106 protein-coding genes, 2 tRNA genes, 1 pseudogene and 1 riboswitch (2 of these 110 only partly in view) are annotated in these 111,630 nt (G+C 61.5%); of the genes and pseudogenes, 54 read left to right on the top strand and 55 right to left on the bottom strand.

The window, feature by feature from the left end:
- The 3 genes from murJ to ppk2 form a co-directional block, all read left to right on the top strand.
- Positions 1-695 carry the end of a murein biosynthesis integral membrane protein MurJ gene (gene murJ / locus HS961_RS08820; protein ID WP_182327340.1) on the top strand. The gene continues 871 nt to the left of window position 1, outside the view, so the window shows 695 of its 1,566 coding nt (coding positions 872-1,566); its start codon lies off the left edge, out of view; the stop codon is at positions 693-695.
- 88 nt (positions 696-783) lie between these two features.
- Positions 784-1,704: a SirB1 family protein gene (locus HS961_RS08825; RefSeq protein WP_182327341.1), complete on the top strand. Its 921-nt coding sequence runs from the start codon at positions 784-786 to the stop codon at positions 1,702-1,704.
- 118 nt (positions 1,705-1,822) lie between these two features.
- Positions 1,823-2,695: a polyphosphate kinase 2 gene (gene ppk2, locus HS961_RS08830; RefSeq protein ID WP_238347843.1), complete on the top strand. Its 873-nt coding sequence runs from the start codon at positions 1,823-1,825 to the stop codon at positions 2,693-2,695.
- A gap of 340 nt (positions 2,696-3,035) precedes the next feature.
- Here the strand turns inward: ppk2 and HS961_RS08835 are convergent, their stop codons facing one another.
- Both HS961_RS08835 and purM read right to left on the bottom strand, forming a co-directional pair.
- Positions 3,036-4,148: an AI-2E family transporter gene (locus HS961_RS08835; RefSeq protein WP_182327343.1), complete on the bottom strand. Its 1,113-nt coding sequence runs from the start codon at positions 4,146-4,148 to the stop codon at positions 3,036-3,038.
- A 96-nt stretch (positions 4,149-4,244) separates the two neighbouring features.
- Entirely contained in the window at positions 4,245-5,294 is a 1,050-nt protein-coding gene (gene purM, locus HS961_RS08840; RefSeq protein WP_182327344.1) for a phosphoribosylformylglycinamidine cyclo-ligase, read from the bottom strand.
- A gap of 402 nt (positions 5,295-5,696) precedes the next feature.
- Here purM and hda point away from each other — a divergent pair, with 402 nt between their 5' ends.
- The 4 genes from hda to folK are packed head-to-tail and all read left to right on the top strand — an operon-like array spanning position 5,697 to position 9,291.
- A complete protein-coding gene (gene hda / locus HS961_RS08845; RefSeq protein ID WP_182327345.1) occupies positions 5,697-6,392 on the top strand; it encodes a DnaA regulatory inactivator Hda in 696 nt (231 codons plus the stop codon).
- A 33-nt stretch (positions 6,393-6,425) separates the two neighbouring features.
- On the top strand, positions 6,426-7,124 hold the full coding sequence (locus tag HS961_RS08850; protein ID WP_182327346.1) for an HAD family hydrolase: 699 nt from the start codon (positions 6,426-6,428) through the stop codon (positions 7,122-7,124).
- A complete protein-coding gene (pcnB, locus tag HS961_RS08855; RefSeq protein WP_182327347.1) occupies positions 7,121-8,743 on the top strand; it encodes a polynucleotide adenylyltransferase PcnB in 1,623 nt (540 codons plus the stop codon). The genes HS961_RS08850 and pcnB overlap by 4 nt, the downstream gene beginning before the upstream one ends.
- Positions 8,740-9,291, top strand: coding sequence for a 2-amino-4-hydroxy-6-hydroxymethyldihydropteridine diphosphokinase (gene folK, locus HS961_RS08860; RefSeq protein WP_182327348.1), 552 nt, complete (start codon positions 8,740-8,742; stop codon positions 9,289-9,291). Before pcnB ends, folK begins: the two co-directional genes overlap by 4 nt.
- 87 nt (positions 9,292-9,378) lie before the next feature.
- On the opposite strand, the gene HS961_RS08865 is transcribed toward folK, so the two are convergent.
- Complete coding sequence (locus HS961_RS08865) at positions 9,379-10,347, bottom strand: Bug family tripartite tricarboxylate transporter substrate binding protein (protein WP_182327349.1); 969 nt, start codon at positions 10,345-10,347, stop codon at positions 9,379-9,381.
- Positions 10,348-10,492: 145 nt separating this feature from the next.
- Positions 10,493-11,548, bottom strand: coding sequence for a CDP-6-deoxy-delta-3,4-glucoseen reductase (locus tag HS961_RS08870; RefSeq protein WP_182327350.1), 1,056 nt, complete (start codon positions 11,546-11,548; stop codon positions 10,493-10,495).
- A 141-nt stretch (positions 11,549-11,689) separates the two neighbouring features.
- Between HS961_RS08870 and HS961_RS08875 the strand changes: the two genes are divergently transcribed.
- Positions 11,690-12,748 (top strand): NAD-dependent epimerase/dehydratase family protein, encoded by a 1,059-nt coding sequence (locus HS961_RS08875; RefSeq protein WP_412101640.1) that lies wholly within the window; start codon positions 11,690-11,692, stop codon positions 12,746-12,748.
- A 35-nt stretch (positions 12,749-12,783) separates the two neighbouring features.
- Here HS961_RS08875 and HS961_RS08880 read toward each other — a convergent pair whose 3' ends face one another.
- The 3 genes from HS961_RS08880 to HS961_RS08890 are packed head-to-tail and all read right to left on the bottom strand — an operon-like array spanning position 12,784 to position 14,605.
- Positions 12,784-13,557 carry a DUF4124 domain-containing protein gene (locus HS961_RS08880; protein WP_182327351.1) on the bottom strand — a complete coding sequence of 258 codons (774 nt, stop codon included), beginning with the start codon at positions 13,555-13,557 and terminating at the stop codon, positions 12,784-12,786.
- A 33-nt stretch (positions 13,558-13,590) separates the two neighbouring features.
- Entirely contained in the window at positions 13,591-14,058 is a 468-nt protein-coding gene (locus HS961_RS08885) for a hypothetical protein (protein ID WP_182327352.1), read from the bottom strand.
- A gap of 58 nt (positions 14,059-14,116) precedes the next feature.
- Positions 14,117-14,605, bottom strand: a complete 489-nt coding sequence (locus HS961_RS08890; RefSeq protein ID WP_182327353.1) for a hypothetical protein — start codon at positions 14,603-14,605, stop codon at positions 14,117-14,119.
- 529 nt (positions 14,606-15,134) lie between these two features.
- On the opposite strand from HS961_RS08890, the gene HS961_RS08895 reads away from it, so the two are divergent.
- From HS961_RS08895 to HS961_RS08905, 3 genes are all read left to right on the top strand, one after another.
- Positions 15,135-16,265 (top strand): branched-chain amino acid ABC transporter substrate-binding protein, encoded by a 1,131-nt coding sequence (locus tag HS961_RS08895; RefSeq protein WP_182327354.1) that lies wholly within the window; start codon positions 15,135-15,137, stop codon positions 16,263-16,265.
- A gap of 248 nt (positions 16,266-16,513) precedes the next feature.
- A riboswitch (FMN riboswitch) is annotated at positions 16,514-16,672 on the top strand.
- 92 nt (positions 16,673-16,764) lie between these two features.
- The gene (locus HS961_RS08900; protein WP_182327355.1) at positions 16,765-17,286 is read left to right on the top strand and encodes a 6,7-dimethyl-8-ribityllumazine synthase; all 522 of its coding nucleotides are present in this window, start codon (positions 16,765-16,767) and stop codon (positions 17,284-17,286) included.
- 112 nt (positions 17,287-17,398) lie between these two features.
- Complete coding sequence (locus tag HS961_RS08905; RefSeq protein WP_182327356.1) at positions 17,399-18,613, top strand: sugar transporter; 1,215 nt, start codon at positions 17,399-17,401, stop codon at positions 18,611-18,613.
- 55 nt (positions 18,614-18,668) lie between these two features.
- Here the strand turns inward: HS961_RS08905 and HS961_RS08910 are convergent, their stop codons facing one another.
- The 5 genes from HS961_RS08910 to HS961_RS08930 all read right to left on the bottom strand — a co-directional run bounded on the left by HS961_RS08910 (position 18,669) and on the right by HS961_RS08930 (position 24,621).
- Entirely contained in the window at positions 18,669-20,078 is a 1,410-nt protein-coding gene (locus HS961_RS08910; RefSeq protein WP_182327357.1) for a PepSY-associated TM helix domain-containing protein, read from the bottom strand.
- A 12-nt stretch (positions 20,079-20,090) separates the two neighbouring features.
- Positions 20,091-21,656: a phosphonate ABC transporter, permease protein PhnE gene (phnE, locus tag HS961_RS08915; RefSeq protein WP_182328187.1), complete on the bottom strand. Its 1,566-nt coding sequence runs from the start codon at positions 21,654-21,656 to the stop codon at positions 20,091-20,093.
- Positions 21,656-22,504, bottom strand: a complete 849-nt coding sequence (locus HS961_RS08920) for a phosphonate ABC transporter ATP-binding protein (RefSeq protein ID WP_182327358.1) — start codon at positions 22,502-22,504, stop codon at positions 21,656-21,658. The genes phnE and HS961_RS08920 overlap by 1 nt, the downstream gene beginning before the upstream one ends.
- Positions 22,505-22,599: 95 nt before the next feature.
- On the bottom strand, positions 22,600-23,484 hold the full coding sequence (locus tag HS961_RS08925) for a putative selenate ABC transporter substrate-binding protein (protein ID WP_182327359.1): 885 nt from the start codon (positions 23,482-23,484) through the stop codon (positions 22,600-22,602).
- 234 nt (positions 23,485-23,718) lie between these two features.
- Positions 23,719-24,621, bottom strand: coding sequence for a LysR family transcriptional regulator (locus HS961_RS08930; protein ID WP_182327360.1), 903 nt, complete (start codon positions 24,619-24,621; stop codon positions 23,719-23,721).
- A gap of 131 nt (positions 24,622-24,752) precedes the next feature.
- Here HS961_RS08930 and HS961_RS08935 point away from each other — a divergent pair, with 131 nt between their 5' ends.
- Positions 24,753-25,412 (top strand): NAD(P)-dependent oxidoreductase, encoded by a 660-nt coding sequence (locus HS961_RS08935; protein ID WP_182327361.1) that lies wholly within the window; start codon positions 24,753-24,755, stop codon positions 25,410-25,412.
- A 15-nt stretch (positions 25,413-25,427) separates the two neighbouring features.
- On the opposite strand, the gene HS961_RS08940 is transcribed toward HS961_RS08935, so the two are convergent.
- The 3 genes from HS961_RS08940 to HS961_RS08950 form a co-directional block, all read right to left on the bottom strand.
- Positions 25,428-26,225 carry an alpha/beta fold hydrolase gene (locus HS961_RS08940; RefSeq protein ID WP_182327362.1) on the bottom strand — a complete coding sequence of 266 codons (798 nt, stop codon included), beginning with the start codon at positions 26,223-26,225 and terminating at the stop codon, positions 25,428-25,430.
- Positions 26,226-26,275: 50 nt separating this feature from the next.
- Complete coding sequence (locus tag HS961_RS08945; protein WP_182327363.1) at positions 26,276-27,811, bottom strand: glycosyltransferase family 39 protein; 1,536 nt, start codon at positions 27,809-27,811, stop codon at positions 26,276-26,278.
- 100 nt (positions 27,812-27,911) lie between these two features.
- Positions 27,912-28,397 (bottom strand): nucleoside deaminase, encoded by a 486-nt coding sequence (locus HS961_RS08950; protein WP_182328188.1) that lies wholly within the window; start codon positions 28,395-28,397, stop codon positions 27,912-27,914.
- 131 nt (positions 28,398-28,528) lie between these two features.
- On the opposite strand from HS961_RS08950, the gene HS961_RS08955 reads away from it, so the two are divergent.
- Positions 28,529-29,266, top strand: coding sequence for a methylated-DNA--[protein]-cysteine S-methyltransferase (locus HS961_RS08955; protein ID WP_182327364.1), 738 nt, complete (start codon positions 28,529-28,531; stop codon positions 29,264-29,266).
- Between the two features lie 67 nt (positions 29,267-29,333).
- Here the strand turns inward: HS961_RS08955 and HS961_RS08960 are convergent, their stop codons facing one another.
- Both HS961_RS08960 and HS961_RS08965 read right to left on the bottom strand, forming a co-directional pair.
- Positions 29,334-30,572, bottom strand: coding sequence for a CaiB/BaiF CoA transferase family protein (locus HS961_RS08960; RefSeq protein ID WP_182327365.1), 1,239 nt, complete (start codon positions 30,570-30,572; stop codon positions 29,334-29,336).
- A gap of 234 nt (positions 30,573-30,806) precedes the next feature.
- Positions 30,807-31,997, bottom strand: a complete 1,191-nt coding sequence (locus HS961_RS08965; protein ID WP_182327366.1) for an acyl-CoA dehydrogenase — start codon at positions 31,995-31,997, stop codon at positions 30,807-30,809.
- 216 nt (positions 31,998-32,213) lie between these two features.
- Between HS961_RS08965 and HS961_RS08970 the strand changes: the two genes are divergently transcribed.
- From HS961_RS08970 to rimO, 3 genes are all read left to right on the top strand, one after another.
- Positions 32,214-33,164, top strand: a complete 951-nt coding sequence (locus HS961_RS08970; protein WP_182327367.1) for a LysR substrate-binding domain-containing protein — start codon at positions 32,214-32,216, stop codon at positions 33,162-33,164.
- 109 nt (positions 33,165-33,273) lie between these two features.
- A complete protein-coding gene (phaR, locus tag HS961_RS08975) occupies positions 33,274-33,831 on the top strand; it encodes a polyhydroxyalkanoate synthesis repressor PhaR (RefSeq protein WP_182327368.1) in 558 nt (185 codons plus the stop codon).
- Positions 33,832-34,066: 235 nt separating this feature from the next.
- Complete coding sequence (rimO, locus tag HS961_RS08980; RefSeq protein WP_182327369.1) at positions 34,067-35,479, top strand: 30S ribosomal protein S12 methylthiotransferase RimO; 1,413 nt, start codon at positions 34,067-34,069, stop codon at positions 35,477-35,479.
- Between the two features lie 84 nt (positions 35,480-35,563).
- On the opposite strand, the gene HS961_RS08985 is transcribed toward rimO, so the two are convergent.
- The 5 genes from HS961_RS08985 to earP all read right to left on the bottom strand — a co-directional run bounded on the left by HS961_RS08985 (position 35,564) and on the right by earP (position 40,614).
- Positions 35,564-36,376, bottom strand: coding sequence for a PPK2 family polyphosphate kinase (locus tag HS961_RS08985; protein WP_182327370.1), 813 nt, complete (start codon positions 36,374-36,376; stop codon positions 35,564-35,566).
- Between the two features lie 114 nt (positions 36,377-36,490).
- Positions 36,491-37,897, bottom strand: coding sequence for an MATE family efflux transporter (locus tag HS961_RS08990; RefSeq protein WP_182327371.1), 1,407 nt, complete (start codon positions 37,895-37,897; stop codon positions 36,491-36,493).
- A 46-nt stretch (positions 37,898-37,943) separates the two neighbouring features.
- Positions 37,944-38,585, bottom strand: a complete 642-nt coding sequence (locus HS961_RS08995) for a DUF2239 family protein (RefSeq protein WP_182327372.1) — start codon at positions 38,583-38,585, stop codon at positions 37,944-37,946.
- Between the two features lie 204 nt (positions 38,586-38,789).
- Entirely contained in the window at positions 38,790-39,344 is a 555-nt protein-coding gene (gene efp, locus HS961_RS09000) for an elongation factor P (protein ID WP_182327373.1), read from the bottom strand.
- A gap of 166 nt (positions 39,345-39,510) precedes the next feature.
- Positions 39,511-40,614: an elongation factor P maturation arginine rhamnosyltransferase EarP gene (gene earP, locus HS961_RS09005; RefSeq protein ID WP_182327374.1), complete on the bottom strand. Its 1,104-nt coding sequence runs from the start codon at positions 40,612-40,614 to the stop codon at positions 39,511-39,513.
- Positions 40,615-40,707: 93 nt separating this feature from the next.
- On the opposite strand from earP, the gene HS961_RS09010 reads away from it, so the two are divergent.
- The 5 genes from HS961_RS09010 to HS961_RS09030 all read left to right on the top strand — a co-directional run bounded on the left by HS961_RS09010 (position 40,708) and on the right by HS961_RS09030 (position 45,282).
- Positions 40,708-41,922, top strand: a complete 1,215-nt coding sequence (locus HS961_RS09010) for a CaiB/BaiF CoA transferase family protein (protein ID WP_238347845.1) — start codon at positions 40,708-40,710, stop codon at positions 41,920-41,922.
- A gap of 60 nt (positions 41,923-41,982) precedes the next feature.
- Entirely contained in the window at positions 41,983-43,959 is a 1,977-nt protein-coding gene (gene uvrC, locus HS961_RS09015; protein ID WP_182327376.1) for an excinuclease ABC subunit UvrC, read from the top strand.
- Positions 43,960-44,044: 85 nt separating this feature from the next.
- A complete protein-coding gene (gene pgsA / locus HS961_RS09020) occupies positions 44,045-44,611 on the top strand; it encodes a CDP-diacylglycerol--glycerol-3-phosphate 3-phosphatidyltransferase (RefSeq protein ID WP_182327377.1) in 567 nt (188 codons plus the stop codon).
- A 306-nt stretch (positions 44,612-44,917) separates the two neighbouring features.
- Positions 44,918-45,190 carry an HU family DNA-binding protein gene (locus tag HS961_RS09025; RefSeq protein ID WP_182327378.1) on the top strand — a complete coding sequence of 91 codons (273 nt, stop codon included), beginning with the start codon at positions 44,918-44,920 and terminating at the stop codon, positions 45,188-45,190.
- 16 nt (positions 45,191-45,206) lie between these two features.
- Positions 45,207-45,282 (top strand) — tRNA-Val (locus HS961_RS09030).
- Between the two features lie 385 nt (positions 45,283-45,667).
- On the opposite strand, the gene HS961_RS09035 is transcribed toward HS961_RS09030, so the two are convergent.
- Together HS961_RS09035 and HS961_RS09040 are read right to left on the bottom strand one after the other, a co-directional pair.
- Positions 45,668-46,399 carry a hypothetical protein gene (locus tag HS961_RS09035; RefSeq protein WP_182327379.1) on the bottom strand — a complete coding sequence of 244 codons (732 nt, stop codon included), beginning with the start codon at positions 46,397-46,399 and terminating at the stop codon, positions 45,668-45,670.
- Positions 46,377-46,763, bottom strand: coding sequence for a hypothetical protein (locus HS961_RS09040; protein WP_182327380.1), 387 nt, complete (start codon positions 46,761-46,763; stop codon positions 46,377-46,379). The genes HS961_RS09035 and HS961_RS09040 overlap by 23 nt, the downstream gene beginning before the upstream one ends.
- Positions 46,764-47,333: 570 nt before the next feature.
- Here HS961_RS09040 and HS961_RS09045 point away from each other — a divergent pair.
- Positions 47,334-49,247 (top strand): peptidylprolyl isomerase, encoded by a 1,914-nt coding sequence (locus tag HS961_RS09045; protein ID WP_182327381.1) that lies wholly within the window; start codon positions 47,334-47,336, stop codon positions 49,245-49,247.
- Between the two features lie 60 nt (positions 49,248-49,307).
- Positions 49,308-49,383, top strand: a tRNA-His gene (locus tag HS961_RS09050).
- Positions 49,384-49,458: 75 nt separating this feature from the next.
- On the opposite strand, the gene HS961_RS09055 is transcribed toward HS961_RS09050, so the two are convergent.
- The 3 genes from HS961_RS09055 to HS961_RS09065 form a co-directional block, all read right to left on the bottom strand.
- Positions 49,459-50,508: a tyrosine-type recombinase/integrase gene (locus tag HS961_RS09055; RefSeq protein WP_182327382.1), complete on the bottom strand. Its 1,050-nt coding sequence runs from the start codon at positions 50,506-50,508 to the stop codon at positions 49,459-49,461.
- A gap of 867 nt (positions 50,509-51,375) precedes the next feature.
- Complete coding sequence (locus HS961_RS09060; protein WP_182327383.1) at positions 51,376-51,741, bottom strand: hypothetical protein; 366 nt, start codon at positions 51,739-51,741, stop codon at positions 51,376-51,378.
- The gene (locus HS961_RS09065; protein ID WP_182327384.1) at positions 51,738-52,256 is read right to left on the bottom strand and encodes a hypothetical protein; all 519 of its coding nucleotides are present in this window, start codon (positions 52,254-52,256) and stop codon (positions 51,738-51,740) included. Before HS961_RS09065 ends, HS961_RS09060 begins: the two co-directional genes overlap by 4 nt.
- A gap of 139 nt (positions 52,257-52,395) precedes the next feature.
- Between HS961_RS09065 and HS961_RS09070 the strand changes: the two genes are divergently transcribed.
- From HS961_RS09070 to HS961_RS09085, 4 genes are all read left to right on the top strand, one after another.
- Positions 52,396-52,992, top strand: a complete 597-nt coding sequence (locus HS961_RS09070; RefSeq protein ID WP_182327385.1) for a hypothetical protein — start codon at positions 52,396-52,398, stop codon at positions 52,990-52,992.
- A 155-nt stretch (positions 52,993-53,147) separates the two neighbouring features.
- The gene (locus HS961_RS09075) at positions 53,148-53,672 is read left to right on the top strand and encodes a terminase small subunit protein (protein ID WP_412101641.1); all 525 of its coding nucleotides are present in this window, start codon (positions 53,148-53,150) and stop codon (positions 53,670-53,672) included.
- Positions 53,635-53,952, top strand: coding sequence for a hypothetical protein (locus tag HS961_RS09080; RefSeq protein WP_202883146.1), 318 nt, complete (start codon positions 53,635-53,637; stop codon positions 53,950-53,952). The genes HS961_RS09075 and HS961_RS09080 overlap by 38 nt, the downstream gene beginning before the upstream one ends.
- A gap of 1 nt (position 53,953) precedes the next feature.
- Entirely contained in the window at positions 53,954-55,855 is a 1,902-nt protein-coding gene (locus HS961_RS09085; RefSeq protein ID WP_182327386.1) for a hypothetical protein, read from the top strand.
- Between the two features lie 829 nt (positions 55,856-56,684).
- Here the strand turns inward: HS961_RS09085 and HS961_RS09090 are convergent.
- Positions 56,685-56,906: a hypothetical protein gene (locus HS961_RS09090; protein WP_182327387.1), complete on the bottom strand. Its 222-nt coding sequence runs from the start codon at positions 56,904-56,906 to the stop codon at positions 56,685-56,687.
- 68 nt (positions 56,907-56,974) lie between these two features.
- Positions 56,975-57,169, bottom strand: coding sequence for a hypothetical protein (locus HS961_RS09095; protein WP_182327388.1), 195 nt, complete (start codon positions 57,167-57,169; stop codon positions 56,975-56,977).
- Positions 57,170-57,505: 336 nt separating this feature from the next.
- On the opposite strand from HS961_RS09095, the gene HS961_RS09100 reads away from it, so the two are divergent.
- Positions 57,506-58,648 (top strand): Fic family protein, encoded by a 1,143-nt coding sequence (locus tag HS961_RS09100; RefSeq protein WP_182327389.1) that lies wholly within the window; start codon positions 57,506-57,508, stop codon positions 58,646-58,648.
- Positions 58,649-58,730: 82 nt separating this feature from the next.
- Here HS961_RS09100 and HS961_RS09105 read toward each other — a convergent pair whose 3' ends face one another.
- The 5 genes from HS961_RS09105 to HS961_RS09125 form a co-directional block, all read right to left on the bottom strand.
- A complete protein-coding gene (locus HS961_RS09105) occupies positions 58,731-59,099 on the bottom strand; it encodes a helix-hairpin-helix domain-containing protein (RefSeq protein WP_182327390.1) in 369 nt (122 codons plus the stop codon).
- 143 nt (positions 59,100-59,242) lie between these two features.
- Positions 59,243-60,514 (bottom strand): Ig domain-containing protein, encoded by a 1,272-nt coding sequence (locus tag HS961_RS09110; RefSeq protein ID WP_182327391.1) that lies wholly within the window; start codon positions 60,512-60,514, stop codon positions 59,243-59,245.
- 237 nt (positions 60,515-60,751) lie between these two features.
- Complete coding sequence (locus HS961_RS09115) at positions 60,752-61,597, bottom strand: hypothetical protein (protein WP_182327392.1); 846 nt, start codon at positions 61,595-61,597, stop codon at positions 60,752-60,754.
- Positions 61,598-61,609: 12 nt separating this feature from the next.
- A complete protein-coding gene (locus HS961_RS09120; protein ID WP_182327393.1) occupies positions 61,610-61,951 on the bottom strand; it encodes a hypothetical protein in 342 nt (113 codons plus the stop codon).
- 90 nt (positions 61,952-62,041) lie between these two features.
- Positions 62,042-62,719, bottom strand: a complete 678-nt coding sequence (locus HS961_RS09125) for an ORF6N domain-containing protein (protein WP_182327394.1) — start codon at positions 62,717-62,719, stop codon at positions 62,042-62,044.
- A gap of 302 nt (positions 62,720-63,021) precedes the next feature.
- Here HS961_RS09125 and HS961_RS09130 point away from each other — a divergent pair, with 302 nt between their 5' ends.
- Both HS961_RS09130 and HS961_RS09135 read left to right on the top strand, forming a co-directional pair.
- A complete protein-coding gene (locus HS961_RS09130) occupies positions 63,022-63,681 on the top strand; it encodes an Arc family DNA-binding protein (protein ID WP_182327395.1) in 660 nt (219 codons plus the stop codon).
- Between the two features lie 117 nt (positions 63,682-63,798).
- Positions 63,799-64,104 carry a hypothetical protein gene (locus HS961_RS09135; protein ID WP_182327396.1) on the top strand — a complete coding sequence of 102 codons (306 nt, stop codon included), beginning with the start codon at positions 63,799-63,801 and terminating at the stop codon, positions 64,102-64,104.
- A gap of 169 nt (positions 64,105-64,273) precedes the next feature.
- On the opposite strand, the gene HS961_RS09140 is transcribed toward HS961_RS09135, so the two are convergent.
- Positions 64,274-64,525: a hypothetical protein gene (locus HS961_RS09140; protein ID WP_182327397.1), complete on the bottom strand. Its 252-nt coding sequence runs from the start codon at positions 64,523-64,525 to the stop codon at positions 64,274-64,276.
- 173 nt (positions 64,526-64,698) lie between these two features.
- Here HS961_RS09140 and HS961_RS09145 point away from each other — a divergent pair, with 173 nt between their 5' ends.
- On the top strand, positions 64,699-66,672 hold the full coding sequence (locus HS961_RS09145; RefSeq protein ID WP_182327398.1) for a hypothetical protein: 1,974 nt from the start codon (positions 64,699-64,701) through the stop codon (positions 66,670-66,672).
- Positions 66,673-66,735: 63 nt separating this feature from the next.
- On the opposite strand, the gene HS961_RS09150 is transcribed toward HS961_RS09145, so the two are convergent.
- Positions 66,736-67,023, bottom strand: coding sequence for a hypothetical protein (locus HS961_RS09150; protein WP_182327399.1), 288 nt, complete (start codon positions 67,021-67,023; stop codon positions 66,736-66,738).
- Positions 67,024-67,780: 757 nt separating this feature from the next.
- Here HS961_RS09150 and HS961_RS09155 point away from each other — a divergent pair.
- Entirely contained in the window at positions 67,781-68,104 is a 324-nt protein-coding gene (locus tag HS961_RS09155; RefSeq protein ID WP_182327400.1) for an FHA domain-containing protein, read from the top strand.
- A gap of 157 nt (positions 68,105-68,261) precedes the next feature.
- Complete coding sequence (locus HS961_RS09160; RefSeq protein WP_182327401.1) at positions 68,262-68,747, top strand: acyl-CoA thioesterase; 486 nt, start codon at positions 68,262-68,264, stop codon at positions 68,745-68,747.
- A gap of 173 nt (positions 68,748-68,920) precedes the next feature.
- Here HS961_RS09160 and HS961_RS09165 read toward each other — a convergent pair whose 3' ends face one another.
- The 3 genes from HS961_RS09165 to ybiB all read right to left on the bottom strand — a co-directional run bounded on the left by HS961_RS09165 (position 68,921) and on the right by ybiB (position 72,043).
- Positions 68,921-70,105, bottom strand: coding sequence for a glycerophosphodiester phosphodiesterase family protein (locus HS961_RS09165; RefSeq protein WP_182327402.1), 1,185 nt, complete (start codon positions 70,103-70,105; stop codon positions 68,921-68,923).
- Between the two features lie 71 nt (positions 70,106-70,176).
- Positions 70,177-71,073, bottom strand: coding sequence for a uroporphyrinogen-III C-methyltransferase (gene cobA, locus HS961_RS09170; protein ID WP_182327403.1), 897 nt, complete (start codon positions 71,071-71,073; stop codon positions 70,177-70,179).
- A complete protein-coding gene (gene ybiB / locus HS961_RS09175) occupies positions 71,066-72,043 on the bottom strand; it encodes a DNA-binding protein YbiB (protein WP_182327404.1) in 978 nt (325 codons plus the stop codon). Before ybiB ends, cobA begins: the two co-directional genes overlap by 8 nt.
- Before the next feature lie 217 nt (positions 72,044-72,260).
- Here ybiB and HS961_RS09180 point away from each other — a divergent pair, with 217 nt between their 5' ends.
- Together HS961_RS09180 and tsaD are read left to right on the top strand one after the other, a co-directional pair.
- Positions 72,261-73,007, top strand: coding sequence for a DUF937 domain-containing protein (locus HS961_RS09180; RefSeq protein WP_182327405.1), 747 nt, complete (start codon positions 72,261-72,263; stop codon positions 73,005-73,007).
- Between the two features lie 95 nt (positions 73,008-73,102).
- The gene (gene tsaD, locus HS961_RS09185) at positions 73,103-74,173 is read left to right on the top strand and encodes a tRNA (adenosine(37)-N6)-threonylcarbamoyltransferase complex transferase subunit TsaD (protein ID WP_182327406.1); all 1,071 of its coding nucleotides are present in this window, start codon (positions 73,103-73,105) and stop codon (positions 74,171-74,173) included.
- A 98-nt stretch (positions 74,174-74,271) separates the two neighbouring features.
- Here tsaD and HS961_RS09190 read toward each other — a convergent pair whose 3' ends face one another.
- The 5 genes from HS961_RS09190 to HS961_RS09210 form a co-directional block, all read right to left on the bottom strand.
- Positions 74,272-74,640 carry an Hsp20/alpha crystallin family protein gene (locus tag HS961_RS09190; RefSeq protein ID WP_182327407.1) on the bottom strand — a complete coding sequence of 123 codons (369 nt, stop codon included), beginning with the start codon at positions 74,638-74,640 and terminating at the stop codon, positions 74,272-74,274.
- A gap of 157 nt (positions 74,641-74,797) precedes the next feature.
- Positions 74,798-76,024 carry a lytic murein transglycosylase B gene (gene mltB / locus HS961_RS09195; RefSeq protein ID WP_182327408.1) on the bottom strand — a complete coding sequence of 409 codons (1,227 nt, stop codon included), beginning with the start codon at positions 76,022-76,024 and terminating at the stop codon, positions 74,798-74,800.
- 6 nt (positions 76,025-76,030) lie between these two features.
- Positions 76,031-78,115: a transglutaminaseTgpA domain-containing protein gene (locus HS961_RS09200; RefSeq protein WP_182327409.1), complete on the bottom strand. Its 2,085-nt coding sequence runs from the start codon at positions 78,113-78,115 to the stop codon at positions 76,031-76,033.
- Positions 78,116-78,125: 10 nt separating this feature from the next.
- Positions 78,126-79,148, bottom strand: coding sequence for a DUF58 domain-containing protein (locus HS961_RS09205; protein ID WP_238347847.1), 1,023 nt, complete (start codon positions 79,146-79,148; stop codon positions 78,126-78,128).
- A 1-nt stretch (position 79,149) separates the two neighbouring features.
- Positions 79,150-80,070 (bottom strand): AAA family ATPase, encoded by a 921-nt coding sequence (locus tag HS961_RS09210; RefSeq protein WP_182327410.1) that lies wholly within the window; start codon positions 80,068-80,070, stop codon positions 79,150-79,152.
- A 91-nt stretch (positions 80,071-80,161) separates the two neighbouring features.
- On the opposite strand from HS961_RS09210, the gene HS961_RS09215 reads away from it, so the two are divergent.
- The 8 genes from HS961_RS09215 (at position 80,162) to HS961_RS09250 (ending at position 89,080) form a co-directional block, all read left to right on the top strand.
- Positions 80,162-81,067 carry a histone deacetylase family protein gene (locus HS961_RS09215; RefSeq protein WP_182328191.1) on the top strand — a complete coding sequence of 302 codons (906 nt, stop codon included), beginning with the start codon at positions 80,162-80,164 and terminating at the stop codon, positions 81,065-81,067.
- A 21-nt stretch (positions 81,068-81,088) separates the two neighbouring features.
- Positions 81,089-81,868 carry an enoyl-CoA hydratase gene (locus HS961_RS09220; protein WP_182327411.1) on the top strand — a complete coding sequence of 260 codons (780 nt, stop codon included), beginning with the start codon at positions 81,089-81,091 and terminating at the stop codon, positions 81,866-81,868.
- A 134-nt stretch (positions 81,869-82,002) separates the two neighbouring features.
- Positions 82,003-83,277 (top strand): mechanosensitive ion channel family protein, encoded by a 1,275-nt coding sequence (locus HS961_RS09225; protein WP_182327412.1) that lies wholly within the window; start codon positions 82,003-82,005, stop codon positions 83,275-83,277.
- Positions 83,278-83,479: 202 nt separating this feature from the next.
- Positions 83,480-84,229: an electron transfer flavoprotein subunit beta/FixA family protein gene (locus HS961_RS09230; RefSeq protein WP_182327413.1), complete on the top strand. Its 750-nt coding sequence runs from the start codon at positions 83,480-83,482 to the stop codon at positions 84,227-84,229.
- 153 nt (positions 84,230-84,382) lie between these two features.
- The gene (locus tag HS961_RS09235; protein WP_182327414.1) at positions 84,383-85,315 is read left to right on the top strand and encodes an electron transfer flavoprotein subunit alpha/FixB family protein; all 933 of its coding nucleotides are present in this window, start codon (positions 84,383-84,385) and stop codon (positions 85,313-85,315) included.
- Positions 85,316-85,488: 173 nt separating this feature from the next.
- Entirely contained in the window at positions 85,489-87,282 is a 1,794-nt protein-coding gene (locus HS961_RS09240) for an acyl-CoA dehydrogenase (RefSeq protein ID WP_182327415.1), read from the top strand.
- Between the two features lie 80 nt (positions 87,283-87,362).
- Positions 87,363-88,352 (top strand): NAD(P)H-dependent flavin oxidoreductase, encoded by a 990-nt coding sequence (locus tag HS961_RS09245; RefSeq protein WP_182327416.1) that lies wholly within the window; start codon positions 87,363-87,365, stop codon positions 88,350-88,352.
- Positions 88,353-88,438: 86 nt separating this feature from the next.
- Positions 88,439-89,080: a DUF1439 domain-containing protein gene (locus HS961_RS09250; RefSeq protein WP_182327417.1), complete on the top strand. Its 642-nt coding sequence runs from the start codon at positions 88,439-88,441 to the stop codon at positions 89,078-89,080.
- Here HS961_RS09250 and HS961_RS09255 read toward each other — a convergent pair.
- Both HS961_RS09255 and HS961_RS09260 read right to left on the bottom strand, forming a co-directional pair.
- Positions 89,077-89,538 carry a hypothetical protein gene (locus tag HS961_RS09255; RefSeq protein WP_182327418.1) on the bottom strand — a complete coding sequence of 154 codons (462 nt, stop codon included), beginning with the start codon at positions 89,536-89,538 and terminating at the stop codon, positions 89,077-89,079. The two genes, HS961_RS09250 and HS961_RS09255, sit on opposite strands and share 4 nt — an antisense overlap.
- A 1-nt stretch (position 89,539) precedes the next feature.
- Entirely contained in the window at positions 89,540-90,124 is a 585-nt protein-coding gene (locus HS961_RS09260; RefSeq protein WP_182327419.1) for a GbsR/MarR family transcriptional regulator, read from the bottom strand.
- A gap of 621 nt (positions 90,125-90,745) precedes the next feature.
- Between HS961_RS09260 and HS961_RS09265 the strand changes: the two genes are divergently transcribed.
- The 6 genes from HS961_RS09265 to HS961_RS09290 all read left to right on the top strand — a co-directional run bounded on the left by HS961_RS09265 (position 90,746) and on the right by HS961_RS09290 (position 96,004).
- Positions 90,746-91,642, top strand: a complete 897-nt coding sequence (locus tag HS961_RS09265) for a LysR family transcriptional regulator (RefSeq protein WP_182327420.1) — start codon at positions 90,746-90,748, stop codon at positions 91,640-91,642.
- Between the two features lie 100 nt (positions 91,643-91,742).
- Entirely contained in the window at positions 91,743-92,726 is a 984-nt protein-coding gene (locus HS961_RS09270; protein ID WP_182327421.1) for a Bug family tripartite tricarboxylate transporter substrate binding protein, read from the top strand.
- A 37-nt stretch (positions 92,727-92,763) separates the two neighbouring features.
- Positions 92,764-93,897: an NAD(P)/FAD-dependent oxidoreductase gene (locus tag HS961_RS09275; protein ID WP_182327422.1), complete on the top strand. Its 1,134-nt coding sequence runs from the start codon at positions 92,764-92,766 to the stop codon at positions 93,895-93,897.
- 28 nt (positions 93,898-93,925) lie between these two features.
- Positions 93,926-94,231 carry a (2Fe-2S)-binding protein gene (locus HS961_RS09280; RefSeq protein WP_182328192.1) on the top strand — a complete coding sequence of 102 codons (306 nt, stop codon included), beginning with the start codon at positions 93,926-93,928 and terminating at the stop codon, positions 94,229-94,231.
- 1 nt (position 94,232) lies between these two features.
- Positions 94,233-95,621, top strand: a complete 1,389-nt coding sequence (locus tag HS961_RS09285; RefSeq protein ID WP_182327423.1) for an NAD(P)/FAD-dependent oxidoreductase — start codon at positions 94,233-94,235, stop codon at positions 95,619-95,621.
- A 29-nt stretch (positions 95,622-95,650) separates the two neighbouring features.
- Entirely contained in the window at positions 95,651-96,004 is a 354-nt protein-coding gene (locus HS961_RS09290; protein ID WP_182327424.1) for a RidA family protein, read from the top strand.
- A gap of 345 nt (positions 96,005-96,349) precedes the next feature.
- On the opposite strand, the pseudogene HS961_RS23610 reads toward HS961_RS09290, so the two are convergent.
- Positions 96,350-96,454, bottom strand: a pseudogene (locus HS961_RS23610) (integrase); the annotation flags it as partial.
- A gap of 559 nt (positions 96,455-97,013) precedes the next feature.
- Between HS961_RS23610 and HS961_RS09295 the strand changes: the two are divergent.
- The 3 genes from HS961_RS09295 (at position 97,014) to HS961_RS23715 (ending at position 101,248) form a co-directional block, all read left to right on the top strand.
- Positions 97,014-97,700 (top strand): DUF1566 domain-containing protein, encoded by a 687-nt coding sequence (locus HS961_RS09295; protein ID WP_182327425.1) that lies wholly within the window; start codon positions 97,014-97,016, stop codon positions 97,698-97,700.
- Between the two features lie 75 nt (positions 97,701-97,775).
- Positions 97,776-98,303 carry a DUF1566 domain-containing protein gene (locus tag HS961_RS09300; RefSeq protein ID WP_182327426.1) on the top strand — a complete coding sequence of 176 codons (528 nt, stop codon included), beginning with the start codon at positions 97,776-97,778 and terminating at the stop codon, positions 98,301-98,303.
- Positions 98,300-101,248: a beta strand repeat-containing protein gene (locus HS961_RS23715; RefSeq protein WP_182327427.1), complete on the top strand. Its 2,949-nt coding sequence runs from the start codon at positions 98,300-98,302 to the stop codon at positions 101,246-101,248. The genes HS961_RS09300 and HS961_RS23715 overlap by 4 nt, the downstream gene beginning before the upstream one ends.
- Before the next feature lie 661 nt (positions 101,249-101,909).
- Here the strand turns inward: HS961_RS23715 and HS961_RS09310 are convergent.
- Complete coding sequence (locus HS961_RS09310; protein ID WP_182327428.1) at positions 101,910-102,098, bottom strand: hypothetical protein; 189 nt, start codon at positions 102,096-102,098, stop codon at positions 101,910-101,912.
- 162 nt (positions 102,099-102,260) lie between these two features.
- Between HS961_RS09310 and HS961_RS09315 the strand changes: the two genes are divergently transcribed.
- Complete coding sequence (locus HS961_RS09315) at positions 102,261-103,406, top strand: acyltransferase family protein (RefSeq protein WP_412101642.1); 1,146 nt, start codon at positions 102,261-102,263, stop codon at positions 103,404-103,406.
- A 29-nt stretch (positions 103,407-103,435) separates the two neighbouring features.
- Here HS961_RS09315 and rnk read toward each other — a convergent pair whose 3' ends face one another.
- On the bottom strand, positions 103,436-103,849 hold the full coding sequence (rnk, locus tag HS961_RS09320) for a nucleoside diphosphate kinase regulator (protein ID WP_182327430.1): 414 nt from the start codon (positions 103,847-103,849) through the stop codon (positions 103,436-103,438).
- 284 nt (positions 103,850-104,133) lie between these two features.
- Here rnk and HS961_RS09325 point away from each other — a divergent pair, with 284 nt between their 5' ends.
- The gene (locus tag HS961_RS09325; RefSeq protein WP_182328193.1) at positions 104,134-105,321 is read left to right on the top strand and encodes a PA0069 family radical SAM protein; all 1,188 of its coding nucleotides are present in this window, start codon (positions 104,134-104,136) and stop codon (positions 105,319-105,321) included.
- Here HS961_RS09325 and HS961_RS09330 read toward each other — a convergent pair.
- From HS961_RS09330 to sdhD, 6 genes are all read right to left on the bottom strand, one after another.
- Complete coding sequence (locus HS961_RS09330; protein WP_182327431.1) at positions 105,318-107,168, bottom strand: phosphoethanolamine transferase; 1,851 nt, start codon at positions 107,166-107,168, stop codon at positions 105,318-105,320. The two genes, HS961_RS09325 and HS961_RS09330, sit on opposite strands and share 4 nt — an antisense overlap.
- Before the next feature lie 132 nt (positions 107,169-107,300).
- Entirely contained in the window at positions 107,301-108,611 is a 1,311-nt protein-coding gene (locus HS961_RS09335; RefSeq protein WP_182327432.1) for a citrate synthase, read from the bottom strand.
- Positions 108,612-108,631: 20 nt separating this feature from the next.
- Positions 108,632-108,925, bottom strand: coding sequence for a succinate dehydrogenase assembly factor 2 (locus HS961_RS09340; RefSeq protein WP_182327433.1), 294 nt, complete (start codon positions 108,923-108,925; stop codon positions 108,632-108,634).
- Positions 108,926-108,940: 15 nt separating this feature from the next.
- Positions 108,941-109,645: a succinate dehydrogenase iron-sulfur subunit gene (locus HS961_RS09345; RefSeq protein ID WP_182327434.1), complete on the bottom strand. Its 705-nt coding sequence runs from the start codon at positions 109,643-109,645 to the stop codon at positions 108,941-108,943.
- Between the two features lie 31 nt (positions 109,646-109,676).
- The gene (gene sdhA / locus HS961_RS09350; RefSeq protein WP_182327435.1) at positions 109,677-111,482 is read right to left on the bottom strand and encodes a succinate dehydrogenase flavoprotein subunit; all 1,806 of its coding nucleotides are present in this window, start codon (positions 111,480-111,482) and stop codon (positions 109,677-109,679) included.
- Positions 111,483-111,504: 22 nt separating this feature from the next.
- Positions 111,505-111,630 carry the 3' portion of a succinate dehydrogenase, hydrophobic membrane anchor protein gene (sdhD, locus tag HS961_RS09355; RefSeq protein WP_182327436.1) on the bottom strand. The gene runs 240 nt beyond the window's last position, so only the last 126 of its 366 coding nucleotides appear in the window; the start codon falls outside the window, past its right edge; its stop codon occupies positions 111,505-111,507.

The raw sequence follows: 111,630 nt of genomic DNA on the forward strand, positions 1-111,630 counted from the left end.
GCGTGGCGTTGGGCGTGGTGCTCACGCCGCAGCTGTCAGCGGCCAAGGCAGCGGGTGACGATGAGCGCTATGGCGCCATGCTGGATTGGGGCCTGCGCATTGTCGTGCTGCTGGCGGCCCCTTGTGCGGCCGGCCTGCTGGTGTTTGCCAAGCCCCTGGTGGCCGTGCTGTTCCATTACGGCGCGCTCAAAGGCTCAGATGTGAACCAGATCGCGCTGGCCTTGCAAGGCTATGGCGTGGGCTTGCTGGCCATGGTGGCGATCAAGGTGCTGGCGCCCGGCTTTTATGCCAGCCAAGACATCCGCACGCCGGTGAAGATTGCCGTCTGCGTGCTGGTGCTGACGCAGTTGCTGAACGTGGTGCTGGTGCCGACCATGGCCCACACCGGCCTGGCCCTGTCGATTGGCCTGGGTGCCGTGATCAATGCGCTGTGGCTGCTGGTGGGTTTGATCCAGCGCGGCAGCTTCCAGCCACGGCCTGGTTGGTGGATCTTTCTGGCGCGGGTGGCGCTGGCCGTCGCTTTGTTGACCATCTTTTTGGCCTGGGGGGCACAGATGACTGACTGGGTGGCGATGGGCGCCAGGCGCCTGGAGCGCGTAGGCCTGTTGGCGCTGTGGATGGCCGGCTCGGTGCTGCTGTACTTTGGCGTACTGATGCTGTCCGGCATGAAACTGCGCGCCTTGTTGCGCCGCTGACGGAATAGTTCCCTCTATTAGGGAATATGCGGTTTTTGCGCAATTTCCACTGCGCAGAACCTGCATGCCAGCCCATCTGGTGGTATACATGGAAACCATGGCACTGGCAGCGCACCTGGGTGCCGGCAATGTATGCGAAGGCGCTGCAGTTGGGATGTGTATGGACTTCCGCTTTTCTATCCCCACACCGTTGGAGCATTTCGAATCGCTGGTCAGCAGTGACGATGGCTTTCCGCTGCTCGAAGCCGCCGCTGCGGTGGCCTGCATCGAATACCCCCAGCTCGATACCCAGCAAGTCTTGAACGAGGTTGATCAGCTGCTGGGCCAACTGATGGAAAGCCGCGATGCCAACAGCCGCAGTGCCCTGACCCGGCTCAAGGCCCTGAACCATCGCTTCTACGTCGATTGGGGTTTTCAGGGCAATTCCAACGACTTTTATGCGCTGGACAACAGCTGCCTCAACGCAGTGTTGCACCGCCGGCGCGGCATCCCCGTGTCGCTGGCGGTTATCTGGCTGGAGCTGGCCTCGGCTTTGCAGCTGCCAGCGCATGGCATCTGTTTTCCAGGTCATTTTTTGCTCAAGGTCAGCGTGGCAGAAGGGCAGATCGTGCTCGATCCGCTGTCGGGCCAGTCCTTTTCCAGCAATATGCTGGCGGAGATGCTTGAGCCCATGCAAAAGGCGTTTCACCGCGTCGATGAAGACGATGTGCCGCTGGGCTTGTACCTGCAGGCCGCCAGCCCGCGCGACATCATTGTGCGCATGCTCTCCAACCTCAAGGAGGTCTACCGCAGCGATAAAAGCTGGGCCAAGTTGATCGAGGTGCAAAACCGCCTGCTGGTGCTGCAGCCCAGCGAGTGGACGGAATTGCGCGATCGGGGGCTCGCCTATGCGGAGCTGGGCGTGCATGACCGCGCCCGAGAAGACCTGCAGCAGTACCTGAACCAGACTGGCAGCCCTGCAGATGCTGCCCATATACGTGCCGCTCTGTTAGATCTGCAACGAATGTAACATTTGACGTTGTTTTGACATTTTCTTGTCATTCGGTCGTCACACAACTTGGGCATGATAGAGGCACTAGGGATGCGCCACTATGAAAGATCGATTAGGAATTTCACCAGAAGACGTCATGCACAAGATTGCGCGTGATGTGATGGATGACTATGACGAGTCTCTGGAGCTCGAGATGGAGGACGGCATGCTGGGCGCGCCGTTCGCCGCTGGAATGACAGAACACGACTACCAGTACTTTCGCGAGCTATTGAGGCTGCAAGGGGAACTGGTCAAGCTGCAGGACTGGGTGCAGCACACCGGCCAAAAGGTGGTTGTGCTGTTCGAAGGCCGGGACGCAGCGGGCAAAGGCGGTGTGATCAAGCGCATCACCCAGCGCCTGAACCCGCGTGTGGTGCGTGTAGCAGCCTTGCCGGCCCCCAATGACCGCGAGCGTACGCAGTGGTATTTCCAGCGCTATGTGGCGCATTTGCCTGCAGCTGGCGAGATCGTGCTGTTTGACCGCAGCTGGTACAACCGCGCTGGTGTCGAGAAGGTCATGGGTTTTTGCACCAATGACCAGTACGAAGAGTTCTTCCGCACGGTGCCCGACTTTGAGAAGATGCTGGTCAGCTCGGGTATCTTGCTGGTCAAGTACTGGTTCTCGATCACCGATGAAGAGCAGCATCTGCGCTTCCTGGGCCGTATCCATGACCCGCTCAAGCAGTGGAAGCTCTCTCCGATGGACCTGCAAAGCCGCGTCCGCTGGGAAGAGTACACCAAGGCCAAGGAAGTGATGCTGGAGCGCACCCACATCCCCGAGGCACCCTGGTGGCTGGTGCATGCTGATGACAAGAAGAAAGCGCGTTTGAACTGCATTGCGCACTTCTTGGCCCAGGTGCCGTACGCCGATGTAGACCATGAGAACGTAGTGCTGCCCGAGCGCATACGCCATCCGGATTACAGCCGCCTTCCTGTTCCCGCTTCTATGTACGTTCCAGAAGTTTATTAATAAAGCTTCTCGATCAGTCAATAAAAATTACCTCGGTTTAACCACCGAGGTTTTTTTATGCCTGGATTTTTTGCAGATACAGGTGGCGGTGGGTGTAGAAGATAGGGGAGGGCGCAGTGCAGCGAACCCGTGCTGTTCTTGGAATGGTTGCAGGACACGCTGCTGAGGACTGAGGGATGCCGAAGGCAGAGCGCAAAGAGGGAGGCTAAAAGCCAACCGTTGCGCTGGGATTGGCGCAGTGCATGGTGTGGTGTGGTGTGGGCACGATGAAGGCGCAGAGGTCGGCCAGGAGGCGGGGAGCGCTGCACCTCCACTTGGTGCAGCGCCAAAGCGGTGGATGCTAGATCAACCGAGCCGCAAACAGCTCTTTTTTCAGATAGGCGTAGAACAGCGGCGCAGCCACCAGCCCGGCAGGGCCAAAAATGGCCTCTGCTACAAACATCACCGACAGCAGTTCCCAGACGCCCATATGCGTCTTGGCGCCAACGACCTTGGCGTTGATCAAGTACTCGGCCTTGTGGATCAGCACCAAAAACGCCAGGCAGGCCACGGCCGTCAGCGGTGAAACCGACAGGCCGACGGTGGTGATGACCGCATTGCAGACCAGGTTGCCGACGATGGGAATCAGCCCGCCAAAGAAGGTCAGCATGATCAGTGCGCCGCTGTAAGGCAGGCGCATATTGATCAGCGGCAGAATGCCCAGCAAGAAGATGGCGGTCAGGATGGTGTTGAACAGCGCGATCCAGAACTGGGCCGCCACAATCTGGCGGAAGGCATCACCAAAGCGTTGCACGCGCAGCTGCAGCTGGTAGGCCAGGGGGGCATGGGAATGGCGGCTGTGGCGCACAGCGGCCAGCGAGCCAATCAACAGACCCACAAACACATAGAGCAGGCCGGTGAGCCAGAGTCGGCCCATATTGGCGATGGCGCCGGCCTTCGTGCCCAGGTACTCGGCTGCCCGCTGCTGCAGATCCTGCACGCCATCAGGCAGCACATTGGCCAGCTCGGGCGGCAGCTTGCTGCGCAGGTCCAGCAGGGTTTTGGCCATCGATACCAGCATCTCGCGGTACTGCTGCGGCGCATTGAGCAAATAGCCTTGCGAATGGATGAGGCCCAGGGTGACCAGCACCACGGGCACGACCAGCACGATGGTGACGGCCAGGTATTCCATCCACAATGGCGGCGGCGTGTTCAGTGCGGTGGGTACCCGGCTCAGCTCGCGGATCTTGAGCACCAGGAACAAGGTGAAGGTGTAGCCGGCACAGGCGGCCAGCAGGCCCACCAGCAAGCCGTTGAGCATGATCAGCAGCAGCCCGGCGCCCATCAGCACATAGGATGCTACGCGCACTCCCCAGTGCGCCGGGGGAGGGCGCCACAGGTGAGGCAGGTCCTTGATGCCGCTGGCCGGCTGGCCAGGGCTGTTGGACGAAGGCGTTGCAGAATCCGGTTGCATGGTAGGCCATCCATCAGAGCGAGTCGGTGGGCCAGGGTCTGGCCCCTGCTGCGCGCGGGGAAGGCCCATCACAGAGGCCTGCCCGATTGGGGAAGCTTAGCGCACCGTGACGGCGGCATCCGCGCCGCGAGCGCCAATGCTGCCAATCGACCACACTTGTTCACCAAGCGCGGCAAAAGCGTCTTGCACCGCTTGTGCGCTTTCTGCAGGAACGACCACCACCATGCCGATACCGTTGTTGAACGTGCGGTTCATCTCGATGTCGTCGATGCCGGCAGTCTTTTGCAGCCAGGCAAACAGCTCGGTCTGGGGCCAGCTGCCCTTGACCAGGTGCGCGCCCAGGCCGTCAGGCAGCACGCGGGGGATGTTCTCCAGCAGGCCGCCACCGGTGATGTGAGCCAGCGCCTTGATAGGCTGCGATGCCAACACCTTCAGCACGTTGAGCACATAGAGGCGCGTGGGCTCCATGATGGCGTTCTTGAAAGGCTTGCCGTCCAGGGTCTCGGGCAGTCCGCCTTGGCTTTCGGCGCGCTCGATGCACTTGCGCACCAGCGAGAAGCCGTTGGAATGCACGCCATGCGAGGCCAGGCCCAGCACCACGTCGCCAGCTTGCACGTTCTGGCCGGTCAGGATCTTGCTTTTCTCGACAGCGCCAACGGCGAAGCCGGCCAGGTCGTACTCGCCATCGGGGTACATGCCCGGCATCTCGGCGGTTTCGCCACCAATCAGCGCGCAGCCCGACAGCTCGCAGCCCTTGGCAATGCCACCGACCACCGCCGCTGCGGTGTCGACATCGAGCTTGCCGCAGGCAAAGTAGTCGAGGAAGAACAGCGGCTCGGCGCCTTGCACCAGCACGTCGTTGACGCTCATGGCCACCAGGTCAATGCCCACGGTGTCATGCATATTCCATTCAAATGCCAGGCGCAGCTTGGTGCCCACGCCGTCTGTGCCGGATACCAGCACCGGCTCTTTGTAGCGCTTGGGCACTTCAAACAGCGCGCCAAAACCACCAATACCTGCCATCACGCCTTCGCGCATGGTTTTCTTGGCCAGCGGCTTGATGCGCTCGACCAGCGCGTCGCCTGCGTCAATATCAACGCCAGCATCTTTGTATGAGAGGGGGGTGGAGGAATTGGAGGAGCTCATGAGGGACTAGAAAGGCAATAAAGCTGACCCCCAGCGGGGCCAGAAACGTCGATTTTATGCCGCAAGCCATACCCGAGGGGGGCGAATGACCGTCCGCAGAGCACTGTTACCGATATAGGAATGGATATAGGCAGCAGTTTGTGGCCGATTTCATGCATAAATGCGGCCCATAGGTCTTTTGTGTCGCACGGCCATGACTACCGACTAAAATCATTGGGTTTGCATGTATGGGCCTCGCCTGTGCATGGCCGAGCAAAAGCGCCATGTTGGCGCGCGCCGCGCCAACCGAATTGACCGCTTTCGAGTATTGAACGCAGCCATGCGTGAGATTTCCCCTTCTCTGATAACCCTCTGCGCTGTGCCCACTGCACGGCGGGCAGGGGCGTGGGTCGGAGCGCGCGCATGAAGCAGATGGCTTTGGATCTGGGTCTGGCACCAGGGCCAAACCTGAACCGCTTTTTTGCCGGATCCAACCAGGCCGCGCTGGCGCATCTGCATGCGCAAGTCAATGAGGCCTGGGATAGCCCGCGCTCGACCGTGCCCACCTACCTCTGGGGTGAGATGGGCTGCGGCAAGACCTATCTGTTGCGCGCGGTGGCCGAGGCCTTGCGTGAGCAGGGCGCGCCGGTGGGTTGGCTCGATGCCGGTACCCGATTTCCCAGCGCCTTCAACGAGCGCTGGTCGGCGGTGGTGCTCGATGAGGTACACCTCTACAACCCGGTGCAGCAGGCGGCGGCGTTCAACTGGTTTGTCAATGCCACCAGCCCGGCAACGGGTGCGCGGCGCTGGGTGCTGGCGGCGGGCGATGTGCCGCCCTCCGATTTGAAACTGCGCGATGATTTGCGCACCCGACTGGGCTGGGGCGAAATCTACCAGCTGCACCTGCTGAGCGAAGCGCAGCGCAGAGGGGTGTTGAAAGATGAAGCCAAACGACGTGGCCTGGTACTGAGCGATGATGTGATGGATTACATGCTCAAGCGCTTTTCACGCGACTTGGGCAGCCTGATGCAACTGCTGGACCACCTGGACAATTTTGCCTTGCGCAACAAACGGGGCCTGACGATACCGTTGCTCAAGGACATGCTGGAGACCGAATGAATGGTCTTGCAGCACCAACCGAGATTTTTTTGAATGAATAACCCTGCTGGCGCCGGCACACGGCTTGCGCTTTTTGACCTGGACCACACCTTGCTGCCGCTCGATTCGGACTACGAATGGGGTGAGTTCACCTTGCGCAAGGGCTGGTGCGACAAGCAAGAGTTTGGCAGCCGCAATGCCGCTTTCTTTGCCGATTACCAAAAAGGCACGCTCGATATCCATGCCTATGTGCGCTTTGCCACCGAGGCCATTCGCAAGCTGGGCCCCGAGGCGGCCGATGAGGCGCACCGCGCTTTCATGCAAGAGGTTATCGAGCCGCACATCCAGCCGGCGGCCCGGGCATTGCTGCAGCAGCACCGCGATGCCGGCGACACGGTCGTCATCGTCACCGCCACCAATGAGTTTGTCACCCGCCCCATCGCCAAGGCCTTGGGGGTGGAGCATTTGCTGGCCGTCAACCTGGCGCGCGATGCCTCGGGCTGGATCACCGGCGAGATCGATGGCGTGGCGACGATGCGCGCTGGCAAGGTCACCCGCATGGAAGCCTGGATGGCCGAACGCGGCCTGAGCTGGGACACTGTAGACAGCATTTTCTACAGCGATTCGATGAACGACGTGCCACTGCTGGAGAAAGTCAACACCGCTGTGGCCACCAACCCTGACGACCGCCTGCGCCAATTGGCCGCCGAGCGCGGCTGGCGCATTCTGGACCTGCTGGAGCCTCACGCATGATCAAAAATATCATTGACAAACTGCTGGGCAAGGCTACTGCCGCCAGCAAACCCAAGAACCCCTTTGGCAAGCGCGAGGAGGTGGGCGTCGATGTCCACAAGATCGACCCCGCGATGGTCGACCGCCGGGCAGTAGATGTCTGCAGCACGTTGAAAGAGGCTGGCTTTGAGGCCTATATCGTCGGCGGCGCCGTGCGCGATCTGCTGCTGGGCCTGCGCCCCAAGGATTTTGACGTGGCCACCAATGCCACGCCCGAGCAGGTCAAGAGCCTGTTCCGCCGCGCCTTCATCATTGGGCGGCGCTTCCGCATCGTGCACGTGGTCTACGGCCGGGGCCGCGAGAACGAGGTGATCGAAGTCACCACCTTCCGTGCGTTTTTGGACAGCTCCAAGGCCGAGCAGGTGCAGGGCAACGAGAAGACCAGCCGGGCCGCGCTGGCGGGCATGAAGCTGGCGGTGGACGAAAGCGGCCGCGTGCTGCGCGATAACGTCTGGGGCCCGCAGAACGAGGACGCAGCGCGGCGCGACTTCACCGTCAACGCCATGTACTACGATCCGCAGACCCAGATCGTGGTGGACTACCACAAGGGCATCCGCGATGCCCAAAAGCTGGTGCTGCGCATGATTGGCGACCCGACCACCCGCTACCGCGAAGACCCGGTGCGCATCATCCGCGCGGTGCGCTTTGCCGCCAAGCTCAGCAAGAAGGGTTTCACCATCGATCCCAAGACGGCCAAGCCCCTGGTCGAGTGCGCGCAGCTGCTGCAGGAAGTGCCGCAAAGCCGCATGTTTGACGAGATGCTCAAGCTCTTGCAAACCGGTCACTCGCTGGCATCGATCGAGCAATTGCGCCATCTGGGCCTGGCCAAGGGCATCTATCCGCTGCTCGATGTAGTGGTGGACCGTGCCAACCTGCCTTTTGTGCAGGCCGCGCTGATGGACACCGACCGCCGTGTGGCCGAAGGCAAGAGCGTTGCGCCGAGCTTTTTGCTGGCCTGCGTGCTGTGGCAGGACGTAAAAACCGGCTGGGACAGCCGCATGGCACGCGGTGAGCACCCGCACCCTGCGTTGCAGGATGCCATTGACGATGTGTTCAACCATCGCATTGGCGATGTCTCAGGCCGGGGCAAGCTGGCCGCCGATATGCGCGAGATCTGGGTGATGCAGCCGCGCTTTGAAAAGCGCACAGGCAGCACGCCGTTTGGCATGATTGCGCAGGCACGCTTCCGTGCCGGTTTTGATTTTCTGCGTTTGCGTGCCGATGTGGCGGAAGTGGACGAGGCACTGGCCAACTGGTGGCAGGAGTTCCAGCAGGCCGATGAGGCCCGCCGCGAAGACCTGATTGCCCAGGTGCGCGAAGAGCAGCGTGCCAAGCCCAAGACTGGCGCAGCCAAGCCCAAGCGCGCCCCTCGAAAGCCCGCAGCAGCTAGCGGCGGCGCTGGCAGCGCTGGCGGCGAGCAAGAAGCTGGCTCCTCCTCCAGCCTGGACCAGGTCGCGCAGCAGGCCTTTGAATCCGATGATGCGGATGCCGTCGATGCGCCGGTCAAAAAGCGCCGTCGCCGCCGCCGCAAGCCAGGTAATGCTGAAGGTGGTACCAGCGCCGCTGCCGACACGGAATGAACCAGCCACTGGCCGCTGGTGCCGAGCGTTTGGCCAGCGGTGATGCAGCGCCACCCGCAGGGCAGGCGCTGCCGGCCTGGATCGGCTTGGGTGCCAATTTGGGTGACCGGGGCGAAGCCTTGAGCCAGGCCTTGCAGCAGCTGCATGCCAGCGCGGGGGTGGCCGTACATGCGGTCTCCTCGCTGTATGCAAGCCGGCCCGTCGATTCCTCCGGGCCCGATTACCTCAATGCGGTGGCGGAGTTACGCACCTCGCTGTCTGCGCAACAACTGCTGCATCTGCTGCAGCAACTGGAGCTCGCCGCCGGCCGCGAGCGCCCTTATCGCAACGCCCCGCGCACCTTGGACCTGGATGTCCTGCTTTATGCAGACGTGGACACCTTGATCGCCCTACCGGATCTGCAGGTGCCCCATCCGCGCATGTGGCAGCGCGCTTTTGTGCTGGCGCCGTTGCAAGAGCTGCAGCCGGCCTTGGTCAGCGACGCGCAACTGCAGCCGCTGCTGGCGCAGGGCGTGCAGCGCAGCCAAGGGCCAGTCTGGTGGCGCTAACTCCAGTACAGGCCAAGAACAACGAAGCCCCGCAGCTGCACGCTGGCGGGGCTTTTTGCTGGGCGCTACGGATTCGCAGCGCGGCGTTTAGTCGACCTTGGCGCCCGAGAGCTTGACCACCGATTCGTACTTGTTGCGCTCGGAAGCCATGAACTTGTCGAACTCGGCCGGCGTGGTGGGAACGGGCTCGGCCATCAGGCTGGCAAAGCGGGTCTTGGTGGTGGGGTCCTTCAAGGCATCGGTGAAGGCCTTGTTCAGGCGGTTGATCACGTCAGGCGGAGTGTTGGCCGGTGCCACCAGGCCCCACCAGGTGTCGATCTCAAAGCCCTTGAGGGTGTCGGCCAGTGGCGGCACATTGGGCAGCATGGGGCTGGCGTGCAGGCTGGTGACGGCCAAAGCCGTGAGCTTGCCGCTGTGGATGTTGGCCGAGGCGGCGGCCAGGTTGTCGATGTTGAAATCGACTTCGCCCGACAGCAGAGCCAGCTGAGCAGGGTTGGCACCACGGTAAGGCACGTGTACCGCAAAAATGCCGGCCTGGCGCTTCATCATCTCGCCCGCCAGGTGGCCGGAGCTGCCATTGCCGCCGCTGCCAAAGTTCAGCTTACCGGGGTTCTTCTTGGCGTAGGCGATCAGCTCTTGCACATTGCTGATATGCAGCGCCTTGGCGCGCTCGGTGTTCATCACCAGCACATTGGGCACGCGCACCATCTGCGTGATGGCGCTGAAATCGGTGGCGGCATTGAATGGCATCTTGGTGTAGAGCCAGGGGTTGACCGCGTGCGTGGCCGTGGCCGACAGGCCAATGGTCAGGCCGTCGGGTGCTGCCTTGGCCACAATGTCGGCACCAATGTTGCCGCCAGCGCCTGCCTTGTTGTCGATCACCACGGTGCCGAGTTGGTCACGGACACGCTCGGCGAGGATGCGCGAGGTGACATCCAGTGGGCCACCCGGTGCATAGGGCACCACCAGGCGGATCACAGGCTCCGCAAAAGCGGCAGGTGCTGCAAGGGCGCTGGCGGCCAGAAGGGCGGATAACAGGATATTTCTGCGTTGCATGTTTGTGAGTCTTCTTGAGGAGAGTGAATAACGACGCAGCGCCTGCGATGCGCAGGTACTACCCCCGAAACTTTCTAGTGTAGCGGCTGTGCTGTGTAGCCACCGTGACGCACAGCAGCTACAAGAGCGCCATCGGCGCAGCCGCTCAAGTGATCTGGTTTTGCTTGTCGGCCTCGGTCACAAAGGCATCGGCGAAGAAGGCGTCATCGGGCAAGCCACGCTGCGCGGTAAAGCTTGCGCGGGCGGAATCCACCACAATCGGCGCACCGCAGGCATAGACCTCGTGGCCCGAGAGATCGGCAAAATCATCGAGCACGGCCTGGTGTACAAAGCCGCTGCGGCCTGGCCAGGCATCTTCGGCCAATGCGTCCGATACGACGGGAACATAGCGCAGCTGGGGCATCTCGGCGCAGCGCGCCAGCATCCAGTCGTGCATGTACAGGTCTTGCGGGCGGCGCCCGCCCCAGTACACCGTGACGGGGCGCTGGATGTTGTGATGCTGCAGGTGCTCGACCAGGGCCTTGATCGGTGCAAAGCCGGTGCCCGATGCCAGAAACACCATGGGCTTGTCGCCCTCGTGCAGGTAGAAGCTGCCAAACGGGCCTTCGATGCGCAGGATCTCGCGTTCCTTCATCGCGCCAAACACGTGGTCGGTAAAAAAGCCGCCGGGTGTGTGGCGGATATGCAACTCCAGCCCTGGTGACGTTTCCTGCTGGTGCGGGGCAACGGCCATCGAGTAGGCGCGGCGCAGACCGCCCGCGAGCAAAAACTCGATGTACTGGCCGGCATGGTAGCGAAAGCTGTCAGCGGCCGGTAGCTGCAGACGCAGCTTGACCACATCGGGCGAGACGCGCTCCATGGTTTGCACGCGCACGGGCATCTTCTTGATCGGGAAAGCGCTTTCATCGGTGACATGGCGCGACTCGATCACCACATCGCTGGTGGGAACGGCGCAGCACGGCAGGATCATGCCGTCGGCCTCTTCCTGCGGACTCAGGGCCCGCTCGCTGTGGGGGCCGTGTACAACCGTGCCGCTGAGCTTTTTGCATTTACAGGAGCTGCAGGCGCCATCCTTGCAGCCATAGGGCAGGCCCACGCCGCTGCGGATGGCGGCTGTCAGGATCGCTTCCGAGGCTTGGGTGGCAAATGCGCGTCCGCTGGGCAGGACCGAGATTTGAAACGCGCTGGGCGAAGAGCTCATTGCAGCAAAATTCCTTATCGACAAAAAACAAGGGCGCTCGCGAGCGCCTGGGCATGCATAAATGGGGGAGGCATGCGCCTTTGCAAGGCGCGCCAGACGCTAGACTGCGATGTGCCTCCCGATGAAACACGAAAGCTTATTGTGCCTTCAAACCAAATCCCGCGAAGCGGGCACCGCCAGCCCCACCTGACTGCCTTGCCGGCGCGTTTTCGGCGCCAGCGGGTGCTGATTGTGGGCTGCGGCGATGTGGGCCAGCGGCTGTTGCGCCTGTGGCAAGGTGCCGGCCAGGATCTGCACACCGCAGGGCCTGCCGCGCGTGGCCCGCTGGTGCGGGCACTCACCTCATCGCCGCAGCGGGTGGCCAGCCTGCGGGCTTTGGGCGCTACCCCCTTGCTGGGCAATCTGGACGATGCGCGCAGCCTGCGCCGGCTGGCGGGCCTGGCCCAGCGGGTGGTACACCTGGCGCCGCCTGCACAACCGCAAGCCGGTGTGTTGCCGCCAGCGGTCATGCGCGATCTGCGCAGCCGCAACCTGCTGCGCGCGCTGGTGGCCAAAGCGGGCCAGGCGCCGCATGTGGTCTATGGCTCGACCAGTGGGGTGTATGGCAACTGGGATGGCGAATGGGTGAGCGAGACGCATGCGCTGCGCGCCTCCACCGCCCGCGCGCTGCGCCGGGTCGATGCCGAACGCCAGCTGCGCAAATGGGCGCTGCGCTTTGGTGCCAGTGGTGCTGCGGTGCATGTGCTGCGCATCCCCGGCATCTATGCGGGCGACCGCGAGGGCGGCACCCCGCTGGGGCGCCTGCAGCGCGGCACGCCGCTGCTGCGGCGCGAGGACGATGTCTACACCAGCCATATCCATGCCGATGACCTGGCGCGTGCCGTAGAGCGGGCGCTGTGGCGGGGCAGGCCCCAGCGGGTGACGAATGTGGCCGATGACTCTGCCATGCCGATGGGCGATTATTTTGACCTGGCTGCCGATCTGTGGCGCTTGCCGCATCCCGAGCGCATCAGCTGGGCGCAGGCGGAGCAGCAACTGAGCCCCACCTTGCTGAGTTTTATGCGCGAATCGCGGCGGTTGAGCAACACGCGGATGCGCAAAGAGCTGGGTGTGGTGCTGCGCTACCAGACGGTGCACCACGGCCTGCAGGCGGCGGTGTATCTATTGGGGCCTGCAGGCCCAGCGGCTGCGGCAGATTGAAAGGCTAACGAGCAGACCTTCGATCTAGTGCGCCCTTAGCAAGGCGCGTTGCCACCCTGGCTGCGGCAGCTGCGTGGATTGGCGCCTGGCGCGGGCGGGCGCACGGTCTCGCCAATCTGGCCGCGCGGATGCGAATAGCCTTGGGAGTCCACGCATTTGAAAACGTCGCAGCGGCTGATGCTGGGCGCCGGCGTGGGTTGGACGGGTGGCCTGGGGGGTGGTGGGCGGTAATAGGGGTAGCGGTCGCCGTAAGGGTCGACAGGTACAACGGCGCTGGGCGCAGGGCGGCTGGCTTCCAGGCGGCTGTAGGCCTCGGGGCCCAAGCAATCGAGTTCCATCTGGCGCTTGGCAGCATCCAGCAAGGCGCTGCTGCCCATGGCCTTGTCGGCAGCGGCCTCTGAGGCTGCGCTGTAGCGATCCCGCGACTGCTGGCAAGCAGCGGACTGGGCCGGGTTGCCGGCAGCACCACGGCTCGCGGCTCTTTGCTCCCGTTGCTCGGCGCGCTCATCGGCTTGCAGACGGCGCTGGGTTAGCTCCTGCTCGCGCCGCTCGGTCTTGGCTTGCAGTGCTTCCAGCTCGCGGGCGCGGTCCTGGGCCAGTTCCTCGTCAGTTTTGCGCCGCTCAATCTCGGTGGCTTTGGCGCCACTGGCGCAGGCGCCATCGGTGTAGCTCACTTTGCCGGTGCCGGCATCCACACAGCGGGTGACTTGGGCCTGGGCCAACGGGGCAGCCAGCACGCATACGCAGTAAAGGCCCAGCCATGCGGCGGGCCTGTACCAAGTGATGTGACGAAGCTGCGGGTATCTCATGGTGCAGGTCGGTGAAAGCGTTGCTGCTATCGATCAGCGTTGGAACTGACCACCAAATTGGCCGCCATTGGGGCGACCCGAGGGTGCGCTGGGGCGGGGGCCGCCGCCCGAAGGACGGCCAAAATTGGAGCCGGTACCGGGCGCCAGCTGCTGTGGGCGCGACGGCTGGGGCCGGCTGCTGCCATAGCCGGGACGGTTGTAGCCGGGACGGTTATAGCCACCACCCGGGGGACGGTAGTAACCGCCGCCGGGCCGGTAATAAGGCCGGCCGCCGCCATACACATAGGTGGGCGAGCTTTGGATAACCAGCGAGCTGCTGCCGTAGTAAGGGTAGCTGTTGTAGCCATAGCCATAACCGCCACCGTAGCCGTAAGCCGGGGTGGAGTAGGTCGAGTAGGCATCGCCGTAGTACACGCCGTCTGCGGGCGCGACCACGCAGCCGCCCAAGAGCAGGGCGCTGGCTACGGTGATCCCGATGGTTGCGAGACGAATGGTACGCATGGTGAAAAACTCCTAGTGCGCCAGAGCCGCGCCGTTAAAGCGCGGGCCTGGCAGTGGTTCAGCGGCAGGGGCGGCTGGGGGTCAGCACATTGTCGCTGCCGCTGGCATTTTGGCGCGCGGCGGCTGCACATTCCTGCTGGTGGCGGCTCTCGCCAAAGCGGTTGCGGTCGCGTTCGTTGTTTTGGCGCTGGCGGTCCTGGGCCTGGCGCTCCAGTGCGCGGCGGCGGTCTTCGTCGCGGGCACGTTGGTCACGGTCGCGGTCCCGGTCACGGGCCTGGCGATCCCGGTCACGCTCGCGTTCGCGGGCCTCACGTTCACGGGCTGCGCGGTCGCGGTCCCGGTCACGTTCGCGGTAATAGCGGTCGTCGTTGTAGCGGTCTTGCACATAAATGGTTTGCGAAGGTTGCTGGTAGCCATAACCGCCGCCGCCATAGCTGCCGTAGCCGCCGTCACTGTAGTAGCCATCGCTGCCGGTGGCCACGCAGCCGGTGCTGAGCAGTGCGCTGACCGCCACGGTGGCGATACTGAGCAATTGACGATGATTCATTTTGAGCCTCTCTCGTTGTGTTGTGGCAGGGATGGCTCTTGAGCCAGCCAACGCCATTCCCAATGCTAACCGTTACCTCGTTATCAGCGTATCCATGGGCCCCTCCATGTAAAGACGTTTTTCAACGCTGGGGGGTTGACCGCCGGGTCGCCGCGATGCAGTGTTTTTCCAATCTTTACAGAGCCTGCTGCGTCTTTTTCTGGAGACAGACTGCTAATTCGCGTCAGCAGAGGTACCAGATGGTTTCTATTGCTCAGGTCGTCCTCAAACTTTTTTGGGTCATTTGCTGCAATGCAGCAAAGGCAGGAATGCCCCGTGGCCCAGCGCTTATATGCTATTTCAAACCCACTGTGTCGCTATTTTTACAGGACTTGTCCTAATACCGTCGTAGGCCTAGCTAGATAAAAAATCACTGTCACGCTATCGATTTCGGTAATGCATCCGTTCAGCTGCCCACATTACGAGTGGCGAGGTGGCAAAAACGGGTGCCGGTGGCGATCAACAGACGCTTTTGATGGAGTACGACGCAATGGATAAAAGTATCAAGGCTGCAGTGGCCCTGGTGGTGGCCGGTATGGCCGTGGCTGCAAGCGCACAAGAGGTGGTGAAGATCGGTACGATGAGTCCGCTGTCCGGTCCTCAGGCGCACTATGGCAAGGACAACGTCACGGGCGTGCGTTTTGCGGTGGAAGACCTGAACGCCCAAGGTGTCACTATCGGCGGCAAGAAGATCAAGTTTGAAGTGGTCGCGGAAGACGATGCGGCTGACCCCAAGCAAGGCACCGCTGCAGCGCAAAAGCTCTGCGATGACAAGGTCGCTGCCGTTGCCGGTATTCTGAACTCGGGCGTGGCCATTCCCTCGTCCAAGATCTTCAACGACTGCGGCGTGCCCTTCATCACCGGCGCGGCCACCAACCCTGAGCTGACCCGCCCTGGCTACCCCGGCGTGTTCCGCATCATCGCCAACGACAACGCGCTGGGCGCTGCGCTGGCCGGCTATGCGGCTGACACCTTGAAGCTGAAGAACGTGGCCGTGATCGACGACCGCACCGCCTACGGCCAAGGCCTGGCCAATGTGTTCAAGAAGGATGCGGGCGCCAAGGGCGTAAACATCGTGGCTACCGAGTTTACGAACGACAAGGCCACCGACTTCATGGCCATCCTGACCTCCATCAAGGCCAAGAAGCCCGATGCAATCTTCTACGGCGGCATGGATGCCCAAGCTGGCCCCATGCTGCGCCAGATGGTGCAACTGGGCATGACCAATGTGAAGTTCTTTGGTGGCGACGGCATCTGCACGGCCGAGCTGGCCAAGCTGGCCACCGGCACCAAGACCTTGGGCAACGTGATTTGCGCCGACGGCGGTGCATCGCTGGCCAAGATGCCCGGCGGCACGGAATGGAAGAAGCGCTACGACGCCAAGAACCCTGGCGTGTTCCAGGTTTACAGCCCGTACTTCTATGACGCGACCATGCTGATCGTTGACGCGATGAAGCGTGCCGATTCCACCGATCCCAAGAAGTACCTGCCTGAACTGCGCAAGTCCGAGTACAGCGGTGTGACGGCCAAGATTGCCTTCCAGGAAAACGGCGAGCTGAAAGTACCGCTCTACACCTTGAGCAACTACGTGGCTGGCAAGAAGACGCCTATCGGCGAGTAAATTGCCTCCAGTGGTTGGCACGCAACTGCTGCCAGCCCCACAGCCCGCTCAGGCATCACGCCTAGGCGGGCTTTTTGCTGTCTGGACTGCGGTACTGCGCTGCAGGCTGGTGCAAGCAAGCCGGCGGCAAAACCAGTTTCCTGCGCATCAAAAACCAGGGTGACGGTGTTTGTATCGCAGCCGCTCTACAATCGGCCGGCGAGCTGCAGCAGGCTTAGGCTTCCAAAGCCAGGCCGGCAGCAGTTCAGCGTTATTCTCAGGGCGGGGTGCAATTCCCCACCGGCGGTATCTGGTCCTTGGTAGGCCAGCAGCCCGCGAGCGCTTGCAAGGTCTACGGCCGCGCAAGGTCAGCAGATCTGGTGCGATGCCAGAGCCGACGGTCACAGTCCGGATGAAAGAGAATCGCGCACGCCTTTTGTTGCAGCACTGCGCTTTGGCGCGGCGTTGTGCCACGGGCTTGCGCGCGCCCTGATTCAGGTCATTGAAGGACAGTAGAACCATGAATCAGCATTCCAGTATTTCTTACTCCATCAGCAAAGCCTCGCGCCTGGCGATTGTCAGCGCGCAATGGCATTCGGACATCGTCCACCAGGCCCGCGATGCGGCCTTGGCCGAGCTGGCCCAACAAGGCTGGCGGGCGGACCAGGTCGACCTCTACGATGTGCCGGGCGCCTTCGAGATCCCCTTGCTGCTCAAGCGCCTGGCGCAAAGCGGCCAGTATGCGGGCTTGATGGCCTGCGGCCTGGTGGTCAACGGCGGCATCTACCGCCATGAGTTTGTGACCACCGCCGTGATCGACGGCCTGATGCAGGTGCAGCTGGACACCGGCGTGCCGGTTTTCTCGGCCGTGCTGACCCCCCGCGACTTCCATGACTCGCAAGAGCACCATGACTTCTTCCACCAGCATTTTGTGAAGAAGGGCGCCGAGTTGGCCCGCGCCTGCGCCACGACGGTGCAACTGCACCGCAAGCTGGAGGCCCAGCAATTGCAGCAGCTGCAGCCGCAAACCTTGGCCGCCTGAGGCGCCCCCATTTCTGATAAAAGGGTTTTCCCTGAGTATCACAGGCTGGTAAGCATTTTTTGGCACACTGGCGAGCCGCTCTCCGCTTTGGAGCAGCGGCTTTTTTATTGCAATGACCGACTCTGCACCTTTAACCCGCCGCCAGGCCTGGCTCGGCGTCATCGCCCTGGCCATGGGCGCCTTTGTTTTCAATACGACTGAGTTCGTGCCGGTGGGCCTGCTCAGCGACATCGGTGGCAGCTTTGGCATGACCACCGAGCAGGTCGGTCTGATGCTGACCATCTATGCCTGGATCGTGGCGCTGACCTCGCTGCCCTGCATGCTGATGACCAAGAACGTTGAGCGCCGCAAGCTGCTGATGGGGGTGTTCGCGTTGTTCATCCTGAGCCATGGCTTGTCGGCCGTGGCCTGGAACTACCCCACCTTGCTGATCAGCCGCATGGGCATTGCGCTGGCGCATGCGGTGTTCTGGTCGATCACCGCATCCTTGGCGGTGCGCATTGCGCCGCAAGACAAGCGCACGCAGGCGCTGGGCCTGCTGGCCACCGGCACCACCTTGGCGATGGTGCTGGGCGTGCCTCTGGGCCGTATGGTGGGCGAGGCACTGGGCTGGCGCACCACCTTTGGCATCATCGGTGTGGTGGCCTTGGGCGTGATGCTGGTGCTGTGGCGCCTGCTGCCTTTGTTGCCCAGCGAGAATGCCGGCTCGTTGAGCAGCATTCCGATGCTGTTCAAGCGCCCGGCACTGTCTGCTACTTATGCCTTGCTGATCCTGATGGTGACCGCGCAGTTCACCGTCTACAGCTATATCGAGCCATTGATCCAGCGTGAGGCCGGGCTGAACAACCAGGTCACCACCTGGGTGCTGCTGCTCTACGGCGGCATGGGCATTGTGGGCAGCATTCTTTTCAGCAGCTATGGCATGCGCTGGCCGCGCGGCTTTTTGCTGAGCGCCATGGCGGTGCTGACGGCCTGCCTGTGGCTGCTGCTGCCCAGCACGCGCTGGCCGCCTGCACTGTACCTCGTCTGTGCCGTGTGGGGCGTGGTCATGCTCTGCATGGTCCTGCCGCTGCAAGCCAAGGTGCTGCGCCTGGCATCGGATGCCACCGATGTGGGTATGTCGCTGTTCTCGGGTATCTTCAATATCGGCATTGGCGCCGGCGCCTTGCTGGGCAGCCAGATTGGCATGCATGCCGGTCTGCAGTACCTCGGCCCGGTCGGAGGAAGCATTGCGCTGGTGGGGGTGCTGTGGTGCGCCTACGCCGGTTGGCAATGGCGCAGCAGCTTTGCGCCCGCGGGGGTGGAAGCGCGGATTGTGCCGCACTGATCTGCACGCTTGATCCATCTGCCCGGCACCGCCTCTGTGCCGGGCATTTTTTTGCCTACCGTTGCGCGGGTTGGGGCGATGGGCGCAGGTAGATCCAGGCATCCAGCGCCAGCAGCGCCAACAGGCTGCAGCCCAGTACCGGCAGCAGCCAACCCAAGGCGGCGGCTGCCAGCAACAAGGCCAGCGCCGCGGCGCGTGGCAGCTGGCGCCATTGGTGGATCAAGGTCAGCTGGCGATGCAGCCACTCACGGCGGCGGCCCGAGCGCTTGCGCCATTGCAGCCAGCCGGTGACCGCCATCGCCACAATGCCCGCGCCCAGCAGCACCAGCACCACCTGGTTCAGAACGCCCCAGCTGCCCATGTGCAAATCAATGCCCCAGCGCGTCAGCTTGGAGGCCAATGGGTAGTCGCTGAAGCGGTTGTGGTGCAGCACCTGGCCGTTGGCCAGGTCAATGGCCAGCGCATCCACTTCGGTGGGCCAGGAGCGGTTGATTTCGGTCACCGTCCAGGCCTTGCCCGCGGCAGCGGGTGGCCGGATCTCCAGCTTGCTGGATGCCAGGCCATGCTGGCGGGCGAGTGCCAGGGCGGTGTCAAAGTCTTGCGGCATGGGGGCCATACCCGCCATATTTGCCATACCGGGCATGGCCATGGGTGTGGCCTGGTGCTCTGCATGGTCCGCATGCGGATCGGCTGGGTGGTGGTGGGTGTGTGCGCCAGCGTTGTTCACGCTCAAGTCGGTATTCAACCTTGGCGTTTGCCAGCCCATGTGCTGCAGCGCCTGGCCAAAATGGCGACCGGCCCAGCGCGACCAGGTCAGGCCCGTGCCGGATAGAAACAGCAGACCGACCAGCAGCCACAGGCCCAGCCCATGGTGCCAACGGCGCAGCGGCGGTAGCGTGGCCTTGTTGCCACCAGCGCGCTGCGGGCGTGACAACCACCACAGGGCCACACCGCCCAAGCCCGCCACCCACAGCCAGGATGCAGCCAGCTCGCTGTAGGTACGGCCCCAGTCGCCCATCAGCAATTGGCGGTGCAGCAGATCGAGCTGTTTGCGCAGCGGCAGCACGCCGCTGGTGCCATAGACCGTCAGGTCGCCCTGCAGCGCCAAGCTGCTGGGGTTCACAAAGAGGCTGCGGTACTCGGAAGGGCCCAGCGCCGTATCGGCCACCATCACGCGGGTGGTGCTGCGTGTATCGGGGGCCGGGCGCACGGCGACCACGACTGCCGGAGTCGGCAAGGACTGCAAGGCTACTTGTACCTGGGCCGACAACGGCTGGGCCTGGGTGCCCGGCGCTGAATCGGCCTGCAGTGCGCTGCGGTAGAGCTGGCTTTCCAGCTGCGGCGTCAGCGCATACAGCAGGCCGGTGGCGGCTGCCACTACGATGAAGGGCGCGACCAGCAGGCCGATGTAGAGATGCAGCCTGCGGATCAGCAGCTGCCAGGTGGTGCGAGAAGAGGGAGACATCAAGGATCGTGGTTATCGCATCGCGCGGCGCAGCGCGGCACTGCTCCAGTCCACCGCCATGCTCAGCAGCAGCATGGCGATGATGACCGTGCTGGCCTGCGCATAGTGGAACAGGGAGAGCTCGAAATACAGCAGCTGGCCCAGGCCGCCAGCGCCGACAAAGCCGAGGATGGCCGCCATGCGGATGTTCATCTCCCAGCGGTACAAGGTGTAGGCCAGCAACTGCGGCGCGGCCGCTGGCAGGGTGCCGTAGCAAAAGGCCAGCAGGCGGCTGCTGCCGGCTAGGCGCAGCGCCCGGGCAGGGGCGGCAGGCGCGTTTTGCAAGGCCTCGGCATAGAGCCGGCCCAGCACCCCTGCGGTGTGCAAGCCCAATGCCAGCGCCCCTGCAAACGGCCCCAGGCCCACGGCCAGCACGGTGATCGTCGCCCAGACCAGCTCGGGCACCGAGCGCAGCAGGTTGAGCAGCGCGTTCCAAGGCGTGCGCCAGCGCGGCAAGGCCAGCAGCAGTCCGCCAGCCGCCGCCAACAAGGTGCCGATGATGGAGATAGCCAAGGTCTCCCACACGCCCTGGGCCACCTTGCGTAGCCAGGCGGCGCTCAGATCGGGTGAGAAAAAGCCGGCCACAAAGCTGCCCATGGATTGCAGCGCATCGCGGCTGAACAAAGCGGACCAGTCGATACCGAGCAAGCCGAAGCTGGCCCAGAGGCCGATGCCGCCCAGCACCAGCAAGGCCGCGCTGCGCCAGCCAAAGGGCAGCGCACGGGCTGCTGGCGGTGTATCCAGCGCGCGGCGCAGCCACCAGGACAGCAGATCGGCCAGCGCCACCAGCAGCATAAAGGCCAGCAAGATGCTGGCAACTTCGCCGCCGTTGAGCATCTTCATGGCCTGGTCCATCAGCTGGCCCAGGCCACCGGCGCCGACAAAGCCCATCACCACCGAGGCGCGGATCGCGCATTCCCAGCGGTAGACGCTGTACGAGGTGAGCTCGCGCGCCGCCTGCGGCAAGCTGCCGTAGAGCAAGGCCTGCAAACGGCCTGCACCGCTGGCGCGCAAGGCGCGGGCAGGGGCCGGGTCGGTGGATTCCAGAATCTCGGCATAGACCTTCGCCAGCATGCCGCCATAGGTGAGGCCAAGCGCCAGCACGCCCGCGGCGGGGCCCAGGCCAAACACCCGCACAAACACCAGCGCCCAGACCAGCTCGGGCACGCCGCGCAAGATGGTCAATACGGCCCGGGTTATGGGGTTGAGGCTGACTTTCTCTCTCGCAGCGCCGCTGGCCAGGTAGGACAGCGGCAGCGCCAGCAGCAGCGCCAGCGCCATGCCGGCGGTGGCAATGGCCAGGGTCTCCAGGCTGGCCTGGCCCAGGTAGGCCAGAAACTCCTGGCTGCTCTCGGGCGGCAGAAACTGGGCCAGAAAGCCACCGACCACTTTGAGGTTGTTGCTGTCAAAAAACGGCGCCAGCGAGAAGCCCGAGGTCTGCAGCATCGGCCATAGCACGACCAACGCCAGCAGCAGCGCGATGAGCCGGCCACGGGCAGCCGGGTCGCGGCGCTCTGTGCCTACCGGGGTGGCGGGCATCAGCGGCATGTGATCACTTCGGCCGAGGCGCCGGCTGCCACCTCTGGCGCAGCGCTGGCCATGCTGCCCAAGGTCGGCAGTGCGGCCGCGCTGCCATCGGCATGGGCGTACAAGGCCTGCAGCTGCGCCTGGCTCACTTGCGCGGCAGGCAGGTCAAAGGCTATCCGGCCATCGCGGATGCCGACAATGCGCGCAAAGCAGCTCAGGGCCAGGTCCACCGCATGCAGGCTGGCCACCAAGGTGGCCTGGCGCGCGGCGGCCTCTTGCACCAGCAACTGCACGGTGGCCAGCGACAGCGCAGGGTCCAGCGCGGAGACCGGCTCATCGGCCAGAATCAGCCGGGCCTGCTGGTACAGCACCCGGGCAATGCCCACGCGCTGCAGCTGGCCGCCAGAGAGCTGGTCGCAGCGCGCAAAGAGCTTGTCCTCCAGCTGCACGCGGGCCAGCGCCTCGCGGGCGCCGGCAATGTCTTGCGGGTAGGCCAGGGATGCCAGTGCCTTCCACAGCGGCCACTGACCCAGGCGGCCCGCCAGCACGGCGGTGACCACCCGCTGGCGCAGCGCAATCGGCGCGCTTTGGTGTACGGTGCCGATGCGGCTGCGCAGCGCTTTGAGCTGGCGCGCGGAGGGAGTGGCGGGCGCCGTTGGCAGGGCCTGGCCCAGCACCTGCATGCGGCCCTTGCTGGGCAGATGGGCCGTGCCGATCACCGTCAGCAGCGAGGTCTTGCCGCCGCCCGAGGGGCCTATCAGCGCAATGCTATCGCCCTGCGCGGCAGACAGCCGAATGCCCGACAGCGCGACAAAACCATTGGCGTGGGTGAGTCCCACATCGTCAAGCACAAAGCTCATGGATCCAACCGTAGAAAACAGGACAAGCATGGCGCTGGCCGGCCCACGGCGAACGGCGCGTTGCGCCATCAGCCGGGCCAGTGTCAGGCGGCCACTTACTTGAGCAGACCGGCGGACTTGGCAGCCGCCTCGGTGCCCGCGTAGTTCTCAGGCTTGGTGGGGATGAACTTGGAGGCGCGCTGCAAATCCATCAGCGCCTTGTGCTCCGGGTTGGCCGGGTCCAGTGCCAGGAAGGCATCGGTCAGCTTCTTGATGATGGCCGGGTCCAGGTCGCCGCGCACCGTCCAGTTGTAGTCAAAGTAGGTGGGGGTGGTGGCAAACACGCGCACCTTGCTGGGGTCCACCTTCTTGGTTTCGACCAGCTTGTCCCATACCGACGTATTGAGCACGCCGGCCTCGGCCTTGCCAGCGGCCACAAAGGCGACCGTGGCATCATGCGCGCCCGAGTAGGCGACGGTCTTGAAATCCTTCTCAGGGTTCAGACCGTCTTGCAGCAGAAAGTAGCGCGGCATCAGACTGCCCGAGGTGGACGAGGGCGCACCAAACGCAAAGGTCTTGCCCTTCAGGTCCGCCAGGGTCTGGATGCTGGGGTCGGCCGTGATGAACTTGCTGGTGAACACCGCATCCTCGGCGCGCTGCACGATCGGGATGGCCGTGCCATTGGTGCGGATCTTTGCCTGCACATAGGTAAAGCCGCCCAGCCAGGCCAGGTCCAGCTTCTTGGTGGCCAGGGATTCCACCACCGCCGCATAGTCGGTCACGGGCGTGAACACCTCCTTCATGCCCGTTGCCTGCGACAGGTACTCGCCCAGCGGCTTGAACTTGCGCTGCAGCTCCGTCGGTGCCTCGTCGGGGATAGCCGATACACGCAGCACCGCAGGGGTGTCGGCGTGGGCGCTGAAGCTTGTCAGGCTGGAGAGGGTCAACGCGGCCAGCGAAAGGCCGCGCAGCGCCGAGCGGCGAGCGGTAGAGTGGGTCATAGAGCTTCCGTTCGTTAATCCACCGCCGTCCGGATAACACGGCGGTTTAGTAGGCTGCGCGAGTTGCGCGCAGCGATAAGGACCAAGGCAGTACACCGACCACCAAGGGAGGATTCTTGCTTATTTGACAAAACCACCGCTGCCCCTCACGTTCTTTTGGCACAACAGAGGGGTGTGAGTGCCCCCTCATCTGGCCCACGATGGCCTGCAACTGGTCCTTGGCGCGGTCGGTGATTAGCCCAGCGCCAGCGGCGCAAAGTGGGCCTGCAGCGCCGCCAGCGCCAGCCGCACCCGCGCCGGCAGCGCCTGGCGCCCAGGGGTGAGGGCGGAGATGCTGAGGCTGCCGCAGTCCCAGTCAGGCAGCAGGCGCAGCAGCTGGCCGCTGCGCACCTGGTCGGCCACTTCGAGCGAGAACAGCCGCGCAACGCCCAGCCCCTCGGTACACAGCTGCTGCAGCGCATATTGCTGGTTGCTGATGATGCGCGGCGTGGTGTGCAGCACCACTAGCTCGCCACTGTGGCGGTGCTGCAGCTCCATGCGGGCGCTGGTGGATTTACCGATATTGCGTGCCATCCAGGGCCAGCTCTGCAGGGCCTGCGGGTTTTGCGGCGCCGGTCTGCCTTGTGCCAGCGCGGGGGCGGCGCATATCCACCACGGCAAGGTGCCCAGCGGGCGGGCCACCCAGCTGGAATCGGGCAACCCACCCAGGCGAATGGCGATATCCACCCGCTCTGCCACCAGATCCTGGTGGGAATCATCGAGCAGCAACTGCAGGCGCAGCTGCGGATGGGCATGCAGCAAGGGCGCCAGCGCCCGGCCCAGCGGCGCGGCCAGGCCCAGCACTGCGGCGATGCGCAACTCACCCACCGGCTCGTCGCGCTCGGCATCCAGCTCGGCGCGTGCCTGGCGCGCGGCCTGTAGCATCACCGCGCATTGCCCATAAAAGCGCTGCCCCGCTTCAGACAGGCTGAGCCTGCGCGTGGTGCGGTGCATCAGCGGCAGCCCCGCCTGGGCCTCCAAGTGGCGGATCTGCTGGCTGACGGCCGAGGCGCTCAGGCCCAGCAGGCGCGCGGCGGCGCTCATCGAGCCTTGCTCCACCACGGTGGCAAAAATGGCCATGCGCTTGAGGTCTTCCATGCGGCGATTATGAAGCTCAGCTTCAAAGAGTTGCTTCTAATTGGTGGATTATCAATTCTCCTCTTCGGGAATACGATGCAGTCATGGTGTGGCAGAGGTCTGCCCGCCTTTGTCCATGCGAAGGAAATACGATGAAAGTCACCCTTATTGGCGCTACCGGTTTTGTCGGCGCGGCCTTGCTTGATGAACTGCTGCAACGCGGCCATGACGTCGTCGCCGTGGTACGCGACCCCGCCAAGCTGGCGCCCCGCGCCCATCTGCAAGTGCTGCAAGGCGATGTGATGGATGCGGCCGTGGTGGAGAAGGCCGCAGCAGGTAGCGATGCGGTGCTGTCGGCCTACAACGCGGGCTGGACCAACCCCCACATTTACGAGGATTTCCTCAAGGGCTCGCGCGCCATCGTGGCCGGCACCCGCGCAGCCGGTGTGCCGCGTTACCTGGTAGTCGGCGGCGCGGGCAGTCTGTTTGTGAATGGCCAGCAGCTGGTGGATTCGCCGGACTTCCCCGCTGCCATCAAGCCCGGTGCCAGTGCGGCCCGCGATATGTTCACGGAGCTGCAAAAGGAGGCCGTGCTGGACTGGAGCTTGCTGAGCCCGCCCGTAGGCTTCCATGGCGGATCGGCCGCGCAAAGCCAAGGCCGCACTGGCAACTACCGTACCGGCAAGGACGAGCCGCTGTGGCAGGCCGATGGCAGCGCTGGCGATATCTCGGCGGCTGATCTGGCAGTGGCGCTGGTCGATGCGCTGGAGCAGCATCTGCACAGCAAGGCCCGTTTCACCGTGGCCTACTAAAGACAGGTTGCAGGTCTAGTCGGCCTGCGCCAAAAACGCCTGCACAAGGCCGAGCACCTGCTCGGCCATTTCGCGGTGCGGCATATGGTGGGCGCCGGCTATTATCTCGGCCTGGCCGCCGGCACCCGCCTGGCGGGCGATGCGCTCAGGGTGCGCGGTGCTGCCGTATTCATCCAGCTCGCCATGGATGGCGAGCAGGGGGCATTGCAAGCGGGGCAGCCAGGCATCCACCGTCCAGTCGGCAAACGCGGGGCTGAGCCAGGTCTCCGTCCAAGCATCTACCACCCAACGCGCTTTGCTGCCGTGGTACTTGGCCAGGCGCTCCAGCTGCGCAGCGTCCTGGAACAGGGCCCGGGCCTCGACAATGCCCGCCCATGTGCGGTCTTCGACAAAGGCCTGGGCGGCGATGGTCACCAGCGCCGTACAGTCCTGGCCCGCACCGGCCGCAATAGCAATACCCATGCCGCCACCCACGCTGTGGCCAAGCAATGCAAAGCGCTCCAGGCCCAGATGTTCGCGTACGACCGGAAAATAGATCTCCGCCTCTTCGCCGACAAACTGCGGCGACAGAGAATCTGTACGCGCATCCGATTGGCCAAAGCCCAGCCGGTCATAGGCAACCACCTGCCGGCCTGTGGCCTGGGCCAGTTGAGCCGGAAAATCGCGCCACAGCGCGACGGAACCCAAGGAGTCATGCATAAGCACCAGGGGCGCTTTTTGCGGTGCAGCGGGGGTCCAGGTTTTGGCATACAGCCGGCCCTGTTGGGGCAGGCTGATCCAGTGTTCTTGGGCGATGGGCGGGGTGTCGGTCATGGTCTCGGCGGCGAGGGAAATGACCGCATCTTAGAGGCGCCCGGCGATGTTTAGCTGCCCGCCGGAGACACCACAAAGTTCATCCGCATCTGCGCATGCGCCGGGTCGGTCCAGCGGTAGGGCAGCTCGGCCTGTTGCACCTGCAGCATCGCATCGACCGGCCAGGCGGCCCACCACCAGGCATCGGGGGCCGGATCTTCGGTGGAGATTTGCAGCCAAGGCAGGTGCTGCTTGCGCGCACTTTCTGCGGCCTGCCAAGCACAATCCATGTGGAAGCCCGGCTCATCCGCATCGCAGACCACGATCTGCGCCTGCGGAAACAAAATGCGCATGACGCCGCCGGTGGTGTGGTGCTCGGCCAGCACCATGCCCTGGCCTTGGTAGCCGGCCTGGCGCAAGGTGTTGGCAATCAGGTCCAGCTGCCAGTTGAGGCGGTCACCCTTGCCCCGCTTGGCATCGCGCAGCGGCGCCAGCAAGGCCAGAGACCACACCAGTACCAGCATGCCCAGGCAGGCCAGCAGATAGCGTTTTCGGCTTTTGGCGGACTGCGCAATCGCCGGCCAGCGGGCCAGCATGTAGAGCGGAAAAACCAGCAGCAGCGGCTGGATCCAGCGGCCATCGAACTTGGCGGCGCCCGCGAAGGCCATCAGCGCGAGCGAGCCCGCTACTAGTGCCATATAGCGTCCCAGTAGCGGCACCAGCCAGTCGGGTGTGGTGTTGCGATTCGGGGCGATGTCGGTTTCAGTGGTGACTTGCTGCCAAAAACGCCCGCTGGACAAGCGGGCCATCAGCAGCCAGGGCAGCACGGCCAGCAGCAGGAAAGCGAGCAGATCGCGCAGGCCCATCAGCAAGCCGCTGAGGTAGGAGCTGGTCTCTGCCGGGTGCAGTTTGTCCAAGGTGGCACCGCTGGCCGCCTGCCAGTGGTCCAGCACCCACCAGGCATGCGGGGCCACGAGCGCGATGCTGATCAACGGGGTCAGCCACCAGCCGCGCGATAGCAGGGACCGGCGGGTGTTGGCGATGCTCAGGCAGGCCAGCAGCAGGGTGACCGCCACCAGCAAATAGCTGTACTTGGACAGCATGCCCCATGCCACGGCCAAGCCCAGGTAGACAAAGCCCAGCGGGCGGGGCTGGCGCAGCTGACGCAGCAGCAACCACCAGGTGGCGCAGATCGCGCAGGTCAGCATCACCGTATGGGTTTGGTCGCGCAGCAGTTGCCAGGCCATGCCTGGCAACCAGGCCATACCGGCAGCGGCCAGCCAGGCTTGGCGAGCCGGCAGCACTTGGTGCGCGGCCAGCAGCATAAACACAAAGCTCAGCGCAACCAGGCTGTTTTTAAGCAGCACCACCGCGAAGGTGCTGGGCCCCAGCACCAGGCCCAGTGCCCACTGCAGCCAGGTATAGAGCGGCGGCTGCGGGCCGTAACCCAGCGCCAGTTGCTGCGACCAGACCAGCTGCTCGTTTTGGTCCCAGGACACCCCGTGCGAAGCCAGCAGGCGGCTGGCCATGACCAGTACAAACAATGCGGCAATCCAGCGCAGTGCTTGGCGGTCAAGGGCAGGGGGCGAGGGTGAAGGCGGGGTCATGCAGAGGAAGAGAAGGACGGCGTGGCCGCCAAAAAAACTGCCCGATCATAAGGGGCAGACGTAAAGCCGATGCAAATGGGCGCGAGATGTGAGACGCGTTTTAGCCCGCGCTGGGCCAGGGCGCATCGCCATAAAGCTGCGCTGCGCTGATGCCCAAGTCCAGCCGCTGGATGGGCAGCGGCGGCGGTTGCAGCTGCAAACCCAGGCGCTGGTAGACGCCTTCGCTCGACAGCCCATAGGGCGCTGCATCGGCATTGTCAAACGCAAAAAACACCTGCTTGGCCTGGCCCGCCACAATCGCCGCCAGGCACATGGGGCAGGGGTGGCCGGAGGCATAGACCGTCAGCCCCTGCAGATGCGGCAGCTGGCGCTGGTGGCAGCAGTCGCGGATGGCCTCCATCTCGGCATGGCCCGTCATATCCTGCGTCTGGCTGATGGTGTTGACGCCCCGGCCCAGGATGCGGCCCGCATCATCGGCAATCGCTGCGGCAAAGGGACGGCCTTGCTGCTGATGGCGGTTGCGGTGGGCGTTGTTGAGCACCTCAAGCAGGATGGCGGTGTGCTGGGCTTGCAGGGTGTCGGTCATCGATAGCTTCTTATGGGTGAACACGGGGTCGATTGTCCGGTCAGCCCGGTTGCCACTGCGAGGTTGGCGCCAAAGGCTGACAGTGGCACTGCGGCTTGCGGGGTCTGCATCGCGGGGGCAAGATGCGGGGCATGAACACCGAGCCGCTTTCTCCTCGCTCCCCGCCCAGCGATGCCTGGGATGCTGCGCAAACGGGCCATGCCTTGTTCCGCACCCGCCTGGGTGTTTGCGGCATTGCTTGGGGTGCGCATGCGGTTGTCGCGCTGCGGCTGCCCGAGCCCAGCCTGGAGGCTACACAGATGCGTGTGTTGGAGCATGCCCGCCAGCGCCGCGAAGGGCTGTGGCGACAGGCCCAGGCACCCGGTGATCTGAGTGACCAGGCATTGCAGGCAGTGGCCGGCGTGCAGTGGCTGCTGGCCGGGCGCCAGGAGACTAGTGAACCAGAAGGCAGCGCGCGCTGGCCGGATGCACCTGCCCCCGTGCTGGGCGACCTGCGCAGCCTGCTGACCTTGAACCGCTGGTCTGCACACAGCGGTTTGCCACTGCTCGATGATGTTGTGCTGGACTGGCATGGCGTGCCGGATTTTTCGCGTGCGGTGTACCAGCTGGCGCTGGCCATTGAGCCGGGGCAGACGCGCAGCTATGGTGAGCTGGCCGACGATTTGGGTGGTAAGGGAATGGCCCGTGCGGTAGGCCAGGCGCTGGGCGCCAACCCCTTTGCCCCCGTGGTGCCCTGCCACCGCATCTTGGCGGCGCATGGCGCGCGCGGCGGCTTCTCGGCCAATGGTGGCACGCGCACCAAATTGCAAATGCTGGAGTGGGAGGGCGCAGCGCTGGGCGATGGCATCAGCCTGGGTCTGTTTGACTGAGTCTCTCAAGGGATGAAAAAAGGGCCGCGTCATGGCCCTTGGTGCATCAAGGCAATAGCGCCGACCCTTAGACCACGCCTTCGCTGTGCAGCTGCGCAATCTGCGCGGGCGAGCGGCCCAGCTCGGCCAGGATCTCGTCGGTGTGCTGGCCCATCGCGGGCGGTGGACGGCGCACCACCGGCGGCGTAGCGGTCAGCCGCATGGGGCTGGCGACGGTGCTGATGGTACCGATCTGGTCGCCGGCATCACGGGGAATCTGCACATGCAGGCCGCGCGCAATCACCTGCTCATCGTCAAAGGCCTGGGCGATATTGTTGATGGGGCCGCAGGGGACGGCCTTGTCTTCCAGCAGCGCAATCCACTCGGCGGTGGTGCGGGTCTTCATCAGCGGGTACATCAGTTCCTGCAAATCCTTGCGGTGGATGATGCGGCCCGAGTTGCGGGTAAAGCGGGCATCCTGGGCCCAGGCCTCGTTGCCGGTGGCGGCGCAAAAGCGGGCGAACTGGCCGTCGTTGCCAATGGCCAGCAGCACATTGCCGTCCTTGCTGGGGAAGTCCTGATACGGGCCCACGCTCGGGTGGATATTGCCGGCGCGCTGCGGAATCTCATCGGCATTCAGGTAGCCCACGGCCTGGTTGGCCAGCACGGCCATGCCCACGTCCAGCAGGGCCATGTCGATGTGCTGACCTTCGCCGGTCCGGTGGCGGGCCTGCAGTGCGGCCAGGATGGAGCAGCAGGAGTAGATGCCGGTGAACACATCAGTCACCGCAACCCCCACCTTGAGCGGGCCGCCACCGGGCTCGCCATCGGGGTGGCCGGTGATGCTCATCATGCCGCTCATCGCCTGCACCATCAGATCGTAGCCAGCGCGCGGAGCGTAGGGGCCGGTCTGGCCAAAGCCGGTGACCGAACAGTAGATCAGGCGTGGGTTGATTTTGCGCAGGCTTTCATAGTCCAGGCCATAGCCTTTAAGGCCGCCCACCTTGAAGTTCTCGACCAAGATGTCGGCCTCTTTGGCTAGCTCAATGATCAGCGCCTGGCCCTGGGGCGAGGCCATGTCGATGGTGATGCTGCGCTTGTTGCGGTTGCAGCAGGTGTAGTAGCTCGCCTGCTCGGTCTTGGCGCCGTCATCGGTGTGCAGGTAGGGAGGGCCCCAGTGGCGCGTGTCGTCGCCGGCTTCGGGGCGCTCGACCTTGATCACTTCTGCGCCCAGGTCACCCAGCATCTGCGCACACCAGGGGCCAGCGAGCACCCGCGACAGATCCAGTACTTTGATGCCGTCCAGCGGCGCGATGGGTGCGGTCATGGTGTCTCCAAATTTGATAGCTGCCCATGCATGTGCAACAGGCGCTGCAGCAAGAAATTTCTGCAAAACTCGCCGATGGTACGTGCGGCCTCAGGGCGGCGCCATTCGCATCCGGCAAGGGGGTGGTTAAGCGATCACAAAACACCACAACCCACCCACGCAGCGCCTGCGGTGAAGTGGGTTGTGGGCGGGCATGCAGCAGCGGGCGCTGTATGCCATAGAGCGGTTTGCCTCTTAGTTGGCGAACGCGGCGATGCCGGTCTGGGCGCGACCCAGGATCAGCGCGTGCACATCGTGCGTGCCTTCATAGGTGTTCACCACTTCCAGGTTCACCAGGTGGCGGGCCACACCGAACTCGTCGCTGATGCCGTTGCCGCCCATCATGTCGCGGGCCAGGCGGGCAATGTCCAGCGACTTGCCGCAGTTGTTGCGCTTGATCAGCGAGGTGATCTCGATCACGTTCTGGTGCTCGTCCTTCATGCGGCCCACGCGCAGTGCGGCTTGCAGGCCCAGGGTGATTTCGGTCTGCATGTCGGCCAGTTTTTTCTGGATCAGCTGGTTGGCGGCCAAGGGGCGGCCAAACTGCTTGCGGTCCATCGTGTACTGGCGGGCGGTGTGCCAGCAGAACTCGGCCGCACCCATCGCACCCCAGGCAATGCCAAAGCGGGCGCTGTTCAGGCAGGTGAAGGGGCCCTTCAAGCCACGCACTTCGGGGAAGGCGTTTTCTTCGGGCACGAACACATCGTCCATGACGATTTCGCCGGTGATCGATGCGCGCAGGCCTACCTTGCCGTGGATCGCAGGAGCCGACAGGCCCTTCATGCCCTTTTCCAGCACAAAACCACGGATCTGGCCGACGGCGCCGCCTTCGGAGACTTCCTTGGCCCAGACCACAAACACATCGGCGATGGGGCTGTTGGTGATCCACATCTTGCTGCCCTTGAGCTTGTAGCCGCCATCCACCTTGTAGGCGCGGGTGGCCATGCTGCCAGGGTCAGAGCCGTGGTCAGGCTCGGTCAGGCCAAAGCAGCCGATGAACTCGCCCGATGCCAGCTTGGGCAGGTACTTTTGCTTTTGCGCTTCGGTGCCGAATTCGTTGATCGGCACCATCACCAAGGAGGACTGCACCGAGGCCATCGAGCGGTAGCCCGAGTCGATGTACTCGATCTCGCGTGCCACCAGGCCGTAGCTCACATAGTTGAGGCCAGCGCCGCCGTATTCGGTCGGGATGGTCGGGCCCAGCAGGCCCAGCTCGCCCATCTCACGGAAGATGCTGGTATCCACCGATTCCTTGCGGAACATCTCTTGCACGCGCGGTGCCAGCTTGTCGCGGCAGTAGGCGCGCGAGGCGTCGCGGATCATGCGCTCGTCTTCGCTCAGTTGTTCGTCGAGGTGGAAGGGGTCTTCCCAGGTGAATTGGGCCATGTCTGCTCCTTGGATCTGTGTTCGCTTGTCGGAAGGCGTGGCCGGGCGCAGAAGCGCGGGCCTGCCAAAACAGCCGCCATGGTAGGCCCGCCATCGCAGGGCGGCAAACGATTGTTTATCATCCAGATATGCGAAATTCGCATTTATAGAGACGTTTGTCCTGTGCATCCCTAGAGAATAGCTAGGCGATTGGATGCGTCACATCGGAGACAAGATATGCGCCGAATGATTCCGTCCACCCAGGCCCTGGCCTGTTTTGAGGCTGCCGCCCGCCATGAGAGCTATACCCGCGCCGCCCAGGAGCTGGCGCTGACGCAGAGCGCCGTCTCGCGCCAGATCATTGCGCTGGAAGAGCAGCTGGGCGTGCAGCTGTTCAAGCGCTCGCGCCATGGCATGGTGCTGACGGTGGCAGGCCACCAGTACAGCCAGCAAGTGGCGCAGTGGCTGCAGGGCATCGAGCGCGGCACCCTGGACATCATGGCCCACCAGGGCGCGGGCGGTGCTATCAGCATTGCGGCGGTGCCCACCTTTGCCACCCGCTGGCTGCTGCCGCGCCTGCCGCAGTTCTTGCAACAGCACCCGGGCGTGGTGGTGCATATCGATGTGCAGACGCGGCCCTTTGCCTTTGCCGAGCGCCTGGTCGATGCGGCCATCTATGCCGGCACGGCAGAGCAGGCGCGCCAGTGGCCGGGCACCCAGGCCACCTGGTTGATGGACGAGCTGATCGTGCCGGTTTGCAGCCCGCGCCTGCTGGAGGGCGCCACCCAGCGCGGGCGTGGCCGGGCTTATCTGACGGTATCGCCTCCGGTGCTGGCCCAGCTGCCGCTGCTGCAGCAAAGCACCCGGCCGGATGGCTGGCGCAAATGGTTTGATGCCGCTGGCGTGCCAGCGCCCCATGCGCTCGATGGCCCGCGCTATGAGTTGTTCTCGATGCTGGCGGTGGCCGCTGCCGCCGGCATGGGCGTGGCGCTGATCCCGCCGATGCTGATTGAGGATGAGCTGGCCCGGGGCGAGCTGGTGGTTGCCTGCGACCAGCCTTTGAAAGGGAGCCGCGCCTATTATTGGATGACCCCGCTGGCGACGGAGCCCATGCCCGCCCAGCCGGCATTGCAGGCCTTTGGCAACTGGCTCAAAGGGAGGGCGGCGGGCTCAGCGATCAACACATAAGGGTAAGTGCTGCACTGCAACAGGCCTTGGGCATCACTACAATCTAAAAATTACCCTTGCGGTAAAAACCCATAACGCCAGCCCTTGGCGAGAGACACAGGAGATCCGCGTGCCGGAAAACACCCCAGGAACAGCCACCGCTTCCGAGCGCGTCGTCAAGAAGTACCCCAACCGCCGTCTGTACGACACCCAGACCTCTGCCTATATCACCTTGGCCGAGGTCAAGGCCTTGGTCATGCAAAACGAGCCCATCGTCGTCAAGGACGCCAAGACGGGCGAGGACCTGACGCGCAGCATCCTGCTGCAGATCATTCTGGACGAGGAAGCCGGCGGCGCGCCGATGTTCACCGAAGCCATGCTGGTCAATATCATCCGCTTCTATGGCCATGCGATGCAGGGCTTTATGGGCTCTTATCTGGAGCGCAATGTGCAGATGTTCACGGAGATGCAGGGCCGTTTTTCCGAACAGATGAAGGGTGCATCGCCCGACATGTGGCGTAACTTCCTGGGCATGCAAATGCCCGCCATGCCCCCTGTACCCGGCATGCCCGATATGGCCGGCGGCAACTACCAGGCCCAGTCGCAGCAGTTCTTCCAGCAAATGCAGGAGCAGATGCAGAAGCAGACCGAGCAGATGTTGACGGCTTTTGGGATCAAGCGGCCTTGAGCAGCGCAATAGCAACGCCATCGCCGCTTGCTACGATTAACGGCATGCAGAGGGACGCGGGTTCAATTCCCGCCGACTAGTCTGTCAAAACCGCCAGCCACTGAGCGTCTCAGTTGCTGGCGGTTTTGGTTTGTGCGGGCCTCGCCTGCGGGTCTATATCCCAGGGGCAGAGCCTTGTCGGGGCGCCTGCTTTAAAATACCGCCCAGATTAGTTGCCAGGCTCTCCTGCAAAAAAATGAATACCGATACCCACGCCGCCATTGCCACGCCCCCAGCCAATAAAGTCCCCAAGGTGGGCTTTGTCAGTTTGGGCTGTCCAAAGGCTTTGACCGATAGCGAGCTGATCCTGACGCAATTGAGCGCCGAGGGCTACCAGACCTCCAAGACCTTTGAAGGCGCGGATCTGGTGATCGTCAACACCTGCGGCTTTATTGACGATGCGGTGCGCGAAAGCCTGGACACGATTGGCGAGGCGCTGGCTGAAAACGGCAAGGTGATCGTGACCGGTTGCCTGGGCGCCAAGACGGGCACCGATGGCGGCAATATGGTCAAGCAGATGCACCCCAGCGTGCTGGCAGTGACGGGCCCGCATGCCACGCAAGAGGTGATGGATGCGGTGCATACCAACCTGCCCAAGCCGCATGACCCGTTTATTGACCTGGTTCCTGGCAGCTTTGGCGAAGCGGGTATCAAGCTCACGCCCAAGCACTATGCCTATTTGAAGATTTCTGAAGGCTGCAACCACCGCTGCACCTTCTGCATCATCCCGTCGATGCGCGGTGACCTGGTCAGCCGCCCGATTGGTGATGTGCTGAAAGAGGCCAAGGCGCTGTTTGCTGGCGGCGTCAAGGAATTGCTGGTCATCAGCCAAGACACTTCTGCCTATGGCGTGGATGTGAAATACCGCACCGGTTTTTGGGACGGCAAGCCGGTGAAGACCCGCATGCTGGAGCTGGTGGAAGCGCTGGGCGATTTGGCCAAGCCTTATGGCGCCTGGGTGCGCCTGCACTATGTCTACCCCTACCCATCGGTCGATGCGATTTTGCCGCTGATGGCCCAAGGCCTGGTGCTGCCTTACCTGGATGTACCTCTGCAGCACAGCCACCCTGATGTGCTCAAGCGCATGAAGCGCCCCGCCAGCGGTGAGCGCAACCTGGAGCGCATCCGCGAATGGCGTGCGATCTGCCCGGAGCTGGTGATCCGATCGACCTTTATCGCTGGCTTCCCCGGTGAGACCGAGGAAGAGTTTGCGCACCTGCTGGACTTTATCCGCGAGGCCGAGATTGACCGCGCCGGCTGCTTTGCCTACAGCCCCGTGGAAGGCGCTACCGCCAACGAGCTGCCCGGCATGCTGCCCGCCGAAGTGCGCGAGGCGCGCCGTGCCCGCTTTATGGAAGTGGCCGAAGAGGTGTCTGCCAAGCGCCTGGAGCGCCGTGTGGGCCAGACCATGCAGGTGCTGGTGGACAAGGCCATTGGCCTGGGCAAGAAGGGCGGCATTGCCCGTACCTATGCCGATGCGCCCGAGATCGATGGCGTTGTGCACCTGCTGCCGCCCGAAAAGCTGAGCAAGACCTACAAGGTCGGCGAGCTGATCAAGGTGCGCATTGTGCGCAGCCAGGGCCATGACCTGGTGGGCGTGCCGGTTTAAACACTGGATCAAACACAAAGCGAAGGGGCCTTGCTGGTGCAGCAGGCCCCTTTTGTTTGGTTGTTGCGCTTTGGGTGCTGGCGTTTATTCCACCTGCAGGCCGACCAGCTCTGGATAGTCCACCGGGTACTGCGGCTGCATATCGAGCAGGCAGTGGTTGAGCAAGGTGTTGACCATCAGGTTGCGGTGCAGCTTGTTGTCCGACGGCACGACATACCAGGGCGCGTGCTCGGTGGAGGTGGCTTCGAGCAGGTCTTCATAGGCCTGCTGGTAGGCATCCCACTGCTTGCGCGCGCTGAGGTCATCCATGCTGAATTTCCAGCGTTTCTCCGGCACATCAATGCGTTCTTGCAGGCGGCGGCGCTGCTCGTCCTTGCTGATGTGCAGCATGCATTTGAGGACGGTGGTTCCGTTCTCGGCCAGCAGTCGCTCAAAGTCGTTGATCTGTGCATAGCGCTGTTTGGCGACCTGGCGTGTGATCCAGCCGTTGACCAGGGGCACCAGCACGTCTTCGTAATGGCTGCGGTTCCAGATGCCGACCTCGCCTTTGGCGGGTACCACGGCGTGGCAGCGCCAGAGGTAGTCGTGTGACAGCTCTTCCTTGCTGGGGCTTTTGAAGGTGGCCATGCGCAGGCCCTGAGGGCTCGTTCCTTTGAAGACCCCGCGCACAGTGCCATCCTTGCCGCTGGTGTCGGTGCCTTGCAGCACCAGCAGCACCGAGCGCTTGTTCTCGCCCTGCAGCGGGCGTAGCAGCTGGGACAGCTGCTTGTTCAGCATCTTCAGGTCTTTTTCCTGGGCCTTGACGGTGCCGTGCGCAAACGGGGTGGCGGCTGGATCGTAATCGCTCAGGTGGACTGCGCCTTTGACGGGCACGCGGTGGTTCTGGGGGTTGGGCATACGCAAGGGCAAAGGGCTAGGGCAGGCTGATGGGTACAGCCGGCCATCATTTCAGTTTTTGCGGGGCTTGTCACCCTGCTAGGGTGCAAGCTAGGGTTTTCATGGCGGGCGGTTTCACACCATCTTGCGGATGGGGCGCTTTTTCCAGATCGCCTGGTAGTACCAGGTTTGCAGCGCCAAGGTGAGGCCGTAGGAGACGGGGAAGGCCATCCAGATGCCGACCAGGCCAAAGTGGCGGCTGAACATCCAGGCCAGCGGCAGCTCCAAGGTGGCAATCACGCCAATGGTGATCAAGGTGGGTACCAGCACATCGCCGCTGGCCCGCATCAGCGCGGCCAGCGAGGCAAAGGCGCCAAACAGCAGGCCGCTCCACAGCACAATGCGCAGCAGCTCCACGGCCACATGTAGCACGTCGGGATCGGTGATAAAGATGGACAGAAGCGGCCGGGCAAAAATGCTGCCCAGCACGGCAGTGGCGCCGCCAATGGCCATATTGATCTGCAAGGCTGTGCGGGCGATGGCGGGCAGGCGGTCGCTGCGGCCGGCGCCAATCGATTGGGCGGCCAGGATGGAGGCGGTAATCGCCACCGAGATCAGCGGGAACTGCGCAAAGGCATTGATCTGGTTGACGGCACCGTAGGCAGCGGTGGCGTTGGAGCCAAAACCGTTGATCAGTGACAGCACCACCAGGCCGGCCAGCGAGGTGGCGATCATCAGCACCCCGGTGGGAATGCCCACCCGCAGCACCGCGCGCAGCAGGCCCCAATCGGGCCGCATGGCGCGCAGCAAGGCGCGGTTGGGGGCCAGCACGCTGCGCTTGCGGCGCAGCTGTATCGCCAGCCAGCTGAGGGCGATGCTGAACCCCAGGATCATCGACACCCCCGCGCTGGCCACGCCCAGGCGCGGCAGGCCCCCCCAGCCGGCAATCAGCGCCGGGGTGCTGACCAGGCCGATGCCGGTGGACACAATCAGCGACCACATGGGCGTGAGCGTGTCGCCCACACCGCGCAGCAGCGAGGTGGCAAGTAGAAAGATAAACAGCCCCGGCATGCCCAGCAGCACAATCCGCGAGTAGACCGTGGCCTGCTCCAAAATATCAGCCGGCGTGCCCAGCATGCGCATGATGGGCTGGGTAAACAGCCCGCCAAACAAGGCCACGCATGTGCCCATGACCAAGCCTGCGAGCAAGGTGGTGCCGGCAATAGCGCGCACCTTGTCGGGCTGGCCGGCACCCCATGCCTGGCCAATCAGCACCGAGGCGCCGGCCCCCAGGCCAATGACAAAGGCGATAAAGACAAACATCACAGGAAAGAATGCCGCTACGGCGGCCAGCGCCTTCACGCCCATCATCTGGCCCAGAAACATGCTGTTGAGCGTGCCCGAGAGCGACTGCAGAATATTGGACAGCAGCATGGGGCCCAGAAACACCATAAAGACCTGCCACAGGGGGCGAGCTGCGTTGGCGGTGCCAGACGACGAGGCCGCGTCTGCGGCCTGGGGTGAGGGAAGGGGCGAGGTCATGGAGGAGGGGAGGTGTGGGTGCGGTGGGCCAAGCCCTGGCGGGCATTTAAACCGGCCAGATGGGGCGGCTGAGCTGGTGCAGATAGGCCTGCACATCATCAGGCCAAGCCTGGGTTTGCAGCAAGAACGCTGGCTGCTTGTGCGCAAACAATGCGCGGCAGGCCTCGTCAAAGCCGGGCAGGTCACCGGCCATCGCCTGCATGAACTGGTAGGTAGCTTCGGTGGCGGCGCGCTGCGAATCCTGCTGGGCATGGGCGTTGCGGGCGTCTTCAATCAACCGGCGCAATGCAGCCGATGCGCCGCCTGGCTGGCGATTGAGCCACTCCCAGTGGCGCGGCAGCAAGGTCACTTCGCGCGAGACCACGCCGAGCTTGGGGCGGCCCACGGTGCGGGTGCTTCGGCTGTGGGCTGCAGTATCTGCGGGTACCGGTTGGCTGTTGGCTGTTGGCAAGCTGGCATCTGCGTTGTCGGCGCTAGCCTCTGCTGGCGGGGCCAGCTCTGCGCGCCAGTTCAAGTCCAGGCGCAGACCCGAGAGATCGTCAAACACCCACAAGGGGTTGGCACTTCCGCCGGGGTGCAGCTCATCGTGGTTTTGCAAGTAGCGCAGCACCGTCAAGCGGTCGGCCTGCAGCAGGCGCTGCGGACCCTGGAAAATGGTCAGGCGGCTGGTTATTGTCTCGGTGCTCATGGTCACGCATTTGTCGTTATGGTCGATCGCGCTATTTTACCGGGGCAGAAATAAAAGGCTATTTTAAATGGGTAAAAATATGTTTCTGCATTTTGTTGCAGCTTATCGGCGATGTCAGGTACTGCTGCATGGCTTTATCGGGCACAAAAAAACCTCCAGCGCGGGGCATGGAGGTTTGCTTGCGTTGGGCGGCTAGCCCAGGCATTACACGCGCTTGCGGTATTCAGCAGTGCGGGTGTCGATTTCGATCTTGTCTTCCTGGCTCACGAACAGTGGCACGGAGATTTCAAAACCGGTAGCGATCTTGGCAGGCTTGAGCACCTTGCCGGAGGTGTCGCCCTTGACAGCTGGCTCGGTCCAGGTGATTTCGCGCACGATGGTAGTGGGCAGTTCGACCGAGATGGCCTTGCCGTCATAGAACACCACTTCAGCGGTCATGCCGTCTTCGAGGTAGTTCAGTGCGTCAGCCATGTTTTCGGCTTCCACTTCGTACTGGTTGAACTCAGGGTCCATCCAGACATACATGGGGTCAGCGAAGTAGGAGTACGTGCAATCCTTCTTTTCCAGGATCACGTTGTCGATCTTGTCGTCGGCCTTGAACACGTTTTCGGTGCCGAAGTTGCCGATCAGGCTCTTGAGCTTCATGCGCACGGTGGCAGCACCACGGCCGCCGCGAGCGTATTCGGTCTTCAGAACGATCATCGGATCTTTGCCGAACATGATCACGTTGCCAGCGCGGATTTCTTGAGCGATTTTCATAGCAGTAAGTGCCTGTGTTGGGCCGCTCAAACTACTACGGGCGGCGCGCAAGTGTCGTTGGTTGACTGGCTGTGCTGCGCCGTAGCATGTTCCGCGGCGTTGTGCGCATCCGTCAAACCAGCGGCCAGGGCCATCTAGGCGGCGGATAAACGCAAAGACTGCAATTCTAACCTTTTTCGTCTGCGAACGCCATCAACTGCTCGGCAAGGCTGGGCTGGGCCCACAGACTGTTGCGCGCTACCTGCACACACTGGGCCCATTGCTGCAGCTCGGTCGCTGTGACTGCGGGCCAGGCCACCGCCCCGCCATCGGGCCCGGGAATGCCGTTCCAGGCTGCATGGGCCTGGCGCAGGCTGGCGGGGGCCTGCAGCCAGTCCAGAAAGGCGTCCAGCTTGGCATGGTGGGCGTTATCATCCTGCGGGTAGATATGCCAGACAAAGGGCTGGCCGGCCCAGAGGGCGCGCACCAGCGAATCCTCGCCCCGTACAAAATTAAGGTCACTGGCCCAGAGCATCTCGTCAAATGCGGGCTGGCTGCAAGGAGCCAGCAGATGCACATGGGCGGCTAGGGGCTGCGGCAGCAGTTGCTGTACCAAGGCGGTGGCCCGGCCGGGGGTGACCAGCCATTGCGTACCGGGGCCGGCGCTGGCAAAGGCTTGCAAGAATGCCGGTGGCTCGTAGCAGAACAGCGAGAAAACCTGGTCGCTGTCTTGCAGGCCATGCTGCGCGCGCCAGGCACTGCGGCTAAAACCGGCCTGGCGCTGGGGCAGGTCCGCCTCGCGCAGCAGGCCGCCGGTGCCGCTGCTGAAACCGGGGTAGAAAAACCAGCGCGTGAGGCCAGCAGCGGGGCCGCTCATCAGCCGCGAAGGCAGGCGGTGGCAGCGTTCGACATAGTCTTCGGCAGAGAGGTATTCCAGATTGATCCAGACGCTCGGGCGCTGCTGTTGCGCGCGCTCGGCCAATGCATGCTGGAAAGCGGCCGGTATTTCGCAGCCAAAGGCTTCGATCACCACATCGCCCGCGCCGCCGGAAGGGGCTTGGCTGGGCCAGGCGTGGACCGTTACGCCGGGTGCCCCTTGGGGCGCCATCCACGCCAGCGCTTGGCCGTCATCCACCCACAAGCGCACCTGGCGGCCGCGCTGGGCCAGGTCGGCAGCCAGGCGCCAGCACACGCCGATATCGCCAAAGTTGTCGATCACCTGGCAAAAGATATCCCAGACCTGCGGGGGTGGGATGGGCGTGGCGGAGGGCAGGGTGGGAGCTTGGGGCATGACCGGGCGATGATAGTGCAGTCCCGGGCGTCACTGCGCGGGCCGCACAGCTGCGCCACAATAGCCTTCAGTCGATCAATGATGGAGACAGACATGCACCCCAACAATGCAACCCCCGGGCCCATGGCGCTGCAAGGCGTCAAGGTGGTCGAGATGGGTCAGCTGATTGCCGGGCCCTTTTGCGGCAAGACCTTGGGCGAATTTGGGGCCGAGGTGGTCAAGATCGAGGCCACGGGCGCAGGTGACCCGCTGCGCAACTGGCGCCTGCTGCAAGATGGCACATCGGTGTGGTGGCAGGTGCAGTCGCGCAACAAGCAATCGGTGGCACTGGATTTGCGCCAGAAAGAGGCGCAGGACCTTGCCCGCCAGCTGATTGCCGAGGCCGATGTGCTGGTGGAGAACTTTCGCCCCGGCACCCTGGAGGGCTGGGGCATGTCACCCGAGGAGCTGCATGCGATCAACCCGGGGTTGGTGATGCTGCGTATCTCCGGCTACGGGCAAACCGGGCCGTACCGCGATCTGCCCGGCTTTGGCGTGATTGGCGAGGCCATGGGCGGCCTGCGCCATTTGACGGCCGAGCCCGGGCGGGTGCCGGTGCGTGTGGGGGTCTCGATAGGCGACACCTTGGCGGCGCTGCATGGCGTGATCGGCGTGATGATGGCGCTCTACCACCGCAAGGTGAATGGCGGCGCAGGTCAGGTGATTGATGTGGCCTTGCATGAGGCGGTTTTCAATGTCATGGAAAGCCTGATCCCCGAGTACAGCGCCTTTGGCGCAGTGCGCGAGGCGGCGGGCAGCGCCTTGCCGGGCATTGCGCCGTCGAATGCCTACGCCTGCCAGGATGGCTGGGTGCTGGTGGCCGGCAATGGCGACAGCATCTTCAAGCGCTTGATGGACACCATTGGCCGGCCCGACCTGGGCCAGGCACCGGACCTGGCGGGCAATGCCGGCCGGGTGGCCCGCATTGAAGAGATCGATGCCGCCATCAGCGCCTGGACCCAGCCGCGCGCCATTGCGCAGGTGATGGATGCGCTGGCCGCAGCGCGCGTGCCGGCCGGCAAGGTCTACACCGCCAAGGATATCAGCGAAGACCCGCACTACCGTGCGCGCCAGATGATCCTGCCCCAAACCACGCGTGACGGCCACACGGTTGAGGTGCCGGGTATTGTGCCCAAGCTGTCGGCCACGCCGGGCACGATCCGCAGCAGCGCGCCGCATCTGGGCGATGACACCGATGTGGTGCTGCAAGGCCTGGGGCTGAGCGCCGCGCAGATTGCGGCGTTGCGTGAACGCGGCATTGTGCAGTGATGGTGCGTGGCTGATGGGTGGTTCGCTGCGGGCGGGCCCAACGCATAAGACAATAGCGCCATGGTCACCCACGTGCATTCTTCCGAACTCCTTGCCCAGGTGGCTGGCTTGCCCGCCATGCCTGGCGTTTACCGCTATTTCGATGCCAGCGATGCGCTGCTGTATGTGGGCAAGGCCATTAACCTCAAGCGCCGGGTTGCGAGCTATTTCCAGAAAGACCATGGCGGCACCCGCATCGGCCACATGGTGGGCAAGATTGTGCGGCTGGAGACCACGGTGGTGCGCTCCGAGGCTGAGGCTCTGCTGCTGGAAAACAACCTCATCAAGACCCAGCACCCGAAGTACAACATTCTTTTTCGGGATGACAAGAGCTACCCATACCTGAAGATCACCGGCATGGCCATCCATGATGGTGACCTGCGCACGCCTCCCAGCCAGGCCTACCCGCGTGTGGCCTATTACCGGGGCGCAACTGACAAGCGCCAGCGCTACTTTGGCCCCTACCCCAATGCCTGGGCGGTGAAGGAAACCATCCTGCTGCTGCAAAAGGTGTTCCGTCTGCGCACCTGCGAAGACAGTATCTTCAGCAACCGCACCCGCCCCTGCCTGCTGTACCAAATCAAGCGCTGCAGCGGCCCCTGTGTGGACCACATCAGCCCCGAGGACTATGCAGACGACGTGGCCCATGCCGAGGCCATGCTGCGCGGCGAGACCGACACGCTGCTCAAAACGCTGGAGTCGCGCATGATGGCGCACTCCGACAAGCTGGAGTTTGAGCAGGCCGCCGAGATCCGCAACCAGATCAAGGCACTGGCGAGCATGCTGCACCAGCAAAGCATCGAGACCATCGATGACCGCGATGTGGACATGCTTGCGGTGCAGGTGCAAGGCGGCAAGGCCTGTGTCAATCTGGCCATGGTGCGGGGTGGGCGGCATTTGGGCGATCGCGCTTACTTCCCGGTGCATGTGGAGGACAGCGCGGCTATCGCCAGCCTGGAAGAAGCCGAAGACCAGGAAGCTGGCCCGCCAGGCGTGGTGCTGCCTAAAAAGACGGTGGAGCAGCGCGTGCTGGAGGCCTTTGTGGCCCAGCACTACTTGCAGGTGGCGCCGCCGCCGGTGCTGGTGGTGAGCGTTGCTTTGGAGCCCGCGCTGCTGGAGGCTTTGTCGCAGCAAACCGGCACCCGCATTGCGGCCGTGTCACAACCCCGTGAGGAACGCCGCGTGTGGCTGGAGATGGCGCAGAAAAATGCCCAGCTGCAGCTGGCCCGCTTGCTGGCCGAAGAGGGCTCGCAACAGGCGCGCACGCGTGCCTTGGTCGAAGCGCTGGACCTGCCTCAGGACGACATCGACCAGCTGACCATTGAGTGCTTTGACATCTCGCACACCGCCGGGGAGAACACGCAGGCCTCTTGCGTGGTGTTCCACCACCACAAGATGCAGAGCAGCGAGTACCGCCGCTACAAGATTGAAGGCATTACCGGCGGTGACGACTATGCCGCCATGCGCCAGGTGCTGACCCGTCGTTACAGCAAGGTGGCCGAGGCGCAGCGCGATGCCGGCGGTGCTGAGCTGAGCAAGGGCTCGGCCCGACTGCCCGATATCGTGCTGATTGACGGCGGTAAAGGCCAGGTGGGTGTCGCCCGCGAGGTGTTCACGGCGCTGGGCTTGGACCTGTCGCGCATTGTGGGCGTCGAAAAAGGCGAGGGCCGCAAAGTGGGTCTGGAGGAGCTGGTGTTCTGCGATGGGCGTGACAAGGTCTACCTGGGCCGCGACTCTGCCGCGCTGATGCTGGTGGCGCAAATCCGCGATGAGGCGCACCGCTTTGCGATCACCGGCATGCGCGCTGCGCGGGCCAAGGTGCGCGTGGGCGGCAGCCGGCTGGAGGACATCCCCGGCGTGGGGCCCAAAAAGCGGGCGCGCTTGCTGCAGCGCTTTGGTGGCGTGCGGGGAGTGGAAGACGCCGGCGTGGACGATCTGATGACCGTCGATGGCATCTCGGCTGCGTTGGCCCAGGACATCTACCGGGCCCTGCATTGATGGGGATGTAGGGCCGCGCCGCAACGGTCGCGCAAGCAATAGGGCGGTTCACTGAATTTGCACGGTTGCGTGCCACAATAGCCGCATGTTCTTTACGATCCCCACCATCATGACCTGGACGCGCATCGTCGCGATCCCGCTCATCATCGGCGTGTACTACTCGCCTCTTGATATGGCCACCAAGAATTTGTGGGCCACCGTCATGTTCGTGGTGTTCGCCTTCACCGATTGGCTCGATGGCTTTCTGGCGCGCAAACTCAACCAGACCTCATCCTTTGGCGCCTTCCTCGATCCGGTCGCTGACAAGTTCCTGGTCTGTGCTTCGCTGCTGGTCTTGGTCTATCTGCAGCGGGCCGATGTGTTTGTTGCGCTGATCATCATCGGCCGCGAGATTGCCATCTCGGCGCTGCGCGAATGGATGGCCCGCATCGGCGCCAGCAAAAGCGTGGCCGTACACATGGTGGGCAAACTCAAGACCACCGTGCAAATGGTGGCGATTCCGTTTTTGCTCTATGACGGAAAAATCGCCGGAATCGATACCGGCATTTGGGGCACCTGGCTGATTTGGGGCGCCGCGGTGCTTACCGTTTGGTCCATGGTGTATTACCTGCAAAAGGCGCTTCCGGAGATCCGGGCTAGGGTTGACTCCTAGTCCATCGCCCGGAGTTTGCGCTAGACTTCATCGCGTCTGTGCCTGCAAAAGGGGCTGCAAAGCCCGTCTTGCTTGGTTGTTGACCCGAGAAGTACAGGCTGACCGGTGAAAAAATGTGATTTTTTTGCTGGCGTGCCTGGAAATACCGTCTAGAATTCATCTCATTCCAGAGGCACTGGGGTCGAGATGAAAATTTCGTGCCAGTGGTGTTGTTTTTGAATCTGTGACAGTTGTACGCTGTGCAAACTGCTCATAATGGGACGAAACATACACTTCCTTAACTCTCTTGATGAATAGAGGCTGCTTGTGAATAAAACTGAACTCATTGAGCACATTGCTAACAATGCTGATATCTCCAAGGCTGCTGCCGCACGTGCGCTGGAGTCCACCATTGACGCAGTGAAGAAAACCTTGAAAAAAGGTGGTACAGTCTCTTTGGTAGGTTTTGGAACCTTTGCTGTTGGTAAGCGTGCAGCGCGTACCGGCCGTAACCCACGTACCGGCGATGCCATCAAGATCAAGGCAGCCAAGGTGCCTAAGTTCCGTCCAGGCAAGGCATTGAAAGATGCGCTGAATTAATTGAGGTTATCAGGTGGGGTGCTTAGCTCAGTTGGTAGAGCGGCGCCCTTACAAGGCGTAGGTCGGCGGTTCGACCCCGTCAGCACCCACCAATCCATAACCAAGAAAATAAACCCCTTAGAGTAATCTAAGGGGTTTTTTCTTTGTCCGTTTGCTTTTTGACTACGGCCTATTCCGTCGCTTCAGAGCAGCGGTTGCGCTAGTTTGTGCCGTAATGGCGCCGATCTTCCTTTGATATCCCCGCTGGGGACCTTCTGCAAAACTTCCTGCCGTCGCCTGAGCGCTGGCTCGGGCGATCCCTTGCGTTGTCTTCCTTGCCCATAGCTACGGCAGTGGACTGTAAAAGACGCCTTGCGTCTCATCAAGATCTGCGTTCATCCCGATTGGCGCGGGGTAGAGAATCCCTCGCGGAGGGGGCTATCTCGCGCTGAAAAGCTCTCCAAACAGGGTCGTCAGGTAAGCGATGGTGCTGCCCCTTCAGTGTTTGGGCTGCGCTGATTTCGGGCTTTGCTCTTGCTGCGCTACCTCTAATGGTTGCGCTTGGTGCTTGGCGAGGTACCGGGCGCGCAGCGATTCCTCTGTTTGTTTGCAAACTTGCTGACTGACTAGTGTAAGTGAGGGGGTCAATATGCAAACCCCTACTGAGTGGCGGAATGCCGAGGACTTTAGTTCGTCGAAATAGGCTATTTCGCCATCCCCATGCTGCACCGTATATCTGAACTGGTACTGTGCAGTAGCGGGGCGGTCCATCGTAGAGCCAATGACGGCTCCCAGTAAGCCAATGGCTAAACCGGCACCTGCGGAGTAGCTGTTACCGCCTCGAAAGGCATGATCCAGATAGGCAGCACTTGCGACGGCACCGCCTAATGCCGCACCAGTATTTGTGCCTGCTGAGGATTGGTCTTGGCCCTGTGCATCGATGATCAGTCCATAGGCGTCGCTGGGCAAAACGCGCACGTCATAAACTTCTAAGATAGACACTCGCTCGCTCTCCCCCAACTGGCCCCACAGCTCCGCCTTGACCATGGCGGGTTTGCGCTGAACTTCAGTCACCCCGGAGTTGGTGGCTGGCTGGGTGGCCGCACTGAAGCCCAGCTCTGACGACTTCCCTGTGAATCTCGGCAGATCTGGCGCGGAAGTGGTAACGCAGCCCGCCAACGCGGATGTTGCAGCAAGCAGTACGAGCTTACTTGGTAAATTTGATTGCACGGCCTTTTCCCTCCAGCGTACCCCAGCTCACTCCGCTGATGCCGACGTTGCCGTATCGGATAAGAATCACGGCGTCTGCACCCAGTTCTGCACCTTGCTCGCGAAGCTTCTCGTTAACCATCGCTGGCGTTGGGCTCGGGTGGAAGATCGTGGTCTTGTTTACATTCACAACGATGTCGCCCAACGGCTGGTATTTTCTATCCGGCATGTCCTGATCGCTGAGGATGATGTCTTGAGGATGTGTCTTTTCGCCGACCTTCAAGGTCGGCACATCACCATAATTCTGCTCAACCCTGGTTGAGGACCATGAAGCGCACCCAGTGAGGGTGACAGCAGCGAGGGCGGAAATCAGCAATTTTTTCATGTTTTACCTGTTAGTGAAGAAACATTTTATCAACAATAGCTTACATCATCTTACTTATAAGCCGATGCTGCTCGTCTGCAGCTCAGGTTACAAATCTGCACGAAGGCGTGTCTGAGATGAAAGGCTGTTTGGCCGACTTCGCCCAGCCGGTGGCTCAGATTCGCCGCGCCACCATCGATGGAGTATCTTTATCTGCACTCTCCAGGATCTGGTGCAACGCTATGGCTGCCGAGTCCACGGTTCCCTATGCGGCGTGAAACCCATTGCGCGGTCCAAAAAGCCTGTAATCCCTCATGCACCCCCCTGCCGCCATAGGGAACAAAAACTCTTTCGCTGTACACTTACCGTTTCGACGTATGTGCGCCGTGAAGACGCACGTATTACGCCCTATTTGACAGGGGTGGGTTGCCGTCGTGGTTGCTGTTGTATCTTGTTGATCCGTAAGGTTGAAGAGCCTTGCCAAGCCTAGATCGACGCTTCCGCTTCATGCGCAACCATCACCACCTTCTCAAAACCGAATCAAGGCGAATGAGGGTTCGCCTTTTTTTTTGTCCTCAGGAAAGTTAGACGATGTTTGAAACCATCCGCAAGTACTCCAAGGTGCTGATGTATCCGCTGTTCTTGCTGATCATTCTGTCTTTTGTTTTGGTAGGTGTGAACCAGAACTACTTCACCGAAAAGAGCCCGGTGGTCGCCAAAGTCAATGGCAAAGACATTACGCAAATGGATTGGGACAATGCGCACCGCGTGGCGTCCGACCGCATGCGCCAGCAAGACCCGAACATGGATTCCAAGTGGATGGATGGCCCAGAGGCCCGCTATCTGACCTTGGAGCGCATGGTGCGTGACCAGGTGATTGACGCTGCTGTGCAAAAAATGCACCTGACGGTGGACAATGCGTCGCTGGTCCGCGCGCTGCAAGAGATCCCGCAGATCGCTGCGCTGAAAAAGCCGGATGGCTCGCTGGATGTGGACGCCTACCGCGCGCTGGTCGGCGCCCAGGGAATGACGCCTGAAGGCTTTGAAGCTGGTATGCGCCGTGACATCGCTGCACGCCAGGTGCTGGGCGGTGTGTCGAACACGGCTTTTGCGACCGACGAGCAGACCAAGCTGGCCGTCGATGCGCTTTACCAGCAGCGTGAGATCCAGTTGGCGCAGTTTGCAGCCAAGGACTACGCGTCCCAGGTCAAGACCACGGATGCCGATGTGGAAGCTTTCTACAAGAGCAACCAGGAACTGTTCCGCCAAAAGGAGCAGTCCACCATCGAATACGTGGTGCTGAATGCTGATGCCGTCAAAAGCATGATCAAGCCCAGCGAAGATGACCTGCGTACGTACTACAAGGAAAATCTGAGCCGCTTCATGGACAAGGAACAGCGCCACATCAGCCACATCCTGATCGACGCGCCCGCCTCCATGTCTGCTGCTGATCGTGAGAAGGCCAAGCAACGTGCCGAGCAGTTGCTCGCCGAGGTCAAGGCCAACCCTGCGCAGTTTGCCGATGTGGCCAAGAAGAACTCGCAAGACACCGGCTCGCGCAACAGCGGCGGCGATCTGGGTCTGGTCAAGCAAGGCGATATGGTCAAGCCTTTCGAAGATGCTGCCTTTGCAATGAAGACGGGCGATATCAGCGATCTGGTGAGCACCGAGTACGGCTTCCACATCATCAAGATGGGCGAGATCAAGACGCCGCGCACCCCCAGCTTTGAAGAGCTGCGCGCCAAGATCGAAACCGAAGTGTTGGCCCAGCAGGTGCAGCGCAAGTACGCCGAAGTGGCTGAGAGCTTCTCAAACCTGGTGTTCGAGCAATCCGACAGCCTGCAGCCCGTCGCTGAGAAGCTGGGTCTGAAGATCCAGAAAGCCGAGCACATCACCCGCACTGCCGCACCAGGTGCGACCGGTCCGCTGGCCAATGCTACTTTCCTGGAAGCACTGTTCTCCAGCGATGCCTTGCAAAACAAGCGCAATACCGAAGCCATTGAAGTGGCTCCGAGCACCTTGGCATCCGGCCGTGTGGTGGAGCATTTCGATGCCCGCATCCTGCCGTTTGAAGAAGTCAAAGCCAAGGCGCATGACCTGTTCGTCGCCCAGAAGGCTGCCGAGCTGGCCCGCCAAGATGCCCAAGCCAAGCTGGAAGCCTGGAAGGCCGATGCTGCAGGTGCAAAGCTGGCTGCGCCAATCGTTGTGTCCCGCCAGGACGCCAAGGGCCAGGCGCCTAGCGTGTTGAACGCTGCCATGCATGCCAAGATCGGCGATGCCGCATCGTGGGTGGGTGTGGACCTGGGCAACGATGGCTACACCATTGTGCGCGTGAACAAGGTGGTGCCGCGTGGTGAAGACTCTGCCGAGCTGCGCCTGCGTCAAAAGCAGGAGTTTGAACGTTACCAGTCCAATGCCGAGACCCTGGCGTATTACGAAATGCTCAAGGAGCGCTTCAAGGTCCAGATCAAGGTTCCTCGCCCCGCAGAAACAAAAATTTCATAAAAACGGGGATTTCATGAAAGGGGCCAAATTTCTGGCTATAATCATGTCTTCCCCAACACGGTGGCTGTAGCTCAGTTGGTAGAGTCCAGGATTGTGATTCCTGTTGTCGTGGGTTCGAGCCCCATCAGCCACCCCAAATAAACAAACGCGCTAGTGCTATAAAGGTACTAGCGCGTTTTGCTTTATATTCCCATTTTGGGAATTTGATTTCTTACAAGGCCCGGCGTTTCACCTCCTTGTTGCGGTCATAAATCCGCGCAGTGGTGGCAGGATTTGCGTGCATGTCTGGCAGGCTTCCCGTCTCCTGCTTGTATGACGTTGCATAGTAGGCGCGCAAGTCGTGGAACGTGAAGCTCTGCGCAAGGCTGATCACTCCTTCCTCGATAGCTGCACCTCTGGTCTTGTTCCACATGGACTTGAAGCCAGACGCTGTATAGCAGTTCCCATCCCGGTTGGGGAACACGTACAGGCACTCTAGACCTCGTTCGTCCCGGATACCTTTTAGGCGAACGAAGACGGCTTTGAGTTTTGGAGTGATCTCGATGACATCGATCACCTCGCCTCGCTTGCCGCCACGTTGCTTGGCGCGCTTCACGCGCACCACGCTAGCAACCTCGTCCACCTGTGGCCATGTCAGATCCAGAAACTCAATGCTTCTAGACCCGGCCAGGCTCGCATACTCAGCCATGAGCCCAATCACCTTCCTCTGAGGAGTCTGTCGCGCAACCCATGCTGAGAATGCCTCAATGGCCTCGGTTGTAGGTGCTTCCGAGCGCGGGGCTTCCTCATTGCGGCGCACTTGTTTGCATGGGTTGGTGGCTATGTCGCCTCTCTCCACTGCCAGGTTGAGCAGGTTCGACAACAGAGCTTTCTCCCGGTTGGCGCGGACTGGTGCATCTGCGCGCTCTATCCGGAGGTAACGCGCTATATCTGTCGGCGCAATATCTGTTGAGCGCGCCTCTCCAAACACGCGCAACACATGCTTCGATGACTGGGTGTAGTCGATATGCGAGCTGGGGCTGAGTTTCTTCCAGTACGGGGAATCCTGATACAGCCGCCAAAGCTCCTCAATGGTGCCGGCGTCTGTGTTTGTGCTGGTCATGTCCAGCACCTTCTGGATAGCTGCCAGTCGATCCCTGCCCAAATCTATTGGCTTGCCCTTATAAGGATGGTAGCGAAAGGTGAAGCCGCCACGCTTCAATGGGCGGGCTTCCATCCGTGGCAGCAGGCCCAGATTCGTGTGGCGATCTCTAGTGCGCATTTACTTACTCCAATTGATCTTGCCTGTGGGCTTTGCATCGCTGCTCTCTAAGTAGAGCTTCTCCAGGAGGGTGCGCCGCACAAGAGGGCGTCCATCTGGGCGATGCGGCACTTCTTTCAGGCCGAATAGTCTAGCAATGTGCCTGCGCTGGGCCGCTGGCGTCGTTAGCGGCTCGCACAACTCATTCACCTCAGCGGGCGTCAGCATGAGTGAGGCCATATCCATTCCTCCAAAAAATTACCCCGCTCATTGGCGGGGCTCGGGTTCGTCTTGTTCGGGAAGGGGTGCTCGTTTGTCACCCCATTTGCGGGAGCGTTTGCTGGTCATGGCATGGACTCTCCAATGTGTGCGGCTACATCCACAATGGCGCGCCTGTACTCAGAGCTGGGGTAGCTAGGGCAGTAAGTGCTGCCCTCAAGGACACGAACATAGGCTTCGACAGCATCATCATCGTGCTGCCATTCCAAGTCGATCTTGAGCTTTGCGGCCAACTGCAGCGCGTGCCCGTCGTGGTTGGTGAATCGCTGTCATGCGTTTTCACGCTGTGGCAGTAGTGGTCACCGCCATTTGCCATAAATTTCTGGATGTGCGCCACAGTTACTTCTTCACTTCCGCACTCTGGGCATGTGTGTGCCATATCTCAATCCTCCTTCTTGGCCTGGGCTGCCTTCTTGCTCTCCCAGGCCTTGATTTCACGGGGCGTCATGAAGCTGTAACTGTCGGACCCGCAAGTGGGGCAAGTGCTGGTTGAGCAGCTCACCCCTCCCATTGATCCGGGCGTTTTGCTCAGGTCGGTTTCGTACCCGCGCCAGGAGCAGCGAGTGCGGCCGCAGCGGATGGGCGCGGTGCCGAATGCTGGGTATTTGCTCATTGGTTGCTGTCCTTCTGTGGTTGGGCCTGGGCGGGCTGGCCCTCCCTCTGCTGGGCGTTGCGGAGTGCGGCACGCGCTTCCCATGCCTCCCACGGATCAGCCGAATCGTCAGAATCGTCGTCGGCTGCAACCATGGCATCGCAGCAGGCCGCGCACCAGCGGTAGCGCATGAAGTGCCCGAACTTGGCAGCCATGCTGCGCACTCGTTCGCCAGGCTTAATCTCCTGCTCACAGTGAGAGCACGGCCCAGGCTTCCGGGCGGTCACTATCTTGTTAGACAGCACGCAGTCGCCTGGCTCGCCGAAATCGCCCTCGAAAGGGTCGAAGTCAAGGATTGCTTGTTCTTTGGCTTGGCCGTTCATGCTTTGCCGCCTTCCTGGGCTGCAGCCATGGCGTCTGAGCAGGCTTCCTCTGCAGTGTCGCCTTGACCCTGGGCTATAACCTTCCGTCCTGGGTTGATCACCGTGGGCATGCACAGTGGCCGGTCGGTAATCCACGCCATCCAACCAGTGACACGGTGATAGCACAGCTCAAAGTAGGCCGACTCGTTCTCTGCCAGTAGCGCGGCATGCTTCTGGATCAACTGACGAATGGGATCAACCTGTGTATCAGATCCCATGGCAGCCATAACCTCTTGAATCGCCGAGGTCATCAGGCGCCCATTTGGAGAAGCTGGATCAAACTGTTTCGTATCCAATCGAGTCTCATAGCCAAAATTTGGCGCTAGCCGTTCATAGACCTCATGGAATTTCTTTGCCAGCTCCAGCGCATCAGCGGGCTGGGCCTGGGGTGCTGGCTGCGGGCCAAAGACGGGAAACATTCGAACGCCGTCAACCTTGGAATACGCAAACAGCGCGTTGTAGGCCTCGGTCGTCATCGATGCGGGCAGCTCGTCCTCGAATAGGGGGCAGTTGCAGGTTGATGGGCGGCAGTTGGCGATGGAGATGTGATCGAGATCAGTCTGAAAGTGAGGTTAGGATCGATTACATTCTGTAAACTTTTCTCCAGATTGAGACATGAACGAAGAAGCAACACAACTTAAGGTAGACGGCGAGAGCGCAAATCCAATTGACGCCGACAAAGACATTATTGTTTGGCGCACAGCGATGCTGGGGGCGACGATGCTCTGCTTCTTTTTGTACTTCGTGAGCTTCTGTTTTGCGTGGAACCCAAAAGACACTGACGATTTTTACAAAGGGTGGTCGGCACTTGGAACATTCATAGGCGGAGTATTGGGGCCGTTAGTGGCGTTTGCCGCTTTTTATTGGTTGACGGAATCCGTAAAAATACAAAGAGTAGAGCTGAAAAAAGCCCATGAAGCTCTAATGGAGTCTGCTGCAGCTCAAAAGGAACAATCTGAAGGCAGCAAGAAGTTAGTCAGAATTAATGCACTATCTGCCATTGCAGATCTAGCGGACGCTCAACTCAATAGGATCAATCAGAGAATTCTGGAGATCGATACGATCCTTGAGGGAGACAGTAAATTAGGCGAACTTTCAAATGACGCATATGCATCGCTCAAAAGTCAACGAAAAACACTCGTGACCCAAGCTGTAAATTTTGCAGGAGAGCGAGAGCGATATATTGAGGAAATGAAGAGTTTGGCCCACTAAGCCTATCCACCTAAACCTCTTGCGACTAACCCCTCGTAGGGTTCGACTCTAAAGCCCAGCCCCTGAATACTGGGGGCATGGCCACATCAAAGCCGGGCACCAAGCCTGCGATCCCCAAGAAACCAAGCACCAAGCCCGCTGCAAAGAAAAAGGCAGTGGGCGTTGCTGCGTCTGCGGCTCGTCCACCCCATGCCCTAGACCGTTCGGTCATTGATACCGTTCTGGAGAAGCTGGTAGAGGGTAACAGCCTGCGATCCATATGCGCCGAGAAGGGCATGCCCGCCATGGCAACGTTCATGCGCTGGCTGGCAGAAGAGGGGGAAGAAGGCGACAAGCTCCGAGAGCGCTACGCGCACGCGCGCGAGGCCCAGGCAGAAACCATCGCAGAGGACATCCTGACCATCGCTGACGAAGAGTGCACGATGGTGAAAGCCAGCAAGCACGGTAGCAGCGATGATGGCGACGGCGAAACTGAGGTGATCTTTGATGCCACGGCCGTTGCCCGCAACCGTCTGCGCGTGGATGCCCGCAAGTGGCTGCTGTCCAAGCTGGTGCCAAAGAAATACGGCGACAAGGTGCAGGCTGAGCACAGCGGACCAGGCGGCGCGCCAATCGCAATCCAGTCGACGGTCACGTTCGTTGATGCGCCGCCAACGGGTGATGTGCCTGGCGGCGCTTGATGTGGAAGAGGGGATCAAGTCGGCCCGCATGCTCTTCCCTCGTTGCTACTTCGATAGCGCGAAGACTGCACGCCTGCTTGAGTGTTTGAAGCGTTACCAGCGCCAGATCAACATCAAGACCAATGAAGCCACGGTGCCTCTGCACGATCAGTACAGCCACGGCGCCGACAACTTCCGATACATCGCGCAGTCCGTAGAGCACATGCTGCGCAGCCAACAACAACGACCGATAGCCACAAGTGCAGCCTGGACCGCACACGATCCAGAAATGGGGTATTGAAATGCAAGCCATCACAGATGAAACTCAGCAACCCAGCGTGCACGAACGCCCTGACTCAATGGCTGACAGTGGCCGGGCATTCCTCAATACCCTGATCTCCAAGCGCAAAGAGGCCATCGCAGGCCGTAGCGGGTCAGGCATCGAGGAAGAATGGACTGAAGACGAGGAGCACTACCAAGGCATTGATGATGCGAACCGCGCATTCCAGAACGCCAACCAGCTCTACGGCAGCCGCAAGACAGCCATCCTGAATGGGAAAAGTGCGAATAAGGCTGACGGCGCCCGCTCGGTGATCTTCATCAACATCACCCGCAGCTACACCGACGCGGCAAGCGCACGGGTGGCTGACATGCTGTTGCCTATCGATGACCGCTGCTGGGAGATCAAGCCGACGCCGCTGCCACAGCTCTCGCCGACCAAGCTTGCGCAATTGGCCCAGCAGATGGGCGGTGTTGACCCCGGCCAGATTCAAGACCAGATGCAGGCGCAGCAGGCAGAGGCTGTGGAATCCGCCAAGCGCATGCAAGATGCCATCGAGGACCCCTTGGTTGAATCCAACTGGCACGGCGAAGTTCGCCAGGTGATCGAGGATGCAGCCCGGGTGGGGTCTGGTGTGCTCAAGGGGCCATTCCCCGTGCTGCGCACCGTGCGCCTCACCCAAAAGGACGAGTACACCGGCCTCACTTCCATGATGAAGGTGGAGGAGATCCAGCCAGCCAGCAAGCGCATCGATCCGTGGAATCTGTTTCCCGATCCCTCCTGCGGCGAAAACATCCACCACGGCAGCTACACCTGGGAGCGCGAATGCATCAGCAAACGCCAGATCAAGGAGCTGCTGGCCGACGATAGCTATGACGCGGTCGCGCTTGCCGCCGCGCTCAAAGAGGGCCCCAGCCGTGTTCGTGAGGGCACTGAGGCGACCTATCGCCCGGGTGATGATATTGAACGCGAGGTTGGTGATTTCTTGCGAAGCGAAGTTGATGGCAAGCTGCCATATGAGTCGATCAAAAAGCTCCGTTCACTGGTTGGTCAGGAAATCAGTGAAGGCGGTTTAACTGCCGATGTGCCGCGCAGCAAGTGGCGAGCCTTGTACTCGGCGCTCAGCGATGACCTGGGCACCGCCGCAGAAGCAGCAGGCCCATCAGCACAACAAGCATGGACCCGCGCCAACCAGTACACCAAGGCCAGCATTCAGCGCCTGGAGCAGCTGGAATCGGTGGTGAACCGCGATGCGCCCGAAAAGATATTCAAGGCTGCAACCAGTGGCCTGGCTGATGGCGGCACCCAGATCAACCGCGTCATGAAGTCTATGCCTGTCGAAAACCGCCGCGAGGTGGCCGCCGCTGTGCTGCAGCGCCTAGGCCGGGCGCGGAACTCAGCCCAGGACGAAATGGGCGCCGCGTTCAGTCCGGAGTCCTTCCTGACGAACCTGGCCGCGATGTCGCCCCCAGCGCGCACAGCTTTATTCGCGAACTCTGGCTTCCCCGGCCTGCGTCAACGCATCGAGACGATGGGCAAGATGTCGTCGTTGCGACGCGAGGGTGCGCAGGTTTTTGCGAACCCTAGCGGGACGGCACGGCAAACTGCGTTGCTGGGCGGAATGTCGGGCTTGGCTGGTGCCTTGGCTACGGGAAATATTCCAATGCTTATGGGTGTAGTCGCAGCACCTGTGATGGCTCGCACATTCGCGGAAGGTCTCGCTGGACCGAAAGTCGCTCAGTTCTTTGCACAAAGGTCGGCCCTCAACCCCGCGACCCCCGCAACCGCAATCAACGTAGCGAACCAGGCCACGCAAACCGAGTCCCCGATCTACACCAACAAGACCAAGGCCAATCTAGAGGCTAGCAGATTGCGCATGCGAGCCGTCGAGGTGCCAGGGGGGTGGAAGCTGGTGCCGCGATGACCACGCAACAAAAAACCGCCCTGAGGCGGTTGGAGGAGAAGGGCTATTTTTGTCCAGTGCTTCGCACAACCTCAGCTTGACCTTTGATCCCAATTTGGTCACAGAGACGCCCGAGCGCTCCGTCTGTGTATTCAATTCGCCATTGATCTAGCACGTCAGTTTGAGAGGGGTCATATACGACCCTACCGGTTTCGCCGGACGGGTGTCGGATCAAGTCACTTTCAGAAATCTCATGATCACTGAAATCAGTCCATGGTGCTGTTTGCATCGCCGTAAGCCTTGAAGGTAAATCGGTTGGCAGGCTTTTGAGCACGCGGAGGGAACCAGGCCGCTCAGGCCCGCTTTTAGGGAACGAAGGAATCTATTTCGTGAGAGCTATCTGAATGCCTTCAAGCTTTGCGTGCTCGACTGCTTCGTGAGCGGTCTCAAACAGCTTGGAGAACGTGTAGACGGTGTCTTGTGCGACGGACCCCTGGCCAGACTTCAAGGAAACTGCTGATTGAAACTTGCCATCTGGCTGCTCGGAAACGCCAGGAGAGATGAAATAGCGGGAGATCTTGTTTGTGTCTTTAGAAAAATGGAACATATATGCGCGCTCCACGCGCTAAAACGGTGGAGCATGAGGCGCCAAAAATAAATGCAGAAGAGGGGAAAGCCGACCCTAGGAATTTATTGTGGCTTGGAGAGCTTGCCTAGGATGGGGGTGCGAAACGGTGTGAGAGCCAGGCACTTTGACGGATCAAGGGGCAAGCGTGCCCTGATCGAAAATTCAGGATAGCACAAAGCTGACTTTTGTGCCTGACCGAAACCGCGAGGACGTTCGCTCACTTCAGTTCTTGATCATCTTCCGTTGCAAGCCTTCGCGGAAGAGGTGCCCGCCGATCTCGGCCAGGGAGAACATCTCTTCCTCAGAGATGCTTCCCTCGATCTCACTCATGAACACAGCTAAGAGCGCCATAGCAGCATCTGGGTCACAGGGGATGCCCAGCTCGTCCATGCGTTCTGCCTGCTGGCGGAAGGTTTCGATGTAGGGATCAACGGGTATGGTCATGGCTTCCTCCTGTGCGAATGCTACCGCGCAGGCAAAAGAAAAGCCACCCGGAGGTGGCTGTGGGATGGTCAGCGATCTGGCACCGCGTTGCACTGAAGTGCTGGCAGCTTTGGGTGTAGCTGAGAAAAGATGAACTGAAGCTCATCATACTCCGAGGGGCGCATTTGGTTGCTTCCATAGCCAACTTGAAGAGGTGGGAGGCGCTGGCCGGCCTCTCCAAGTTCCTGCGCAAAGACAGCCAGCATCCGAGTCTGTTCATCCATGATGATCTCCATAATTAAGGAGCGATCAGAGTACGCCCAACTTGCGCCTAGCGGGCTTGGGGTTAGTGAAGATCTGACTTGGCTAGCGTGGGCTGCAGGAGCTGCTAAGCTATGAGCGGCTGCAACGGTAGTTGAGGTAGTTGGCTTTGCATGATCAGATGTCATCTTCGAAAGTGACTAGTTGACAAGTTTAGAGTTTGGTGCAAGAGCAGTTCAACAAAAGTTTAGTCGTAAGTTGAGTTGTATTGCCATGAGTGGCAATATAAGCAGTTGCTGTCACTGGGAAAAATCCATAAAATTTGAGATGTTACAATCCCCCGTTTGACATCTTTCAACATGGCAACCTTCGTGCATCATGAGCTGAGGCTGCTCAATCCTCGGTTTGACTCTCCTCTGCTTGACGTTCTCACTGACCTTGAGCATCTACGCAGGCTTGAGATCTCTGGTGACACCCCTCCTGAGATGTTCTTCCAGCTCAAGCAGATCTTTCATCTGCTTGAAAGCCTCTCATCGGCGCGCATCGAGGGCAACCACACTACCTTAGCTGACTATTTGGATGCCCCAGAGTCTCCAGGAGGTCAGGCCGACCACCTGATGGAAATTAAGAACATTGAGCTAGCCATGCGTCACATTGACGAGGCCATTGTTCAAGGAGCTTCGCTGACCGAACTTGACGTTCGTGGACTCCATGAGATGACTGTCATGGGTTTGATCAGAGAAGGAGACCGCAGCCCGGGTTCTTATCGATCTGGGCCGATATCAATTTCTAAATCAGACCACAAACCGCCAGAGCACTTATCCGTGTCTGGATACATGGCTGAGCTGTTTGCATTTATCAACGAGCCGCATCAGCCAAAGTATGACTTGATGAAAGTTGCCCTAGCGCATCATCGTTTCGCCTGGATTCACCCATTTGGAAACGGGAATGGTAGAGTAGTGCGTCTGATTACCTACGCAATGCTAATCAAATATGGCTTCAAGGTGAACGGAGCTGGCCGCCTATTGAATCCTGCAGCAGTCTTCTGCGCGGATCGAGAAAAATACTATCAGATGCTCTCTGCAGCTGATGCAGGCACAGATGAGGGACTAGAGAATTGGTGTACTTATGTGCTGACGGGGGTGCGTGATGAAATGGGAAAAATCAACCGCCTGACTGACTATACCTATCTCAGTAAGAGCATTCTTTTGCCTGCAATTGATCATGCGATAGAGCGTCAATACGTCACCTTAACCGAGGCAAAAATTCTTAAAATAGCTGTTAACAAAAAGGAGGTGAAGTCTGCAGACCTAACCCCCGCGATGGATGGCATGTCAGGTGGCCAGCGCACATATCAGATCAAGAAAATGGTGGATTCACATCTTTTAGCCCCAACTAGGGAAGGCTCCAGAAGCTACGTTTTAGGAATTCGAAACAAGTTGCTTTTGAGAGGGGTGATTAAAGCCCTTACGAATGAAGGCTTCATATCTGAGCTGTTGTGATGTTAGCGCTAGTTAGGTATTTCAGAAGATGAATTTTCTAAACCCGCTCCGGCGGGTTTTTTCATGCCCGGGCCAGGCTGCGCTACGGCTCGCGCCTCTCCCCCGCAAAGAACACGCGCTCGATCTCCCGGAGCTTGTGAACGCCAAAGCCATCAATCTTCATCAGCTGCTTGGGGTTCATTGCCCGCAACTGCTCAACAGTCGTGATGCCGCCGCGCGCCAACGCTTGAACCGTGGCTGGGGATAGCACGCCATTGAGAGATGAGCCTTTAATCTGACGCACTGGAGTTCTCGGCATGGCAGGAGTGAATGACTCGCCAGGGAAGAGTGAGCGCTCGATGTCCCTGAATCGGAGCATCCCCATGCCTCTCATCTTCAAAAGTTGATCCGGATATGCCCGGCGGACTTCTTCCACTGTACGAATTCCGTTCCTTAAAAGAACGGTCTTCACGCGCGGGGGCAGCAGGTCGCCTAGAAGTGTCTCGGGCTGTAGCGAAGGGTGGAGGTGCATGCTCTGCATCATAGATGGTGCAGCTTTTGACAGCGAGAGGGAAAGAGCGGGTGTAAAAAAGCCCTCCGAAGAGGGCTCACAGATCAGTTCGATTTGCGTCGGCGCATGAGACCCATGGATCCCGCAACTACCCCCGAGAGCAGCAGCAGGCCCAAACCGCCCAGGGCTGGCACTGGTGTTGGGGTAGCTTGAACCACTGGCGCAGCAGTGATCACGATCGTGAAGGTTTGTTCAGCAACATGGACTGCCTTGGCCGCCAGTTCAGGTTGCACAGCGCTATCCATGGCCATGACCGAGAAGCTGTACGTGCCAGGTGTCGTGGGCGTACCAGAGACTACACCACTCGCAGTGTCCAGCTCCAGGCCGGGCGGCAGGTCGCCAACCACAGAGAAGGTGTACGGAGGCAGGCCGCCTGTTACCTGCAGGGGCTGAGAATAAGCAGCTGCAACAACACCGCCTGCGAGCGTGATGTTTGGACCTGCACCCACAAAAGTGATGTCAAGAGGATCCACGACGAGAGTCAGAGTAGTCGTCTGCTGACGAGATGCGTTATCGGTTACAACAACCGTAACGGTTGCAGTTTGCGGTGAAGTTGGCGTGCCGCTGATCACTCCGCTAGCCGGGTCGATGCTTAGTCCAACCGGTAGACCAGAGGCCGACCACTTTAAGGGCTTCTCTCCACCGGTAGCCTCTAGAGTTGTGGTGTATGGCTGGTTCACTACAGCTGTGGGCAGAGCAGAGCTGGTGATCATCGGAGAGTCGTCGCAAGTACCCTCGAATGGTTGGGGCGCTGTCCAGTAACTAGGATTCATTTGAACCCCGTCAGCCCGATCGTTGACAAATTGGTTGTAGTCGAGGTTATATAGAACACCATTAGCAGAATTGGCAAACCAATTCAGGCCTGAAAGGTTTAGCCCGCTGGTGGTGAATTTCCCCCCCTCAACGTTGTTTGCTACTACCTCCCCGAACATGCTCGTGAGTGCTCCGGTCGCATCAGTGATCACACTGCCACTAGCGATCGTAGGAGGCGTATCGACCAGGTTTTGCATAAACACAGCGTTACGTGCATCATTGAAACGCCAGATGGTGCACTTCAGATTTGCGGAGGTCCAAGATTGCGAGGCCGAACTACTTGCGCCGTTATCGAAGACAAAAGTTACGGTGTAGCTCTGGTTGGCGATAATTTCGGGGATGTTGCTTGCGTCGATCTGTCCGGAATATGTTGTAGCAAAAGGCGCAGCAGATACCGGAATGGAGAGCGATGCCGTCATGAGGCCCGCAACCATGAAGTGCGTGTTATTGCGCAACCAATTTTTCAGCATTTCAATCGTCACGGTATACGGTTTTTTAGGCATCGTCTTTCCTCTAGTCGGTCAAATTTTTACAACGTAAGATTGTTAACAATTTGTTTCAGTCCGTCAATCCCTGAAACTAGTGATAGGGCGCACCCTAGCAGCATCCCTTCATCCAGGCGCAAAAAAGCCCGCGTCTGCGGGCTGCTGGGTGTGGTGGCTGGCCTCGCATTTCCCGAGGTCGTCAGCTAGGCGTGCATGAAAAAGCCCTCGGGCGAGGGCTTGTAGGGGCGGTGCAGCTTAGCGTCCGAATATCATCTGGGCGACGCCAAAGAGCATGAGGCCTATCGCAGCGACAAGTCCAACTAGCCCCACGAGACCGATGCACACGCTGATGAACCCCGAGCGTTCTTCCTTGTCCTTCACCTGCTGATCAGCACGGCGCAGAAGCTCCATGTTCTCCAGGTAGGTAGGTGGTCGCTTGAGGGGGTCGAACTTGGGTGCCATGCCCAAGATATTACCGCACAACTCCAAAAATCGAAAAATCCGACTCTCGGGGCGCATCCACGGCAAGCCCTCCATGTGTTTTGCCGCGAGGAATAGGGCCCCCTCCAGTTCCTCTCGTGAGATGCTCCCGTCTAGCAACAACCCCTCTCGGATCAGCCGGCCGCGTGTGGCAAGAAACGCTTTCTGCCAGGCGCGATCAGGTCGCAGCGTGCCGGTCTGGTAGCAGATCAGCTCTTCAGCAGCATAGGCCGCAATCTCGTCCGATTCCTGCCGAGCCGACAACTGGTAGTTGCCTTTGCCATCGACGTAGGTCTGCCGGATGTGGGCCTGCAGCTGCCGCAGACCCTTATCCCCCGACTTCGCACCATTCTGGATGCCGCGCATGAAGGTTGGCCACTCTGCGCCCAGCCACTTGCGCATGCCGTAGTGGCCGACGGCTTCATGTGCAAGGGTCTGGACGACGGTGGTCGGCGCCTGCTCGGCAACCACATGCACCTCTCCCTTATAGAACAGGCCCCGAGCATCCTCTGGAGCTGGCACGGGCAGATGGCGGGCCGTTGGCGCGATGTGCACCTTGGGCCCGCGCTGCCAGCGCGAGGTGAACCAGGTGGTGATGGTCGAGGCGTAATTTGGGGGCATGATGGCTGTCGATCAGTGCAGAGTTGGCGAGACGGGTTCGATGACCTCTCCCTCGGACAAAAACACACGTTCGACCTTGCCGATCAGGAGCAGGGCAGCGCGGCGTTCGCCGACCTCAACCCAGCTTCCATCAGGGTCCTCTATCTCCAGCCCATCCGCGCCGTTGCGCACACGGCGCAGGCCGTGCCAGGTGCGAGTTGGCAGCAGGTACTGTAGCGCGTAGATCCCATCGCCCTGGAATTCTTCGCCGGGATGCAGGCGAATCAAGTCGCCGGCCTCTGCGTAAGGGCGGCAGTGTTCCAGAATCTGAATCACCTGGGGTGGCTGTAGCGTCGGGTTTGCGATATCATTCATCTCGGTTTCCGTTCGTGAGAGTTCGGTTTCCTAATGAAGCGCTCAACAGCCTGATCTCTGTTGGGCGCTTCGCCATTTCTGATCCGCGGTTCATGACAACAGCAGCTTCTGCACCATGTCGAGCTGAGGCGGCTCCCCAAACAGATCGCGCTGGTTGTTCGCAATCCGCTGCCAGTCGTTGCGAGTGTCCTGCCCAATCGCAACGCGATCACAGAACTCCAAAGCCTCGGCGGCCTGCTCCTTGGTCATCTCCCTGAAGTGATGAACCCCTGTATAGAGGTTGATCAGGGTGTAGACCTTACTGAATAGCAAGCGGTGTTTAACCACTGTTTCAGCAGTAAAAATATAGAGCGGCAGTCGATCCAACATCGTGCTGCGCTTGGTGCCGTCAACAATTGGCTGCCGAATCTTTGCGGTGAAATAGGCGTCTTCCATCTGCTCGAAAACATCCCAAGCCTTGTCCGTTTCAAGCATCTTTGCGTGGCGGGCCGCGCCGCGCTCAGTCCAGAGAATGAGGCGAGCTGTGCGCTTTGGAACCAACCGACTATCTGTCGGTATGTCGTTTTTGAACTGACGCAACTCTTCGCCCTCGATCTTGAAGAAGTGCTTGCCTTCCTCAAAGCGATCTGCGTTGCGCTCGAAGTTTTTCTGAATGTTATCTTGGTCACTCCCATAGAGTTGGCCCAATTGCTGGGTGGTGCAAACACGCTGCTCCTTGTATGTGATGACTGATGTAGTCACTTCCCCGATGGTGACGATGGTGCTCATGTTGATGCTCCGACGCTGCTGATAACAGTCGCCAGGATGTCAGGCTTGGTACGGGCTTGAACACCTTCGCGGATGAACGTCAGGAGCTGAGAGTTAAAGGTCCGACCCTCCTGGAGGGCGGCTTCATGGACCTGCTGATGAAGGTCTCTCGGGATGCGGATGCCGCTGCGTGCCCAGTCTTTCTGCGTGTGATTTGCTGCCATAAATATGCCTTTATGCCGCGTGTATGGTTACGCGGTGTAGCTATGGTATCGCGGCGTAGTTATGGATGGCAAGCTTTTTTTTAACTACACTGCGTAGCTATGGCAAAAGCACCGAAAACCACTACCGCCCCGACAGGGCAGATCGCTCCGTTTGGGCTACGCATGCTTCCCGAACTGCGTGAAAAAATTGAGGCCGCCGCTAGGGAGAGTGGCCGCAGCATGAATGCAGAGGTCGTGTCGCGCTTGGAGGAGTCGTTTACAGGGGGCGGAGATTCAGACAAAGTAGCTCTCGTGCTGAGCCACAAGCTATCTAGGGCGGAAGTGGACCTGACCTTTGAAAGAATAAAGAATCTAACCGCGACGTACGAGGCTTACATCGCTTCACAAGCTGCTATCGAGCTGATGGAAGTTATTGAGCGCAAAGTTCCCTCTATCAATTTCGACGAAAAGTTGGCTCAGCGCATTCGTGGCATCAACAAAAAACACCTTCCTACTGTTGAAAAGGCTGGGCCTCAGCCGTTTGATTTGCTGGAGAAGGAATCAGATGACGCGCTTGCAAAACACATCAACATTACCGATAAATTGATGGCTCGAATGCTAGCTGATCAACCTTTGACACAGGAAGACGGGAAAGCTCTTGTCCAGCACTTAAAAGGTGGAGATGCATCGGTCGCTTATGAAGGATTCTGGCAAGGACTGATGAAAATTGTTAGTGGCGATGAAGGCACTGATCAAGCGCCCAAGCGCCCCAAGAAGTAGCCACCAAGCCCTCTCCGGAGGGCTTTTTTACGCCTGCCCCCCGTAGGGTTAGCCCAACTTCCCCCACCCACCGAAGATGCAGAAAAGCCGCCTCGTCGGGCGGCGTGGAGGAAGTAGATGAATCAGCAAGCACCCGGTCTGCGCGCCGCAGTCCAGAGTCTCAACGCAGCGCCCAGCGCCCAATCTGAACTTGAAGGCGTGCTCTCGGCAATGGAGGTAGAGCTTAAAAGCTTGACCGATTCCGTTGCAGTGTTTGTTGAGCGCGTGACTCCAGTGTGTCGTGACCTTCCTACAGGAGAAGGCCGCGACGATTCCAAAGCACATGCCAGCTCACCAATCGGCGGCCGCATTGCCGCGCAGATTGATCAGGTCCGCGCAATGAAGCATCGCATCAACACGCGGATCGCCGAGCTGGCAATCTAGTCAGAGAATTTCATAAGAGTAAGCCGCCCCTGTGGGCGGCGTGAAAGGATGATGATGGTTAAATTTTTGCTACCCCTGATAGCCGCGCTCAAGGCTGGAATACACGGCCCTGATGGATGGGATCTTGGCGTTGCAGTAGCGCAAGCCTTCAAGGGCTGCAAGGCAGAGCTCAGTCGTTCAACTGATCGTAGTCAGGGTGATGCTGGTCACTGAGGGCCAGTGCTAACTGAGCTCGGAAGTCAGCCAAAGTTTTTGCAAGGTTCGTGGCGCCCACAGTATTTGGAACTGGGGGCCTGCCGTCCCCTTTAGTGACACTTGATTCCAAGCTTCTGACCAACACCTCTGGTTTTGTTGAAAGAATGGTGTGAATCCATTCATCAGCAAGCATATATGCGCGATCGGTAGAGTCAGGTTTACTCATAAAGCCCTCTCGGGATGGAAGTTGTGGAACTGCCATCGTAAACCGAGGGGGCCTTTCTATTCACCAGCACCCCTGTGGGGTTCGCGTCGAAAGCGCTGACAGATAACACTGGCTCACATGCGCTTGTACCCAGCAACCAACCACCAAGCCGCAGCCAGAAAGCGGGGCAGGTAATGCCACGCACGGTAAGCCTTGGCGCCATTTTGGGCCTGAACAACCGCCTGCCTCCAGCACGCATGGAGGTGGCGCTCCCCAACCGCACCACGGCCGCCTGGCTGCAGGTGGCTAAAAACATCGACCTGACCGCCAGCGGCTTCATCCGCCGCCGAGAAGGCAGCGCAGTCGTGGATGCTGCCGATTGCCACTCCATCTGGGCAGACAAGTCCGACGCATACATGGTGCGCAATGGCGACTTGGTGCACATCAACGTGCGCACGCTCGCGCAGACCGTGGTGCAGGCCAGCCTCGGATCGTCCCCTGTGCAGTACGCCCGCTTGCCTGACGGCATGGTGTACTGGACCAACCGCTACCAGATCGGCCGCCTGGCCGGTGCGCAGGCGCGCCGCATCCTTACGCCCATCCCCAACCCTGTGCCGCAGGTGCAAGCCGTGGCCGGCAGCTTGCCTCCAGGGCGCTACCAGGTGTGTTTCACCGCGCTGGGCCCGGATGGCGAATCGCCTGCGACTGAGCCTCAAGCCATCCACCTGCCTAACGGCGGAGGCGTGGGAATCTCTGGGCTGACGCCCAGCACGCTGGTTTACGCCACGGGGCCGGATGGCGAGATCTTCAACGAGATCGCACCAGGCGACTACCTAAGCCTGGGCAATACAGGCGCTGCCTGCAGCGGGCTGATGCTGAAGGCAATGCCGCCGGGCGCCGCGCTGGCCCACTACAAGGGCTCGCTGCTAGTGGGCAGTGATCGCTTGTATGTGGATCCGGCCAACCAGGTGTTGATCGAGGGCCTCTTTACCTCTGGCGTGCTGGTGTCGGGCGAATCCGGGGTGTTCACCAGCGACAGCCCACTGCGGCCCTTTAAGCCGCGCGGCCGGTTGCCGTTCTCCAGCGTGGAGGGCGGGAATTTTCAGGACCAGGGCTACATCGCGAGCCACAGCGATGCCACGGGCTACGTGGTCGACAACCAGTTCACGGGCTTCGCGCCTGATTTCGACGTGGCGGCCAATGCCGGCGGCGGCAGCACGCTCACCATGGCGGCCATCGTGACGGGCGCTGTGTACCGCACGCGCAATGGCGCGGTGTTTCAACCTGACTTCACCGCTTACAGCTGCCGGGCCATCCCTGAGGCTTTAAGCGGCAGCATTCTGGATTCGGTGCGGGTCATGCCCGGGCAGTATGTCCTGGTGAACGGCGTGCGCACGGGCTTTCGGGGTGCGTCCTTTGTGACGCTGGAGATGCTCGATGGCCTTGGCGCTGGGCACTACTGGCCCAATTTCCTGGGTATCAAGCGCGACAACACCGGCTGGAATGGCGATTTACTGGGCCTGCCCTACACGATGATCGCCATGCACCAGCTGCTGGTGCTTGGGCCCGGCCGCTACCTGCTGGTGATGCGGTGCATGCGCAGCGTGCGCCGGCCCACCCTCAGCAACAACCTGAGCATGCCCGTGGCGGTGGCGCAGTTCACCAAGGATGCCGGCCAGACCTGGGAACCAGTAGCAAGCCTGGCCGCTGCCGAAGACGAGTTCGCCACGGTAATGGCCTTTCCCCAGCAGGTGGGTGACGGGGCGGGAGTGGGAGCGTCCGACCGCTACGCCAAGTATTTCAACGACGCGAGCTTCTACACCAGCTTCAGCGCCGCAGCGCCCATTTCCGCTACCCGGTCGCTGGCCTTGATGATGGTGACCTACAACGACTATGCCAACAGCGGCGGCGAGGTGGTGCCGGGCCAGCCCATGATCGGCAAGCTGCGCACGCGCATCAAGGTGGTGCGCATCGATACGGCCGGCGCGGGCTCGATCACTGAGGCGCAGACCGTGTTTCACGGCAGGCAGCTGGAGGGCGCGGCCAGCTTGGGGGATGTGCTGCCCACGGGTGACGGCATGCTGTTCTGGCTGAGGGATGTCGAGGCGGATGTAGGTGGAAAAAATCAACATCGCCCGCGACAGCTGCAGGTCTGCAGCCAGAAATAGAAACAGCCTCCCCGGCGCCACTACGGCACTGGGGAGGCTGTTTTTTCGTTTGTGGGCGCGCCGTCAAAACGGCACATCCTTGCTCAGCGAGTCCATGAAGTCGGCGGACGGGGCGGGCTTCTTTGGCGGCAGGAACTGGCCAGGATTCATCAGGACGCCGGTAGATGTGACTCGAAGACGCTCGACCATCTCCTCGTCTGTCTCTGGCACCAGCCTTTCGATGAGCGAGCTTTCAATGCAGATCGCCTCCGGGAACTCGTCCTTGATGTGTTCCTCGGTGCAGCGGAAGCGGGTCGTCTTCCACTTCCCGAAGATCTGGATTTTCCAAAAGTATTGCTTCTCAAGTTTCATGCTGACCTCCTAGGTGTACTGTGTATTTATACAGTATTTCAGGAAGTAGTCCAGGATTTGGGGTGGTTGTCGAGGGTCGTTGGAAGATGGCCGCCTGTGGCACGGAATGTAGTCGGGGGCTATGCTAGAAAAGTTGTATGAAAATTGGGAATTAGGGCACGGCAAGCCAATGGATATGCGGGTCTTATGCGTACTCTAATTCCCAGGAATCACCCGCTAGGCCGCGCCAATACTGAATTGCGCATTGGATTGTGATTCCTGTTGTCGTGGGTTCGAGCCCCATCAGCCACCCCAAATAAACAAACGCGCTAGTGCTTTATGCCCTAGCGCGTTTTGCTTTGTGCGCTCGATTCTGCATGCGATGTTCCATACCAAAGCTGGCATGGAACAGATGGCATGGCTGTGAGGGTCCTGCGCCGAAAGGCTTCCTACTGTTTGCGGCTGTGGCTTGGTGCTCGTCCTGAGTGCGGTTACCACCTTCGCCGGTCGCAGTGCCCGCGTCCCAGCCATCCAAGCGTGTTTTATGTCAGTTGCTGTTTCTAGCTGCCAGTATGCGCGATGCGGTTCCTGTCGGTAAAAGATCCGAATCTCTCTCGATAGAGAAAATGGATGCATCCGTGTATCCCCTAGCACCTTCTTCTATCAATCCGGGTTGTAATTTATTATCAATCTATTCTTATAAATCGATTGATAATTTGTTCTAGCTGCATGGGTTGCGGTGCCGACCGGGGATCCGGTGGGACGAAGGAGGTGGATTATGCTGCCGGAAGTGCTGATCTTCATCACCCACAGAGTCGTGCTTCACTCGCTGATTCTGGAGAGCGGGTACACCCCTTTTGGCCGAGGGGCGGGCAACGCCATACGCTTGGACAACCCTGCCGTCAGCCGCGACCACGGCGCCTTCTCGTACCGTGCCGGGGTGCTGTCCATTGAGGACCACCACAGCAGGAACGGCATTTTTGTGAATGGCCTGCGCATGCACCGCAAGGTCCTCTATTCCGGGGACTATGTGCTGATTGGTTGCTACAAAGTGTTTGTCAAACATGGCTCCGAGCAGCCACGCCATGCCTTTGCGGGATGAGCGCGTGGGCCTGCACTGGGCTGCAGGAGGATTGAGCCATGGTATCCCGCAGCCGACATGCGTCTCGTAACCGGGGTCGGACGCCGCATGTCCGAGCGAGTCCAGGGGCTTGCCAGCTAGGCAATCGTCAGCCCGCCGCGATGCCTACAATCGCCCCATGCGCTTACCCCACCACCAACTCACGATGACGGTGCTGATGTCTCCGGACATGGCAAATTTCTCTGGCAATGTGCACGGCGGCGCCATTTTGCGCGAGCTGGACAACGTGGCCTACTCCTGCGCCAGCCGCTATGCGGGTCGCTATGTGGTGACCTTGAGCGTGGACCAGGTGATGTTTCTGGAGCCCATCCATGTGGGTGAACTGGTGTCGTTCTACGCCAGCGTTAACTACACGGGTACCTCGTCGATGGAGATCGGCATCAAGGTGGTGGCGGAGAACATCCGCGAGCGCAGCGTGCGCCATGTCAACAGCTGTTTTTTCACGATGGTGGCCGTGGACGACCAGCGCAAGCCCGTGCCTGTGCCGCCATTGGTGCCCGAGACGGACGACGAAAAGCGCCGCTGGGATGCGGCGCTGACACGCAAGGAATTGCGCAAGGAACTGGCGCGGCGCTTTGCGCAGACGACGCGGCAGACCGGCTGAAGCCGGCAATGCTGCCTGCGCGGGCTGCACATCGCTCATGGTTTGCTGCGAAGGGCGAGATGGACCTACGAAAAAAGGCAAGGTGTGAACCTTGCCTTTTCTACGTAGATGGCGCTCTCGGCGCGCCTTCTACAGGTTTTTGTGCAGCTGGATGTGAGTAGGGATGGCGCTGCTTAACGTGCCCGATTGGCGTCGCGGGGGCTGTCACTGAACACACCATCCACGCCAACCTCATAGAACAGCTTGTATTCGGCGGCGACCTGGCCCTTGAAGTCGCTCGCCAGTAGGGTCACATCGTTGCGGTATTCCCAGGGGTGGACAAAGAGCTTGGCCGCATGCGCGAGGGTGACCAGGTTGGTGGGCGGCATCATCTCGCGATCACGGTAGTCCAGCAAGCCGTCCTTGTTCAGGTCATCGGGCTGGCCGTCGCCATTTTTGTCCAGATAGCGGGCGGAGATGACGTAGGGCTTCCAGGGCGAGATGCCGTTGGCGTAGGTCTTGATCTGGGTCAGGCCATCGGCCGTGACCATCTGGGCATAGGTGGTGGAGACACCGGCGAGGGTGAAGTCATAGGGCTGGCCGTAGGGCGCGGACAGGAGAATCTGCCCATTGGGGGCCAGCGCGGGAGCGCCGTTGATCATCTGTACCAGCCGAACCTGGCTCTTGGCGCGCAAGGCCTTGAGGTGGGCGACTTCCAAAGAGCGCACCATCACCGGAGCGCTCTCCTGGGTGTAGCCCGCTGCGGTGAAGGCCGCCAGCAGCTTGTCTTCCATCGCCAGACCCAACTGGCTGTGGTAGGTCGGGTTCTGGGTCTGCAGATAGAGGCCGACCGTTTTGCGCTGGCGCTTGACGTATGCGATCACATCATTGAGCGACAGGATGCGGCCCGTGCTGGCGTTGCCCGGTGGTGTGCTGGAGCCAGGCAGCTTGGCGCGCAGGCTTTGCAGCTCGACCAAGGTGAAGTCAGAGGCAAACCAGCCATCGTGCGATTGTCCATCGATCAGGCGCACGGTCTTGCGATTGGCGTAGATGCTGCGGCTGGAAACGTCGGTGATGTCGGTGATGTCGGGCGAGGAGAGGGCGACGAGTTCGCCGTCCTTGCTCATGACCAGATCGACCGCGATAAAGTTGGCATCCTGCGCCACGGCAGCATCAAAGCTCTCGGCGGTATTGGCGGCCTTGCCATCAATGCCGCTGAGAGAAAAACTTTGCGGTGCGTTGCCGTCAAGGGTGGGATAGGGTTTGGGGTTCGGGCCTCCGCCATTGCCATCGCCCGGGCCCAATTCGGTTTTGCAGGCCGTCAGTGCAGTAATTGCCAGCGCAGCGGCACATAGGCGCCAAGTAGCTTGTCTTTGCATATCGTCAGTGCTCCTCGTTTTATGGTTTGAACGTGGAGAAACAATCTGTGCATATGTAAAGATTAATTACTTTATGCTATGAACGTCATGCCTTCCACGGTCGAATGGCTATCGTATCCGCAAATATCGGAGAAATCTCGGCCGCCTGTCGGCTCTTTGCCACGGACTGCCTGTGCTGCCAAGGCCACGCAATGCACGACATCGCCGACGACGATGATGCTTGGGCTGGCGAGCTGTTCGCGGGCCATGGTAGCGGGCAATTGCGCCAGGTCGGTGATGGCGTGGCGCTGCTGGGGGAGGCTGGCATGCTGCACGATCGCCACCGGCGTATCAGCGGGCAAGCCACTCAGCAAACCCTGGCTGATGGCCTCGGCACTGGCCACGCCCATGTAGATCACCAAGGTCAGGCGCGCACTGTGTGCCGTGCTGGCCAGTTGCGCCCAGTCGGGGCCTTCGCCGCCAGGTTTTGCATGGCCGGTGATGAAGACGACGCCTCGGGCATGGTCACGGTGGGTCAGCGGCGCGCCCAAGCCGGTGAGGGCGGCCAGGCCAGCGGTGATGCCATTGATGATGCGCGGCTCAATGCCATAGCCGCGCAGAAACTCCACCTCTTCACCACCCCGGCCAAAGATAAAGGGATCGCCGCCTTTGAGACGCACCACGTTCTCGCCAGCCTGCACTTCTTGCAGCATCAGCCGCTGGATAAAGGCCTGGGGCGTGCTTTGGCAACCGCCACGCTTGCCTACATGCACGATGCGGGCGCTTGCAGCTGCCCACTGCAGCACGGCGTCATTGACCAGGTCATCGACCAGCAGCACGGTGGCGCGCTGCAAAGCTTTGACGGCAGCGATGGTCAGCAAATCCGGGTCGCCAGGACCGGCCCCGACCAGGGTGCACTGGCCCTGACCGGGCGTTGGCGACACTACCGGAGGAGTTGCGGTAAACGGGAGGAGGCTGCTGTCAGTCATGGTGGGGGTCTTGGAGAGGTGGCGCAGATTGTGCAACGCAAAGCACAGGCGCTGTCTGTGTTTGTGTTTGTTGGGCGATGGCCAGCACATGTTCCACTTGTTGGGCCAAGGCGGAAGGCACGGGCAGCGCACCGGCCAGCACGGCCTCGGTGTAGCGCGCTGTCGTGTCTGCATCGCGCTCGCTGGGCAGGCCCGGCACCTGGCTGTCAGTGCCGCTGCTGCGTGCCTGCAGCAGCTGGTGCTGACCGGCGACAAAGCCATCGTACTGGGGGGTGCGGCGCGGATCGGCGCATACCTCGCCCTCCAGACCGCGCGAGAGCAGGGCATTCGTCTGCAGCTCGGCCAGGGTGGCTTGCAGCATCGGCAAATATTCCGGGTGGGTGTAGCTGCCCAGCAGCACGCTGGCGCCTTGCACCGGTTGCAGCAGCTTGGCAATGCTGTGGCCTGGGTTGCGCAGACCAATGATCTGGCGCACGGCCAGCAGTTTGGCCAGTGCGGGCAGCAAGGTGGCGGTGTGCACCAGGGCTACCTCGGATGCAGCGATCACACCAGCTTGCGGCCTGGCGCTGATGCCCAGGCGCTCAAACACCGCAAAGGCTGAAACCCGGCTTGTCTCGGTTTGCATGCCATGCACCAGCACCGGCAGGCCCTCGCGCGCCAACAGCAAAGCGAGCAGGGGAGTCAAGGTGGGCAGGCGGCGCGCGCCGTTGTAGCTGGGCAATACGGCAGTCGGCAATGCGGCGTTGCTGTGAAAGCGGGCAATGCGCGCATGCACGGCATCCCAGAGGCCGCACATCTCTTCAGCGGTTTCCCCTTTGATGCGCATCGCAATGCAAAAAGCGCCGATCTCATAGTCGCTGACCTGGCCGTCGAGGATCTGCGCCATCACATCGCAGGCCTCCAGGCGGCTGAGGGCCTTGGCGCCGCGTGCGCCGCGCCCGATTTCCTTGATGTAGTGCTGTATGGCCATGGCTGTAAAAAATGCGTTTGCCTATTATTTTAGGTTTTATATATACGGAAGTAATAAGAAAAATCAGCCCATCTGGCCTATCGGGTATGCGGGGCTTTCTGGCGGGTATTTGGGGCGGTTAACGAAGTTTTGCGGCGCTCGGTATTGCGCTGCCATGCTGAACGTCTACTATCTGCAGTCTGTGCCACGCCCGCCTGGGCTTTTGAAAGGAAAGAACATGTCCGCATCTCCCTCCATGGTCGATGAGCTACTCGCACAATTGCAAGGTGCTCCCATCCAGCAGATGGCCCAAAGCCTGGGCCAGAGCGAGTCCCAGACCCAGCAGGCGGTGCAGGCAGCGGTGCCGATGATGCTGGGTGCCTTGGGCAACAACGCGCAAAGCGCAGGCGGTGCCAGCGCCTTGTTCGAGGCCTTGCAGCGTGACCACGTCGGTGGCGGTGCAAGCACGGGTGCTGGCCCTGATTTGGGTGGGCTGCTTGGCTCGCTCTTGGGTGGCGGCGGTGGTGGTGGCGCGCAGGCTGGTGGCTTGGGCGGTTTGGGTGGCATGCTGGGCAGTGTGTTGGGCGGCGCCATGGGTGGCGGTGCTGCCGCGGGCTCGGGTGCAGGTGCCGCATCGCCCGCCGCTTTGGATGGCGGCAGCATCCTGGGCCATATCTTTGGTGGCCAGCAAGACCAGGCCTCGGCCAACCTGGGTCAGGCCACAGGCTTGGGCTCCAATGCTGGCAATCTGCTCAAGATGCTGGCACCCCTGGTGATGTCCTTCCTCGCGCAGCGCGTGATGTCGGGTGGTCTCAATTCCTTGCAGCTGGGCAATGCGCTGGGTGAAGAAAAAGCCCAGGTGCAGCAGCAAGGTGGCTTGGGCGGCGGCCTGCTGGGCTCGCTGCTGGACCAGAATGGCGACGGCAAGCTGGATGTCAGCGACCTGATGAAAATCGGTGGATCGCTGCTGGGCGGCAAGCGCTAAAGCCCGCTTGGCGGGGCTGCCAAACCCTGGCAGCCCGCCAGGGTAGCCCTGCGATACGGGGCAAAAGCCGCCCAGAGCGCCTACACTTTCGCCCTATGAGTGAGCTGATATTGGGGATCGAATCCTCTTGTGATGAAACCGGCGTGGCCCTGGTGCGCACCCGTGGCCCGGGCACGGTCCCCGAGCTGCTGAGCCATGCGCTCTACAGCCAGATTGAGATGCACCGCGCCTATGGCGGTGTGGTGCCGGAGTTGGCCAGCCGCGACCATATCCGCCGGGTATTGCCGCTGACCCAAAAGGTGCTGGATGACGCAGGCTGCACGCTTGCGCAAATTGACGCCATCGCCTTTACCCGCGGGCCGGGCCTGGCCGGTGCGTTGCTGGTCGGCTCGGGGGTGGCTTGCGCCATGGGTGCCGCGCTCGACAAGCCTGTGCTGGGCGTTCACCACCTAGAAGGTCACTTGCTGTCGCCCTTCTTGAGCGAAGACCCGCCGGAGTTCCCTTTTGTGGCGCTGCTGGTGTCTGGCGGCCACACGCAGCTGATGCGGGTGGATGGCGTCGGCCGCTACCAGATTCTGGGCGAGACGATTGACGATGCCGCCGGCGAAGCCTTTGACAAATCTGCCAAGCTAATGGGCCTGCCGTATCCCGGTGGGCCGGAGCTGGCCCGCTTGGCGGAAGGTGGCGATCCGGAGGCCTTCAAGCTGCCGCGCCCCTTGCTGCACAGCGGCGATCTCGATTTCTCCTTTGCCGGTTTAAAGACGGCAGTGCTGACCCAGGCCAAAAAGCTGGGCGATACGCTGGAGGCGCGCAAGGCCGATTTGGCGGCTTCGACCCAGGCAGCCATTGTCGATGTGTTGGTGAAAAAAACGCTGAACGCCTTGAAGGAGACCGGCATGAAGCGCGTAGTGGTCGCTGGCGGCGTGGGTGCCAACCGGATGCTGCGCGAGCAGCTCAATGACGCCTGCCGCAAGCGAGGCATCCGCGTGCACTACCCCGAGCTGCATCTGTGTACCGACAACGGCGCGATGATCGCGATGGCCGCTGCCATGCGCATTGAGGCAGGGCAGCAGCAGGCCGAAAAGGTCTATGCCTTTGACGTCAAACCCCGCTGGCCGCTCGATGCCATCGTGCAGCAGCCGGTGGCTACCACCACTGCGGTATAGCCGGTGGATGCGCGGGTCATGCGCCCGCAAAGCAAAAAAAACAGAAGGGGCCTTCATTTGAAGGCCCCTTCTGCATGGCGGATGTGTTTGCGCTGGACTTATGCAATCGCCAGGGTCTGGGTCGCTGGCTGGCTGGTGGTCAGCACCAAGGTCAGCACACCATTCTCCAGGCTGGCCTTCGATGCTGCAGCATCAATGCTGGCAGGCAGCTTCCAGGCGCGTTGCACGCTGCGGGGCGCGCCTTCGATGCTCGACAGGCGCACGGTCTTGTCTTGCAGCTCGATATGCAGCTGCTCACGCGACAGGCCAGGCACATCGACCTTGATGCTGAACACCTGGCCGTCTTGCTGCACGCTGTCCTGGGTGGTGGTCGTGGTAGTGGCTTGCAGAAAACGCTGCAGGGCGGCATCCATCGCGGAGGGGGAGACAGCGTAGGCCGAGCGGTGCATCAGAGGGGTCATGATCATCTTCAATCCTTGTGAAACAGGGCAGCGGGTTTGCTGCTCGATGACTGTTAGTTGGATGAAGAAGCGGGTATTTCAAGTGATATTTGCGTGCTTATATTTTTGCAGTCACGCCCTTGAAAGCCTGCAGATCACGACCATATGGCGCGACTTAACGGGTTTAAGGCGCGCTGAAATTGCCCGCATCCGGCGTGCGCTGCTGGCGCGCCTTGCTGCGCAAATAGGCCTTGGCGGCGGCCTCGGCGCTGGGGGAGTTGCTGGTTTCGCTGGCCGGGTCGGGCAGGGCGGGTTCGCTGTCCGATGCGGCTGGCGCGCCATTGCGCGCACGCGCAATCGCCTGGCCCAGCTCGACCACGGACATGGCGTAGAAGCTCGACAGGTTGTAGCGGGTGATGGTGTAGAAGTTGGGGGTGCCTACGACATACTGCGTTGCAGCGCTGGCGTTTTGCAGCTCGATCAGCGCCAGTGGGCCTGTGTGCTGGTTGCCGGGCGGCTGGATGCGCAGGCCCAGTGCAGCCATCTCGGCCGCGCTAAAGCTGGGCTTGATATCGGGGGCCAGCAAGGTCTCCAGCTGGGCCGGGCTGCTGTCCACCTGCACATCGTAGTAGGCGGGCATGCCGCGCTGCCAGCCATGGGCCACAAAGTAGTTGGCTACCGAGCCAATCGCGTCGGCGAAGCTGCCAAACAGGTTGATCTTGCCGTCGCCGTCAAAATCGACCGCGAAGTTGGACCAGCTGGTGGGCATGAACTGCGGCATGCCCATGGCGCCGGCATAGCTGCCGACGGTATCGAAGGGGTTGCTGCCGGTCAGGTAGGCGGTGGCCAAAAACTGCTCCAGCTCACCGCGAAAATACTTGGCCCGATCGGCCGCGCGTGGGTGGCTGGCCGGGTAGTCAAAAGCCAAGGTGGCCAGCGAATCGACGACCGTGAAATTGCCCATTTGCTGGCCGTAAATAGTCTCCACCCCAATGATGCCGACGATGTACTCTGCCGGCACGCCATAGGTCTGCTCGGCGCGGGCCAGGGTGGCGGCGTTCTCGTTCCAAAACCGCAGGCCGGCGCGGATGCGGATCGGCTCAACAAAGCGGCCCCGGTAGCCACGCCAGTTTTTGACGCCGGCGGGACCCGTGCGCGGCGTCATCAGACGCTGCACCGTGGCATTGAAGCGGGCTTGGTTGATGCTGGCGCGTAGCCAGGCCTCATCGATATGGCGGCGCTCGGCGACTTCGCGTACAAAGACCTCGGCCTCGGGCCGGTTGCCGTAGCTGGACGAAGTCGTGGGGGAGTCAACGCTGCGGGCCTTGGCATTGCTCTTTTGGGCATAGGCGCCCGTGGCGCACAGGCCGGCGCAAAGCAGGGTCAGGGTGGTCTGAAGAATTCGGTGCATGGGGTTTTATACCTTGTTTGCCTGGGCCCGCAGGCGGGACCAGGGCAGAAGTCGTAATTGTTTGCGAAGCGCTGCCAGCTCGGCCTTGGGCGCCGCCTGGCCCGTGGCATGGGCGTAACGCTGGCGCTCCATGGCCTTGAGCCACTGGCCAAAAGCAGGCGCTAGATCCGGTGCCTGGGCATGCACCATGCGGGCCAAAATGCGTGGCGTGTTGGCGTTGCTGAGGGCGGCATCTGGCATGCCTGCCTGGCGCATGCGCTTGCGCGCCTGGGTTAACAAGGCCAGCCAGGGATCTGTGCGCCTGCGCTGGTACTGCAGCACCAGCACGACGATGAGGGCTGCCGCCAGTACCAGGCCACCCAGGATGCGGACCAGGTCCATCCAGTTGGGGCTGGACAGGCCCAGCTTGCTCAGCATGTCCATCTGCTCGCGCTGGGTGTAGTTCAGCACCCACTGGTTCCAGCTGTTGTTGACTGCCTCCCAGACCGCACGCATGCGTTGCAGTCCATTGATGGTGGCGGCATTGCTGACGTTGATGCCCATGAAGTTGGGGGTGTTGAGGCGCTGGGCGGCGCCGACACGGCCCGGGTTGACGGAGCCGGTCGGGTCATAGCGCACCCAGCCTTTTTCCTCGCCCAGCCAAACCTCGGCCCAAGCATGGGCATCGGCCTGGCGCACGGTCCAGTAGCCGTCCACGCTGTTGGACTCGCCGCCTTGGTAGCCGGTCACAATGCGCGCTGGCACGCCAGCGCTGCGCAGCGCAATGACGAAGGCGGCCGAGATGTGTTCGCAAAAGCCTTGTTTGCGGTCAAACCAGAACTCATCAGCCGCCTGGCCGGTATAAACGCCGGGGTCGAGCGTATAGGTGTAGCCGCCATTGCGCAGTTGCGCTTGCAGACGCTGCACCAGCTGTTCGTGGCGGTCGGGCCGGTCGCCCATCTCGGCCATCAGCTGTGCCACCCAGGCCTGGGTGCGCGGGTTGCTGTTGGCCGGCAGGCGGCGGTTAAAGGCCAGCTCGCGGTTGCCCGCATGCATGCCAAAGCGGTAGCGCGGATGGCTTTCTACCGCGATGCGCGTCACCTCGGTAATCGGCCGGTTGCTGAGCCATTGCAGATCGCCGGTGCTGTAGGCGCGGCCCCGGGGCAGTTGCGGTGCACTGCGGGTCAGGTCCAAGGTCAACAGCCAGGGCTTGTGGTGGGGCTCCAGGGTCAGCTCATAGCGCAGCGGCTCGCCTTCGGTGGCGATGTCGTTGAAGAGCTTGTCGTCGGGGGTGCGAAAGCTGGGCGTCGCCCGCCAGGTGGTGCCGTCAAAATCCGACAGCACCGGCCCGCGCCAGTACAGCTGGTTGGCGGCCGGCGGCCGGTTTTGCGGGGTGTCGAACTTGACGCGAAAGGCAATGCCTTCGTCCTGCGCCAGCGATGCCACCGAGCCGACCGTCATTTCCTCCGAGAGGCCGGTTTTGGCGGTTGGGTTTTGGGGCACGCCCCAGAGTGGCGCCATGCGCGGGAACAGCACAAACAGCGCCAAGGTGAGTGGCGCACCGATGGCGACCATCTTGAGTGACAACCCAGCGGCAAACTTGATCGACGGCTGGCCGACCGGCATATGCGCATGCACCAAGGCTGTGAGCAAGCCCACCAGGCCGATGGCAATGGCGAGCGCCGTCAGCAGCGACTGCGAATGCAGAAAGTTGGCAATCAGCGCGAAAAAGCCCAGAAAGAACACGACCATGGCATCGCGCTTGGCGCGCATCTCCATGGTTTTGAGGGTGAGCAGCATGCAGACCAGGGTGACGCCGGCATCGGCGCCCAGGATGGTGCGGTAGCTGAGCAAGGTCAGGCCGACGACCAGCACCAGCAGCGCCAGCAGCTGCCAACGGCCGGGCAAGGGCTTGTGGCGCAGCGCAATGCTGCCCCTCCAGGCGAGCAGGGCATAGGCCAGTGCAGAAGCCCAGATCGGCAGGGTGGCAGTGAGGGGCAACAAGACCCAACCGACGACGGCCAGCAAAAACACGGTATCGCGCGCCTCGCGTGGCAGCGCGGTCCAGCGGGCACGGCCCGCAGGCCGGGTGGGAGAGAAAACAGAGGACATGGGCGTGTTCCTAGGCCAATGCCAGCGCACGCAGGCAAGCCTGGCGGTGCTCGGGGCCACTGTCGGCGGGCTGACCGGCATGGGCCGGGCTAGCCTGCCCTAAACGCAGGCCGTAGCGCAGGCCTTGTTGGTCGGCCATCAGCACCCAGGCGGCCAGGCGCGAGAGCTGGCCTTCGCGCTCGGCCAGGCCGCAGTGCTGCGCATCCAACCACAGGTCCTGCTGCGCCTGGTGCTGGTTGTCGCGCACCACAAAATGGCCATTGCCGGTCGCCATAGCGGTGGCGGCTTTCTTCCAGACCACCAGCTTGAGCGGATCGCCGCGCCGGTAGCCACGCACGCCGTCGAACTCGCCGCTGCTGGCCCGCAGGCTGGCGCTGCTGCCGGTGCCGGCATCGGCCAGCCCTAGAGGCAGCGGCGGCGGGTTGGTCTCGGGGCTGGGGTAGACCAGGGCTTTTTCGGTGGTTCGGAAAACGGTCCACATCCGGAACACGCCCAGCGGAAAGCGCGTCTCGACCAGCACCGCCGGCAAGCTTTGGTAACCCCGGCGCTCGGCCGTGGTGCTCAGCTGCAGCTGGGTGCTGGCCTGGGCCGCCACATCGGCCAGGCTCAGCGCCGTGCCTTGGTAGTGGCGAATGCCCAGCGCATAGCGGGCGCGTCGGCTGGGGTTGTCCAGCCGCAGATCAAGCCGCAGCGCCTGGCCGGCAAACTGCGCGTCAGGTGCATGCAGCTCCAACTGCAGACCCAGCAGATTGCGGTAGCCGATGCCGACCGAGACCAGCGCGGCACCGGTCAGCATAAAGGTCAGCAAAAAGCCCAGGTTGAGCTGAAAGTTGATGCTGGTCACCAGCAGCAGCAGCAGGGTGAGCGCCAACATCCAGCCAGCGCGGGTGGGCAGCAGGTAGAGGTTGCGGCGGCTCACCACATGGCTGCTGGCGCTGGGTAAATGGGCCAGCCACCATTGGCGCATGCGCTGGCGCAGCCGCTGGATGGGGCTTGTGCGGGGCGGCGCGGAAGCCGCAGAGGGCGGGTTCACGCTAGTGCAGCGGAACGCTGTCCATCATCGCGCGCACCTGCTCCACGGCGCTGCGCCCCGAGGTGCTGACGGGCACCATCCGGTGCGCCGTCGTCTGCGGCAGGATGGCCTGTACATCATCGGGAGCCACATAGTCGCGCCCCTGGATCAAGGCCTGGGCCTTGGCGGCGCGGATCAGGCCAATGCCTGCGCGTGGCGACAGGCCCTGCACAAACCATTTGCCCGAGCGCGTGGCCGCAATCAGCGCCTGCACATAGTGGATCAGTGCATCGCTGGCGCGCACGCTGCTCACTTCTTGCTGCAGAAACTTCAGCTCCACCGCCGATGTGAGTGCTGGCAACTGGTTGGCAATATCGCGGTGGCCTTGGCCGGCCAGCAGCTGGAACTCGGCCGCCTGGTCCGGGTAGCCCAGCGAGATGCGCATCAGAAAGCGGTCCAATTGGCTCTCGGGTAGCGCATAGGTGCCCAGCTGGTCCAGCGGGTTCTGGGTGGCAATGACGAAAAACGGCTGCGGCAGCGGGCGCGTGGCACCCTCGACCGTCACCTGCTTTTCTTCCATGGCCTCCAGGAGCGCGCTTTGCGTCTTGGGGCTGGCGCGGTTGATCTCATCGGCCAGCAAAATCTGGGTGAATACGGGGCCGGGATGAAACACAAAAGCCTGCTGCTCGCGCTCATAGACCGATACGCCGGTCAGGTCGCTGGGCATCAGATCTGCGGTGAATTGCACCCGTGCAAACTGCAGGCCCAAGGTGCGGGCCAGCGCGTGCGAAAGTGTGGTCTTACCCACACCCGGTACGTCTTCAATCAGCAGGTGTCCTCCCGCCAGCAAACAAGTCAGGCAATCCTGAACCTGCGCCGGTTTCCCCACAATCACCGTGTTAAGCTGAGTCAATAATTTTTGTATGGTGTGCTGTGTCTGCATCCCATCACAATAAACGACAAAAACAGTTAAGGAGACGAAGACTGTGTCCAAGACAGGTTATTTCAGCCATCGTGACTGCTGGCTGCACGACATGGGGCCTGCCCACCCTGAATGCGCTGCACGCCTGGATGCGATTGAAGACCGCCTGCTGATCACCGGAGTGGGAGATGCGTTGGACCGGCGCGACGCCCCCAAGGCCACGATGTCCGATCTGGAGCTGGCGCATGAGCGCCTGCATATTGCATCGATACGCGGCCTGTGCGAGATGGCTGCCGACAACCAGGCCATCGGCGGCCCGGCAACCTTGATGCTAGACACCGACACCGCCGTCAATGGCGCCACCTGGAATGCCGCGCTGCGCGCTTGCGGCGCCGCGCTGGCTGCCACTGATGCGGTGATCAGCGGTGAGATGGAAAACGCCTTTTGCGCCGTGCGCCCGCCAGGCCACCATGCAACGCGCAAGCAGGCCATGGGTTTTTGCTTTTTCAACAATGTCGCCGTTGCTGCTAAATATGCGCTGATGCGCCACCAGCTCAAGCGCGTAGCGATTGTCGATTTTGATGTGCACCACGGCAACGGCACCGAGGACATCTGCGCAGGCGACCCGCACATTCTGATGGTGGGTATCTTTCAGCACCCCTTCTATCCCCATTCGGGCGACAAGGACCCGGCCGCGAACATGCTCAATGTGCCGGTACCGGCCTATACCAAGGGCATGGATATTCGCGAGATTGTCGAGACCTACTGGATTCCGCGCCTTGAAGAATTCAAGCCCGAGATGATTTTTATCAGCGCCGGCTTTGATGCCCACCGCGAAGACGACATGGGCCAGTTGGGCATGGTCGAGGCCGACTATGCATGGATTACCCACCGCATCAAGGACATTGCGCGCCGCTTCTGCAAGGGCCGCATCGTCTCCTGCCTGGAAGGCGGCTATGTGATGACGCCGCTGGCGGCCAGCGTGGAAGCCCATATCCGCGTACTTGCCGATCTGTAAACACCTTTTGAGGACCTGGCAATGACCGACAGCAACTTGCTTGTGCAGACCCGTGACGCGCGCGGCGTGGTGACCTTGTGCATGAACGATGCGGCGCGCTTCAATGCGCTGGGTGACGAGATGCTGGCCGCCTTGCGTGCAGCCTTGGCCGCCATTGCGCAGGATGCCTCCGTGCGCGTGGTGGTGCTGGCCGCCGAAGGCCGGGCCTTTTGTGCGGGCCATAACCTCAAGGACATGGCGGCCCACCCGGATCGTGCGTGGTACCAGGACCTGTTTAATCGCTGCAGCCAGGTGATGATGGCGATCCAGAAACTGCCGGTGCCCGTCATTGCGCGGGTGCAGGGTATGGCCACTGCGGCCGGCTGCCAATTGGTGGCGCAATGTGACCTGGCCGTTGCCAGCAGCGACGCCAGCTTTGCCACCAGCGGAATCCAATACGGCCTGTTCTGTGCCACGCCCAGCGTGCCCCTGGTGCGCAATATGCCCATCAAACAAGCGATGGAAATGCTGTTGACGGGTGAGTTCATCAGCGCCGAGCAGGCGCTGGCCCAGGGCCTCGTCAACCGCGTGGCTGTGCCCGAGCAGCTGGATGCGGAGCTGGAACAGCTCGTCGCTGCCATCGTCAGCAAACCCGCCGCTGCCGTGCGCATGGGCAAAGCCCTTGTCTACCAGCAGCGGGAGCTGGGCATCGAAGCGGCCTACCAGGTGGCCAGCCAGTGCATGGCCTCCAACATGATGGACGGCAATGCGCAAGAAGGGGCTCAGGCCTTTGCGCAGAAGCGCAAGCCGGTTTGGTCTTAGGCCCACGCCAGCCCAGGCCAAGCGCCCCAGGAACTCTGCCACTCCTACACCACCCCCTGCGCCATCGGTGATACGGTACGGAACCAGCATATGCTTGCGCGTATGCTTTTTTTTGGACCCGATAAGGCTGGCGCATGGATATCTTTGATCGTTTGAGAGTGGACTTTGAGCAGTCCAGCACCTGGCAGGAGCTGGCGGTTCTGGTGATTTGCATTGGCCTGGCCTGGTTGCTGACGCGCAGTTTTTACCACCATCGCGATGTTGGCAAGCCATCGGTCTGGTTTGGCAAGACGGCCTGGGGCGGGGCGCTGTTCCCACTGCTGGCGCTGCTGTTCACCGCTGCGGCCCGCATGCTGGTAGAGCACTACCAGCCGGTATTTTTGCTGCGGCTGGCGGTGCAGATTCTGCTGTCGCTGGCGGTGATCCGCATGGTGGCCCGGGTGTTGGCCAAGACCTTTCCCAACTCCACCTTGGTGCGGCTGATTGAACGGATCTTCTCCTGGCTGGCCTGGGGCGTGGCAGTTCTCGGCATCCTGGGTGTTTTGCCGCAGGTGATGGCCCAGCTCGACAGCGTGCAGTTCGCGTTTGGCAAGACGTCGATATCGGTGCTGGAGCTGTTCCAGGGCGCGATATCGGTGGGCATGGTGATGTTGGTGGTGCTGTGGATTTCGACCACCTTTGAGCAGCGCGTGATAGACGACATGGTCAAGGACCTGTCCATGCGCAAGATGGCGGTCAACCTGACGCGCATGCTGCTGATCACCATTGGCTTGCTCGTGGCGCTGTCCTTGGTCGGGGTTGATCTGACGGCTTTGTCCGTGCTGGGTGGTGCCTTTGGTGTCGGCCTGGGTTTTGGCATGCAGAAGATCGCCTCCAACTATGTCAGCGGCTTTTTGGTGCTGATCGAGCGGGCCTTGCGCATTGGCGACAATGTGCGCGTCGATGGCTTTGAAGGCCGAATCACCGACATCCGCACCCGCTACACCGTGATTCGCGCCTCCAACGGACGCGAGTCGATTGTCCCCAATGAGACCTTGATCACCCAGCGGGTCGAGAACCTCACCGATGCGGACCAGAAGTTCAATCTGGCGACCCAGATCGTGGTGGGCGCGGACAGCGATGTGGCGCAGGTGCGCGAGGTGCTGAAGAACGCCGCGCTGGCGCAGGACCGCGTGCTGGCTAAGCCGGAGCCCTCGGTTTTCCTGGTGAATTTTGCGCCCGACGGGCTGGAGTTCAGCCTGAGCTTCTACATCAACGACCCGATGAACGGCCAGGCCAATGTGAAGTCGGCGGTCAATATCGCGGTGCTGGAAGGGCTGCGCGCTGCCAAGATCGACATTCCGTTCCCGCAACGTGTTTTGCATATCCCGAACAATGGCGGTGGTGCAATACCTGCCAGCCAGGGCTGATGAACCGCCAACTTGTGCGGAGAATAGAGGCTGGCGCGCGGGGATGCGCCGATAATTGATTGTCATCAGCCGCCTGACCACGAAAAAGCACGGTCGTGCTGTTTTTGTGCGATGATGGCTTGATCCATGCCCATGGCTGAGTGGCCGCGCCTACGCGCCGCTGCTGGCGCAAACCTATTGAACAACTCAGGAGTCGAGGTTTATGAAAGTACTGGTACCCGTCAAACGCGTGGTGGACTACAACGTCAAGGTGCGCGTCAAGAGCGATGGCTCGGGTGTGGACATTGCGAACGTGAAGATGTCGATGAACCCCTTTGATGAAATCGCGGTGGAAGAGGCCGTGCGATTGAAGGAAAAGGGCGTTGTGACCGAGATCATCGCCGTGAGCTGCGGTGTGACCCAGTGCCAGGAAACCCTGCGCACCGCGATGGCCATTGGTGCCGACCGCGCCATCCTCGTCGAAACCGCTGAAGAGCTGCAGCCACTGGCTGTTGCCAAGCTCCTGAAGGCCCTGGTCGACAAAGAGCAGCCAGGCCTCGTGATCTGCGGCAAGCAAGCCATTGACGACGACGCCAACCAGACCGGCCAGATGCTGGCCGCGCTGGGCGACTTGCCCCAAGCCACCTTCGCCTCCAAGGTCGAAGTCGCTGGCGACAAGGTCAATGTGACGCGCGAAGTGGACGGAGGCTTGGAGACCCTGTCTCTGACCATGCCCGCCGTCATCACCACCGACCTGCGCCTCAACGAGCCCCGCTACGTCACCTTGCCCAACATCATGAAGGCCAAGAAAAAGCAGCTCGACACGTTAAAGCCAGAAGACCTGGGTGTGGATGTGAGCCCGCGCCTGAAGACCTTGAAGGTGGAAGAACCCGCCAAGCGCGGCGCAGGCGTCAAGGTGCCCGATGTGGCCACCTTGATCGACAAGCTCAAGAACGAAGCCAAAGTCATCTAACCTTGACCCCCCTGAGTCGCCTGCGGCGCCTTCCCCCCAGGGGGACGACGACCACGCTGCGGGGCGGCCCTTGCTAGTCGTCCCGCTGCACGGGACCGCCAGTTTTGAAGGCCGCGAACGACACCTGACACATTGAATTGAAAGACGATAGACATGACCGCTCTCGTTATTGCAGAACACGACAACCAATCCATCAAGACCGCCACGCTCAACACCGTCACCGCCGCCCTGGCTTGCGGTGGTGATGTGCATGTGCTGGTAGCAGGCGTTGGCGCAGCAGCCGCAGCCCAAGCCGCAGCCCAGATCGCTGGCGTTGCCAAAGTCATCCTGGCAGAAGGCCCCTCGCTCAAAGATGGCCTGGCTGAGAACCTGGCCGCGCAAGTGCTGGCCATTGCCAGCAACTACAGCCACATCCTGGCGCCCGCAACGGCATCGGGCAAGAACGTCGCCCCGCGCGTCGCCGCCAAGCTCGATGTTGCGCAAATCAGCGACATCACCAAGGTGGTGAGCGCCGACACCTTCGAGCGCCCCATCTACGCGGGCAACGCCATTGCCACCGTGCAATCGATCGATGCCACCAAGGTCATCACCGTGCGCGGCACCGGCTTTGATGCAGCAGCGACGACGGGTGGCTCCGCCACCGTCGAAAACGCAGCAGCGGTTGCAGACAGCGGCAAAAGCAGCTTTGTGGGCCGCGAAGTGACCAAGAACGACCGCCCGGAACTCACCGCCGCCAAGATCATCGTCTCCGGTGGCCGGGCACTGGGCAGCGCCGAGAAGTTCAACGAAGTCATGACCCCGCTGGCAGACAAGCTGGGCGCTGCCATTGGCGCCAGCCGCGCAGCCGTGGACGCGGGCTACGCACCCAACGACCTGCAAGTGGGCCAGACCGGCAAGATCGTCGCGCCCCAGCTGTATGTGGCAGCAGGTATCTCCGGCGCCATCCAGCATTTGGCGGGCATGAAGGACTCCAAGGTGATCGTGGCGATCAACAAGGACGAAGAAGCCCCCATCTTCAGCGTGGCCGACTACGGCCTGGTGGCGGATCTGTTTGACGCCGTGCCTGAGATGGCCAGCAAGCTGTAAACCACGTGCCAGCCATCACCCCACGCCGCAGCAGCATCCTGGTGGAGTTGGATGTGGCAGGCAGCGTGGTGGTGAAAAGGTTCTAGAAGGCATCCTTTGGGGATGCCTTTTTTGCGTGTGCACGGCATGCCCCCGCACAGACAACGACAAGACGACACAACGAGGAGACAACGATGAGCTACAAAGCACCCGTCAACGACATGCTGTTTGCGATGGAACACCTGGCCCGCATTGACCAGGTAGCGCAACTGCCCGGGTTTGAAGAAGCGGGGCTGGATACGGCACAAGCCGTGCTGGAAGAGTGCGCGCGCTTCAACGAAGAGATGGTGGCACCGCTGAATGTGCCAGGTGATCTGCAGCCTTCCACCTGGAAGGACGGCGAGGTCCGCACCACGGCCGGATTCAAAGATGCGTTTGCGCAGTATGTGCAGGGCGGCTGGCAGGGCTTGCAGCACCCGGTGGATGCCGGTGGCCAAGGCCTGCCCAAGACGATTGGTGCGGCTTGCGTGGAGATGCTCAACAGCGCCAACATGAGCTTTGCGCTCTGCCCCTTGCTGACCGATGGCGCCATCGAGGCCTTGCTGACGGCCGGCAGCGATACGCTCAAGGCCACCTATTTGGACAAGCTGGTGTCCGGCCAATGGACCGGCACGATGAACCTGACCGAGCCCCAGGCAGGCTCCGACCTGGCGCTGGTGCGCACGCGTGCTGAGACGCAGGGCGATGGCAGCTACCAAGTCTTTGGCACCAAGATATTTATCACCTACGGTGAGCACGACATGGCCGAGAACATCGTGCACCTGGTGCTGGCCCGGGTGGCGGGCGCGCCCGAGGGCGTCAAGGGCATCAGCCTGTTTGTGGTGCCCAAGTTCCTGGTCAATGCCGATGGCACGCTGGGTGCGCGCAACGATGTGCATTGCGTCAGCATCGAGCACAAGCTGGGCATCAAGGCCTCTCCCACCTGCGTGCTGCAGTTTGGCGACCACGGTGGCGCGACAGGCTTTTTGGTGGGCGAAGAGAACCGGGGCCTGGAGTACATGTTCATCATGATGAACGCCGCCCGCTATGCCGTGGGCCTGCAAGGCGTGGCGATTGCCGAGCGCGCCTACCAGCAGGCGGCGGCCTTTGCCAAGGAGCGGGTGCAAAGCCGCCCGGTCGATGGCAGCGTGGCCGGCAGCGCCACCATCATCCACCACCCCGATGTGCGCCGCATGCTGATGACCATGCGTGCCTACACCCAAGGCTGCCGCGCAATGGCCTTGACGGCGGCGGCCGCCTTTGATGCCGCCCATGCCCATCCGGATGCGCAGGTGCGCCAGGATAACCAGGCCTTCTACGAATTCATGGTGCCGCTCATCAAGGGCTACAGCACCGAGATGAGTCAAGAGGTCACCAGCCTGGGCGTGCAAGTGCATGGCGGCATGGGTTTTATCGAGGAGACGGGTGCCGCCCAGCATTACCGCGATTCCAAAATTCTGACGATCTACGAAGGCACCACCGCCATCCAGGCCAATGACCTGGTCGGTCGCAAGACCGCACGCGATGGCGGCCAGGCTGCACGCGGCATCGCCAGCCAGATTGAGCTGACCGAACAGGCCTTGAAGGCCAGTGGTTCAGACGCCGCCCAGGCATTTGCACAGCGCTTGCAGGCTGCGCGCGAGGACTTTCTGGCCGTGGTCGCCTTTGTGGCGGCCAGCAGCAAGACTGCGCCGAATGAGGTGTTTGCAGGCAGCGTGCCGTATTTGATGCTGGCCGGTAATTTGGTGGCGGGCTGGCAAATGGGCCGGGCCTTGCTGGCGGCCGAGCAGTTGCTGGCCCAAGGCGCGGGCGACCGGGCGTTCCTCGAAGCCAAGGTGACAACCGCGCATTTCTATGCCACGCATATTTTGGTAAAAACCTCGGCATTGCGCGAAGAAATCCTGCATGGCGCCAGCACCGTGATGGCCTTGCCCCAAGACAGCTTTTAAGCGCCGAGCCCAGCCCTGGGCTTTTGCCACTGCGCTGGCCCCACGGCGCAGATGGCGCCACCTCTTTGAAGGAGACCTGTATGTCCAAGCTTCCCGGTGCGTTGCAGCACGTGCCTTTTCCGGTCATCGGCTCGCCGCTGTTCATCGTCAGCAACCCCCAGTTGCTGATTGCGCAGTGCAAGGCCGGCATCGTTGGCTCCATGCCCGCGCTCAATGCCCGGCCTGCCGAGCAGCTCGATGACTGGCTGGCCGAAATCACCGAAACCCTGGCCGCGCACAACCGCGCCCACCCTGACCAGCCCGCCGCCCCGTTTGCGATCAACCAGATCGTGCACCGGACCAATGAGCGCCTGGAGCACGACATGGCGCTGTGCGAAAAGTACAAGGTGCCCATCCTGATCACCTCGCTGGGTGCGCGCGAGGACGTGTTCCAGGCTGCGCATGCCTGGGGCGGCGTGGTGATGCACGACATCATCAACAACAACTTTGCGCACAAGGCCATCGACAAGGGCGCCGATGGCCTGATTGCCGTGGCCGCGGGCGCCGGAGGCCATGCCGGCATCAAGAGCCCGTTTGCGCTGGTGCAGGAAATCCGCGAATGGTTTGACGGCCCGCTGGCCTTGTCCGGCAGCATTGCGCACGGCCGCGCGGTGCTGGCTGCGCAGGCGATGGGCGCCGACTTTGCCTACATCGGCTCGGCCTTTATCGCCACCGACGAGGCGCGTGCGGTGGAGGAGTACAAGCAGATGATCGTCAGCTCGAACTCGGACGACATCGTCTACAGCAACCTGTTCACCGGCGTGCATGGCAACTACCTGAGCCCCTCGATCCGCGCAGCTGGCATGGACCCGGATAACCTGCCGGTATCGGACCCCAGCTCGATGAGCTTTGGCAAGGACCGCAAGGCCTGGAAAGACATCTGGGGCAGTGGCCAGGGTATTGGCGCCGTCAAAGCGGTGCTGCCCGCCGCCGAGCTGGTGGCACGCCTCAAGCGCGAGTACTTTGAAGCCCTCGATGCGTTGCAGGCGAGTGGCCCGAGCCGCGATACGGTGGCGGCGCAGGCAGCGTAACGCGCAGATACCAACACCCGCAACGGCGGCTGAACTTTGCCCAACGGGCATTGTCCAACCGCGCTTAACGATGATGGTGTGATGCGATGGACAAGCTGTTTTTTGCCGATGGACCCGCCCAGCCACTGCAGCGCCGCCGCTGCCTGGCGTGGGCAGCCGCTGCGCTGGCCTGTGGCGCTGGTGCTGCCAGCGTGGCCCGGGCGGCCGATGCCAGTTTGCCCGCCGGTGCGCGCAGCATCAGCATTACCCAGGCGCAGCTGCAACAGGCCGTGGCTGCCAAGCTTCCGCTGGCCCGCTCCTGGCAGGGCATGGTTGTCATCCAGCTGCAAAAGCCCAAGGTGCAACTGCTGGCGCAAAGCAACAGCCTGCGCGCAGCCTTTGATATCTGGATCACCGAAAAGCTGATGGGCAGCGAGTACCCGGGCCAGATGACCCTGGACTTTGGCCTCACTTTCCAGGATGCCGATGCCAGCATCCGGCTGCACAATGTGCGGGTGGAGCAGCTGCAGATGCAGGGCGTGCCCAGCGCCTACCAAGGCATGTTCCAAACCTATGCGCCGCGCCTGGCCGAGCAGGTATTGCAGGGCTTGCTGGTGTATGAGCTGCCCGCCAGCCAGCGCATGCTGCTGCAAGGCCTGGGCTACACGGTGGAGCGCATGGAGGTGCAGGAGCAAGGCCTGCGCATTGTGCTGGCGCCCAAGACGGCCGCAGCAGCGCCAGCGCGTTAACTCAGCGTATACGGGTAGTGGGCAGATAAGCCCGGTGCCAGTTGCTCCATCAGCGCCAGGGCTTGTGGGGCCAGCTCCAGCCCCTGGTCTTGCGCCGCTTCCAGTTGCGCCATCAGATCTGCCAGCTGCAGCCATTGCGCCGCATCGATGCCGAGCAGCTGGGGCAGGGCATCAGGGCCTGCACTGTGGTCCAGAAAGGCGACGACCTGGCGCTGGTCACGGCTCAGCAGCCAGCCATCGCCGCTGCCCGAGCAGGCAAACACCCACCAATCCTCTCCCAGGTTTGCCAAAGGGGCATCGCGCCCCCAGGTTTCCTCAGCAGCAGCCAGGTGGTCCAGCAATACAAAATCGCCAGCGATCTCGGTGGTGGGTAGGCCGTGGCCAGGCACCAGCGCCGGCCAGGGAGTGCCGGGCCACAGCTGCTCGGCGATGGTGGAAGCGGCCCGAAGCGCCAGCATCTCAGTCGTTGCCTTCTTTGCGCGCCGGTGATTTGCCGGTCAGCCGGTCCTTGAGGGTCAGCACCCGGGTGACGGCGCTGCCCATGCCCATCAGCTGCATGGCGGTGTCGGGGTTGAGGCGCTGCACATCGTCAAACCAGGTCATCAGCTTGTCGATCAGTTCGTACATCTCCTGCATGCGCTGCTGGGCGTACTGCTCGTCGGCGGAATGGGTCTCTTGCAGCAAGGCCGAGCGCAGCATCGATTGGGTAGGTTCAATCTCGCGGCGGCGGCGCTCTTCGGCCAGGGTGCGAAAGATCTCCCAAACATCCGCCGGCGCCTCGAAGTACTCGCGCCGGTCGCCGGGCTGGTGGCGCATGTGCACCAGGCGCCAGGATTGCAGCTCCTTCAAGCCCATGCTGACATTGGAGCGCGAGAACGACAGGCCCTCGGCAATCTCATCGGCATTGATCGGCTTGGGTGACAGAAAGATCAGCGCGTAGATCTGCCCCACCGTGCGGTTGATGCCCCAGCGGCTGCCCATCTCGCCAAAATGCGACACAAATTGGCGGGTAAGTTCGGGCAGCGGCGTTGGGTCTTGTTTCATGGGCGCAATTATCGGTTTTTTCTGGAAAAGCTGAACAGTATCCGGGTCATGGCCTGGGCTGGCGGGGTGTCGCGGGGCAAGTCTAGGGTCTCATTGATCTTGCAGATTCGCGTCCTTGTGGATCAGAGACATTTTCAGAATCGGTGAGAACAGCGGATCCAGACATCCTCATATGCTTGCGATCATCCTGTGGACTTGGTAATAGGGGGCGTTATTTCTTTGAGGGCAGCTAGCGGCTCGCTGCTGTCATTCACACGTTGGATGGTAATGTCTGCTGCGCAGCGATTGCTGCCACTCGCGCCTGCAATGTGGAAGCCAGCTGCAAGCCAGCCACCGGGCACTCGCGGGTTGTTATGAGACAGTGGCCACAGAACCTGATGAGGCGGTCTGATCGGTTGATCCCGAATCGATCTCCCGGATGCGATCGATCAGTAGGCCACGGATGCCCCTTCTGAACTGCCTCTTGTGCGGCAAGGTGCTGCGATTCTGGGTTGAGCTAATTTGCTACGTCGACACGCTGGGGAAGCCAGAAATGTGGTCATTCCTCTTCCCATGCTCTCAGCTTGGGCGTTGAGGTTTCGCTATTTGCGTTAACCCAAATAACTATTTAAGGTCAACCTCATGAAGAATCGAAATGTCACCCACCGAATGGTTGAGGCTTTCCAGGCTGCGATGCTGCATAACGGAATCAGCGCCGGAGCCGATGCGCTGGGAATCACCCAGCCGGCCATGAGTCGGCTGATAGCCGATCTCCAAAGATCCATGGGTATTTTGCTGTTCGCCAAAAACGGACGCAGCATCAAGCCCACGCAAGAGGCCCATGCTTTGATGGCAAAGGTTCAGCAGTCTTTTCTGGGGCTGGAGCAAATCGTCGATTTTTCCGATCAACTGCGAAAGCAGAAGCTTGGGCAGCTCTCGATCAGCGCAATCCCTTCCATCGGGCATTCCATCCTTCCAGCCGTCATCCGCCAATTGAGAGAAAAATTTCCCGACGTCTTCATCAGCCTTCGAGTTGCTTCGTACATTGAAGTGGCCAGGCACGTCAAAACCCGGCAGGCCGATATCGGGCTCACGGCAGATACGCTCTCGCTGGGAGACCTGGAGACGGTGGCCGAGTTTCCCTCGGAATGTGTATGCATCGGCACCGAGAAGTGGCTCGATCCGAGGGCCGACCACATTCACGTCGGCGAATTCGTCAACAAACCCTTCATCGCTTCATCCGGAACGTTCCAGACGCGCCTGAATGCCTGGCTCAGTGCCAACGGGGTTCAAGCCGATGCCATGATCGAAGCGTCGCTGTTCCAGTCCATCAGCGATCTTTGCCTGGAGGGGCTGGGCATTGCCGTGGTCGATCCCATGACGGCGGCAAAACACCAGAAGCGGGGCGGCGTGGCCTTGCCGCTGCGCCCTTCGATCGGCTACACGGTCTATGCCACGGCCATGAGCGACGCGAAGCTTTCAGTCCCGGCCAAGGAATTAATTCGTTTGGTCGCGGCGGCTTCATGCGCAGAAACATAACATCCATGTATGTATTGATGATCCAGCATCCATAGATATCGGCGGGATCCCTTCCTACCATGAGAACTCGTTCGTTCATCATGTCCAACGGAGAGTGTCCATGTCGTATCACAACCAGCGCCGGTCCCTTATGGCCGCGGCTGCTTTCACCATCCTGATTTCGCTCGGCTCTGCTGCACAGGCAGAGTGGCCGGAAAAACCGATCCGCTTCATCGTGAACGCCGCGGCAGGCGGCGCTGCGGACGGCACGGCTCGGGTTCTGGCGGACGGCCTCAGCAAGCGCCTGGGACAGCCCGTCGTGATCGACAACAGGCCCGGCGCATCGGGGGCCATCGGGCTGGATGCGGTGGCCAAGGCCGCGCCGGATGGATACACGATCGGCAACTCCAATCTCGCGACCTACACCGTTACCGCGCTGACCGCGAAATCACTGCCCTACAACCCTGCCAAGAGCTTCACGCCCATCGCCAAGCAGTGGACGCAGCCCAATCTGTTGGGTGTGAGCCCGGCCCTTCCCGTCAAGAGCGTTGCGGACTTGGTGAATTACGCCAAGGCCAGTCCTGGCCAGGTTTTCTACGGCTCCACGGGCAACGGCACCGCGCTGCACGTGCTCGGCGCATTGTTCGGCAACCTCTCCGAAACCGAGATCACCCACGTTCCGTACAAGAGTGCCCCGGGCGCAGAGATGGACCTGGCGGGGGGCCAGATCCAGATGATGTTTAGCAACTTCACCTCGATGGAGCCCCAGGTGAAGGCGGGCCGCATCAACGCGCTTGCTATTACGGGACCCACTCGTTCTCCCCTGCTGCCCAACGTTCCCACCATCCGGGAGGCCGGTTATACAGACCTGGAAATGGAAACCTGGGGCGGTGTCGTGGGCCCGGCCAATATGCCGCAGGCCATTGTTGAAAGGCTGCACCGGGAGATCAACGCCGTGCTTGCAGACCCCGAGGTCATCAAGAAGCACGAGCGGCTCGGCGCCAAGGTGGCCCCCGCCTCCATTGCCGAATACCGGCAAATGCTCAATGCCGACAGCGTGCGCTGGGGCGAGGTCGTCAAGCGCAACAACATCACGCTCAATTGAGAAAAGCCTTCTGGAACGCACTTCCCGGTAAACATCTATGTCTTCAAATGAAACTGTCGTCGTCGGCGGGGGGCTGGTGGGGGCCGCCATCGCATACGGCGTGGCCAGGTCCGGCGGCCCGGTGACCCTGCTCGATCAGGGCGACGTGGCGCACCGCGCCTCGCGCGGCAACTTCGGCCTCGTCTGGCTTCAGAGCAAGGGCGCGGGGTTTCCCCGCTACGCCCGATGGAGCCGGGATGCCGTTGACCATTGGGGGCCGCTTGCCAGCGAACTCCGTGAGCTTACCGGGGTCGATGTGGATCTCCAGCAAAACGGCGGATTCTGGATTGGCTTCAGTGAAAAAGAAGTTGTCGAGCGGGAGGCGATGCTGGCCAAAATCAATGCCGACGGCCGCACGCCGTTCGAGATGCTCGACCATCAGGCGCTCAAGGCCCGACTGCCCGCGATCGGCCCCAAGGTGGCCGGGGGCAGTTGGTGCCCTCTGGACGGCCACGCCAACCCGCTCAAGTTGCTGCATGCGCTGCATGCGGGCATCAAGGCGCTCGGCGGCCGCATTTGTAGCGGAGTTGACGTGGGCGAGGTTCGTTCGCTCGGCGGAGGACGGGGCTTTCAGGCCAAAAGCAGCGATGGCCGCCAGTGGAGCGGCGCAAAAATCGTGCTTGCCGCAGGCCTGAGCAACAACGTCCTCGCTCCCCAACTGGGCCTTCATGCGCCCGTGCTGCCCAAGCGGGGCCAGGTACTCATCACCGAGCGGCTGAAGAAATTCCTGCCGCACCCCACCAACAAGGCGCGCCAGACCGCCGAGGGCACGGTTCAGCTCGGGTTCTCGGCGGAGGACGTGGGACTGGACGACGGGACGACGGTGGAGGCTATCGAGTCGATCGCCAAACGCTCGGTCGCCACCTTTCCCATACTGTCATCGGTCAAGCTCGTGCGGGCATGGGGATCGCTTCGTGTACTCACCCCCGATGGTTCGCCGGTCTATCAGGAATCGGCCCAATACCCCGGCGCATTCACCGCCACCAGCCACAGCGGAGTCTCCCTGGCAGGCTCCCATGTCTACGAAATCGCGCCATGGATCGCGGGGGTGAAACCAGCGCCGGATGGCATCGAGGAATTCGCTGGCGAGCGATTCCTGGACCCCAATAGGAAATTCAGCAATGCATACTGAAACCCAAGAAACAAAGATTTCCCTGTTTATGTCCGAAGCCGGCTCGCAGGGAAAGAAAGTACGCATTTATTTTGACGGCCAGCCGCTGGACGTTCCGCACGATGTGAGCGTAGCGTCGGCGCTGCTCATGGCGGGCGTGCGGACATTCCGCTCGACCCCGGTTTCCGGCTCTGCGCGCGCACCCTATTGCATGATGGGCGTCTGCTTTGAGTGCCTCGTGGAAATCGACGGCCGCCCCAGCCGCCAGTCATGCCTCACGCAGGTGAGGGACGGCATGGTCATCCAGCGCCAGGAGGGCGCATCCGGGCTGAACATGCAAAGTGCGGAGAACTGATATGGCAACCGATGTTGAATTGTTTGACCTGGTGGTCATTGGTGCCGGCCCCGCAGGGCTTTCGGCGGCCATCGAGGCGCGGCGCTTCGGGCTTTCAGTGGCCGTGCTCGATGAGCAGCGGCGGGTTGGCGGCCAGATCTACCGGGCCGTCGAGGAGTCCAGCCCCCGCCGCCGCGAAGTGCTTGGCGCGGACTACGCTGCCGGCGCAAAACTCGCGCAGGATTTTGCAACCTGCGGTGCCGTGCACGTGGGCGGTGCTGCCGTCTGGAACGTCGCCAGGGACAAGACGGTGTCCTACCTTCTCGACGGCGGTAGCAAGAAAATTCAGGGGCGCAGCCTGGTGCTCGCCAGCGGTGCGATGGAGCGGCCCTTTCCCGTGCCCGGCTGGACGCTGCCGGGAGTCATGGGCGCGGGCGCAGCCCAGATTCTGTACAAATCTTCGGGCGCCGTTCCGACAGAGCCCGTGGTGCTGGCAGGCTGTGGCCCCTTGCTGTTTCTGCTGGCGCAGCAGTATCTGGATGCGGGCGTAAAGATCAAGGCGCTGATCCACACCACGGGGACGGGCGACTATCTGCGTGCGGCCTCCCATGTCCTGGGCGCGCTGCGCGGCTGGAAAGACCTCTCCAAGGGCAGCCAGATGCTGAAGAAAATCCGCAGCCATGGCGTTCAGACGTTCGCGGGAGCCAGCGCGTTCGCCATCGAAGGTGCAGAGAAGGCCGAATCCATTACGTTCACCCACAACGGCCAGAGAAAGCGCGTCCAAGCCTCCCTGGTGCTGCTCCACCAGGGCGTGGTCCCGAATACCCAGCTCAGTTGGGCGCTGCGCGCCGAGCACCGCTGGGATGAACAGCAGCTGTGCTGGATTCCGGTGACCGATGCCTGCGGGCAAATCGAGGAAACCGGCATCTACATCGCGGGCGACAGCCGGGGCATCGTCGGTGCGAAAGCATCCGCGAGCCAAGGCAGGCTGGCTGGGCTGGCGATTGCCCGCCAGCTCCAAGCCATTTCGCCCGAGAAATTCAAGGCGCATGAGCCAGCGATCCTGGAAGAGATCAGGACCCATACGCAGATCCGCCCCTTCCTCGATACCTTGTATCGCCCGCAGGACGCACACCGTATCCCCACCGATGACGAGGTCACGGTATGCCGCTGCGAGGAAGTGAAAGCCGGGCAAATCAAAAAATACGTGGAGGTGGGCTGCCTCGGCCCCAACCAGACGAAGGCGTTCGGCCGCTGCGGCATGGGGCCATGCCAGGGGCGGCTGTGCGGACTGACGGTGACCGAAATCATCGCCAGCGAGAGAAAGGTCAGCCCGCAGGAGGTGGGCTACTACCGCATCCGTCCGCCCATCAAACCCATCACCCTGGGCGAACTCGCCTCATTTGAATAACGCATTTCTCATCAGCCAAGGAGTTTTTCATGGAAATCAAGCGCATCGCCACCGACACCCGCCGCTCCCGTGCAGTCGTCTACAACCACATGGTCTTCGTCGGCGGCCAGACCGCCGACGACAGAAGCCAGGATATTCGCGGCCAAACCGCCCAAACCCTCGAGAAAATCGAGAAGTTCCTGGCGGAAGCAGGAACCGACAAGAGCCGCCTGCTCACTGCCCAGATCTGGATCAAGGACCTCGAACGCGACTTCGCGGGGATGAATGAAGTCTGGAATGCGTGGACTGCGCCCAACGCCGCGCCCACGCGCGCGACCGCGCAGTGCGAGATGGGGGCGAAGGACATTCTGGTGGAAATCATCGTCACGGCCGCGACCAAGTAGCCTGCTAGCCGCTGTCAGCACGCGAAGACGCCGGATCGGGGCTGACTCCACTTGATTTTGTCTTCGCTGAAAACAACCAAGCGGCACCTTTAGGCAAGGCAAACCTGAGGTGCATTCATAGTTACTTCGATGGCTGAGCGGCTGTCTCAGACCCACCTGCCTGTAGTGCTTCGGGAAATAGCGTGAAGATGTTGCTATTTCCAATTTTGAAAATGCATTGAAGGGCGGAAGTTCTTCCTCCTTCAATGAACCCACAGGTAGGCACGCTGCTCCCGTTGAAGCATCTGAAACCTTAGGCCTTGCCCCCTGGTGATCAATGGCTGTAGCCTTGCCCGATTTGAAGAGAATTTGCAGCGCCCAGATGTCTTTGGGCTTGAAGGGTGCCTTCTGACCAACGATCTTTCCCTTGTTGCAGGGCTCGCGATGAACGGCGGCTTTATTGGATTCCATGATGGTCTCCCATCGAGTGGGGGGACGAAGACCATGCGCCTTCTAGATGCCGTTGTCCACGAGTGACCACGGTAGCTATGTCAGTTTTTCGGTTCAGAAAGCCGCCCGGTAATGTTGTTCAATGTCTGATCTCGATCGCAGCCGTCGCTCGACGACTCTGGGCCGAACGCCCGCAATCAGCCTGAAGCTGCCCTCGAGTGAGCAATCATGCATATTAAAGACAGGCACTGACGAAAGCGTAGTGGCCAACGCGATAGCTCAGCAACGCCTCGGAACAGATTGCATCGGCACTTGCACCAGTACTTTCGATAGTGCGTTGCTAATCCAGAAAGGCTTCCTTCTCACTAATTTACGTGATTGGCAGAATCGACTGCTTCAGTAGCATAACCACTAGGAGTTTTTTGCGTAAATGCCGCCTATTCGAGGGACATACAAACTAACTCGCAATCGGTTTGATAGGCGCAAATCGTCGCCCTAGCCGGAACAAGCCGGCCATCCCCGTCGCCAAGGCAGCTCACCATGTTGTTTAGCCATCGCCACGTTCATTCGCGCCAGCCCCATGTCACGCCACGCACCCCACGACTTCCCCGCGCACGCCCGCTCGGGCGTTCGCGCTCACTTGTGGACCGCCTTCTTTATGTTCACCTGCACCTACTTTGCCATGAACGCGGTGCGGGCGCAGAGCAGCCCGCTCAACGACACCGGCCAGACTGCCTGCAACCAGGCAGACAGCACGCTCGCCTCCAACTGCGCCAGCGTAGAAGCCGCCATGCCCGGCCAGGACGCCCGCTTTGGCTGCGATGCCGCACAGGCCACCGGACAACTGCCCGCCAAAACCGGCGGCGGCAATGCAGGCTTTGACTTCACCGCGCTCGATGCATCAGGCACCGTCACCTTGGGCAGCCACGCCTGCGTGCGCGACAACGTCACTGGGCTGATCTGGTCCACTGAGAGCCTGAACTGGGCCAGTGCCAACAACGCTGAGGCTAGCTATTCGCGCTGCGGCTACACCGGCGGCTGGCGCCTGCCCACCAGGCATGAATTGCATTCCATCGTGGATTTCAGCCGCACCGCCCCAGCTATTGACAGCGATTATTTCCCCAACACACACAGCGCTTGGTACGGGACGCCTGATGGGTTCGCTCCAGGAGGTTCCGGCACCGTCTGGTGTGTCGACTTTGAAACTGGAAAGATCAATGGTTGCTACAAGCTCAGCGCCCAGGCTCACTTGGTGCGAAGCGAATAACCGTAATCTTTCTTTTTGTTTTTGAAAGCATGCAAGGCCATTGGCTACTGTGGAGATTGGCTTTCCTGAAAAACAATGACAACAAATTTCAAACCAACCTGGGTGCAGGCCTTGCTGGCCATGGTACTGACATGGCATGCGTCATTGGGTATGGCCGCGCCGCGCTTTACGGTTAACCCGACGACCTCGGACAATAGTGCTACCAATGCTACGGTCACCGATGCAGAGACTGGTCTGCACTGGGACCTTTGTGCCTACGGTGCAAGCAACAGGAATGGCACATGCGACACAACCAGCCATGGCTCCTACGCTTGGGACCAAGCGCTCGCGGAAATGAAGTCCGGCAATGACAACAGGTATCTGGGTTATTCCGATTGGCGGCTACCCAATATCAAGGAGTTGGAATCCCTTGTGACTCTGCTTGTCATCACTACCATTGACGCCAATGCTTTTCCAGACACTCCGACGACTACCTTTTGGACATCCACAAAATGGCTTACGCAAACAGCGATGAACAACGGGCTTGGCCTTTGGCCAGAGCCAGTGACTGCGGCCTTCTTGCGTAAGTCGTGTTTTAAACCGTTGCCTGAAAGCATCTCATGACCATTTATTACCTGGACTACTGCCAGCGCCTGATTTCCACCCTGCGCGCCTGCCATTCACATGGCGCTGCGTTTGTCCGGCGCGCCGCGCTGTTGGGGTTGGTGACCGGGCTGGCGGTTTTGGAGCTGGTCCCTGCGCAGGCAGCTACCAATGTGCCGTACCTGGATGCCAGCGGCACATTGCAAACCGCGGCCACGGCGACTGAGCTGATTACCGGCGGGGGCGCAGCCTCCCTGTCCAGCGGCTGGTATGTGTGCAATGCGGGCACGGCGGTAGCCTACACGGGCACACTCACGGTTCAAGGCGATGTGACATTGATCCTAGCAGATGGCTGTCAGATGAACGTGACAGGCACGGCAGCCGGTGGCGCGGGGATTGATGTTTCTGGCGCGAACCGCCTGACGATTACTGCGCAGTCCACCGGTGCGGGCATGGGTGCACTGGTGGCTGCAGCAGGGGTGGGGGATTTCAGCAACCCCGGCGGGGCGGGCATTGGCGGCGCTAGCTCCTACTGGAACCCGGGCAGCACGGCAGGCACGATCACCATTAATGGCGGCGCGGTCACGGTCACGGGCGGTGGCGGAGGATTTGCATCCGGCGCGGGCATTGGCGGCGGTGCGTCCAGCGAGGGTAACGGTGGTGCGGGCGGCACGGTCACGATCAATGGCGGAACCGTGACGGCGACAGGCGGCAACGCGGCGGCCTCGGGCGCGGGCATTGGCGGGGGCGGGTCAAGCAAGGCAACTGCGGGCTCGGGTGGCACACTTGCCATCCACGGCGGCACGGTTACAGCCACGGGTGGCCAAGGCACCTATGCGGCGGGTGCCGGCATTGGTGGGGGCGGTGCCTATGCTGAGGGCGGTAGCGGTGGCACAGTGACTATTGATGGCGAAAGCGTGGTAAACGCCAACGGTGGACGCTGGTCGGGCGCGGGCATTGGCGGGGGGGGCTCGAATCGCAAGGACGGCAGCAGCGCAGGCGCAGCGGGCACGTTGACGATTGGTAGCGATAGCGCGGTGACGGCCTATGGTGGCGGCTCTGCCTCGGGGGCAACCGATCCAGGCGCGCCTGTGGGTGCGGGTGGCACTTCTGGCATGGGGTCGGGTGCGGCGCAGGCCATCAGCGGCATGTATCGACTGTCGGTATCGAAAGACGCGACCTCGTCTGGCGCCGGCACGGTCAGCCCAACGGGCGTATGGATGATCACTGGCAAGGCGAACATGTCTTTCACTTTTACCCCTATCGGCGGGTCGGTGATCAAGCAGGTCAGCGTGAATGGCATGGGCATTGGTACGCCGGCCAGCTATACGGCCAGCGGTTTGACACAAGACACGACGGTGGTGGTGACCTTTGCGTATCCGCTCACCGGCAGCGTGGCGATCAGCGGATCGGCAGTCGTGGGGCAGAGCCTGGGGGTGAACACAGCGGGCATATTGCAAGTGCAGCCAGGAGCGCTGTCGTACCAGTGGCTGCGCGATGGCAGCGCAATTGCGGGAGCAACCGGTGCCAGCTATACGCTGACCGCCGCCGATGCGAACCAATCCATCAGCGTTCAGGTGGGTTCAGCCCTCTATGCCGGGGTACTCACATCGCTCAGCGTGCAGGCGCTGCCGCTACTAACGGGCACCATCGACATCAGCGGCTCGCCCGTGGTGAAGCAGGTGCTAACGGCTAGTGCAACCGGCACCCCGGCTGGCAGTACGCTGGCCTACCAATGGCTGCGCGGCGGCACGCCTATCGACGCGGCCCTGGCCAGCACCCACACCCTGGTGACGGCGGATATTGGCCAGGCCATCAGCGTGCAGGTATCGGCCACTGGCTATGGCGGGGTGCTGAATTCATCGGCGGTGACAGCTAGCAAAATCACGCCGGTGATCACCAGCCCGCAGGCCACGCCGATTACCTACGGGCAGACGCTGGCGAGTTCGACACCCAGCGGCGCGGGCGTGGACGGCAGCTTTGCGTGGGTGGATGCAACCACCGCACCCAGCGGCGCGGGCACATCCAGCTACCCCGCCACCTTCACGCCAACAGACCCGGCCAACTACAACACGGTGGCGCTGAGCATTGCCGTAACCACCAATCCTACCGCCCCAACGCTGTCCCTGACACCGGCCAGCCTCAGCACCATCACCCTGGGCGGCAGTGCCAATGTAAGCGCTGCCTTGGCCGGGGCCACCAACCCAACGGGCACCGTCAGCTTTAGCGATGACGGCGTAACCCTGTGCAGCGCTAGGGTAGATGGCACTGGCACGGCAAGCTGCTCGGTGCCAGGCCTGCTGCTGGCGGGCGATCACCCAATCAACGCCAGCTACGCGGGCGACAGCAACAACCAGGACGCCACCAGCAGTGTGCAGACGCTGACGGTGAACCCCGCCAGCGTGCCCCTGCCCGGCACGGGCGCTGGAGCCAGCGGCACCGCGCAGGTCAGCATCAGTGGCCCGGCCGGCTGCCTGCTGGATGTAGCGCCAACCATAGCCGCCGCCACACAGGCCGATCAACTGCCCCCAGATGCCACCGCCCCGCTGGGCCTGCTGCGCTTTGCAGTGAAAGACGGCGGCTTAGGCGGCAGTTGCAGCAGCGTGCAGGTGCGCGCCGTCTATCCCAGCGGCAGCCTGGCTGGCCTGGCGGCCTACAAATACGGCCCGCACACCCAAATGACTGGTGCTACCCCAACCACAACGACCGGATGGTACGCCCTTACAGAGGCTGGCATGGTGGGCGATGCCATGAGCTACAGCGTGGCCGACAACGGCGATGGCGACAGCGACAGCACGGCAGGCCGCATCGACGACCCCAGCGCCCCGCTGCGCCTTCCAGGGGCTGCGGCTGCACCCACGTCAGTGCCCACCCTGGGCCACACGGAGCTGGTTTTGCTGGTGCTGCTGCTAGCCGGTGGGGCCGTGGTTGCCAGGCGCACCAACCGCAAAGAGGGCCAGCAATGACCAGTGGGCAACCGCGAGTGATGCGCGTGTGGCCTGTGGGGCGAACGCTGCCCGCACAAGGTTCGCTGGCCGTTACGGATACAGCGAACAGCCCGCCCCTACCGCAGTCAATTGCAAAGCGCACCCGTACAAAACAGCCGCCACCCAACATACTGCAACTGAGAGCCTATATGGACGCCCCGGTTTGCCAAGCCTTCAATTCGTGTGCGGTGAGGTTCAAGATTGCACGCGTATATCCGGACTTTTGCGGCAGCACTTTGCTGCGGTCCCCGGAATTCGCGGACCAAGGTCCCATCGGCTAAGCGCACTCGAAGTGCTGTACTCTTATCGGACTGTCTTGGCCCCGGTCTGACCTGTCTTGCTATCACTGCATAACTGCCGGACCAATCGGTGGTATCTTCTTCTGGTTCGAGGTTGATCGGGCAGAGCCTTGGACTTACGGGATAAAATCATTCCAAGTTTTTATCCGCATCCCCAGTGGGTCACTTCTGTGTGGAAATCAACACAGCCACTCGGCATGGGCACATTTCGGTGACTGCTTTGAGGTGTAGAGGAGACTTCCTCGAAAGGCTCGGCCCAATGACTGCTTTTGACAACAACAGTTGGTGGCATCACTTGTGCTGAACGGCCGCAATCAGCCTTTACCGAACCCTGGCATGCATCAAGAGAACTTCTGCTGATGGCTGTCAGCCGCCACCCCAACCTTGAATGCTCGAGGTTCGCAGGCGGCTAGGCTTGCTAGCTCGCGCGCGTAGTCGTTGTGAGCGTAGGCTCTCCATTCGCACGCGGTGAAAAAATTAACAAGCTCAATGAGCACCTTCAGCAGATGGCCTATGTAAAGTTCACGCATGCTGCCAGCCTCAGGGCGCTCAAACGTCAACTTCTGTAATCCCTGCCACGTTAGACAGGCAGTGGCACTGCCTGCGCAGTGCCACGCCCTTGTCAGAACATTGCTGGCTTGCGTTGCCAAGGCTTGTGCCATTGGTGGGGCAGAGACCAGCCAGGGACTATCTTGCCTACCACAACAACCCATAACAACCGAAATCTGTGGCTGGACATGACCAAAGGGGCTTGCTGTGCTGCCATTGTCTGGCACCACCTGGCTTTCTATGGCCCGATGTCGGATGTCGCAGCACAAGTCACCCCCGACCTGATTGCCTGGTTGACGGAATATGCACGTATCGCAGTGCAGATTTTCCTTGTCATGGGCGGCTTTTTGTCGGCCGCCAGCCTGGCGCCGCAAGGCCTTGCGCGTTTTGGCAGCCCCTTGGCAAAGATTGGTCAGCGCGCGCTGCGCCTGCTGGCGCCTTATTCGGTGGCGCTGCTGTTTGCTGTGCTAGTCGCAGCGCTGGTGCGGCCCTGGTTTGCCCATGATTCGGTACCGGCCGAGCCCACCTGGCAGCAGCTGATCGCCAATGCCTTGATGCTGCAAGACATCAGCGGCGAAGACGCGCTGTCTGCCGGCGTCTGGTATGTGGCCATCGATTTCCAACTGTTTGCCGCCGTGACCTTGCTGTTTGCACTTAGCCGCCGCTGGGCCCGCACTTGGCTGGGCCTGCAGCTGGGCCAGCATGTGGTGATTGCGCTCACCGCCTTGTCTCTGCTGGTGTTCAACCGCCATAGCGAACTGGACATGTGGTTTATCTACTTTGTCGGCGCCTATGGCATGGGGATGCTGGCCTACTGGGGCAGCCAAAGTGCCAAGCCCTGGTCCTGGACTGCGCTGTTGCTGGCGCTGGGTTTTGTGTCGCTGGAACTGGATTTCCGGCTGCGCATTGCGGTGGCCTTGTGCGGCGCGCTGGGCCTGCTGTGGCTGATGCGTATCCCTTCGGATGGCCGCTTGGTTGCCTGGCTCAGCCGCCAAGCGCCCGCGCGCTGGCTGCAGTCGTTGGGTCAGATGGCGTACTCGGTGTTCCTCGTGCATTTCTCCATCGTGGTGCTGTGCAACGCGGTGGTTTCGCACCTGTGGCCCACGCAGCCTTGGTTGAACTGGCTGGGCATGTGCATGGCCTTTGTGCTGTCGCTGCTCGCCGGCCGAGTGCTGTACCTTGGCGTGGAGGCGCGCACCCCCAGCATTCGCTCTGTGGCCCGCTGGGAGCTGGGCCTGGTGGGGGCGGGGTTGCTGGTGAGCCTGCTGGGCGCCCGCTTTGCGATGTAAGCAGGCGTCGTAGCTAAGCCTATTGCTTATTAGCGGTGCAGATCGCCGGCCCGCTCAGGTTGGTAGCTGATGCCGGTGACCTTCACCGTCATGGTCTTGCCGCCCACTGATGGCCAAGCCAGCGCATCGCCAATCGACAGGCCAAGCAGCGCACTGCCTACCGGCGCAAACACCGAAATCTTGCTGCTGCTGTCATCCAGGTCCTTGGGGTAGACCAAGGTCAGCTGGAACTGCTTGCCCGACTCTGCCATGTCAAAGTTGACGGTGGAGTTCATCGTTACCACGTTCGGCGGGATATCGGTTGGCTCCACGATATCGGCACGGGCAATCTCGGCCTCCAGATCCGCCTTGCCGGGGAAGGCGCTTGCCGGCATGGCCTCCAGCAGCGCTTCCAGGCGGTCCACATCCAGAGACGACAGGATGAGTTGGGGTTGGCGAGACATGAAAATTCCCTTCGGAGTATGTAATCCCCGACTGTAGGCCAAGCCCCATGTCGCACCAAAACGGTGCGAATAGCCCTGGTTTTGAGGACGCTTGCATCGGTGGCTGGGAAGGCGCACAATGCATAGAAATACTGTATATAAAAACAGTTATTATGTCTGCCCGCCAAGCCCTTCTGAACACCTTGCCTTCCGCACCGTCACCCGCCCCGGTTGAAGACCCGCAGGCCTTGCGGCGCTGTGCCGAGGAGGTTGATGGACCGGTCGAAGTACGCGTGCCGCTCCCGATGCCACGCAAGGGGCGCGGCGCAGTAGGTGCACCCCGGCACCGTTTTGCCAGCGATGTGCGGGAGTGGGCGGATGACGGCTGGACGCCCGCAACTGCCGAGGCTGGCGACGGCGTTGATGCAGATCTGGGTGCCGACGAGGGCGCCTGGTGGCAGCACACCGCAGAGAGCTTGCCCACCCAGGTGCATGAAGAGCGGGCTCGCAGCGCGATCCAGAAAAACGATTCGCCCGATATCTTCTTTGATCACTCGGTCAACCCCTACCGGGGCTGCGAGCATGGCTGCATTTACTGCTATGCCCGGCCGTACCACAGCTATTTGAATCTCTCGCCGGGGCTGGATTTTGAAACCCAGCTGTTTGCCAAGACCAATATTGCCCAGGTGCTGAAGGCCGAGATCAGCCGCCCGCGCTACCAGCCCGCCTCGCTCAATATAGGGTCAGCCACCGATTGCTACCAGCCGATTGAGCGCGATCTGGGCCTGACGCGGCAGCTGATCGAGGTGCTGGGCGAGGCCGAGCATCCTTACTCGCTGATCACCAAGAGCAGTGCGGTTGAGCGCGATATCGACTTGATCGCCGCTGCAGCGCGCAAAAATGCGGCGGCTGTCTACATCACCATCACCAGCCTCGATCCGCAGCTGACTCGCTTGCTGGAGCCCCGGGCCGCTGCGCCGCACAGGAGGCTGCGCACGATACGCCGGCTGGCGGAGGCAGGCATTCCGGTGGGGGTGAGCGTGGCACCGCATATTCCGTTTTTGACCGAGGACATGGAAGAGGTGCTGGCCGCCGCACGCGATGCCGGTGCGACCACTGCCTTCTACACCGTGCTGCGCCTGCCCTGGGAGCTGAACGGGGTGTTCCAGCAGTGGCTGCAAGCCCATTACCCACAACGCGCAGACCGGGTGATGGAGCGGGTGCGCGACCTGCACCAGATCAGCGAAGAGGACCGGCTGAGGGGCAAGAGCTACGACAGCCAGTCCTTTAGCCGCATGAAGGGCCAGGGCCTGTGGGCCGACCTGGTGCGCCAGCGTTTCAGGCGGGCCTGCGCGCAGCTGGGCTATGGGCGCGAGCGGATCAAGATGGACTGGCAGGGCTTTGAAGCCTGGCGCGCTCGGCAGTTGATGCAGCCAACGCGCGCGGGTGGGGCGGCGCAGGCACCGCACCCGGGCCAAGGCAGTTTGTTTTAGCCAGGTTTGCGTGCGCTGTGGCCTGCTGCAGCGGAGGCCAGGCGAGCAACGGCGGGCGGGGTGGCCGAGGCCGCCGCACGGCCCTTGCAGCTGGCAAAAATATCCAGCTCGGGCTGGTGCAGCGCGGTCTGCACATCGGTCAGGCCCAGCATCGAGTGGAACAGGTTGTCATGGCTGATGCGGGCGCTGCCCACGGCCTGCTGCAGGCAGCTGGTGCTCATGCCCATGCGCTGCTGCATCGCAGGTGACAACCAGGTGATCCAGGGCACATGCTTTTGCACATCGGGGGCAACCGAGTAGGGCAGGCCGTGCAGGTAGATATTGTTCTCGCCCAGCGATTCGCCGTGGTCGGCCACATACATCATCGCGGTGGGCTGGCGCTGGCCCTTGCTGGCCAGCCAGTCGATCAGGCCGCTCAGCATACGGTCGGTGGCCACTACGCTGTTGTCATAGGCGTTGATGAGCGATGCGCGGTCGCAGGACTGCAGGTTGACGCTGTTGCACTCGGGGCTGAAGGCTTTGTCTTGGGCGAGCGAGCGCTTGAAATAGGCGGGGCCATGGCTGCCCATCTGGTGCAGCACCAGCACGACGCCCTTGGCACGCTGCTCGGCCGGCAGCGCGTTGATGCGCTCGTCCAGGCCTTCAAGCAAGGCCATGTCCACGCATTCGCCATCCTGGCAAAAGGCTTTGCGTGCGGCTGCGGGCAGGTCGTTCTCGGTGTTGGCGTTGTGTACGCGGGCGCACACGCCCTTGCAGCCCGATTGGTTCTCGACCCAAAGGACGGCCAGGCCTGCGCGCTGCAGCACATCAAGCAGGTTCTCATAGGATTTGCTGCTGTCCTGGCTGCTGCGCCCCAGGTGGGAGAACATGCAGGGCACGGAAACGGCGGTGCTGGTGCCGCAGGACCAGGCATTGGTGGCGATGGCCAGATCGCGGCGTGCAGACAGCAGCGGTGTGGTGGCCCGTTCAGAGCCGTTGGTGGCAAAGTTGCCGGCACGGCCCGTCTCGCCCACCACCAGCGCATAAATCGGAAAGCTGGCCTGGGCGGCATAGCTGGCGCCGAGCTTGGCATCTTCGCCAATTGGGTACAGCGTAGTGTCGCGGTGCTGGATTTGCTGTGCGGCCAGGTTGCCGACGGCATAGACGGTGGACAGCGGGTTCATCATGTAGCGCAAGCTGGTGTGGTTGCGCATGGCAGATGAGATAGGGCGGAACCCGGCCATCACCACCACCACCATGGCCAGCACGGCCAGCAGCACCATGCCCAGCTGCTTGAGCACCGGGCGCCAGCCCGGGTGGCGCGGCAGCGTCTGGCGATACAGCCACCAGGTGGGTGGAATGGCGATGGCGCCGACGGTGACAAACAGGCTCCAGTGCAGCAGGTCGGCCGCTTCCTTCACATCCGTCTGCAGCACATTGACCAGCATGGATGCGTCAATGGCGATGCCGTAATTCAGCATAAAGCAGGCGGCAAAGGCGGCAATCCAGCACAGCGCCATCATCAGCGGTTTGGCGGCACGACCCCAGCTGACCAGGTTCAACAAGGCCCAGCAGGCGCAGGCAATGGCGGCCCCTAGGCTCAGGCCCAGCACCCACTGTTGGGCGCTGCTCAGGCCTTCGGCCTGCGATATCGCCTTCCACAAGGCCAGGTTGCCCACGCTGGCCAGCCACAGGCTGATGAACAGGCTCCACTGCCACACCGGTCGCGATGGGCGGGTGGCAGCAGCTGCAGTGGTGGCCGTGGTGGTCAGGTCGGCGCTGAATGGCAGGTTGGCCGAGTGGGGAGGGAATGCCGCGGTGTCTGCGGCCTTGCCTGTAGGAGTGATAAACCGGGCAAAGAATGTCATGGCGCCATGGTCGGCGCGCAAACTTAACAAGCGATTAATACGCCAGCGGGCATGAAAAAACCCGCCGAAGCGGGTTTTGAAGCGGTTGCGATCGCAGCACCTGGCAGCGCAAGCACTGCCAGGGCCGGTCTATCAGCGCTTGGCGATAGGCTGCACTTCGCGGGCCACCGAGCCGGTGTACAGCTGGCGTGGACGGCCAATCTTGTACTCGGGATCGGCCATTTGCTCGTTCAGCTGGGCGATCCAGCCAACGGTGCGGGCCAGTGCGAAGACGCCGGTGAACAGCTTCACAGGGATGCCGATGGCGCGTTGCACGATGCCGGAGTAGAAGTCGACGTTCGGGTACAGCTTGCGCGACACGAAGTAGTCGTCTTCCAGTGCAATCTTCTCGACTTGCTTGGCCAGCGCGAACAGCGGATCGTTTTCCAGGCCCAGTTCGGCCAGGATCTCGTTGCAGGTTTCCTGCATCAGCTTGGCGCGCGGGTCGTAGTTCTTGTACACGCGGTGGCCAAAGCCCATCAGCTTGACGCCGCTGGACTTGTCCTTGACCTGCTCCATGAACTCACCGACCTTGGCGATGCCGCCGTTGGCCTGGATGTGTTCCAGCATGTTCAGGCAGGCTTCGTTGGCGCCGCCGTGGGCAGGGCCCCACAGGCAAGCAACGCCAGCGGAGATGGCTGCAAACGGGTTGGTGCCCGACGAGCCGCACAGGCGCACGGTCGAGGTCGACGCGTTTTGCTCGTGGTCTGCGTGCAGGATGAAGATGCGGTCGAGCGCGCGCTCCACCACCGGGTTCACCACATACTCTTCGCAAGGGTTGCCGAACATCATGCGCAAGAAGTTGCCTGCATAGGACAGGTCGTTCTTGGGGTACATGTAAGGCTGGCCCGTACCGTACTTGTACGACATGGCCACCAGGGTAGGCAGCTTGGCGATCAAGCGGATGGCAGCGATGTTGCGGTGCTCGGGGTTGGTGATGTCCGTGCTGTCATGGTAGAAGGCCGACATGCCGCCCACCAGGCCCGTCAAGACGGCCATGGGGTGCGCATCGCGGCGGAAACCACGCAGGAAGAACTGCATCTGCTCGTTGACCATGGTGTGCTTGGTCACCGTGTCTTCGAACTCGGCCTTTTGCGCTTCGTTAGGCAGTTCGCCGTACAGCAGCAGGTAGCAGGTTTCGAGGTAGTTGCAGTTCTTGGCCAGCTGCTCGATGGGGTAGCCGCGGTACAGAAGTTCACCCTTGTCACCATCGATATAGGTGATGGCCGACTGGCATGCTGCCGTCGAGAGGAAACCGGGATCGTAGGTGAACATGCCGGTCTGCGCGTACAGCTTGCGGATGTCGATGACATCCGGGCCGATCGAGCCCTGGTAGACGGGAAGGTCTACGCTTGCTGCGCCGTTGCTAAACGATAGCGTGGCTTTGTTGTCTGCTAGTTTCATAAAACTGGTTCCTTCTCGAGTTAGTCCGCAAGAGATGCACGTTGTTTTCGGCTGCGCAACATCTCCAGCACTTCATGAACATCTGGCGTGTCGAGGTCGCCTGTCAGTTCCTTGCGCTTGAGCAGCAAGTCCAACAGGTCGTTGTCGGCCAGGTTCATCAAAGTGGTCAGCCCATGCGCCTGGCGGACATTCAGGCTTGCTCCGTAAGTCCGGAAGAACTGCTCGACGAAGATATCGTTCTCCACCAGGCCTCGGCGACTACGCCAGCGCAGCAGATCGCGCGCACGTTCATCCAGCAGTTCGTTTTCCATCATTGCTCTATCTGGTTCTTACACCGCACGGCGAACCATCAGTTCCTTGATCTTGCCAATCGCCTTGGTGGGGTTCAGGTGCTTGGGGCACACGTCCACGCAGTTCATGATGGTGTGGCAACGGAACAGACGGTAGGGGTCTTCCAGGTTGTCCAGGCGCTCGCCGGTGTGGTCATCGCGGCTGTCGGCGATGAAGCGGTAGGCCTGCAGCAAACCTGCCGGGCCCACGAACTTGTCGGGGTTCCACCAGAACGAGGGGCAGCTGGTCGAGCAGCTCGCGCACAGAATGCACTCGTACAGGCCGTTGAGCTCTTCGCGCTCTTCGGGCGACTGCAGGCGCTCTTTCTCGTTGGCGACAAAGCTGTCGGCCATCAAGTAGGGCTTGATCGAGTGGTACTGCTTGAAGAACTGGGTCATGTCCACGATCAGATCGCGGATGACTGGCAGGCCGGGCAGCGGCTTCAAGACGATGTCACCCTTGAGGGTGTTCATGTTCGTCAGGCACGCCAGGCCGTTCTTGCCGTTGATGTTCATCGCGTCCGAGCCGCAGACGCCTTCGCGGCAGGAGCGGCGGAAGGAGATCGAGGGATCGAGTTCCTTGAGCTTGACCAGCGCGTCCAGCAGCATGCGTTCCTGACCGTCGAGCTCTACCTCCACGGACTGCATGTAGGGCTTGGCATCTTTATCGGGATCGTAGCGATAGATTTTGAAAGTACGCTTCATTTTGGGATGTTCTTTCGTGGGCAGCTGGGAGTTAGAACGTACGGACCTTGGGCGGCACCGACGGCACGGTCAGCGGCTTGAGTTGCACTGGCTTGTATTCCAGGCTGTTGGCAGCGCTGTACCACAGCGTGTGCTTGAGCCAGTCGATATCGTTGCGGCCCAGTGGGTACTTGGGATCGTCAGCAGGGTGCTCGTAGTCGTCCACGGTGTGGGCGCCACGGCATTCCGTACGGGCAGCGGCCGAGACCATCGTGGCCTGTGCCACTTCGATCAGGTTGGCCACTTCCAGTGCTTCCATGCGGGCGGTGTTCCAGACCTTGGACTTGTCCTTCAAGGTCACGCCACCGACGCGGGCACGGATTTCGGCAATCTTCTTGACGCCTTCGTCCATGCTCTTTTGGGTGCGGAACACACCAGCGTGCTGCTGCATGCAGGCGCGGATGTCGTTGGCCACGTCCTGCGCGTACTCGCCGCTGCTCGAATCGTCGAGCTTGTTGAGGCGCGACAGCGAGAAGTCCGAGGCGTTGTCCGGCATGGGCTTGAATTCGCCGTAGCCATTGACGTAGTTGACGATGTGCTTGCCAGCGGACTTGCCGAAGACCAGCAGATCGAGCAGCGAGTTGGTGCCCAGGCGGTTGGCGCCGTGCACCGACACGCAGGAGCATTCGCCCACGGCATAGAGACCGTTGACGACCTTGTTCTCTTCGCCATCCCAGACAACGACCTGGCCGTTGATGTTGGTGGGGATACCGCCCATCTGGTAGTGGATGGTGGGCACCACAGGAATCGGTTCCTTGGTGATGTCCACGTTGGCGAAGTTATGGCCAATTTCCTCCACCGAAGGCAGACGCTTGCGGATGGTTTCTGCACCCAGGTGGGTCATGTCCAGCAGGATGTAGTCCTTGTTGGGACCGCAGCCACGACCTTCCTTGATTTCCTGGTCCATCGAGCGCGAAACGAAGTCGCGCGGTGCCAGATCCTTCAAGGTAGGCGCATAGCGCTCCATGAAACGCTCGCCATCGCTGTTGCGCAGGATAGCGCCTTCACCACGGCAGCCTTCGGTCAGCAGCACGCCTGCGCCGGCCACGCCGGTGGGGTGGAACTGCCAGAACTCCATGTCTTGCAGCGGGATGCCAGCGCGCGCTGCCATGCCCAGGCCGTCGCCGGTGTTGATGAAGGCATTGGTCGATGCCTGGAAAATACGGCCTGCGCCGCCGGTGGCCAGCAGCACAGCCTTGGCGTGCAGCTCGTACAGGTCGCCGGTTTCCAGCTCGATGGCGGTCACGCCGACCACATCACCGGATTCATCACGGATCAGGTCGAGCGCCATCCACTCCACGAAGAAGTTGGTCTTGGACTTGACGTTTTGCTGGTACAGCGTGTGCAGCATCGCGTGGCCGGTACGGTCAGCGGCTGCGCAAGCGCGTTGCACGGGCTTTTCGCCATGGTTGGCGGTGTGGCCGCCAAACGGGCGCTGGTAAATGGTGCCGTCCGGGTTGCGGTCGAAAGGCATGCCGAAGTGTTCCAGCTCATACACCACCTTGGGTGCTTCGCGGCACATGAACTCGATGGCATCCTGGTCACCGAGCCAGTCCGAGCCCTTGATGGTGTCGTAGAAGTGCCATTCCCAGTTGTCGGGCGACATATTGCCCAGCGATGCGGACACGCCGCCTTGCGCTGCCACAGTGTGCGAACGGGTGGGGAAAACCTTGGACAGAGCGGCCACGGACAGGCCAGCCTTGGACAGTTCCAGCGCAGCGCGCAGGCCGGATCCGCCAGCGCCGATGATGATTACATCAAACTTGCGCTTTGTGATGTTCTCTTTTGTATAGCTCATTGTTCTCTTTCAATCGCGGGGATCACAGACGCCACAGAACCTGGAGGCCCCAGCCGAGGCAGCCGACCAACCAGACCAGCACAAAAATCTGCAGCACCAGGCGCAGACCGACGGGCTGGACGTAGTCCATGAAGATTTCACGCATGCC

The sequence above is a fragment of the Comamonas piscis genome, assembly GCF_014109725.1.
GTDB lineage: Bacteria > Pseudomonadota > Gammaproteobacteria > Burkholderiales > Burkholderiaceae_C > Comamonas > Comamonas piscis.

What these genes read in the sequence shown, in the direction of transcription:
- HS961_RS08825 (WP_182327341.1), top strand. Translation starts at nt 784, where the DNA reads ATGGAAACCATGGCACTGGCAGCGCACCTGGGTGCCGGCAATGTATGC.
- ppk2 (WP_238347843.1), top strand. Translation starts at nt 1,823, where the DNA reads ATGCACAAGATTGCGCGTGATGTGATGGATGACTATGACGAGTCTCTG.
- HS961_RS08835 (WP_182327343.1), bottom strand. Translation starts at nt 4,148, where the DNA reads ATGCAACCGGATTCTGCAACGCCTTCGTCCAACAGCCCTGGCCAGCCG.
- purM (WP_182327344.1), bottom strand. Translation starts at nt 5,294, where the DNA reads ATGAGCTCCTCCAATTCCTCCACCCCCCTCTCATACAAAGATGCTGGC.
- hda (WP_182327345.1), top strand. Translation starts at nt 5,697, where the DNA reads ATGAAGCAGATGGCTTTGGATCTGGGTCTGGCACCAGGGCCAAACCTG.
- HS961_RS08850 (WP_182327346.1), top strand. Translation starts at nt 6,426, where the DNA reads ATGAATAACCCTGCTGGCGCCGGCACACGGCTTGCGCTTTTTGACCTG.
- pcnB (WP_182327347.1), top strand. Translation starts at nt 7,121, where the DNA reads ATGATCAAAAATATCATTGACAAACTGCTGGGCAAGGCTACTGCCGCC.
- folK (WP_182327348.1), top strand. Translation starts at nt 8,740, where the DNA reads ATGAACCAGCCACTGGCCGCTGGTGCCGAGCGTTTGGCCAGCGGTGAT.
- HS961_RS08865 (WP_182327349.1), bottom strand. Translation starts at nt 10,347, where the DNA reads ATGCAACGCAGAAATATCCTGTTATCCGCCCTTCTGGCCGCCAGCGCC.
- HS961_RS08870 (WP_182327350.1), bottom strand. Translation starts at nt 11,548, where the DNA reads ATGAGCTCTTCGCCCAGCGCGTTTCAAATCTCGGTCCTGCCCAGCGGA.
- HS961_RS08880 (WP_182327351.1), bottom strand. Translation starts at nt 13,557, where the DNA reads ATGAGATACCCGCAGCTTCGTCACATCACTTGGTACAGGCCCGCCGCA.
- HS961_RS08885 (WP_182327352.1), bottom strand. Translation starts at nt 14,058, where the DNA reads ATGCGTACCATTCGTCTCGCAACCATCGGGATCACCGTAGCCAGCGCC.
- HS961_RS08890 (WP_182327353.1), bottom strand. Translation starts at nt 14,605, where the DNA reads ATGAATCATCGTCAATTGCTCAGTATCGCCACCGTGGCGGTCAGCGCA.
- HS961_RS08895 (WP_182327354.1), top strand. Translation starts at nt 15,135, where the DNA reads ATGGATAAAAGTATCAAGGCTGCAGTGGCCCTGGTGGTGGCCGGTATG.
- HS961_RS08900 (WP_182327355.1), top strand. Translation starts at nt 16,765, where the DNA reads ATGAATCAGCATTCCAGTATTTCTTACTCCATCAGCAAAGCCTCGCGC.
- HS961_RS08905 (WP_182327356.1), top strand. Translation starts at nt 17,399, where the DNA reads ATGACCGACTCTGCACCTTTAACCCGCCGCCAGGCCTGGCTCGGCGTC.
- HS961_RS08910 (WP_182327357.1), bottom strand. Translation starts at nt 20,078, where the DNA reads ATGTCTCCCTCTTCTCGCACCACCTGGCAGCTGCTGATCCGCAGGCTG.
- phnE (WP_182328187.1), bottom strand. Translation starts at nt 21,656, where the DNA reads ATGCCCGCCACCCCGGTAGGCACAGAGCGCCGCGACCCGGCTGCCCGT.
- HS961_RS08920 (WP_182327358.1), bottom strand. Translation starts at nt 22,504, where the DNA reads ATGAGCTTTGTGCTTGACGATGTGGGACTCACCCACGCCAATGGTTTT.
- HS961_RS08925 (WP_182327359.1), bottom strand. Translation starts at nt 23,484, where the DNA reads ATGACCCACTCTACCGCTCGCCGCTCGGCGCTGCGCGGCCTTTCGCTG.
- HS961_RS08930 (WP_182327360.1), bottom strand. Translation starts at nt 24,621, where the DNA reads ATGGAAGACCTCAAGCGCATGGCCATTTTTGCCACCGTGGTGGAGCAA.
- HS961_RS08935 (WP_182327361.1), top strand. Translation starts at nt 24,753, where the DNA reads ATGAAAGTCACCCTTATTGGCGCTACCGGTTTTGTCGGCGCGGCCTTG.
- HS961_RS08940 (WP_182327362.1), bottom strand. Translation starts at nt 26,225, where the DNA reads ATGACCGACACCCCGCCCATCGCCCAAGAACACTGGATCAGCCTGCCC.
- HS961_RS08945 (WP_182327363.1), bottom strand. Translation starts at nt 27,811, where the DNA reads ATGACCCCGCCTTCACCCTCGCCCCCTGCCCTTGACCGCCAAGCACTG.
- HS961_RS08950 (WP_182328188.1), bottom strand. Translation starts at nt 28,397, where the DNA reads ATGACCGACACCCTGCAAGCCCAGCACACCGCCATCCTGCTTGAGGTG.
- HS961_RS08955 (WP_182327364.1), top strand. Translation starts at nt 28,529, where the DNA reads ATGAACACCGAGCCGCTTTCTCCTCGCTCCCCGCCCAGCGATGCCTGG.
- HS961_RS08960 (WP_182327365.1), bottom strand. Translation starts at nt 30,572, where the DNA reads ATGACCGCACCCATCGCGCCGCTGGACGGCATCAAAGTACTGGATCTG.
- HS961_RS08965 (WP_182327366.1), bottom strand. Translation starts at nt 31,997, where the DNA reads ATGGCCCAATTCACCTGGGAAGACCCCTTCCACCTCGACGAACAACTG.
- HS961_RS08970 (WP_182327367.1), top strand. Translation starts at nt 32,214, where the DNA reads ATGCGCCGAATGATTCCGTCCACCCAGGCCCTGGCCTGTTTTGAGGCT.
- rimO (WP_182327369.1), top strand. Translation starts at nt 34,067, where the DNA reads ATGAATACCGATACCCACGCCGCCATTGCCACGCCCCCAGCCAATAAA.
- HS961_RS08985 (WP_182327370.1), bottom strand. Translation starts at nt 36,376, where the DNA reads ATGCCCAACCCCCAGAACCACCGCGTGCCCGTCAAAGGCGCAGTCCAC.
- HS961_RS08990 (WP_182327371.1), bottom strand. Translation starts at nt 37,897, where the DNA reads ATGACCTCGCCCCTTCCCTCACCCCAGGCCGCAGACGCGGCCTCGTCG.
- HS961_RS08995 (WP_182327372.1), bottom strand. Translation starts at nt 38,585, where the DNA reads ATGAGCACCGAGACAATAACCAGCCGCCTGACCATTTTCCAGGGTCCG.
- efp (WP_182327373.1), bottom strand. Translation starts at nt 39,344, where the DNA reads ATGAAAATCGCTCAAGAAATCCGCGCTGGCAACGTGATCATGTTCGGC.
- earP (WP_182327374.1), bottom strand. Translation starts at nt 40,614, where the DNA reads ATGCCCCAAGCTCCCACCCTGCCCTCCGCCACGCCCATCCCACCCCCG.
- HS961_RS09010 (WP_238347845.1), top strand. Translation starts at nt 40,708, where the DNA reads ATGCACCCCAACAATGCAACCCCCGGGCCCATGGCGCTGCAAGGCGTC.
- uvrC (WP_182327376.1), top strand. Translation starts at nt 41,983, where the DNA reads ATGGTCACCCACGTGCATTCTTCCGAACTCCTTGCCCAGGTGGCTGGC.
- pgsA (WP_182327377.1), top strand. Translation starts at nt 44,045, where the DNA reads ATGTTCTTTACGATCCCCACCATCATGACCTGGACGCGCATCGTCGCG.
- HS961_RS09040 (WP_182327380.1), bottom strand. Translation starts at nt 46,763, where the DNA reads ATGAAAAAATTGCTGATTTCCGCCCTCGCTGCTGTCACCCTCACTGGG.
- HS961_RS09045 (WP_182327381.1), top strand. Translation starts at nt 47,334, where the DNA reads ATGTTTGAAACCATCCGCAAGTACTCCAAGGTGCTGATGTATCCGCTG.
- HS961_RS09055 (WP_182327382.1), bottom strand. Translation starts at nt 50,508, where the DNA reads ATGCGCACTAGAGATCGCCACACGAATCTGGGCCTGCTGCCACGGATG.
- HS961_RS09060 (WP_182327383.1), bottom strand. Translation starts at nt 51,741, where the DNA reads ATGAACGGCCAAGCCAAAGAACAAGCAATCCTTGACTTCGACCCTTTC.
- HS961_RS09065 (WP_182327384.1), bottom strand. Translation starts at nt 52,256, where the DNA reads ATGACGACCGAGGCCTACAACGCGCTGTTTGCGTATTCCAAGGTTGAC.
- HS961_RS09070 (WP_182327385.1), top strand. Translation starts at nt 52,396, where the DNA reads ATGAACGAAGAAGCAACACAACTTAAGGTAGACGGCGAGAGCGCAAAT.
- HS961_RS09080 (WP_202883146.1), top strand. Translation starts at nt 53,635, where the DNA reads ATGCGCCGCCAACGGGTGATGTGCCTGGCGGCGCTTGATGTGGAAGAG.
- HS961_RS09085 (WP_182327386.1), top strand. Translation starts at nt 53,954, where the DNA reads ATGCAAGCCATCACAGATGAAACTCAGCAACCCAGCGTGCACGAACGC.
- HS961_RS09090 (WP_182327387.1), bottom strand. Translation starts at nt 56,906, where the DNA reads ATGACCATACCCGTTGATCCCTACATCGAAACCTTCCGCCAGCAGGCA.
- HS961_RS09095 (WP_182327388.1), bottom strand. Translation starts at nt 57,169, where the DNA reads ATGGATGAACAGACTCGGATGCTGGCTGTCTTTGCGCAGGAACTTGGA.
- HS961_RS09100 (WP_182327389.1), top strand. Translation starts at nt 57,506, where the DNA reads ATGGCAACCTTCGTGCATCATGAGCTGAGGCTGCTCAATCCTCGGTTT.
- HS961_RS09110 (WP_182327391.1), bottom strand. Translation starts at nt 60,514, where the DNA reads ATGCCTAAAAAACCGTATACCGTGACGATTGAAATGCTGAAAAATTGG.
- HS961_RS09115 (WP_182327392.1), bottom strand. Translation starts at nt 61,597, where the DNA reads ATGCCCCCAAATTACGCCTCGACCATCACCACCTGGTTCACCTCGCGC.
- HS961_RS09120 (WP_182327393.1), bottom strand. Translation starts at nt 61,951, where the DNA reads ATGAATGATATCGCAAACCCGACGCTACAGCCACCCCAGGTGATTCAG.
- HS961_RS09125 (WP_182327394.1), bottom strand. Translation starts at nt 62,719, where the DNA reads ATGAGCACCATCGTCACCATCGGGGAAGTGACTACATCAGTCATCACA.
- HS961_RS09130 (WP_182327395.1), top strand. Translation starts at nt 63,022, where the DNA reads ATGGCAAAAGCACCGAAAACCACTACCGCCCCGACAGGGCAGATCGCT.
- HS961_RS09135 (WP_182327396.1), top strand. Translation starts at nt 63,799, where the DNA reads ATGAATCAGCAAGCACCCGGTCTGCGCGCCGCAGTCCAGAGTCTCAAC.
- HS961_RS09140 (WP_182327397.1), bottom strand. Translation starts at nt 64,525, where the DNA reads ATGAGTAAACCTGACTCTACCGATCGCGCATATATGCTTGCTGATGAA.
- HS961_RS09145 (WP_182327398.1), top strand. Translation starts at nt 64,699, where the DNA reads ATGCCACGCACGGTAAGCCTTGGCGCCATTTTGGGCCTGAACAACCGC.
- HS961_RS09150 (WP_182327399.1), bottom strand. Translation starts at nt 67,023, where the DNA reads ATGAAACTTGAGAAGCAATACTTTTGGAAAATCCAGATCTTCGGGAAG.
- HS961_RS09155 (WP_182327400.1), top strand. Translation starts at nt 67,781, where the DNA reads ATGCTGCCGGAAGTGCTGATCTTCATCACCCACAGAGTCGTGCTTCAC.
- HS961_RS09160 (WP_182327401.1), top strand. Translation starts at nt 68,262, where the DNA reads ATGCGCTTACCCCACCACCAACTCACGATGACGGTGCTGATGTCTCCG.
- HS961_RS09165 (WP_182327402.1), bottom strand. Translation starts at nt 70,105, where the DNA reads ATGCAAAGACAAGCTACTTGGCGCCTATGTGCCGCTGCGCTGGCAATT.
- cobA (WP_182327403.1), bottom strand. Translation starts at nt 71,073, where the DNA reads ATGACTGACAGCAGCCTCCTCCCGTTTACCGCAACTCCTCCGGTAGTG.
- ybiB (WP_182327404.1), bottom strand. Translation starts at nt 72,043, where the DNA reads ATGGCCATACAGCACTACATCAAGGAAATCGGGCGCGGCGCACGCGGC.
- HS961_RS09180 (WP_182327405.1), top strand. Translation starts at nt 72,261, where the DNA reads ATGTCCGCATCTCCCTCCATGGTCGATGAGCTACTCGCACAATTGCAA.
- tsaD (WP_182327406.1), top strand. Translation starts at nt 73,103, where the DNA reads ATGAGTGAGCTGATATTGGGGATCGAATCCTCTTGTGATGAAACCGGC.
- HS961_RS09190 (WP_182327407.1), bottom strand. Translation starts at nt 74,640, where the DNA reads ATGATCATGACCCCTCTGATGCACCGCTCGGCCTACGCTGTCTCCCCC.
- mltB (WP_182327408.1), bottom strand. Translation starts at nt 76,024, where the DNA reads ATGCACCGAATTCTTCAGACCACCCTGACCCTGCTTTGCGCCGGCCTG.
- HS961_RS09200 (WP_182327409.1), bottom strand. Translation starts at nt 78,115, where the DNA reads ATGTCCTCTGTTTTCTCTCCCACCCGGCCTGCGGGCCGTGCCCGCTGG.
- HS961_RS09210 (WP_182327410.1), bottom strand. Translation starts at nt 80,070, where the DNA reads ATGCAGACACAGCACACCATACAAAAATTATTGACTCAGCTTAACACG.
- HS961_RS09215 (WP_182328191.1), top strand. Translation starts at nt 80,162, where the DNA reads ATGGGGCCTGCCCACCCTGAATGCGCTGCACGCCTGGATGCGATTGAA.
- HS961_RS09220 (WP_182327411.1), top strand. Translation starts at nt 81,089, where the DNA reads ATGACCGACAGCAACTTGCTTGTGCAGACCCGTGACGCGCGCGGCGTG.
- HS961_RS09225 (WP_182327412.1), top strand. Translation starts at nt 82,003, where the DNA reads ATGGATATCTTTGATCGTTTGAGAGTGGACTTTGAGCAGTCCAGCACC.
- HS961_RS09230 (WP_182327413.1), top strand. Translation starts at nt 83,480, where the DNA reads ATGAAAGTACTGGTACCCGTCAAACGCGTGGTGGACTACAACGTCAAG.
- HS961_RS09235 (WP_182327414.1), top strand. Translation starts at nt 84,383, where the DNA reads ATGACCGCTCTCGTTATTGCAGAACACGACAACCAATCCATCAAGACC.
- HS961_RS09240 (WP_182327415.1), top strand. Translation starts at nt 85,489, where the DNA reads ATGAGCTACAAAGCACCCGTCAACGACATGCTGTTTGCGATGGAACAC.
- HS961_RS09245 (WP_182327416.1), top strand. Translation starts at nt 87,363, where the DNA reads ATGTCCAAGCTTCCCGGTGCGTTGCAGCACGTGCCTTTTCCGGTCATC.
- HS961_RS09250 (WP_182327417.1), top strand. Translation starts at nt 88,439, where the DNA reads ATGGACAAGCTGTTTTTTGCCGATGGACCCGCCCAGCCACTGCAGCGC.
- HS961_RS09255 (WP_182327418.1), bottom strand. Translation starts at nt 89,538, where the DNA reads ATGCTGGCGCTTCGGGCCGCTTCCACCATCGCCGAGCAGCTGTGGCCC.
- HS961_RS09260 (WP_182327419.1), bottom strand. Translation starts at nt 90,124, where the DNA reads ATGAAACAAGACCCAACGCCGCTGCCCGAACTTACCCGCCAATTTGTG.
- HS961_RS09265 (WP_182327420.1), top strand. Translation starts at nt 90,746, where the DNA reads ATGAAGAATCGAAATGTCACCCACCGAATGGTTGAGGCTTTCCAGGCT.
- HS961_RS09270 (WP_182327421.1), top strand. Translation starts at nt 91,743, where the DNA reads ATGTCGTATCACAACCAGCGCCGGTCCCTTATGGCCGCGGCTGCTTTC.
- HS961_RS09275 (WP_182327422.1), top strand. Translation starts at nt 92,764, where the DNA reads ATGTCTTCAAATGAAACTGTCGTCGTCGGCGGGGGGCTGGTGGGGGCC.
- HS961_RS09280 (WP_182328192.1), top strand. Translation starts at nt 93,926, where the DNA reads ATGTCCGAAGCCGGCTCGCAGGGAAAGAAAGTACGCATTTATTTTGAC.
- HS961_RS09285 (WP_182327423.1), top strand. Translation starts at nt 94,233, where the DNA reads ATGGCAACCGATGTTGAATTGTTTGACCTGGTGGTCATTGGTGCCGGC.
- HS961_RS09290 (WP_182327424.1), top strand. Translation starts at nt 95,651, where the DNA reads ATGGAAATCAAGCGCATCGCCACCGACACCCGCCGCTCCCGTGCAGTC.
- HS961_RS09295 (WP_182327425.1), top strand. Translation starts at nt 97,014, where the DNA reads ATGTCACGCCACGCACCCCACGACTTCCCCGCGCACGCCCGCTCGGGC.
- HS961_RS09300 (WP_182327426.1), top strand. Translation starts at nt 97,776, where the DNA reads ATGACAACAAATTTCAAACCAACCTGGGTGCAGGCCTTGCTGGCCATG.
- HS961_RS23715 (WP_182327427.1), top strand. Translation starts at nt 98,300, where the DNA reads ATGACCATTTATTACCTGGACTACTGCCAGCGCCTGATTTCCACCCTG.
- HS961_RS09310 (WP_182327428.1), bottom strand. Translation starts at nt 102,098, where the DNA reads ATGCGTGAACTTTACATAGGCCATCTGCTGAAGGTGCTCATTGAGCTT.
- rnk (WP_182327430.1), bottom strand. Translation starts at nt 103,849, where the DNA reads ATGTCTCGCCAACCCCAACTCATCCTGTCGTCTCTGGATGTGGACCGC.
- HS961_RS09325 (WP_182328193.1), top strand. Translation starts at nt 104,134, where the DNA reads ATGCCACGCAAGGGGCGCGGCGCAGTAGGTGCACCCCGGCACCGTTTT.
- HS961_RS09330 (WP_182327431.1), bottom strand. Translation starts at nt 107,168, where the DNA reads ATGACATTCTTTGCCCGGTTTATCACTCCTACAGGCAAGGCCGCAGAC.
- HS961_RS09335 (WP_182327432.1), bottom strand. Translation starts at nt 108,611, where the DNA reads ATGAAACTAGCAGACAACAAAGCCACGCTATCGTTTAGCAACGGCGCA.
- HS961_RS09340 (WP_182327433.1), bottom strand. Translation starts at nt 108,925, where the DNA reads ATGATGGAAAACGAACTGCTGGATGAACGTGCGCGCGATCTGCTGCGC.
- HS961_RS09345 (WP_182327434.1), bottom strand. Translation starts at nt 109,645, where the DNA reads ATGAAGCGTACTTTCAAAATCTATCGCTACGATCCCGATAAAGATGCC.
- sdhA (WP_182327435.1), bottom strand. Translation starts at nt 111,482, where the DNA reads ATGAGCTATACAAAAGAGAACATCACAAAGCGCAAGTTTGATGTAATC.